This window comes from Hespellia stercorisuis DSM 15480 (genome assembly GCF_900142165.1).
GTDB classification, from domain to species: domain Bacteria; phylum Bacillota; class Clostridia; order Lachnospirales; family Lachnospiraceae; genus Hespellia; species Hespellia stercorisuis.
Window position 1 is genome coordinate 1 of the sequence record NZ_FQZY01000013.1, and the last position, 96539, is coordinate 96539.

Genomic DNA, 96539 nt, shown 5'->3' on the forward strand with positions numbered 1-96539 from the left:
CGCTCTAACAAGCGTGAGAAATTAGACTTCAAATTAGAAGACGGCAGACACCGTTCATCTAAGATGTGGTACTGCCGCCTCTATCACATCCTGATGTTACAGCATCTGGATGCATGGGATATGCCTTTTGAATCCACCCTCAAAAAGTTGATTCTACAAGCAGCATAATCCTAAGATTATTATATCTCATTTTTTCAAACATAGCGACAGTTATGTCTATTTCCTGTACCCATTTTTACGTTCATGGATAATATTTACTTTTCAAAGTACTATACCAGAGTTTCGCTGGCATGATCACTCAAGATTCCGAGAGATCATTATCCAAAGAGAATGTTTTTGAGAGATTACTGTCACGGACTTTATCACCATTTTCATTCTGGAAGGTGATATGCTTCTTGCTTTCAGACCATGTGACAGACCATCCTCTTTCCTGCATATCTCTTATAAAATCATTTTTGCTACAACAGTTTTCTTTAACTTCAATGACAGCTATTACACAATCTACAACATAACTCTTTTTGTCATCATGCTGGAATAGATTGTATTTATCCTTACTCCATGCAGTAACCTGACCTTCTTCAATTGCTGTACCATCAAAATGCTTACCTTTCTCTGTAATAGAAAGTCCTCTTTCTAAACAAAGACTATTGGTATACTCTTTCTGGTGTTCCAAATCTCTTTTTGTCTGATGAAGTTTTAACCCATCAATATAGGATACAGAATTGGTAACGATATGAATATGAAGGTGGTCTTTGTCCTGATGAACCCCAATTAAACTTTGGTGGTCTGGAAAGAATTTATCTACAAATTCTTGACCAATTTCAAGACACTGTTCAGGAGTAATGCTTTCATCCTTGTGAAAACTAATGATGTTATGAGCATACATTCTTCCTGTGTCCTTATTCCATAAACGCTTTTCATCGAGAAACGCATTATAGACATTATCCCAGTTAAGGGTATCAGAATTATAAGGACCCGTAATGGCTACATACCCTTCATGAACCTTTTGGTCTTGAAGAACATATTCAATTACATTTCTCATCGCTCCGTGCGATTTTGTTGATTTATTGACGACCTTATTAACAGCCATAATTCTTCACACTCCTTTCGATAGTGGCTAATTTCATCAGAGGCTTTTATAAGTTCAGTTGTGGTAGGTAGAATACCCTGACCATTTGCGACATGAGCCATCTGATTAACATTTGTTGCAAGCCCACGAAGCTGTTTAACCAAATCAGCAAAAGTTTTACTAATATCCTTTTGAACAGCAATTTCATCAGATGATGTTATGGTAGAGCCTTGTATGGAACTTATGATATAGGCTTGCTGAGACAAACCAGATTCATCAACTTTATCTTGTAAAGATTCGTATTCGATATCACTCATTCTGATAGTGACAGCTTTGTTTCGTTTTCTTTTTACTTTTTTATCAAGCATGTGTATTACCTCCATTGATAAGAAATTAAACATAATGTGTTACATTGGATTGCAAATCATTTGTTACATAGAGTGATGCACTGTATGTAATAAAATGATTATGAGTTGCTAGGGTGAAACCATAGCCGATGGATGCAAGGGGCGAGAAGACCTTTAGCAAAATGGTGGAAGATATGAAGGAAGGTTCAGTGAACCTTTCGTAATATCGGGAACTATTTTTGCGTGCCTAGTGTCGAGAGAGTAGAACTCTTTCGTGGGGGTTCCAAGGGGGCAAAGCCCATCTGGCAAGTTTAACGAAAGTGAAAAGCCGAAAGGCTTTTTACTGAGTGGTGCGTTATGGCTTGCCATAATGCGAAACTTGCCTAACTACTCCACACAATTACACTGGATTCGGAAGACTCAGGGGAGTGGTTAGTGGTCTTGCTTATGGAAGGAAAGGAACGGAATTATTTAATGGGTTCTCCCTTGCGGAGAAGTCATTAAATGATGCAGTGGATTGACTTACATAAGCTGGTTTGAAGGAAGAATACGGAGATGGAAAGGAAAGACGGAAGGTTGTTTTTATAACCTTTTGTCTTCCTTGTAATCAAAGTATCCTGACTGAAAACCAAAAACGAGGATATGCATTATATTTCAAATTCAAATTTGATGCGACCGGAATTGTAGTCATCCATAAATCTACGCAAAGCATATCCAAGTGTGACAGTCTTAAATGGAACATTCTTATTGAACTGCTTCCATTCTTTGGCTACAGATTTATCAATCATATAGGACTGTCTTGATACAGTATCATCAGATTTACGCATCTGAATGGTGACTGGTTTAATGGTAGCTGTAGGGGCATCAGAAGTTTTGTGCCACCCATTCTCATAACCTCTGTCCTTTAGAACAGTGGTAAGATACGAATAAGAAAAATCACAATTCATATACTCACCGAAGTCATTGCCAGTGTGTCCTTTTGAACTTTCGACTAAAGAAAGAAGCTCTCTGTCCGATTTCTGCTGTAATTCTTCTTTTGTCATTCTTGGTGTAACACTGTCTGGTGCAGTGCCTGTAATATTGTTGTTATTGTTTTGTGTATCCATAGTTAATACCTCCGTTGTATATAGTGATACTGTGTGTGTTGCACCCTATGTAAAACACCGTATTTGCAAGTGTTTCACATAGGAGGTTACTAATTATTCATAAGCTCTTGAAGCTTATCTTCAAGCATTTCTCTTGGAAGCATATTAGCTTGGCGAGAGTTACGACCAGCATTTTTCCAGTCGTTAGACTTCCATGTTTTTGTGGAAGTGTTATGAGAGTTTATCCAATCATCTCTGTCGCTACCTTGAAGCTCGTTAAGCATTGGAATATTCCAGAAACCAGCTCTATGACCCATGATGCACGAATTGAGGATAGCCCAGTCCATATCACGGACTTTGATATTGGTGCTTTTTGCATCAGTTTTGAACCAGAAGATATTCCAGTCATCCATAGTACGAAGACAGGAGACAGTAGCTTTACGCTGACGATACTCCTTAAATTCTGCAATGGTTCTGAATGGAACAGTGGTAAAATTGGCGATTTCATATGTCACACCCTCGATTGTGATAGTGCTTATATAAAAGCTGTCTCTATCGGGTTTACGCTTCATATCGAAGTCCATACGAATGTGTTTTGTGGTTTCTTTTACAACAAAATCTTTACCCTGAACAAGTTCTTTAAAGGTAGTCCATTCACTGTTCTGATAATCAACTGTTCCAGTACGCTTTAATACCTGAGTCATTAACCAAAGTCTGTCCTCGTAAGAATCGGATGGATAACCCGATTTAGTGCTGTTGTGGGCACAAACACCTTCATATTCCTTATCATTGAAAATCATCGGATTAGTCTTGCAATAAAGGGAAACATTACCACGGGTAGTAAAGTTCACAAGGTCATTCTGACAGTGCTTAATTTCCCATATTTCAGCATCTTTCCCATTGGTCAAGAATAATCTTGACTGTTCCATAAAAGGTCTAAATCCATATAAATCAAGAGATTTAAGGGTGTTCTCAGGAACATCAGAGATAAATCCATCGGTAGTGACAGAACAAGTCATATATCCAAGGTTATGACATTGATTCTGTGCAGCTAAGAGTTCGGCACGAACTATGGAAGTAATCATGCAAGCTGATACTGGATTAGTTATTGAGGAACACCCCAAATCTTCCATAGCATCTTTGTAAGCCGTCCATGATAATTTCTGAACCACATTTTGAGCATTTTTTCCGTAACCACTATTAACCATTGTCTTTAAAATCAATTCTTCCAGCGATTTCTTACCATGTTCTGCTTTTGCTCTATTTCTATCTTCCACAAGCTGTTTAACAGCAGTTTGAAGTGAGTAAGACATTTTTCCGTTGTCAGGATTGATAATGCTATTAAGAACATATCCTCTTTCCACAAATATTTTTGCCCCAAGCTGTAACGCAAGGAACAATTCGGGTCCACAAGCATATACACCATCCATACCATCAGATGTGCTAGGGTAAGTTGGAATCCCTTCGACATTAACTGGAATACATGGGTATTTCACATCTAAAGGAAATTCAAACCTTACATAAGCGAGCATCATAGTAAGAGGAGCATAACCACCGATAATAGGAACAACGAAGTCTTGCAATGTTAGTTCACGGTTGATGATTTCGGTTCTTATAGGGTTTTCCCAATCTACATCAGAAACAAGACACATAGCTGTTGGATAAGCGTTTTGAAGGTCATAATCGAATGTTGTTTGAGAAAAATATCCGATATCAGAGCTGGCATTATATCCACCGTGATAAGCCTGAGATGCATAATACTGAATGGTATTTGCTTTATCTGATATTGGCTCGAGACTTGTGCTTTCGATATAGCCAGGTCTATCGGTTCTTGGTACAAGACCGTGTCCTACTGTTTCAAGACCACGATATTTACGGTTAAATTGTTTAGTGTTATCACACCCAAGATATTCCATCATTACACCTCTCATTACGTTCGCAGTAGCAGATGTAACTGTTACTGGTGGCTTGTTATTGTAGCCATAGAGAGCTGATTCATATAAAAGAGTTACATTGCTATCATTGGCTGCATATTCAAAATAGGCACAAGGGTCATTCATAAGAAGCCTGTCCATATGTTCAATGTCACCCTCATTAAGTTGTATCTTTTCCCATCCGATAGTTTTACCAAGAGCTTTTAGTGATTTCATGCCAGCTGGTGCATGACACATGGTATCTGCTAATTGAAGGCTGATTGGATAAGTGTGAGTATGGCGATTTCTCGTAAATTTAGGATTCACACTTTGAGCATAAGTCTTTGTGGGTTGTAAGTTGATTAGTCCACCTTGAACCTCGGAACAAAATTTCAAGATATCCTTACTGTATTTTCTGCTTTGGTCAAAACCAGAGACATCAACTTTCCCAGAGTGGCAAAGGAGAACTACTGGAATGTGCTGAGTCTTAGACCAGTCATACTTTGTACGAGACTTTTTACCATCAGGGAACAGATGAACACTTTTCTTCATAGCTTCATCATTTGTATCAAAAAGAGTAGTTTCAAACTCCCCAGTCAATTCGTTTTTACCAGTGATATCTTCGTATTTTCTAATCTGACGAATATCTGTAGGTTCTAATGCAAGGCTGTCGAGGATTCTTCCAACTGCAAGTTCAAGACTGAGACCGTAATTTTCACTCTTTCTGATAAAAATAAATTCCACAAGGTCTTCACCATCAATGAGAGAAAACTGCCATGAGAGGATGTTTCTGTATGATTGACCGTTGTCAACCATGTAGTACCACTCACTATCAAATGCAATTACAAGAGCTGGACTTTCAGTTCTTGCAGATGCAAGTGATGGATAATTTGAAAAGCTAGAGAGTGTAGGAAGGTTTTCTGAACCTCTGGTAATTGGAAGAATTGGGGATGGTGTCAAATCTTTCTGTGGGTTTCCCATAGGGGCTTTTGACACCATCCTTAAAAGTGGCTCTGAACCATTGATTTTACTGGTGTTTTCACAACTTGTGATTTCAAGCACATTTGGCGATTTTTTTGAAATATCGCCATTTTGTGACACCAAATCAGAGAGTTTTCTTCTTCTTTGGTAAAGGTCAAATCTGTAGTTATAATCAATTTCCGATGATTTCCCCACACTGTATCTTTTCCATCCAGTAGAAGTTACTGCGGAAGATACAATTGCAGTGACTTCTGAAAGATTTAATTGTTTTGCTGATGTTCCATCAATCATATCTATCTCTCCTAATCTGTCAGGAGATAACAGCGAACTGTAATCTCTTGCATTTGATTGGGATTTCTCTTAGTGGGAGAGGATTTTGTATAGGAAAAAGATGTAAGAAACACCTTGTTATTGGTGTTGTTAAGATGCGAATACAAGACATGATGGCTCGCTCTCGACCGGACATGCCAATAGTCCAAGAGACATGCTGAGCCGTCTGGAGACCATGGTGCTGATGGGGATGGAGCTTCCACTGCCGGCCATCCAGAGACAGATTGCCTCGGGAATCGACATCATCGTGCATCTGGGGAGAATGCGGGATAAGAGCCGGAAGGTTCTGGAGATAGCGGAGATACTGGGATACGAGAACGGAGTGATCCGAACACAGACATTATATGAGTTTCGGGAAGAGAAAGGAGTACAAAGAAATGATACAGAAAATATACGGAATACAGGAAATGCCGAGAATGCAGAAGATACAGGGGGCACAGCACGGCCGGAGGTTCCAGAATATGCAGAAAAAGCGGAGAGAGCCGAGAACGCAGCGGACGCCGCGGAGGGGAGAATGCATGGACAACTTATGAAAATATGTGAACTCACACAGAAAGAAAAGCTACTGGCAGCAGGATATCAGGAAATATGAATATCTTGAGGCCGTCGGAAAAGGGATGCTCCTTCTGGTCAGCATTGCCTGTCTGTTTTATGATTCTGCAGCCGCAGTAATCATCCTGTTGCCGTTTCTGGCATATTACCTCTGGGTTTGGAGAGAACAGTGTATCAAAAAGAAAAAAGAAGAATTTCGGATGCAGTTTAAGGAGAGTATGACTGCGATGTCTTCCGCGCTGAACATCGGTTATTCAGTGGAAAATTCAATCAAGGAAGTACTGAAGGACCTGAAGCCGCTCTACAGACCGGAATCTAGGATTATCTGCGAATATACGTACATGGTTCACCAGCTGAATATGAATGTACCATCGGAGGTGGTGCTGCGTGAGTTTGCCGATCGGGTGGATCAGGAGGATGTGGAGAATTTTGTTACCGTTTTTGTGACGGCAAAAAAGGCGGGCGGAGACAGCGTAGCGATCATTCGAAACACGGTGAAGATCATCTGCGACAAAATAGACGTGAAGCGGGAAATACAGACAATGATGGCAGCAAAACAGTTTGAGTTTAAGGTGATGACAGCCGTTCCGCTGGGAATTATCGGCTACATGAGATTGAGCTTTGCAGAGTTCATGAGTGCATTGTACGGAAATGTGATCGGTGTTTCCGTGATGACGGTATGCCTTCTCCTGTACGCTGGGGCATACTGGATGGGGAAGAGAATCGTGGATATTGAGATATAACAGAAAGAGGGAGCGACGTGAAGACAGAAAAAGCCTGGTGGAGGAAAAAGGTTTACAGGCAGGCGGCTGCGGTGCTGGTTGGAACCATGACGCTTGCACTGACGCTGACTGCAGCGGACAGCAGAAACCGCCTGCCGGAGGATGCACAGGGGAGAAGCCAGATCGAGAGAAACACACAGGGAGGCGGAGAAAAAGAGGTGAGTCTGGATGCGGAGGTTGAGACCGGGGACGGGAAAAAGAAACTGGAGGAGATTGCCATTGCGGTCGGTGAGCGTCAGTATGAGGAAGCTGAGATAGAAGAAGTGCTCGGAGAGGCAGGCGTGGAACTGGAAACACAGATTCTTGGACAAAACAAAACATTGGATGAGGTCCGTTCGGATCTGGAACTGCCTGCCAGGGTTCCGAACACTTCCATCGAGGTATCCTGGGAGCTGAGTAATTATGAAGTGATGGATATGCAGGGGAAGCTTCAGAGCGAAAAACTGACGGAGGGAGGAACAACGGTAGAATTAAGTGCACTGCTCACATATGAGGGGCAGCATGCGATGCACAAATTTTCAGCGTGTGTGTATCCGCCGGTTCAGACAGCGGAGGAGAGGTTGAGAGAAAAGGTGCTGGAGGCGGTGTCCGCCGATGAAGAGAAGACAAAGACAGAAGCAGCGGCGCCCCTTCCAAATGAGGTGGATGGAATGGCGGTTACGTGGAGCAGACCAAAGGAGCAGAGGGGACTGGCCGTATTGCTGATCGGAATTGTGCTGGCAGGGCTGGTACTGGCTCTGGATAAGCAGAATCGGGTGAAGGCTGTGCAGGAGAGAAAAAAACAGATGATGGTAGATTATCCGGAGATTATCAACAAGTTTACCGTGCTTCTGGGAGCCGGCATGACTGTGAAGAATGCGTGGACCAAGGTGGCTGCTGATTATGAGAACCGGTCTGATAAAAAGAAAACACGGTACGCATACGAGGAAATGATCTATACATTTCACGAGATGCAGGGCGGTGTGACGGAGGCGGAAAGCTATGAACGGTTTGGCAGGAGATGTGGAATAACGGCGTATGTGAAGTTTGGCGCCCTGCTCTCACAGAATCTGCGCAAAGGTTCAAAAGGTCTGGCGCAGCTGCTTACGATGGAGGCGGTCAACGCCTTTGAGGAGCGGAAAGGACTGGCCAGAAGGCTGGGGGAGGAGGCCAGTACAAAGCTGCTTCTCCCAATGTTTCTTATGCTGGCGATTGTACTGGTTATCGTGATTGTGCCGGCGTTCTTTTCCATGCAGATGTAGTGCGCAGGATTTCTGACGGCAATGAATGAGAAAGAAAGTAAAAAATATGTGAGAAAGAAAGGCGGAGTGGAAGGTATGAAAATAATGCAAGAAATGACAAAGATAAAAGATAAATCGAAACAGATGGCATGGAGAACCGTAATCAAGACAAAAAATGTCTGTGCAAGAGCGGGAGAACAGGTGAAAAATAAGCTCCAGGATGAAAGCGGAATCGGAGTGGTTGAAGTGATTCTGATACTGGTGGGAATATTAACCACTTATTATAGGGTGAGTATAAGGTGTATGAAGTAAAAATATGTGGATAAATAGAACTGGATATACAGTGTGAGGTGAAAAGTGTATATGAAGTCAAAAGAAAAAATGACAAAAAAGATTGTATTGATTAGATACTACAATGTAATATTTTATTTGTTTTTTGAAGCAGGAATAGATGATTTAAAGAGGCAAGTGCTAAAGTTTTTGAAATATTAGCAAAAGAATATTTCGAATATGAAGAATAATATAAACCTTTAGTTATCATATTGTAGGCTATAGTAAAAAATGTCTGAAAGGAGAAGAGTGTTTGAACGATTATAGCCGAAAGTCCATTATGATTACACAAACTGATCTTAACTGTTTGTTTTAAGTAGACCTCGATTAAGAAGTTAGCTTTTCATCAAGGGATCTGTGCTTTAACGCTTACGATGAAAAGAAAGAGAACTGGTTTATATCCAGATAGAATATAGACCGGTTCTTATTTTTTAAGATGCTATTATATATAGTGAATATTTTGATCTTGAAGTTCATACGTTCCATGATTAAGGAAACCAATTGACAATTATGCAGAATATAAGAAATTTTACCAATGTAAAGTTAACTTGCATTTCGCAAGTAGGATCTGGGGTTGACATTCGTTCGATTTCTCATGATTATAATCAAGCTAATCAATCGTTGTTTTCGTTCTGGGATACCGATTTCCATATTATTAGAATTATGATTTCTTAAGGCGAGATATTCACATAGGAAGTCGGGGAATATTGAACTATAACAAGCAAGAAAAGAATGCATTGATATCGGTATGAAAGATTTTTGCAAGTGCAACTAATTCCGATACCTTAATATTCATGCGATTTGTTTCCAGTTTGGCATAGGTACTTTTGGTGATAGAAATACCCATAAGATTTAACTTCGCGATTACCTCGTCTTGAGTCATATTGTTTTTATATCGAATTGCTTGGATATTTTTACCAATATCCATATCTGGTCTAATCTTTTGCATAATGATGAACTCCCCTTATAAAATGAAAAGTTTCGTAATACAGAAACATATATATTGATTCTAAAGAGTTTAAATTTTATAATGTTTCGTAATAAGGAATTATTTTTAACAAGAAGAGGTAAAAGTATGATGGATGTGGAGCAGGAAAAAAGAATATTTTTTAATTTATGTGGTAAGAGGGATCGAGCGTTATTGTCAGGTAAAAAAAGAATGACATTGGGAGATATGGAACGATTGACATATCTTACAGAGTTCTTTGAATTGGAGAACTACGGAATCGCCTTATGGAAAGAATTTGGTGATGATGTAAAAGAACCGTTGGAAGCGATGATGAAAATGTTAGATGAACCGGAGTGCATAGAAGATCGATGGCTTGATGATGAAGCAAAAGGGGAAAAGTGGCTGTTAGAATTTCAGGAACTGGCATTAACGGAAGAATACAGGGAATGGATTCGAAATTATATCGATAAAAAATATGAAGAAAGAGGATTACCATATCCGACAGGAGCAGACTTCGATTAAGAGGTCTGTTTTTTTCTGGTCTTTTGGGAGGTGATAAGAGGTGGAAGTAAGTATTTATGAACTCTTGGCGGCAGCAAGAGAATCGGCTAAATCCGATTATATAAAAGGAGACAGCATTTTGTGTGAGAAGAGATTTTATCCAGATACCCATTACATGGTGGAAATGGAACTGCTAGAAAATGATAACAGGCTGGGAGAAAAGGGAGATCATATACGGAAATTTCTGACAGAACTGGAGTATCTTCCCATTTTACAAAAGCAGGAAAAACATCTCATAAAAATAAAAAGACAGGCAATTGTTCAAAAAGGAAACTTGCGATATATCCCTCCCTCGGACAGGCTGGACCGCCGCCGGGAGAGGGCTCTTTTATAACCGGCTGGGAAGGAACAGTAGTGTTCCTCTGGCGATAGTGGTATAAAAAAGCCAGATTTTCCGCAGGTTTTGGGACGCTGGAATATGGAAAAGTGTTCACGAATGGCACTTTTGCAACAATCCGTTGCAGCAGTGAAAGCATTTTTGACCTTACGTTATACAGAAAAATGAAAGGGTGTGATTGTGATAATCATAGGAATTGATCACGGCTATTATGCAATAAAAACAAGACAAGTGTCTTTCCCAAGTGGAATTATCAAGTATGATTATGAGCCGTATACCATGCAGAATGTTCTGCAGTATCAGGGAAAGTATTATGTCTGCGGTACAGGGAGGCAGACGCTGGTAAAAAACAAAACGTCCAATGATAATTATTATCTGCTGACGTTGGCAGCCATTGCAGAAGAAATCAAGCATCGGAAAGCGGAACGAAAGACAGAGGTAATTCTGGCTGTCGGACTTCCGCTTTCAAGTTTTGGAAGAGAGAAACAGGGATTCAGGGAGTATCTGTTGCGGAAAGAGCAGCCAGTGCGATTTTTATATGAAAGTGAGTTATATGAGATAACAATAAAAGATGTGAAACTGTTCCCACAGGGATACTCTGCGCTTGCTCTGCATCCAGAATATCTGAAGAATGAACCGTCTGTTCTGCTTGTTGATATTGGTGGCTGGACCGTTGACCTTATGAGGCTGGACAATGCTGTTCCCAATGCAGCAACGTGCAGGAGTCTGGAGCTTGGAGTGATCCGATGTATTGATGAGACAGCAGAACAGGTGCGTAGAAATACCGGACTGTCTGTGACAGAAACTCAAATTGAGCGTGTGCTTCGAGGGGAATCTTGCAGTATGGCAGAAGAGGCCAGACGGATCATACAGGAAAACGGACGGAAATATATAGAAAGAATACTGTCTGCGGTGACAGAATCCGGGTTTGATCTCCGGGCAGTACCAACCGTATTTATGGGTGGAGGCTCTGCAATTTTAAAACGCCACGTGACCGCACAGGACGCGATTTGCCGCCCCGTTTTTATAGAGGACGTCCATGCCAACGCAACAGGGTACGAACGGATTGTAGAGCAGATGTGGGCGAGATGACACGCCCTGTGTATTCGTTCCGCCCGAACCTGAAAAATCCAGAACACCAGAGGGCATGGGAGAAATTTCAAAGTGTTCCAGAAGGGCAGAAAAGCCAGTATCTGGTTCAGGCAATTCTGGAAAAAGAGGATCGAAAATGGCTGGAAGAAGTCATTCAAAAGACGATAAAAGAAAGTGTTCGGGAATTAGGAATATGTGGCACTACGGAACAATCGACAACGAAACTATCATTGGAAGAAATACCAGATCAGATGATGGATTTTCTATCTCAAATGGAAAATTTGTAAAGGGGGTGAGGCCTATGATTGCACGATACATACATTGTTGGATCTGCTAGGGGTAAGACAAGAAATGCATCGTTATCTTTGGTGGGTATTGTGAATAGCTTTCCATGCGGCTTTGGAGTATGTTGTGTGTAGCGAAAGAGAAAGGAGAAAAGTTATGGCAGAGATGAAAAATATCTGCGGAAAGATTCCGATGGACTTACATGAAAAAGTAAGAGAAGAGATTGAACTCACAGAAAGCAGCACACAAAAATTTTTACAACAGGTCATTGAAGAACATTTCAACAGACTGGAAGGAAAAGGAGAAATAAGTATGGGAGCAGTAAGAACAGTAGCAGTACAGATATCAGAGGAATTATTCCAGAGATTAAAAACAGTCATCGCAAAAAAAGGCATGAAACAGAAAGACTTCTTAATTCAGATCATCGAAGAGGCACTGGAAAAGGCAGAAGCCGAATGGCAGAACAAAGACAGCATGGAAGAAACGGAACCTGCAACCGGAGAATCTGGAACAGAAGAGACTCAACCGGACGAGGAAAACGAACCGAGCGAGGAAAGCGAACCGGACGAGGAAAACGAACCGAAAGAAGAAAGTGAACCGGACGAGGAAACTCAACCGGAAGAAGAAACCAAAGCAGAAGAACCAACAGAATGGTAACAAACAGATACAGAGAAACCAACAGGCGGTATGAGAAAGATCATGCCGCCTGTTTTTATCAGCAAAGGAGGTTGATAACCGCAACCATTCAATTTTTTGATCTCTTTAGCGGAATCGGCGGATTCCGAGAAGGCTTAAGACGTGCAGGGGGATTTACCTGTGTCGGACACTGCGAGGTGGATACTTATGCGGATAAGAACTACCGATTGCTGTTTGACACAGAAGGGGAGTGGTATTGTAGTGATGCACGAACAATTGAACCAGAACGAATGCCGGATTTTGATCTGCTCTGTGCAGGATTTCCTTGCCAGGCATTCTCTATCGCCGGAAAGCGAGAAGGATTTGCTGACGCAAGAGGAACTCTCTTTTTTGAAATTGCCCGGATTCTTGAAGCTAAAAGACCCTCGTATTTTATCCTTGAAAATGTTCCCGGTTTGTTATCGCATGACAAAGGCCGGACGTTTTGCACCATCCTCAGTACGCTTTCTGAACTGGGGTACCATGTCGAATGGAAAGTGCTTAACAGCAAGGATTTCGGAGTCCCCCAAGCAAGAAAACGGGTGTATATTGTCGGATATCTTGATTTCCGATGTGCCGGAAAAGTATTACCTGAACCAGAAACAAATGGAGCAGCTCTTGTTCAAATCCGGGCAGGAAGTCAGGGAAAAAGAGTCTACAGTCCAAAAGGATTAAGCTGTACCCTGACGTCACAAGCCGGAGGAATGGGTGGAAAAACAGGATTATATGATGTAGGTGTTCCAATCAAAGAGAATACAAAGCTCGGCTACAAACTTGCAAGAGAAGGGGACAGCATCGATCTGGGTTATGCGAATCTCAACAGCAGGAGAGGAAGAGTCGGACACCAGATCGCACATACCCTGACAACAGGTGTTCAACAGGGAACGCTGCACTTTGTCGATCTTTCACCTCCGCCGGTGGTAACGGAAGAATGCAGAAGCCTGAATACCAGACAATGCGGTGTCCACAAATATAAAGGAGAATGTTCTGGTGTATTAGCAGAGGATGGAGCAAGAGCAGTCTTAACACCAGCAAAAGAGAATGTCCGGCAGAACGGCAGACGCATGAAGGAACCGGAAGAACCAATGTTCACGATTACTGCAACAGATCGTCATGGCATCTTGTATCACGGAAGAATACGCAGGCTGGTTCCAAGAGAGTGTCTGCGTCTGCAGGGATATTATGACTGGCAGATCGATAAGATCATAGACTGCACATCGGATGCACAGCTATATAAACAGGCTGGGAACGGGGTAACTGTTACGGTGATCGAAGCAATCGGAGCACTACTGCGAAAGGCAGATGCGGAGCGAAAAGAACTGGAACTGTCTGAGAAAGGATAGTGTCGGTGATGATTGGAATTCAGGATCAGTACTTTGGTACGGAAATCGAGATGACAGGGATCACCAGACAACGGGCTGCCGAAGTTGTAGCAGAACTGTTCGGGACAGAAGCCGTTTATGAAGGTGCGTATTACGGAATATGGTCAGCGAGAGATCGGGAAGGAAAAAAGTGGAAGTTCATGTCTGACGGAAGCATTGATACACAAAGAAAATCAGGTGGTCGAATCGTATCAGCAGATGGAGAATATTCAACAGAGATGGTATCACCGAAATTATCCTATGATGAAATGGGAAAATTACAGGAAGTTGTACGCTGTCTGCGGAGACATGGAGGTTTTGTCAATGAGTCCTGTGGTCAGCATGTTCATGCAGATGCGGCGAACCATACACCGCAGAGTCTGAAAAATGCGCTGACCATTATGTACGCAAAGGAAGATATCCTGTTCAAAGCATTAAAAGTGCAGGAAAGAAGAGCAAATAGTTATTGCCAGAGGGTGCGACCGGATGTATTAGAGAAAATCCGAAAAATACCAAATAGATCAATCACTATGGACCGAGTAAGAAATGTCTGGTATGGAGGTAGGGATGGAAGTCATACCCATTATGATCATACCCGTTATTATGCGTTAAACCTCCATGCTGTATTTTCCAAAGGAACATTGGAGTGGCGCTGTTTTGAAAGTACCCTTCATGCAGGAAAAGTGAGGGCGAACATTACACTGGCACTTGCGATTTCCGCACAGGCGATCAATCAGAGATCCACCCAGATGAAAAAGACACCGATCTCAGAAAACCCGGCGTTTACATTCCGAACGTTTTTGTTGCGGCTCGGATTAATCGGAGAAGAATATAAGAATGTACGGAAACACCTGCTGGTAAATCTGGAAGGTGATCTGGCATGGAGATACGACAAAAGCACGTATGAGTGTCTGAAGAAAAAGCAAAGGACGGAAGACGTCAGATCGAGGTGAGAAAAATAGAAGAGAGATATTATTTTGCTTATGGCAGTAACATGAACCTGGGGCAGATGAGATTCCGCTGTCCGGATGCAGAAGTGGTTGGAAATGTCCGGCTGGAAGATTACCGGCTGGCATTCCGTGGCAGAGCTCCGGGAAATGGCGTTGCAACTGTGCTTCCGGAAAAAGGAAGCTGTGTGGATGGAGTCTTATGGAAAATCACAGAAGCTTGTGAAAAGAATCTGGATTTTTATGAAGGATTTCCGAATTTTTATGGGAAAGAAACCATTCAGGTAAAGGATCAGGCTGGAACTGCAAGGGAAGTATTCGTATACACGATGAACTCCCCTCATAAGGATGTTCCGGCAAGACCATCGAAATTTTATCTGGATGGAATTCTGGAAGGATGTCTGGAAAACGGTTTACCGACAAAGGCAGTGATGGAGGCAGTAAAACGCACCAGACAGGAAATGAAAAAAGCAGAAAAGCAATATACAAGATAAATGTTACCGCAGAGGGAGAGCCTTCTGCGGTATTTTACTGAACAATATATTTATTATAGGAAGGGAACACACATGAAGGTGAAGAATTTAAAAACCAGAATCGCAGCCTTTGGACTGGCTGTCCTGATGGGCGTCAGTACCTTAAGTAGTGCCAATGCGTTTGCTGCCGAACAGACGGATGTGGGTCAGGAGGTACAGGCATCCGAACAGGCAGTTACGAGTCAGAAAGAAAAGGCAGTTACGGCAGACGATATCACGAAAGAGATTTCGGATGAAACATTTGCAGTGGAAACCAGTATGGAAGGAATCCATTATGATGCAGAAAAAGAGGATGTTACGCTTATCAGCATCCAAGATGAAAATGGTGGGGAATACCATCCGGACAAAGCCGGAACTTACATTGCCTCTTACATGGTTGTACCAAAGGATCAGAGTGACAGCTATACCATCAACCGAAAGGTGATCCTGACGGATACGGAAGGTCAGGCACATGCACAGGACAATGGTGGGGAAAAGCAAAAATCAGATACAAAATCTGAAGATGATTCGGACTCGCCTGTGCAGAACTATACCGATGTAGAGATCGAGGCATCCGGGGAAGATGCATCTGCACAGGCAATCGAAGAACTCAAAGAGGATATTGAAGAAGGAAATGTCATGGTACTGTCTGCGGCTGAAAGAGCCACAAGCAGCGGTTCAACAGTCACACTGACAAAAGGAAGAACGATCTATTATCCAAGTTATCTTGGAAATTATCTTACTTGTCTGTTTACCGTAAACGGAAAGATCGCATACTGTCTCCAGTCCCAGAAAGCATCCCCACCGAGTGGAAGTTATGTGGCACAGGTATTGGACAGTAACAAGAATCTGCAGAAAGTCCTTTACTATGGCTATGGCGGGGCAGGAGATCTGACAGGAAGTTATCTGTCCGGGAAATCAGAGGATGAAAAGTATGTGTATACGCATATTGCAGCCAGCTACGCTTACGCAGGAGAAGCCGGATTTACAGGCTGTAATTACAATGACCTTGTAAATGCAGGGGTGATTGCATATATCAATTACCTGTTCGGGCAGGAAGAACCGCCAAAAGGGGAACTGAGCCTTTCCAGTACGAAACTGAATGCAGTAAGGGATGGAAATCTCCAGAAAACACCAAATATCACACTGTCCGGGGATCACAGAAATTATGTGACACTCAGTGTGCCGGAAAATGTCACCGCACATAACCTGACCAAAGGAACAAGTGTGACAAATGGAAAGATCCAGATTTATGGCGGCGATACTATTTATCTGTCGGCAGATCTGTTGCTGACAGGCAGTTATGCTTCCGGCAACTTATACGGTTCTGTCGGAAAGACATGGAGAACGCTGGTGCTGACGACCGGAGATTCCAAACAGGATATCGGTGTATTTGAAAGCGAAACAGCAGCTCCGGTAAGCTTCAGCGTACAGTGGCTGAATATGACACGTATTGAGTTGACGAAGAAAGATATCAATACACAGAACCCACTATCTGGAGCAGTTTACGGTATTTACACCGATAAGAAGTGCGAAAATCTGCTAATGACGATGACTGCAACCGGAACAGACGGAAAAGCAGTCAGCGATTATTTTGATGCCGCACTCAAAACTGTGTATGTAAAAGAAGTGACTGCACCGACCGGATATAAACGGAATCAGGAAGTCTATCAAGTGGACGTTGCAGCCGGAAAGACATTGACGGTAACAGCAACGGATGAGAGGGTCACTGGAAAAGTAAAGATCGCAAAGATTGATAAGGAAACATTTGCATTCCAGCCACAGGGAGACGGCACTCTTCGAGGTGCGGTGTATGGTCTGTATGCCAAAGAAGATATCGTGCATCCGGATGGAACAACAGGGGTGCTGTATAAACAGGACAGCCTGATCGCACAGGGAGTCATCGGTGATGATGGAACACTGGAGTTCTCAGAATTATATCTTGGAGAAATGTATGTAAAAGAGATCACTCCGCCGGAAGGATATACGCTGGATACTACAAGATATGAGGTATCCGTAACCTATGAGGGACAAGATGTTGCAGAAGTGACAAGAGACCTTACGGTAAAAGAGCAGGTGAAGAAACAGGCATTCCAGTTGATCAAGATCAGTGAAGATGGAGAGCAGACAGAAACAGACCTGTGTTTCCTGCACTACTTTGATACAATGCACCATTTTCTTCTGTCGGCGAGCTTTCGTTAACGAGCAGGGTATCGTTAACGAGCACGTAGGATGAAAGAGCTGTCGTATCAGAGCACTCCATGTCTGTCCGAAAATTTTAGTTTTTTTCCCATGTTGAGTAAATCACATTACGACGTTTAAAGGCTTCATAGCCACCTTCCATAATGTCAACAATTTGTTGATGAGTTTCTTTAGAGTCAATCGCCTTCAATCCATTCCTCTGGATTAAAGACAATAAGTGTGTGTAAACCATTACTACCTTCTTTGATGGAAAGCTCAACACCTGGCAAAATGAGGATGTCACGTTTTTTAGCTTCTTTCCGTAAAGCTTTATATTCCCCAATATCGAATTTGTTGTGGTTTGTTATTATTCCGATCCTGATATTGTGTGATTCCATCGCGTTTAGGTATTCAACGATGAAGGAATTGTCTTCGCCATCAAAAGAGAATTCTTTGTCACGATGAGTGTGCATATGGAAATCTACCAATACGGTTTCTGCTCCATTACCAAACATTATTACCCTCCTTGTTAAGCCATTCGTACATCTATAAGTATTTTCCCTACATAATCACTGTCATCCATAAACAGCACACGATTTTCGTTCCAATCCGCAATTGTCGAGACTTGCTCTCTGATTTCAATCATTCTCATGTGCGGCGAACGACTGCTCGATTATCTTCATTACATCGTCCAGCCCGTCTAAACCGTCCAAGTACAGCTCTACATCGCCGTTACCCCATTTGCCGATCCCTGTTACATCCTTGCACAGCCCCTTTGGGTCAGCGATTTCAGAGAATTTCATATTGACGGAAATGCGAAGTCTTGACTTCTGAATGATTATATCCGTGAAATTCGTGTCCATTTTATAAGCAACATATAGTTTTTTAAATTCTCGGCGAACAGCGGTACCGAGATTCATAATCCGTGTGTTCAACTTTTCAAACAGCATAAGCCAGAATGTAAAGTTAGGCCTGCAATACCGTTACCAGCAGGGTGAAATCCAAATAAACTGTTCACGGTTCCTTGGTTATATCAAGAATGAAAAAAAGAAACTTATCATTGTTCCAGAAGAAGCCGAAGTCGTAAAACGCATATACCGGGAATACCTCGAAGGTGCCAGTATGCTAAAAATAGCCCGTGGCCTTGAGGCTGATGGTATTCTGAACGGCGCTGGAAGAGAAAAATGGCACACCAGCAACATTAACCAGATATTGCGGAATGAAAAATATATCGGCGATGCCCTCTTGCAGAAGACCTATACTACTGACTTTCTCACCAAGAAACGAGTAAAGAACCACGGCATTGTTCCTCAGTATTATGTAGAGAACAGCCATGAAGCCATCATCCCGCGTGAATTCTTCATGCAGGTGCAGGAGGAGCTCATCCGCCGCCGCATCGTCCATACTAGCCCAAACGGAAAGACCAGAACCTTCAGCAGCAACCACGTGTTTGCTCAGATAATCATCTGCGGCAAATGCGGTGAGGTTTTTCGCAGGGTGCATTGGAACAACAGAGGTAAGAAGTCCATCGTCTGGCGCTGTGTCAGCCGCTTAGAAAACACAGGCCTATTCTGCGACGCTCGAACGGTACTGGAGAGCACCATTGAGCAAGTGCTTGTTACCGCTATCAATCAGACGCTCTGCGACAAGGACTCTTTCCTTATTACTCTGCGGGACAACGTCGCAACCGTCATAAATCGTGAAAGCGACAAGGCCTTGTCGGATATTGATAAGCGGCTGGAGGAACTGCAAAATGAGCTTTTGAAGCTTGCCACCTCCAACTCGGATTATGATAATGTTGGCGATGAGATTCACCGACTGCGTGAACAGAAGCAAAATATGCAGGTTGAGAACGCCAACCGTGATGAACTCCGCAAAAGGATAGCCGATATGAGCACATTCCTGCAGGAACAGCCCGCTGCCATCACTGAATATGACGAGTCCCTTGTCCGGCGGCTAATTGAAAAGGTCACTGTCCATGAGGACAAATTCACCGTGGAATTCAAGTCCGGCGTGGCTGTGGATATTGATGAATAAGTCTGGAAACAATTGAGGCACTCTACGAAATTAGGCGTAGGGTGCCTTGGCTATTTTAATGTGTTCGTAGACGAGTTGAAATTTACCATCCTCCAGTCTTTTCACGCTGGACACGCCTGTTTCTCAGGCAATTTGGTCCACAAGTAATACGCATATACAACCATGATTACCGATTGAATCATTATCAATGTTACCTCTGTTGTTCCCTTCGCCACTGAAATCCAATTAATAAAGTCGTATAAAACGTGCCATATAATTACTGGAATAATGCTCCTTGTCAGTATCACAATTTCTGAAGCAATAACACCAAATATCAATGCATTAATTATGGTAAGCGTAACGATGATAATTCCTGTCCCTGAAAAGCTCACAAGAGAAAGCCCATTGAAAGATGTGTTTCTTAATATATATCAAGTTCGTTGTAATCTTTTTCACGGATCAAAGGCTATGGATACCCCGCGTGATATTGCTCTTGTCTCTACCAGCGCAAATGTTCTTCAACGCTTTTTGGGTAGGTGGCTGGAGAAAAACGGAGGGCTAAGATAATGGCAAATAAAGAGTTCTTCCCACTTCGCCCCGAAACACAGCCAATGATCTACGCCTATGAGGACAGCAACCCCGAATACCGGGGCTTGCTGAAAGTCGGCTATACGGCAATCGGCGTCGAACAGCGCGTGGCACAGCAATACCCCACAAAGCGTCCGGATGGAAAGATTCCCTATCGCATTGTGTTCGCAGAATCAGCCATGTATGCAGATGGCGGCAATTTTAGTGATCACGATATTCACCGCGCCCTTGCAAGGCGTGGTTTTCCGAGTGAAGGCGGCGAGTGGTTCCGATGTACGGTCAAGGACTTACGGGCAGCCTACATTGCCGTTCGTGACCGTGTGGAAAACATCGAAAACCGCACGCGGGATTTCTCCATGCGGCCCGAGCAGAAGGAAGCGGTCAGCAAAACGATCGGGTATTTTAAATCAGCGGCGAAAGAAAAAGGGGTGCGCACAGCCAAGTTCTTATGGAACGCAAAGATGCGTTTTGGCAAAACCTTTGCCTCCTATCAGCTTGCAAAGCGCATGGGACTTTCAAAGATACTCATTCTGACATTCAAGCCCGCCGTTCAAAGCGCGTGGGAGGAGGATTTAAACACCCATGTGGATTTTGAGGGGTGGCAGTTCATCAGCCGCACATCGGATTTGACATGGGAGGCTGCCGACAAGTCCAGACCGATTGTCTGCTTTGGCTCATTTCAGGACTTTCTGGGCACCAACAATTCCGGAGGAATAAAAGCAAAAAACGAGTGGGTACATACGACGAACTGGGACTTGGTGATCTTTGACGAGTACCATTTCGGCGCATGGCGTGAAAATGCAAAAAAGCTCTTTGAAATGGGCGACGAGGACGATTACGAAGCCCTTGATCTTGAAAAATACGCGAAGGATGAAGAAGGCAACGCTATCAACGAATCATGGTTGCCCATCACCACGCCACGTTATTTGTACTTGTCGGGTACACCGTTTCGAGCGATCAACTCCGGCGAATTTATTGAAGACCAGATTTATAACTGGACATACTCCGATGAGCAGAGGGCAAAGGAAAACTGGACGGAGCCGCCAGATAATCCCTATGCTGCTTTGCCGCGCATGGTGATGATGACCTACAAGATCCCCGACAGCATACGGCAGATTGTCATGCAGGGCGAGTTTGACGAGTTTGACCTCAACGTGTTCTTTTCCGCAGAGGGCAAAAACGATCAGGCGAAGTTCAAGTATGAGGAATACGTTCAAAAATGGCTGGACTTGATTCGCGGCGCTTATCTCGGCACAACGACGGATGATTTGAAGCTCGGCGCGAAAAAGCCGGAAATGCCGTACTCAAACAGCCGCCTACTTTCTATTCTAACACACACGATATGGTTCTTGCCAAATGTGGCGTCGTGCTTTGCCATGCGGAATTTGATCCGGCAAAAGAACAATACGTTTTTCCACGATTATACGGTCAATGTCTGTGCCGGAAGCGGCGCGGGTATCGGGGTGGAAGCGCTTGCGCCGGTGCAGAAGTCTATGCGTCCCGACCCTCTTCAATCAAAAACCATCACGCTGACCTGCGGCAAGCTGACAACCGGTGTGACAGTAAAGCCGTGGACGGGCATTTTCATGCTCCGCAATCTTTCCAGCCCCGAAACGTATTTCCAAGCCGCATTTCGTGTTCAAAGCCCATGGGAAGTGGATGTTGATGCAGGCAAACGCGAGATCATGAAGCGCGAGTGCTATATCTTTGACTTTGCTCTTGACCGAGCGCTCAGGCAGATTGCCGATTACAGCTGCAGGCTCGATGTAAACGAGGGCAACCCGGAAAAGAAAGTCGCAGAGTTTATCAACTTCCTGCCGGTCATCGCTTATGACGGCAGTACCATGAAGCAGATCAACGCAAGCGATGTGCTGGATATTGCAATGGCGGGAACGTCGGCGACGCTCCTTGCCCGGCGCTGGGAAAGCGCTTTGCTCGTGAATGTCGATAATGACACTCTGGCTCGTCTCATGGCCAACGAGGACGCGATGCGAGCATTGATGAATATTGAGGGTTTCCGTAGTTTGAACACGGAGATCAATGATATTATTATTGCTTCAGAAAAAGTCAAAAAGGCAAAAGCCAAAGGCGAAAAACTGACGCCTAAGGAAAAAAAGGAGCTTTCCGCCGAAGAAAAGGAATACAAGTCCAAGCGCAAGATCATTCAGGAAAAGCTCATTAAATTTGCTACACGCATTCCCATATTTATGTATTTGACGGATTTCCGCGAATATAGCCTCAAAGATGTCATTACGCAGCTTGAACCGGGATTGTTCAAACGGGTAACAGGGCTGGACGTGAAGGACTTTGAGCTGCTTGTTTCTCTCGGCGTATTCAATGGCGGTTTGATGAATGACGCGGTGTATAAATTCAAGCGGTATGAGGATTCAAGCCTGTCCTACACCGGTATTGATAAACACGCAGGAGAGGCCGTCGGCGGCTATGATACCGTTCTGACAAGAGAAGAATATGATCGTCTCTTTGGTTCTCAGCAAATTTCCGTATCCGAAGTAACACAGGCGTTTGACGATCTGCCGGACACGGATAACGATCGTTTTGAAAGCGACAACGACGAGGATGCGGTCGATCTGCCACCGGTGCAAAAGGCGGCGGCACAAAGACCCTCCTCGTCAATCAAGCCGGAACCTGTGCTGTCGCAAACAAAACCGGCTATCGCAATGGCTCCTTCCTCGCAGATTGGTGATTACTCTTTTGTGAAGCCTGGCTTGACTGTGCATCATAAAACCTTCGGTGAAGGTAAGGTCGTGAAGATCGTTGAGGACAAACGCGACGGCAAGATTATCGTTGCATTTGGCAAAGCGGAGAAGATGTTCCTGTTCCCGGGAGCCCTTCAGGACGGCTTTCTAAGAGTTGATTAATACACGGGAGGTAGCAAAATGGCAGTGCGTGGAAAAAGCATAAATCTCTTTCTTATGGATGGAGAAGCCAGCGGCCGCATAAAGTGCACACTGGCAAATTGGACAGGAGTCGCCTATAGAATCCCACGCACTGCTTTGGATTTGTGTAAAGAGCGCAACGACCTCAAACAAAGCGGTGTCTATTTCCTTTTTGGTACATCAGACCAAACCGGAAATAACGTTGTATATATCGGTCAAGCGGGTGCTCGTAAAAATGGAGAAGGCTTGCTTTATCGCCTGCAGGAGCATAAACGCAATCCCGATAAGGATTATTGGACGGAAGCTGTTGTATTCACTACCTCCAACAACTCCTTTGGCCAAACGGAAATAAGCTATCTGGAAAATCGTTTCTGCGGACTTGCGCTTGCCGCCAACCGCTATGATATAAAAAACGGAATCAATCCAACCCAAGGTAACATCACTGAAGAAAAAGAGAGCGAACTTGAAGAGTTTGTAGATTACGCACGCATCGTCATGGGGACGCTGGGACATAAAGTTTTCGAGCCGCTTATTTCTGTATCAGCTATTTCAGGCTCCGCTCCAGCACATAGCGCTCCGTACCACAATCGCAGCGGCAGTGCCACTTTTTCTCACCCTTCGGCGTTGTGATAAAATCATCCAAAACCGTCCAGCGTCCGAAGCGGCTGCCTGCCATATCGGCGGCAGCCTCATTTTCCGGGCGGCCTTCCGCTTTAACTTCCTTCATTGTCGCCGCCGCCTTTCATTTCATCCAGGCTGGGCCAGGTATCATGGTCAGCACCGGACAGGCGGATCACAATGGAAGAGATAAAGACAAACGGGATCGCCAGTATCATCAAAAACGTATCCTTCATCTTTTCTGCAAATTTCATCGTCTTTTCCTCGTTTTAGCGCATGGAGCAGGGCATATTCTCAAAAGGACAATCCATTCTGCCATTTTCGCTCTGGTACTTTTCATTCTCTGCCATGATTTGCGCGATCATCTCCGGGGAGCCGGTCAGCTCTCCGGTTTCAAAATTCTCCATGACGATCATGGGCTTCACATAAGGTTTCTTCTGTTTCGTTTCCATCGTTCAATCCTCGCTATTTGAAAAAATAAGGCAAAAATGCCAATGACCGGAACCCAGTTCACCCTGAACCGGATTCCGGTCAAAGAACAACCTATTGTCATTGTGCATTTTCGCCTTTTTTGCGGCGGTACCAGAGCAATAGCACGATTAGTGCCGCTCCGCTGACAGCCGCCAGCGCCCCGTACAGGGCAATATGAGATTCATCACCGGTTTTCGGCGGTTGTGGGTCTGTGGACTCGATGGGAAATTCCTCCACCTTAAACTGCCAGTCCAGATACCCGATTTTCTCCTGATAATCGTTGCCCATGGTAATGGGCACATTCAGGGTCACATCCAGATCCACCTCACCGCCGGAGTAGAGGGTGCCCAGCAACACCCAATCACTCATTCCGTCCGTCTGATCTGCCGCAGCGTCAAACATATAGGCCATCTCATTATCGGCGGATTTTGCTACGGTCAGGTGCATCTGGGACAGGAAATCCTCGCTGCCTGCTTCGGCGCCCAGGGAGCGGATGTAAATCTTCACTTTCACCTTATTGGATGCGTCATTGCGGACGGTGATGGTCTGAGTCAGGCTGTCGCCGGGCATGACACCCTTGAAATTCGAGAAAAGGTCTGTGGGGGAATACTCGCTGCCGGGTGCGAAGATAAACTTTCTTGCGTCGCCTTCATAACTGACCGTTCCTGCCGCAAAGGCCGTCACAGTCCCGCTGAGCAGCAGCACAAGAGCCAGCGCCACAGAGGAAATTCGCCTAAAAAGTACTTTCATGCTCAATTTCCTCCTTTCAGTCCAGCCGGGTCAACACCCCACGCCTCCACCGCCGCATTGGACGGTTCGGACTGGATGCACTGGGCAAGGACGGTGATCGTCTGACCCTCGGCCAAAGTAACGGAGCTGCCCAGCAGACTGTTGGTTGAACCATATGCCGCAACTGGCGAGGTGTAATAATAGTAGCCGTCCGTGTGCTGTACCCAACCGGAGCTGAGAGTCAGGTTGTTCAGGTTTTCATAGAAATCCACCACCAGATTGCCCTCGGCGTTTTCTGTGCCGGAGACAAGTGCAACACGGATATAAACCGCCGTGTTTCCGGTGTTTGTTACCACAATGCTGGATTCGACATTATCGGCACAGGTTTCGTCAACCCGAATCGCTGTTGTAGCTGGCGAAAAGATATTGGTGATCGGGCCATCCGTTGCCACCAGATAGGCCAGGGACCCTCCCACGGAAACGCACAGAAGCAGCACCAGTGCCACAATGATCCCCAACGCACGCTTACGCGGCTGTTTTTGATTTCTATTTTGCTCCATTGCACCGGCCTCCTTCCTATTCATCTTCATCGCTCAAACCCGCTGGCGGTACATAACAAATGCTCTTGCTGAAATCCCCGTCGAACCACTTTGCTTTGGTCCGGGTATAGGTAAAGCTGACGGAACCATCCGCATTTTCCGTCTTCTCTGCCGTATATCTCCAGGACCAGCTATCCGCAGTCACGGTATAGACTCCGGCAGGCAGGAGAACGGTGACGGTAGCACTTCCGTTCTCAAAGTCCTTCGCCAGAATCGCAACCTTTACGGAAAATCCGTCATTACGGGAAATGGTAAAAATCATATCCTGCTCGGGATTGCTGCCGTCCGCAATCGCTGCGGAGATGGTAAGGCTGGTGGTTTCCTCCTCCAAAGTAGCCGCATCATCGATTATAGCCAGCAACTGGGCACATTTTGTTTCGTCATTCGCTGCCAGATAGTCCAGAATTTGCTGCTGTTCCTCTACGGAGTATTCCTCCCAGCGGGCGAAGATCTCTGCCGCTGTCATACCGGAGACATCCGGGGCAGGGGACGTATACTGGGAACAGGATTCCAGATGGCCTTCTGTCTGACCGCACTCAGTACAGGCTTCCTCAGTGGGAGCCACATATTGAGAACAGCTTTCCTCGTGGCCGTCCACCTTGCCGCACTCGGCACAGCCCACAGGATCGGGGGCCACATACTGGGAGCAGCTTTCCGCATGACCTTCAAGCTGGCCGCATTCCATACAGCCGGTGGGTTCCGGTGCTATGTACTGGGAGCAGCTTTCTGCATGGCCTTCCGTCTGGCCGCATTCGCTGCATCCGATAACCGCAGGGGGCGTGGTTTCCGGGCTGGTTGTGGCTTCTGTAGTGGCTTCCGGGGTAACTGTCGGTTCCGTGGCTGCCGGAGTAGTTTCGGCAGATTCGGTCTGAGACTCCGATTCCGCCGCATAAGCGGGGATAAACACGCTCATGGAAATCAACATGGATACACTGAGAAAGGCCGCTAACATTCGTTTTTTCATTTTCATCCACTCCTTTCTCAGTTCTCAGGCCAGCCGGGGACCTTGGTCACATCGCCGCCCGGCGCCGGGTTATTGGCTGTCTGCACAGCCTGAGCCGTGATGGTCAGATTTGCCGTGCAATTCTGATACTCGTTGCCCATTTGCAGAGCAAAACCCACTTCACGGAAAAAGACCGCCGTTTTGTCTCCGGAGGATACGGGCTTGGAATAGTAGTAATAACCGTCTGCACCCGGAATCCAGCCGTTCTCCACCGTAAAGGTCATGACCGGAACCGTCACCCCCTGCACATTCAGATTCAGGGGCAGTGCATTGCCGTCCGAGCCAACCAGAGCGGCATCCACCTTGACTCGGATCCACGCTTCGTCCTCGCCGGTGTTTTTTACGGACACGATCTTGCTGACCTTGGAGCCGGGCATGATATTTTCAAAGCCATCCTTGGGGAAATCCAGCTCCGTGCCGCTGGCGTCCTTTGTTTTCTCAATAATTTCAATGCCAATGCCGCCGGAGGTGATCACATTCCGGGCGGTGCCGCTGGCGGTGAAATACGCCCAGGTGCCGTAGGACAGCAGGGCCATGCAGCAGGCCACCACCGCCGCCGCAAAAATTTTCTTCTTCATACATTACCTTCTTTCTTACAATTTATCGTAAAGAGGTATCTTGCAACCTGTCAGTCATAAGACCATAGGAGAATATCCGAACAGGCAGTCCTTTCGGGTATTCTCCTATGGTCTGTCCCCCGCAGGGGACAGACCGGGAAATGTCGGGATATGGAATCAGTTCCAGTTTCTCCACCAGCCCAGAGGATGCTGTTCTTCCAGAGCGTTGATTGCATTGACCCATGCAGGTGTAGTTACGCTGTCCTCGGTGGTCTCGGTAAAGCCCTCAGCTTGAATGGCATCGGCGTAAACACCGATCTTCAGACCATTGAAGCCCTTGAGCTGATCTGCGTCAAACTCGGTGGGAACGGTCAGACCGTCAAAGAACTTTTCGTAGCTCTCGCCAGCTTCCAGCTTCAGGTAGAACACATAGCAGTGGCTATCCCATTCATCGCCGTTCATGCCGCCCATGGTTTTATAGTAATAAACATCCTGGCCCCATGCACCAAGGTAGGCATATTCGCCACCAGCGGAGCTGATCTTGCCGTTGCTGTTCTTCTCGGTTTCGGTCTGGAACACATTGTTCTTGGAAATGCTCCAGTAGGCATCGTAAACCACAGCAGCATGGTCGATAGCCAACAGCTTGCTGCCGTCAGCGTGGTCAGCATCAGCCATCCACAGACGGGTAGGCTCGCCCTCGGCCTTGTCATACTTTCTGCCCCAGCCAACGAAAATCTCGTTGTACTTTTCCTGAATCTGTGCGTCGGTGTAGCCCAGACCCTTGTAGTAGTTGTCGATAGCGGCGTACAGTTCGTCTTTGTTGTTAACGGTCACGACCACACGAACATAGGCAGCGTTGTTGCCAGTGTTGGTGATCTTGGGGGTCTTAACGATGGTGTTGCCGGGCATCAGGCCGGAGAAAGTGGTAGCGCCGTTGGTTGTGGACACCTTATCCGTGTATACGACCTTATCATCACCGGTCTTGCCGTTGTTCACTTCAACGGTTTCAGACAAAGAAATATCCACGTTGCCGACGGAGAATACGTTCACGGCCTGATCCTTGTCAGTCAGGTAAGCCAGAGCACCGCCGATGGCGGTTAACACCAGTGCGCATACGCACACGAGAGAGATAATTTTCTTCTTCATAGCATTTGGTCTCCTTTAGTTTGATTTTGATTTTGGTTTTTATGTAACATTCTGCGAATGTTTACATCAGGGGGTTGCGGTGCTGCCGGTAAATTCAGCGGGAAGCAACTCCCAGGCATCCAGATGGTCGATGGTTCCATCACCATTCTTGTCCGGAATGTTTTCCTTTTGAACAGCAGCGGCAGTCACGGAGACCGTGGGGGATTGGAAGCCGGGGCTGTCAATGATGGCCTTGGTCAAATCCGGGTTGACGGTGAACTGGTTGTTGGCGAAAACGGAGATGCTCTGGTCATTCGCAGGCGTTTCCACCACTATGTAGTAATACCCATCGTGATCGGGAACGGCGGTCAATCCGCTGTTCACGGTATATTGGACAACCTTTCCGCTCAGCCCCTCAGCAGTGTTGTTCTCCTCCTGAATGCGGATGAACAGATAGCTGGGTTCGCTTCCCTGGGCCACCGTGAAGGTCACATCCCGCTCGATCGTCTGCCCCGGCACATAGGTGATGTTTTCAGCGGAGACCGTCGAGGGGATATCGTTGGCGCCAAGCTGGATATTGCCAATGGTGAAGGTATTGCTGATCGGGCCTGCCCGATCCGTCAGCCACGCAAGGGAGCCGCCGGCGACACATCCCACAACCAGCACCAGCGTCAACACCAGCACCAGCGGTTTCCACCGCACGGAGGTACGCTTCCGGCGCAGATGTCTCCCGGAAGGCTTGCCCCGGGGAGCTTCGAATTGTTCTCTCATGTTGCATTCCTCCTTTCTTGCGTATTTTTGCTTTGGGTATCTTTTCTCAAGCGGAGGAACCGCAGGTTCACGCTTGCAGAAAACAAATCATTTGGATTCCGTCGTGACGGATTCCTTCTTTTTCTCGTTGCTCTCATCTTTGGCAAACAGATCCGGCAGGAACATCAAAAGCAGCAAAACCGCTCCGGCAGAAATTGCAATGTATGTACCGGGAGGATTCTGGATGAAGTTGGCCACATAGCCCAGCAGCGGGATGGTAAACACCGGCTTGCCGATGACATTTTTATAATGCACCAGGGTTCCATCGGTATCTGCGTTTGCGTCGCCCTTCGTCCGGAAACGCAGCACCGTGGAATCTTCTTCATCAGGAACCACCTCCACAATACGGTGGGTGGCGATGGCATCCTCACTGAGCATAAAGGTGATAGCATCCCCGGCTTCCAGCTCGGTATAGTCCACGGATTTCACACAAATCAGGGAACCGACATGATAGGCCGGTTCCATAGAACCAGACAGCACCGCATAGGGCTGCAAGCCCACAAGCCGGACACCGGCCAGAGCCACCGCCAGCAGGACGGCCAAGGCTACCAGAACCGTTGTGGCAGTGTTCCATATCTTTTTTATCGTGTTGTTCATATTCTTTTATCCGATTCCTTCTTTCTGTTTTGCCGAACAACAGGGCAGACCATAAAGGGCGGCGGTTGCCTGTACCGCCGCCCTCCCACTCCATATTAAGCACGGCTGTATTCGGCTTGCTGTGCTGTGTGGTATGCCCGATCATCCGCTGCCATGCCCCACAGAACATAATTCGCATTATGCCGCCTGACAGATAAGGGAAACCGAATTTCCCGGACATTATTCGCATTATGTCAGGAGTACATAGCATCAAAGAGAATATACCTTTTGATACGAATAAAATTATACATCAAGATAGCCCGAAAATCAAGTCAAACTGAGCGAAAAGTACACACTATTTTTTGACAGGTTCCCTTGCCAAATCGAGAACAGCAGCACAATAACACCCTTACGAATGATTTTTTGAAAATCAGCCTGAAAGGGTGTGCTTTCCTGCGCCCAAAGACGGAAAAGGCCCATTGGTGCCTATGCGGTTTTCTGCTTGCACGGAACATAATGCGAATTATGTCGGGTTTTCTTTTTGCTACACCACAAGCCCCAATCGCTCAATTTTTCTGCGGTGCTCGGTGCCTGTGGTCATGATGTAGATGCGGGTCGTATCGATGCTGCTGTGGCCCAGAATGTCTGCCAGCTTCGCAATATCCTTTTCGATACCGTAGAAGGTTCTGGCAAATAGCTTTCTCAGATTATGGGGAAAGACCTTGCTGGGGTTGACTCCGGCAGCCTTGCACAAGCCTTTCATTTGCGCCCATATCGTTTTCCTGTCCAGCGGCTTTCCGTTCCGAGTGAGAAAGATCACCCCGGAGCGGATTTTTTGTTTTCTGGCATAGTCCAGCAGCAGCTTTCTCAGCTTTCCGGGGATCAGGATCGTTCGGGTCTTGGCCTTGCAGTTCACAATGACCTCGCCACGGCTCACAGCCTCTACGGTAAAGTATTTCAGCTCTGATACCCGGATGCCGGTGCGGCAGATGGTCTGCATCACCAGCCGGAGCTGTTCGTTCTTCTCCGCTGCCTTCAGCAGCCGCTCATACTCTGCCTTGGTCAGCTCCTTCTCCTCCGCACAGTAGACCTGCCGCTGTAGCTTGAAGGACTTCACTTTGCAATCCGTCCAGCCCATATATATAAGGAAGCTATTCAAGCTGGCCAGCATGGAATTGATGGATCGCACCGCATATTCCTTTTTCTGTAATTCCTGTTTGTATTCCAGTACCACTTCCTTTGTGATCTCGCTCTCACCTGCATAGAAAGCAAAAGCACGGACATCCCGGATGTGTTCGTCAAGTAAAAATGTTAGCAAAAGGTCCCCAAAAAGGTTAGCACCTTGGAGCACCTAATTTGTTGTTCGTGCATGTAGCATCGAGGCCTTTTTCGGGGCCAAACAGGGTGAGACCCAACGCTCACATTTTGGAGACCCACGGGGCCAAACAGGTCGGGGCCCAATGCTCACTTTTTGGAGCACTTTTTCAGTGGGTACGCTGGCGTTGCATGGACTGGGTCAGTCGGTAGCTCTCGCCGGAGAAGATTACAATGTGGGAATGGTGGATCAGCCGGTCAACCAGCGCTGCCGTCAGGCGGTTGTCGCCAAAGACAGTGTTCCACTGCGAGAACTCCAGATTGGATGTAATAATGAGGCTCTTTCGCTCGTAGCAGTCGGAGATTACCTGAAACAGTAGCTCGGCGGCATCCTTGTGCAGCGGCACGAAACCAATTTCGTCAATCACAATGAGCTCCACTTTTTTCAGTGTGCTGAGATAGTTGTTCAGCGTACCTTTGTTGTTTTTCTCCAGCAGGATATTGGCAAGGGACGCCGCCGTATAAAAGCGGACACGCCGCCCTTCCTGGCAAGCTTTCAAGGCAATGGCTGTGGCAAGATGTGTTTTGCCGGTACCAACAGTGCCCATAAAAATGAGATTCTCCTTGGGCGTAAGAAATTGCAGTTCCTCCATGTACTCGGCAGTCAAGCCGCTGGGCAGCTCAATGGCGGGAGTCCACACAAAGTCATCCAGCGTTTTCAGAACACGGAAACCGGCGGTTTTCACCATGCGGTTAATCCTGTTGGCTTCACGCTCTTTCAGCTCCAGCTTCAGCAGGTCGGTCACATATTGCTCTGTACTTTCAAACTGGACGGAGCGCCATTCCTTGGCCATGCCGCCCAACTTCACCTGTCGCATCATCAGCTCAATTTCCTCAGACATTCGCGCCACCTCCCGTCAGGCCGTCATAGGCGGAAAGGTTGGGATTGTAGTTTAGCACCGGAGAACCGGGCAGCTTCAGCGGATCAGGTCGGTATTCCTTCTTTGCAATCATGTAATAGCACTGCCGGAGGCTGTCCGCATCCGTGCGGCCATTCTCGCCGGCGAGCTCCAGTGCATCGGCGCACAAGGCGGCATTGCCGTCAGATACAATTTCGCTGAGTAGCTGAAGCGCATTTTTGCGCTCTCTGCCGCTGGTCTGTTCCAAAAATGTCTGCCACTGCTGCGGCATCTGGTGGAAGAAGCGGGTGTGTTCAATTGCACCAGGCTTTTTGCAGAGCACGGACACATACTGCGTCCAGTCGTAGACCTCATCATTGGTTTTGTAGCTCCTGCGATAGTGCCCAACCGGGTGGTGGTCATGAAAAAACTCCACATGGTCAAAGAAAATCTTGGCCTGCACCGTTTCACCGGAAAGCGCGGGAGAAAGGCCATATTTGTTGGTTTCAATCGTTACAAATCCGCTTTTGTTCACTGTCAGCGAAGCATAGCGGAATACTGAGAATGGATACTCTGGCAGCCGCAGCAGGTTCGCCTCGTCGTCTTTCCAAAGCTCCTCAATCAGCAGCTTTTTCTTGTAGTGAGGACGCTTGGCGTCTTTTTCACACCATTCCCACAGGGATTCATTGAATGCGTCAAAGGATGTAATGGTCGGAACAGGGACAAAGGCATTTCTCCGGCTGTAACCCACCTTGTTTTCTACGTTTCCTTTTTCGTTACCAGATGCCGGATTGCAGAACTCCGCACGAAAACGGTAATGCAGCATGAATCGAGTGAAGCCATCCGTAAGAATCCGCTCCGTGCCCTTGAGAACCTGCACAACAGCGGTGGACATATTGTCAAAACGCAGGATGGGCGGCACACCGCCAATATGTTCAAAGATGCGCTTCATCCCTTCTAACAGGCATTCCTGGTTTTGCGAGGGGAAGGTCTGCGTGTATCCTTTATTGGAGTTGGGAAAGGAAATGGTTAGTGCGTAGCCGTCCTGCTCCTGCCCGGTGCCGTCGTAGTAAATATGCTTGCCAAAATCCATCTGCCCGCTGCCCAGAGCATGCGCCAGCGGAAGATAACCGCTGCTCTTGGAGTTCATAACAAACCGCTTTTTACGGACATATTTTTTCACGCTGGAATAGCTGCCGCCAAAACTGTGTTCATCCCGCAGTCGGCAGAAAATCCTCCAGGAGGTGTGCCGCTGCTTGCGCGGGATCTTGCGGTCATCCTCCAGCCATTCATCAATCACGGGAATGAAATCCCCCAGCACCGGATAACTTTTTGGCTCGGTATCCGGCAGATTGTCCTCACTCCAGTTCAACTGGTATGCGTACTTTTGGACAGTCTTATGCTACTTCCATACGGATAGCTTTCATATCTTCATACAGCGATTGCAGCACAGGATCGCTGCTACGGGCAAAATACATATCAGTATAATGCTTGGCATAACTATATATATCTTGGCACAAATCGTTGATGGGAATTTTGTTGGCGCTGTGGTAGCTTCTGAATTCCTTGTAAACCTCGTTTTTCTTCGGAATACGTGCCAATTTCATTGTTAAATAGTCACGGAAGAAATTATCGAGCAGTTCGCTCTGGTGTTCGTAATCAAAGAGGATTTCCGTGGGACGCCAGATGTTATTGTAGACTTGAATCTGCTTTACTGAATCCAGCCCCATAAGCAGGTAGTTGCGAATGAGGTCGGAATCCATCAAATCCATACCAGTAGAGTTTTGTTTTCGCTTCATTCTGCTCGTCGATATCGTCAAGGAAAATAACATCGTTCTTGATGTAGAAATCAAGCTCACGGCGCAGGAATTTACCCAAGTCCTTATGGATGAAGTAATCAAAGGTGTTGCGGGCGGTGTAGCGAATAAGCTGGCGTTCCAGCAGCGTCTTGTTGTCCGTAATTGTCATAATGGCAGAGAACGGCATATACTCCGGCTTTGTTTGAACGGCGGCATAGGCTTCGACGATGTCGGCGATGTGTTTTGCCTGTGCGGTTTTATCACTGTACTCCGACGCCTTGTACTCGACATAAAAATACAATACTCCGTCGATTACCTCAAAGGGCTTCTCGGTGTACATCTGGAAGAAACGCTTCTGGTTTGCCTTGTTGTTATCGCGTTCGGTTTGGGCATCGACGAGCTTGAATCGGATGGTTTCACCATACGCCGTTTTGAAGGTGTAATCGGTAAAATACTCGCTGGTTTTTATGTAGTACTGGTCGGCATTCGCCCAGTGCAGCTTGACTTCCTCGCCCTCATAGGGAATGGAATACGCACCATCCTTGTAGCGGCGCTGGGATATAAAATCACCATCGTCATAGTAGCGGGAGAAGAAGTTCGTCAGGTGGTTATACACATCGGCTTCAACAGCGGTGATGTCGACGCTTCCGGCGAGGGCTTTCTTCTGTTCCTCCAGCTCTGCGACGGCGGCAGCTTTTATTGCATCGGAAAGATGCGCAGCCTTTGTATCCGCGATTTGCTTATCAATGGCCGCAATATCGGCAGCAGAATCTAATCCGGCGAGCTCTTTCAAGCCGTCGGTAATTTGTGTGGGCAGGTCTTCTTCTATGAACCTGTTGACCTCATCGCGCTTCATTCGCATGATACGGTAGATGCCGAAATCAAGGTCAGACTGGTCAAACTGAAACATCTCGCGGAGGATGCTCATTAATTTTTTCTGGTTATCAGTCATTTTGTGGTACCTTCTTTCCCGCTGCCCGTGGCAGCGGCATCATCGGGAATTGTTTCCATGATGTCTGTTATATCGCACTGAAGAACATCGCATATCTTTAACAGAACAGCGGTTGTAACATTCTCGTCTTTTCCGAGCTTCGCAAGTGAGGACGAGCTGATACCCGCTGCTTGTCGTAGCTCAGTTTTCTTCATGTTTCTGTCAATTAACAACTTCCACAGCTTCTTATAACTCATCTTCATTGTCTGTCACCTCTTTATTCCATGATTCGCCGTACAGTTCGCAATTACCATCCGACAATTTCAAAACAGTATTACCCGTCAGAATGCGCTGCGTGTCTGGTTTATACGCAGCCTGTTTATCAAAGGCGATAAACACCTGTTTTGTACTTTGAACGTATATTTTCATAATGCCGTCGACAGCACCATCGCCGATGTTTTTCAAAATTAACGAATCGTGCGCTATGGCCGGTAGTGCAGTCAGGTTGAGTATTGCCAAGTCATAGATGACCATGCCTTTGTAATTCGAGCCTGTGCCGGTATCATCCGGCGTTTCAAACCTGTAACTGTTGTACTCGTTGAATGTGAGGCGCGGCGCTTTCCGCACGTCCGTAAAGAGCGAATCGTTATATTCCTTCATTCTATCATTGATAGCACGTTCAATCTCATCAAGGATGCTTTCTATCGCGTGTTTCAACATTTCGTCAGCTTTTTTCTTTGCATCCTGCAGCTCGGTCAATGTAAGGTACGCTTCATTCTGTGCTTTCAGCGCATCAATATGACCTTTAATTTCCGAATGCATATCCAAAAATTCTTTGGACAGGTTGCCGACAAAACCGAGCTGGTTGATTTCTGTCTGCACTGACTGGATTTGTTCCAGCAAAGCAGCAATCTCCAACTCGACCGATTGGCGCTCGCTTTTGAACTGTTCATCGAGTATGGTCGCCAGCTTCTGATGGTATTTTTCTACTTCATACAGCTTCCGAATGTTCACATCAGGGAAAAACTCCTGTAAAGCAGATAAATCTGCTTCTGTCGGATATAGACCATACGCGAGGCTAATATCCAGGAGGCTTACTCGGCGGCGTTTTGCCTGCAAATCGGTTTCGAGACGCAGCTTACTGCCCTGAAGCTGTGATTTTAAACGACTCTTTTCAATGTCTGCTTCGTTATGGCCTTCCACCTGTTCATCAGTCAGATTATCAAGCTGAACCTGCAGGCTGTGTATTTGCGCCAGATTTTCGTCATATTTTGTTTTGCCTCCAACGAGGTCAGGGACAAAGCGATACTTTCGGGCTTCTCGGAAAATCGACAGCCGCTTTTTCTGCTCCTCAAGATTGCCGTTGAAGGCTTCAATGTCCTTATATCTGTCAAACAGGCGGACAAGAATTTCGATGGATTTTTGCATTCCTTCTCCGGGCAAGCCCTTGAGAGGTTTGCGCTCATCGGTATTTTCTTTTCCGTATATCCTGAAGAAGCTGCTCATTGTCTCGCGGAAGGATAGCCCTGCGAAATCAATATGGTATTTTTCTTTCAACCAGTCGGCAAACTGCTGCTTCGTCCATACAACTCCTGTCAGCACATATCCCTCTGAGCATACATGAATATCGGTGGGCGATTCGGTACTGCGGGCAAAGTAGTACGGCGTTCCATCAAATTCAAATGTAAAGAAGATAGTGTGATTGCCAATGTGCTTCACACCATCACTGACAAGGTACGAGTTGCCACCAAAAGCAAAATCAATGGCAAGCATGGCAGAGGATTTTCCGATTGAGTTTTCGCCATCCTCTTTTCCGAGAACGACGTTCAATCCCTCTTTGAAGCGGATTGGAGGTCGTTCTTTTCCTTTTTCCTTAAAGACCGGCGAGGTGATTTCTATAAGCATGAATATACCTCTCCTTTCTCATTGATGTCTATTGCGTTAAGCGCATATAGGCAGTCCATAACCGACAAAAAATCCGTTGCGTCGGAAAGCGAAGGCTTTATCCGAAGATAAAGGTCTTTCACTGCGATTGGATTATCTTGTACCTCTTTGAGCACCGTTGGAATCATCGCCAAGGTGCTGTTTTTATATGAATACAGCTTATTCGGTAATTGCATCGAACACCTCACAGCTCTGCACGAAGTACGAAACCACAATCTGGCAGAAAATTGCGTCCTGTAGCGTAACACGATGTATTTTATCTGCGATTTCATTGAAGATTTCGAGATGCGGTTTGTTTGCCTTTTTTAGTTTCTTATACAATGCGTGAATCTGGTCTTGGATTTCATCGTAGTCAATTTCGCCGCTTTTATCCAGATTTATCATTATTTCTTTTATGCGTATGAAGTATGTGGTGACGTAGTTGGTTACCGCATTGTAAAGCACCATGTCCTGAGACGGGCTAAGTTTCTGCTTGACTTCCTTTGGTTCAAAGGAAGCATCAGACAATTCCTTTTCCCCGAGTTTCCGTATTCTTTTGATTACGCCGACAATGCCCTTTTCCAAAGGCAGGTCATCAAGAAGACGGATGCTTTGTTTATGCGTAGACAACACCGTTTTTATTTCCTTTAGTTCAGCCATCAACTTCTTGCTGTCATCAAGGAGATATGTGGCATAGCACTGCGGGCACATTGCCATGAGGTTTTCGGGCGTAGTCGCTTTAGATTTATCTATCAAGCTAACTTCAAATGTATGAATGGCTTTTCCGTTTTTTGAAATAGTTAGCTGCCTCCCGCACCCCGGGAATGGACAGCACCCATCTGTTTCTGCAAGTAAATAATCGCCGTACTTTTTCTTCAAATCGGATGCAAGAATCTGTTGCTGCTGTTTCTGGAGTTCATCCTGCGGAATCAGCCCAGCAGACTCCTGAATAATTTGTTCCAGCCATTCGGTGACTTTTTCTGCAACATTATCTGCATTTATGGTCGGTTCATAACCGACTAAATCCTCTGCAAATAAAGCCCTTGAAGCGGGGCTTCGCTTGCTTATGCTCCGTGTAAGTATTTTAGGTGTTAGATGATACACGATATTTCCCGCTAAATTCTTGGATAAACCTCGTTTTACATAGCTGCGAATGGTGTTATCGCTGAGTTTTGCGGAAGGGTCTTTACCCTTTGCCCAGTCAGCCTCAGATACAGTCGTAATCTTTGCCATTAATTCGCGGAAAAAATACGGCACATCATCACCGTCGGCTAAATGCTTTTTCATAATTGGGAAAAGTGTTTTGAATTCCACGTCGGCTCGACACTCCTTTACTGAGATTTGCACCACGGTGCACTATGGTGCACCAAACCATCCCCAGATTTCGAAGCCCCATTTTATATAATGAGAGCAGGTTAGGAACGGAAGGCGCTCCTGAGGAAACCCCAAATATAGTATATCACACTATTGTCCAAAAGTCAAATATTATGTTTGAAAAAAGGATTAAATATTTCCTTGCGCATTCATTCCATAGCCCACCATCAAATGGTGCGTTCCCTGATCTGGAACGGCTCAACGCTATGCGACGGTAGAACTTAATACACTCAGCTGACTATTGAGCAGGAAGCTGCATTCCGAAACGGAGCAATCTGTGAAGGACTGCGGTATGGTATCTTGTTGCCATTTTCGGTCAGCTGCCACAGACCTCCGTTTCGAGACAACGAGACGGAGGTCATTTTATGAAGATTCAATGGAACTTTGCAGACGTAACAACCTCGGAGGTCGAGGTCGACGAAGAGCTTGGTACATTTATCACGGCATCGCGGCGCGAGGAGGACAACCTTAGTCGCAAAGAACGGTATCACTGTTATTCGTTGGATGCCATTCTCTTTGAGGGGAAGGAATACGGGGACAACCACACTCCCGAAACAGAAGTGGAGACAGCGGAAAGAAACAAGCGCCTTTATGCTGCAATGAAAACGCTGACGGCGGTACAGCAAAGGCGTTTGCTTATGCTGGCGGACGGGCTTTCCTTGCGGGAAATCGCACGAGTCGAGGGCGTAGATCATCGTGCTGTCCGCGAGTCTATCGACAGCGCGAAGAAAAAAATCAAAAAAGTGTTCTGAGTACCTCCCCAAAACACCCTGCATTTCTCCGTATGCCGAGGGACACACAAAACCGTCCCTCGGAAAGGACGGATGAAAGATGAAGCACGATTTAAAGATCAGCGTTTCAAAGAAGCCCACCGAAGACGGCGTCGTCAGATGCAAGCGTGTAGCGCTTCGGGAACGATTGCTCCGTTACCTGTTCGGCGAAAAGCGTCGGGTAATGGTCATCGTTCCCGGCGACACCGTGGAGAGCGTTTCCATCACGGAACTGCCCGGAGGTGACGAGCTCCGATGAAAAAAGACACTGCTTCGCTGCTTCCAATGCCAATCAAGGTAAAGCCCTATGCGCATCAGGTCGCCGCTTTCAATTTCGTATGCGAGCTGTTTGGTCTGGTTTCGACGGGAGGTGATTCCGATGACGAAGGTCACGGTGAAATGCGCCCTGTGCGGGAAAGCATTCCAACGGTCGGAAAACCAAATCCGTGAAAACAACTTCTGCTGCCGGGAGCATTTTTACAAATGGAACTCGCAGCGCATGACCGAGTACAACCGCACGGATAACCCCATGAACAAGCCCGGCGGCGTAATGGAGTCGCGTGTTAAGCGGAGTCGCAAGTTCCGTGGTACCGGCGAGGGCAAGGCATATCCCAAGCTACTCGGCAAACACGCGCACCGCAGAATTGCCGAAGCCATACTCGGCAGACCGCTCAAAAAGGGCGAGGTCGTCCACCACATCGACGGCAACAAACTCAACAACGACCCCGCGAACCTTGAGGTGCTCCCGTCTCAGTCGGAGCATTGCAAAGTACACGGTTTCGGGAAGAAGAAAGGCAGGTGATGTAAATGAATATTTCCAGAAGTCAGGGCGTCGCTCTCCTAATGGAAATGGGTTAGCACCGGGAAAACGCTGGTGTCCATCGCCGCAGCAGGTGCGCTGTATAACGCCGGACGCATCAAACGAGCACTGGTCGTAGCACCGTTGTCGGTCGTCGGCGTATGGGACGAGGAGTTCGGTAAGTTTGCCGCCTTTGGTTATACCCTCGCCGTGCTCAAGGGCAGCGGCGAGAAGAAGGCAGATACGCTCCGGCACATGACCGGCGACGCGCTGCAGGTGGCTGTCGTCAACTACGAATCGGCGTGGCGCTTGGAGAGGGAGCTCGCGGCATGGCATCCCGACCTGATCATCGCCGACGAGGGGCACAAAATCAAGACGCACAACATCTCGGCATCCAAGGCGATGCACCGGCTGGGCGCAGCGGTAAAATACCGGCTGCTGCTGACGGGAACGCCGGTCACGAACAAGGCAATCGACGTGTTCAGCCAGTATAAGTTTCTTGACCCACGCATTTTCGGACAGAGCTTTTACAGCTTCCGCAACACCTATTTTTACATGACCGGCTACGGTAATCACACGCCGGTGCTCAAAAAGTCGATGGAGCCGGAACTGACGCGGCGGATGCACTCCATCGCGTTCAGAGCTACGAAGGCAGAGTGTTTGGACTTGCCATCTACAACGGATATCATCCGCAAGGTCGAGCTGGAGCCGAGGGCGGCGAAGCTCTACCAAAGTCTCGTGCAGGAGAGCTACGCCGAGCTATCCGAGGGCGAGGTCACCATTACCAATGTGCTCACCAAGCTGCTGCGGCTATCGCAGCTCACGGGCGGCTTCATCGGCAGCGACGAGAGCAGCGCCGCCGAACAGGTATCAACGGCAAAACTCGATGTGCTGGAGGACATCCTCGACGCGGCAATCGAGGAGAATCGCAAGCTCGTCGTTATCGCCCGCTTCGTGCCGGAGCTTGGCGCGATCTGCGCCATGCTCGAAAAGAAGCGTGTCAACTACTCCATCGTCAAAGGCGGCGTAAAAGACCGCGACGAGCAGGTCGCCCGCTTCCAGAACGACCCCGATGTCCCCGTTTTTGTCGGGCAGATCGCAACCGCCGGTCTGGGGCTGACGCTCACGGCGGCAAGCACGATGGTCTTTTACTCGCTGGATTACAGCATGAGCAACTTCGAGCAGTGCAAAGCCCGTATTCACCGCGCCGGTCAGCGGATGCCATGTACCTATATTTATCTTACCGCGCAGGGCACGGTCGATGAGAAGGTGCTCAAAGCCCTGAAGAACAAGGCGAACCTTGCCAAGACGCTGGTCGACGATTATCGCTACGGCAACAACCCATTTATGTAAAAGGAGCATATCACAATGGACAATTCCGAAAAAATGTTTGAACTCGCAGACCGGCTTAAGGCTCTGCGGGACGAGAAAAAGGATACCGAGCAGCGCGTTAAGGAACTCAACGCCGCACTCGACGAAACCGACGCTGCTCTGGCGCAGCTCATGACCGATACCGAAACGCAGAACTTCACCCGCTCCGGCACGATGTTCTGCCTCACCAATACAACCCGCGCATCGGCGACCGCCGACCGCAAGGACGAGCTCTTTAAGGCGCTTCGCGCAGAGGGCTACGGAGGACTGGTTTACGAGACCGTCAATGCCAACTCCCTCTCAGCTTTCGTGCGGGAGCAGATATCCGAGAACGGCGATGTGTTACCCGACTGGCTTGAAGGGCTGGTCAGCGTATTCGAAAAAGCGACTGTGGGCGTCCGTAAGGCGACCCGTAAATAACGAAAGGATGGAATGATACCATGAAAAACGAAAACAAGGCTCTTGCCACTACGAACAGCGCGTTTCTGGCGCTGAAGGACTTCAATCTGAACGACGCGCTCTCCGAGGAGCTTTCCGGCTTGTCCGGCAGCTTTGAGCGAATCAAAATCCCTGCCGGAGGCATGACGGTGTTCGAGATACCCGGCGAAAACCCCGACAGCCCCGAAACGGTCAAGGAGTTCTCCGCCATCATCCTGCATCATCACCCGCTGTATGCTTACTACACGGACAAGTATACCGGCGGCTCCAATCCTCCCGACTGCGGCAGCTTCGACGGTGTTATCGGCGAGGGCACCCCCGGCGGCGACTGCACCAAGTGTCCGTATAACAAATTCGGCTCCGGCGAGAACGGTGCCAAGGCGTGTAAGAACCGCCGCCGTATCTATCTGCTGCGAGAAGGCGAGATTTTCCCGATGATACTTTCACTGCCGACCGGCTCTCTCAAGGACTTTACCCGCTACATCATGCGCTTGCTTTCCAAGGGCAAGAAGTCCAACGCCGTGGTCACCAAGTTCGCGCTGAAGAAGGCGACCAACAACAGCGGCATCGCCTATTCTAAGGCGCATTTCTCGGTCGACCGCGATTTGACTGCCGAGGAGTACGCGCTCATCTCAGGGCTGACCGAGCAGGTCAAGACCTTCTCCACTCGCGTCGGCTACGATACCGAACCGGCTGCGGATACACCCGCCGTCAATGTTGACCCCGAAACCGGCGAGGTCATTGAGCCTCTCGCCTAAACACACCGCCGCGAAGGTCGGGTGGCAGCCGCTGCCCGACCTATAGCGGCAGATAGGAGCATGAACATGAGTTACAACCTTATATATACACCCGACGAGCTGCGCGAGTATATCAAGGGCGCGGGCGTTATCGCGTTTGACTTTGAAACTGCGCCTGACGATGCTTGGCGGGACGAGCCAAAGGCGGCGCTGGACGCGCACAAGGCGCACATCGTCGGCATCAGCCTTTCGGTATTGGAAGGTAGCGCGATATATTTGCCTATTGCCCATAAGGTCGGAAAAAATGTGCAGAGCCGCGATGAGCTTATGCAGTATCTCACGACCGCTGTGTTTGAAAACCCCGATGTCGTTAAGGTGGCACACAACCTGTCCTTTGAGGCGATGTTCCTGTATGCGCTGGGCATTGTTGTATGCGAGCCCTGCTATGACACCATCGCGGCGGCGCAGCTCACGCTCAAGAGCAAGTTTGAGTTTCGCGGGCTGTCGGACAGCGGTTTGAAGCTGCTCTCTACCTCACTTTTCGGCGCGAATATGCCGGATTTCAATACGGTGACGGCGGGACGGCATTTCGACGAGATGAACCCCGCCGAGCAGGAAACACTGCGCTATGCCAGTGCTGACAGTGATTACACTCTGCGGTTATACCACAAATTCAACGGCTGGTTTGCAAAAAACCTCCCACAGCATCGGGATATCGTGGAGCGGGTGGAATCACCGACGGCGATCTATGTCGGCATGATGAAATACAACGGCGTACCGATGAATACGGCAGCAATGCTGGAGCGACAAAAGGAAGCTGACGCAAAGCTCGTAGCGCTTCGTGCGGAAATCGATGAGATGACCGGCGGCGTGGACATCGGCGCAAACGCCTCGACCTCGGCGTTCAAGCAGTATCTGTATACCGACCTCGGATTGCCGGTGTTGAAAACCACGGAAAAGCATCAGGAGGCGGCGGACGACGCGACGATGATATTGCTCACGGAGTATTGCCACGAGAATCGCCCGGAGCTGGTGCGCCTGTTCGAGCTGGTGCAGGAATACCGTAAATGGAGCAAGCTCAAAAGCACCTACATCGACGGATATCTTCGCTGCGTCAACAGCGCCACGGGACGCATTCACCCCGACCTTATGCCGCTTGGCACCGAAACAGGGCGCTTTGCTTCCCGTAACCCCAACCTGCAAAACTGCCCCCGCAAGGATAACGACCCGATTGGAGTGAGAAAGTTCATCGCCGCGCCGGAGGGCAAGCTGCTCATTTCTCTGGATTTCTCCCAGATCGAGCTTCGTGTGGGCGCGTTTTACTGCCGCGACGAAAAGATGCTCGATACCTATCGTGCCGGAGGAGACATCCACGCGGCGACGACCTCGGTCATCTTTCATGTGCCGTTCAGCGAGGCAGTGGACAAGAATGCGCCACACTATAAGGAGCACCGCACCATCGCCAAGAATTGCAATTTTGGTGTGTTTTACGGACTTTTCCCCAGCGGACTGCAGAAAACGCTGAAGTTCAAGGCGGGTCTGGATATGTCGAAGGAAGCCTGTGCTGGCATCATCGACAATCTGAAAAGCGGCTATCCGCGCCTCACATACTGGCAGGACGAAACCAAGCAACGCGCTGCCAACACCTGCTATGCGGAAACGTGGCTCGGTCGTCGCCGCTACATCATCGGCATTCTTTCACAGGATTGGGGCAAGCACTCCTTCGCGGAGCGCTGCGCTATGAATACACCGATTCAGGGCACGGCGGCAGACATTCTGAAGCTGGCGATGGGGCGCATCGTCGCCGGTATAAAGGATCACCCGTGGCTCAAGCCGTTTCTGCAAATACACGACGAGCTGGTGTTCGAGATACCTGTGGACAAGCTCGACAAGGCGGTCGCCTTTGTAAAACAATGCATGGAGGTGCAGCCGTTCCCGGAGTTCGACGTGCCGATCATCGCGGAAGCCGCCTACGGCGAGAGCTTCGGCGAGTTGAAGGAAATGGAGGACGTGTGATGTGGATAGATAAACGAAATGCCGAGGGCTACAGTGACCCGACAACCTACGAGGCTATGCGAGGGCTGATGCGTGAGGACTTGCTACGTCGTTATGGGACGGAATACCGCCCGCTCGTTTTCATCTGCTCGCCCTTCGCCGGTGATATGGAGAAAAACACAGAGCGCACACGGGGCTATTGCCGCTTTGCCGTCGAGCAAAACGCGATACCGCTTGCGCCGCACCTGCTCTACCCGCAGTTTATGGATGAGCACGATCCTGACAGTCGCAAGCTGGGCTTGTTCTTCGGGCGGGTGCTGCTTGGAAAATGTCAGGAGCTGTGGGTGTTCGGAGATAAGGTATCCGAGGGCATGAGCTACGAAATCCGCAAGGCGCAGAAGCACAATATACCCATCAAGTATTTTACCGAGGAATGTGAGGTGAAAACGCTATGAGTAATCGCTGCGGCGGGAACTATCCACAGGAGCTACTTGACCGAAAGCAATGGGTCAACTGGAGACTCATTCCCGATAAGGACGGCGGCAAGGATAAAAAGATGCCGTACAATCCCATCACGGGCAAGGGCGCACAATCCAATAATCCCGCGACGTGGACGGACTACGCCACTGCCGCCGACGCACTGGAGCGCTATGGCTTTACGGGGCTGGGCTTTATGTTCTCGAAGGAGGATAACCTCGTGGGCGTGGACGTTGACCATTGCTACGACCCTGAAACGAAAACCTTTAATGAGACGGCGAAGGCAATCATTGCAAGGCAGCCCACCTTCATGGAGTTTTCGCCCTCCGGCACCGGCATTCATCTCTTCTTCAAGGGCGCGATGCCCGGTACCGGCAACAAGAATACCAAGACCGGCGTGGAGATGTACGAGCATACCCGGTATTTCACGATGACTGGAAAAGGGCTCGACGGAGCGACGGATACCATCGCCGAGGACAACGGTACGCTTAAGTGGATTCATGAAACCTACATCCGCGCCCCGAAAAAGCAGCAGCAAAGGAAGTCGAAAAAGAGCGCATCCGTGCAGCTGTCCGACGACGACCTTTTGGAGCTTGCTGGTGGAGCCGATAACGGCGAAGCGTTCTCAAAGCTCTGGGACGGCGATTGGCAGGATGCCTATTCGAGTCAATCGGAGGCGGATATGGCGCTGTGCTGTCGATTGGCATTCTGGTCGGGTAAGGACAAAGCGCAGATGGACAGGCTCTTTCGCCAGAGCGGGCTGTTTCGGGAAAAGTGGGACGCGAAGCATCATGCCAGCGGCGCGACCTATGGCGAGGAAACGCTGGACAAGGCTTGCGAGCTGACCGAGGATACCTATGCTCCCGGCAACGATGCGCCGGTGTTTGAGTACAAGGGTATGTATTTCCGCAGCAAAGGCGACAACATCTATCCCATCACCAACTTCGTATTCGTGCCGGTGGAAATGATTATCGCCGAGGAGGAAACGCAGCTCACCGCAGACCTTGTGACCGTGCGTGGCGAAACCTACCGCCTGACCTTTATGACGACGGACTTCGCCAATCAGCAGAAATTCAAGAATGCCCTCAACAAACGCACCATCGCTCTGAGCTATAACGGCTCGGACGGCGATTTGGAGCTGCTCAAGACATACATCTCGGAGCTGGAATGGAAAACGAAGCTCGGTGTCAAGGCGATGGGCATTTATGAGCACGGCAGCGAGATGGCTTTCGTCTCGGTCGAGGGCGCGGTGGACGAAAACGGCGCGGCGGTCGAGGACATCATTCAGCTGGACAAATACCGCAGCATTTGCAGCGACATTCTTGACGCGAAGCTCCTCACCGCGTCCCAACTTCAAAGGCTCGGTGAACAACTCATGTCCTACAATGAGCCAGCAAAGGTAGTGTCTATTCTGGCGTGGATATGCGGCTGCTTCATCAAGGAGCACCTGCGGAAGAAGAATGTCAAATACCCGCATCTCATGCTCATCGGCGAAGCCGGAAGCGGCAAGAGCAATACGCTGGAGCGGGTCATCATGCCGGTGTTCTCCAAGTCGAAAATCGTAGCGGCGGGACAAACGACCGCCTTTACGCTGATGAAGGACGCGGCGTCCTCCAACACCATACCGATGGCGCTGGACGAGTTCAAGCCCTCGAAAATCGACAGCTACCGGCTTGCGCCACTGCTGAACCATTTCCGTAACAGCTATGACGGTCAGGAGGGCATCCGTGGTCGTGCCGATCAGACGACCGTGAGCTATGAGCTGTTGGCTCCGCTCGTGGTCGCCGGTGAGGAATCGCCGGACGAGGCGGCTATTCGGGAGCGCAGCATCGAGCTGCTGTTCTCCAAGAAAGACCTGAAAACGGTCGAATATCGTGCGGCGTTCCAGAGGCTGTGCGCCAGTGCCGATTTACTCGGCGGTCTTGGGCATAGCTTACTGGGCATTGCGCTCAAGACTAAACCCGCAGAGTGCTATTCGTGGTACGAGGAGGCGCTGGGCGGCTTCAACAAGGAGCTGCCGTCGCGTGTCGTCAACAACCTCGCCTGTATGGTCGCAGGACTGCGGCTCATGGAAAAGCTGTGTTCCTCGCTCGGATTGACGTGGAACGAGATGTTTCCGTATGCCATCGCTCCCTGCACGAAGTACATCGAATATGCAGCGAAGGAATATCTGCTGGACGGTGGCACCAGCAACAAAAGCGTGGTCGAGCAAACGCTTGAGGTCATGTCGCGCATGGGTCTTGACCCAGAGAGCGAGTATGCCATATGCGACGGCGATGCCGTGCTGGCGCTTCGGCTCAACCCTGTATACGACAAATATACCAAGTACCGCAAGGACTATGCCGTTGCCGGTGAAACGCTGACCTACGCTCAGTTCAAACTGCAGCTTTCGCACTCGGACTATTTTCTCGAAAGCAACGTGCAAAAGCGCATTGGCTCCGAAAATCGGCGCGTTTGGACACTCAATTACGGGCTGCTGAAAGCGAGGTGCGACGTCTCCGGCTTCGAGCTCACGGAGGTAGAACCGCTATGACCGGCGGATTTGTAACTTCGCAAGCAAAAATGCAACTTCACGGAGGGCAAAAGTTACAGGAAAAGTTACGTCCGGAAGCCGCTATAAATAAGCACAATTTGAGTTTTTCTAATGTTTTGTAACTTTGTAACTTCTAAAATCAAGGGTATACACGCGAGAGCAACATCGATTCAATGCGCGAGCGCGCGTGTGCGCGTGAATATATGCACACCTCTATATTTCGAGGTTACGAAGTTACATTGGGCAAATAAGTTACAAGGAGGCAGGCAGTGGCTGAAAAAGAACTGGTGGCAAAAATCCTGCGTTATCTTAAGACCGTGCCGAGATGCTTTGCGTGGAAAGAACACGGCGGTATGTATGGCACGGCGGGCATCCCCGACATCATCGCCTGTATCGATGGACGATTTTACGCCTTTGAGGTCAAGACCCCCGAAGGCAAAACAACGAAACTGCAAGATGCAACTATCCGTAAAATCCTCGCCTGTGGCGGTACCGCTTCGGTCGTCCGCTCAGTCAGCGAGGTGCGAGCTGTGATAAGCGGCTCTCTGCAATGATTACGAAAACAACGCACCTGTGCTTTACATATACAACGCTACAACGCGGCATCGCTTCTTTGAAAAATATAAAAATAAGGAGCGTGTCCATATGAACGACAATTACAACAATCTCGCAAACGCCATTATCCTGCAGGCGGTCAAGGATTACCGCAAGGCGCTGCGCACCCTTTCCCTTTATCCCTACAACCGCGCAGCACAGTACGAGAGTCGGAGCATTGAGCAGTTCTTCCGCTCCGGCTGGTTTGGGGTGCTGACGCATATTGACCCGGAAATGCTCATCAAGAAGCTGAAATCGGAGGTGGCGGCATGACTACGAAAGAATATCTCGGACAGGCGTACCGCCTCGACCAGCGCATCAATTCCAAGCTGGAGCAGATCGCTTCATTGAATGAGCTGGCGACGAAATGCACTGGGGTGCTCACGGGTATGCCGCGCAATCCCAATCGCGGCACTTCTACGATGGCAGACGCTGTGGCGAAAATTGTTGACCTGCAAGCGGAGATCAACCGCGACATCGACCGCCTTGTTGACCTCAAGCGCGAGATGGTCAGCCTTATCAAGGCTGTGGACAACACCGAGTACCAGACGCTGCTGGAGCTGCGTTATCTGTGCTTCAAAACGTGGGAGCAGATTTCGGTTGATATGGGCTACAGCATCCAACATATCTATCGGTTGCGGGAGAAGGCTTACGATGAAATTCGTGTGCCGCCCGAAAGATGATAGGTTATGTTAGTAGATGTTCATGCTAAATTCTGATATGATATACTTAGCGAAATAGGAATAAGAGAGCCTTGTGGGAGCAATCCCTCAGGGCTTTTCTTATGCCCACGAGGAGGTGACATCATGCCAAGAAAACCACAGCGACCATGCCAGCATCCCGGCTGTCCGAAGCTGACAAGCGGTCTTTACTGCCCAGAGCATCAGCGACAGGCGGATTATCATTACAATCATTTCCAGCGTGAGCCGGAGACGAATAAAAGGTATGGTCGTGCGTGGAAGCGCATCCGCGACCGCTACATCAAGGCGCACCCGCTTTGTGAGGAATGTCAAAAGCAAGGCAGGCTGACACCCGCCGAGGAAGTGCATCACATCCTCCCGCTCAGTCACGGCGGCACCAACAACACAAATAATCTGATGGCGCTGTGCAAGCCTTGCCACTCGCGTATCACCGTGGAGATGGGCGACCGCTGGCACGAACGGTGAGGTCTGTATCACATTTTGATACAGACCAAAACATAATCACTTTGATCGAAAATATATTCACTCGGTCTTTGCCCCGGTGGGGGCATCTAAATCCTCAAAACTTTTAAAGGCGGACAGCGGCGTAGGGCTTCGTGTTGAAAAACGCAGTTTCAAAGGGTTGAATAGCCCAAGTTAAAAAGGAGTGTGATGAATATGGCAAAAGACGGCACCTGTAGAGGCGGTGCCAGAGTAGGTGCTGGCGCCAAAAAGAAGCCTCTCGCCGATAAAATATCCGCCGGTAATCCGGGTGGCAGGAAGCTGACGGTGATGGAGTTCACTGATGCGCCCGCGCTCGAAGGCTATGAAATGCCGGAGCCGAACAAGATGCTTTCGGCGGAGCAAAAGGATGGTACGACGCTTGCCGCTGGTGAAATATATAAAAACACATGGACATGGCTAAATGCGCGTGGCTGCGCGGCGCTGGTTTCCCCACAGCTTCTGGAACGTTACGCCATGAGTGTGGCGCGTTGGATTCAATGCGAGGAAGCGGTGTCGAGTTTCGGTTTCTTGGCGCGGCATCCTACCACCGGAAACGCAATACAAAGCCCATATGTAGCGATGGGACAAAACTACATGAGCCAGACCAACCGCCTGTGGTATGAGATCTTCCAGATTGTAAAGGAAAACTGCACCGGCGAATACAGCGGCGCGAATCCGCAGGATGATGTTATGGAGCGCCTGCTTACTGCGAGGAGGGGTAAATAGTGGACATACGGACATTAAAGCTGTTGGACTTGAATCCTGCAAAATATAACCCTCGCAAAGAGCTAAAGCCGGGCGACACAGAGTTTGAAAAGCTCAAGCGGTCTATCGAGAGCTTCGGATACGTCGAGCTCATCGTCGTAAACGAGGCGACGGGCTTCACGGTCATTTCTGGGCATCAGCGGCTTTCGGTTTTGAAAGCACTCGGTTATGACAGCGTGGAGTGCATCGTGTTGAGCCTTGATGCCACCCGCGAAAAGGCGCTCAACATCGCCATGAACAAAATCTCTGGCGAGTGGGACACGAAGAAGCTCGGAAATCTGCTGTCAGATTTGAAAGCTGAGGATTTCGACGTGACGCTGACCGGCTTCGATACCAGCGAGATCGGACTCATGCTCGGCGTCGATGATGAAATCGTTCAGGACGAAGTGCCGGAGATCGAGGCTGACGCTCCGACAATATGCCAGCCCGGAGACATTTTGCAACTCGGTCGGCACCGCTTGCTCTGCGGCAGAAGTACGGATAGAAACGATGTGGCGTTGCTCATGAATGGTCAACACAGTAAGCTGCTGTTCACCTCACCGCCATACAGCGATATGCGTGAGTACAACGGCGGTAAAGACCTGTCTGTTGAAAGCATCGCGCAGTTTCTTCCGTGCTACGAACCGTACACGGCGCTGCAAGCGGTCAATCTCGGCATCCAGCGTAAGGACGGTGAGGTTTATCCCTACTGGAACGCCTACATCGACGCGGCAAAGCAGGTCGGGCTGAAGCTGCTGGCGTGGAATGTGTGGGACAAGCTCACCTGCGGCAGCGTCGGACAGCAGAAAGCCATGATACCAATTCGACACGAGTGGATTTTCTGCTTTGGCAAAGAGCCGGTGCCGGTGAATCCCACATGGCGCAAAAAGGAAGCCAGCATCTACTCCGGTGGTCGCTACAACAAAATCCGTCAGGCGGACGGCTCCTTTCGCATTGCGCGGCGCGGCAATGAAACCGGCGCGTTCAAAAAGATGGAGAGTCTGCTGGAGTTGCCAGAACAAACCAGCCTCGAATCAGTCACAAAACAGCTCAGTGAAAAAGGCAAAATTCGCGCCGAGCACCCCGCCACCTTTCCCGTGGCGCTGCCTTCGGAATACATCGTCGCATTCACCGACGAGGGCGACATCGTGGTTGAGCCGTTTGGCGGCGCGGGTACAACGCTTATCGCTTGTGAGCAGCTTGACCGTAGCTGCTACATTATGGAGCTCGACGCGCACTACTGCGACGTTATCATAAAACGCTGGGAGAATTTCACCGGTAATACGGCTGTGAAAATAGAAAGGAAAAACTGATATGACTACTTACAAAACCGCCGAAAGTGTATGCATGGGGCACCCGGATAAGCTGTGCGACCTCATCGCCGACAGCATTCTGGACGCCTGTCTTAGAAAAGATAAATCCGCTCGTGTCGCCTGTGAAGTAATGGCGACCAAGGGCAAAATCATCGTTGCGGGCGAAATCACCTGCGACGGCAAAGTGGATATCCGTTGGGAGGTGCGCGAAGTCCTCCGAAAGGTCGGCTACAATCCGTGGAAGTTTACTGTCTTTGTGTTCGTACACAAGCAGAGCGCTGACATCAGCGCAGGAGTGACCACTGCGCTCGAAGCCAGAAACGGCAGCGAGGAACGTTACGCTTCCATCGGCTCTGGCGATCAAGGCACCGTTTACGGTTACGCCACCAACGAAACCCGCGAGATGCTGCCGCTTCCTCTGGTGTTGGCGCATCGTATTTGTAAACGCGTAGATACCGTACGCAAGGATAAAATCGTGAAAGGCATTCTGCCGGACGGCAAGGCGCAGGTCACGGTCGAATACGAGGATGGAAAGCCGAAGCGTGTGAAAACAATCGTAGTTTCCGTTCAGCATGAAGCAAGCAAGACACAGGAACAGCTTTATTCGGATATCAAGCAGAACGTGCTCTGGCAGTGCTTCGATGACTTTCCGTTTGATGATGACACAGAGATTTTCATCAATCCTTCCGGGCGATTCGTCGAGGGTGGTCCCGCTGCTGACACTGGCTTGACTGGTCGAAAGATGATGGTGGATACCTACGGTGGGCTTGCTCTCCACGGCGGAGGAGCGTTCAGTGGCAAAGACCCAACGAAGGTCGACCGCAGCGGCGCTTATATGGCGCGGTACATCGCAAAGAATATCGTCTGGAGCGGCCTCGCGGATAAATGCGGAGTCGCTCTTTCTTATGCCATTGGAAAGGCTGATCCCGTGGCTGTGGACATCGATACCTTTGGCACGAGCGCTCTTTCCAACGAGACTCTGCGTGAGATTATGATGTCCGTGTTCAATCTACGTCCGGCGGCGATCATCGAGAAACTGCGCCTGCGTAACGCCATCTACGAGGACACCGCGACCTACGGGCACTTCAATTCCTGCTTATTCCCGTGGGAGGATACCAGCATGAGGCTATACGACGAACTAAGAAAGGCGGCTGAAGCGTATGCAGATAGAAAAATTGAAAATTGAGCAGCTTATCCCGTCTGACTACAATCCACGTAAAGACCTGAAGCCCGGTGATGCCGAATACGATAAGCTCAAGCGCTCCATTGATCAGTTCGGCTACGTCGAGCCGCTCATATGGAATAAGACCACCGGGCGTGTCGTTGGCGGACATCAGCGTTTAAAGGTGCTCATCGATATGGGCATCACCGAGGTGGAATGTGTCGTCGTCGAGCTGACGGAGACAAAGGAAAAGGCGCTCAATGTGGCGCTCAATAAAATATCCGGCGATTGGGATAAAGATAAGCTGGCGCTGCTCATCGCTGACCTGCAAGGCTCTGATTTCGATGTTTCACTCACGGGCTTCGACCCGTCCGAACTGGATGACCTATTCAAAAGCAACATCAAGGATGGTTTGCACGATGACAATTTTGATGTTGATGAAGAGCTCAAGCAGCCGCCGGTCACTAAGCTCGGCGACCTCTGGACACTCGGTCGGCATCGGCTGGTTTGCGGAGACAGCACCAAAGCAGAAACTTTCGCCGTTCTTATGGATGACCGCAAGGCTAATCTGGTCATTACAGACCCGCCTTATAATGTAAACTACGAAGGCAGCGCCGGAAAAATCAAGAACGACAACATGGCAAACGATGCTTTTTACAATTTCCTGCTGGCAGCTTTTCAGAACACTGAGGCGGTCATGGCGGATGACGCCAGCATATACGTTTTTCATTCCGACACCGAAGGACTAAATTTTAGAAGAGCCTTTTCGGATGCCGGTTTTTATTTGTCCGGTTGCTGCATCTGGAAGAAGCAGTCGCTGGTGCTGGGGCGCTCCCCATATCAGTGGCAACACGAGCCTGTGCTATATGGCTGGAAGAAAACCGGCAAGCATCAGTGGTACAGTGGACGCAAGGAAACAACCATCTGGGAGTTCGACAAACCAAAGAAGAATGGCGACCACCCGACGATGAAGCCAATTCCGCTGCTGGCCTATCCTATTATGAACAGCAGCATGACAAACACGCTGGTGCTCGACCCCTTCGGTGGCTCTGGCTCCACGCTCATCGCCTGTGAACAGGCCGACCGCTCCTGCGCCACCATTGAGCTTGACGAGAAGTTTTGCGATGTTATCGTCAAGCGGTATATCGAGCAGGTCGGTGCGGCGGAGAAGGTATCCGTCCAGCGTGACGGACTGACCTACTCCTACGCTGAAGTGGCTGTAAAATCGGACTGAATCACACAAGCGCCGCCGCTTCTATTTGGTACATTTACATCGCGGAATTGTCTTGCTATTTACAGGCTTTAGAGTGATATATGTACGTACAAAAGCCGAAGCATCGGCTCAAAGAAAGGCGGCAGACACTATGAAAAACAAGGATTTTGAACTCAGGTACAACCTGACCGGCAGCGACCGCAAGCGGCTCGTAACAGCGATTGCGGAGATTTTGAACAGCCCTGCAAAGTACAAAGGCGCTCCTTCCTTCGGCTATGAGGTGGACTACTTCACCATCGACAAGAATGGCACGATCAGCTTCGACGACCGCGCCGACAGCGAGGAAATCGAAAAGCTTATCGAGCGGCTGCACGAGCAGGGCTTTGAAGCGGAACCGCGCTTCGAGGATTTGCATATGACCGAGGAAGAAGAACTGGGGCTTGGCAGACAGCACCGCGACCCGATTGGCGAAGATGGTATGCAGGCAAGCGATGTGCCGGATGAGGATATTGGGTTGGTCATCGAAATGCCCCGCTCCTCCTTTACCGACACTGCGCTCGAAAATCTCAAGCGGTTGGTGGAAAGCAAGAAAAGCCTCATAAGCAAGGCTCTCGGATGTAAAGACATCGACATTGACATTGTTGATGAGAAGGTACGGTTCCCGTGGTTTGAGGACGGTACCGACCCGGACGCGGTCAAGGCATACACACTTTTTATCACAGCGCTTTGCGAGATGGCAAAGACTCAAAAGCGCGTTACCGCAAAGGAAAAAGATACGGACAATGACAAGTACGCATTCCGCTGCTTTCTGCTCCGTCTGGGCTTCATTGGTGATGGGTACAAGGCGGCGCGAAAGATACTGCTCCGCAACCTTTCTGGAAGCGGCGCATTCAAGAGCGGAAACCCGAAGGTGCAGGAACTGGTCGAGTGCATCAATGCAGACGCCGGTCTCTATGATGACGTGATGAGCCTGCAGGACAAGGAGGTGTCTGACGATGAGGTTTCCAAGTAAGGAGCTGGTAGAGAGCCTCCGCAAGCGTTACCCGGTTGGGTGCCGTGTGGAGCTTGTCCGAATGGACGACCCGCAAGCACCACCAGTTGGCACCAAAGGCACCGTGCGCGGCGTGGACGACATCGGCTCGGTCATGGTGGCATGGGACAACGGCTGCGGCCTGTCCGTGGCTTACGGTGAGGACGCCTGCAAGGTGGTGAGCGGCGATGAGTGAAGCGGTCAAGGAGCAGATTCTCGCCATCCGCGACACTGGGCTGACGAATATGTTCGATGTCCGCACGGTGCAGCACATCGCCAACGACAGGAGCTTCTACGAGCTTGTGGTGTATCTGGAGGAGCATCGATACGAATACGCGCATTTCATTCTCACCGGCGAAGCGTAAACTACACAATTCCGGCGGCGAAATTCGCTGTAAAGATCGTATAGTTTATGCTGGTATATATCGCAGAATTGCCTTGCTATAGTGTGCTTTTAGAGCGATCATGTGTATGACAAAACAAAGGAGGCACACCCCACCATGACAGACAAACAGTTGAAACAATCAAAAAGCCAGCTCCCGCAGGGCGAGCGCTTCGACCGAGCCTACAGCGCCTTTGAAGGCGGCATCAGACTGATTTCCAAGAAAGCCGACGGTTCGGAAACCCGCTACAAAGTACACTTCGAAGCTGACGACAATGTTCGCATCGAACGGTTTTAAGGAGGGAGCGACCATGTGGAGAGAAGGAAGCCTGAAGGTTCACGACAGCATTTTTCACTATTGGATGAAGCAGTATGACGAGGGTTCGCAGTTTGGCATCGAAGGCGGCAGAATCAGCAAGCTGATGCTCAAGCGGAACGGCGAGGTTGTTTGTAACTACGACAGAGGCTGGGACATCGAGCCCGCCGACCCGGACACGCAGCTTGCATTGGAGATACTGCTTCAAGGTGAAAACCGCTAACCCGCACTAAATAAAATAGCCGAGGTCAGCCCTGCGTGGGGCTGTATCTCGTACAGATAGATTATGAAGGCACCGGAGGGTGTCTATTTTTATGCCCGAAAGGAGGCGGCGACCATTGCGAAAACTGAAAAAGTACAAACAGACGCGCTTCAAAACGCAGGATTCGACCTATGACAAAGAAGCCGCCGACTACGCTGTGGCGTTCATAGAATCGCTCTGTCACACCAAAGGCACATGGGCCGGAAAGCCATTCGAGCTTATTGACTGGCAGGAACAAATTATCCGTGACATCTTTGGAACACTGAAACCCAACGGTTACCGGCAGTTCAATACGGCCTATGTGGAGATACCAAAGAAGATGGGCAAAAGTGAGCTCGCGGCTGCTGTCGCCCTGCTGCTGACCTGTGGCGACAACGAAGAACGCGCCGAGGTTTATGGCTGTGCAGCTGACCGAAACCAAGCCTCCATCGTTTTCAATGTGGCGGCGGATATGGTGCGGATGTGTCCAGCTTTGTCGAAACGTGTCAAAATTCTCGACGCTACCAAGCGGCTCATCTTCCAGCCGACCGGCAGTATCTATCAGGTGCTTTCGGCCGATGTTGGCAACAAGCACGGCTTCAATACTCACGGCGTGGTGTTCGACGAGCTGCATACGCAACCGAATCGCAAGCTCTACGACGTAATGACCAAAGGCAGCGGCGATGCGAGAATGCAGCCGCTGTATTTTTTGATCACTACCGCCGGAGATAACCAGAACAGCATCTGCTGGGAGGTTCATCAAAAGGCGCTGGATATTATTGATGGAAGAAAGCATGACCCCACCTTCTACCCAGTAATTTACGGCGCAGCGCAAGAAGATGATTGGACTGACCCCAAGGTGTGGAAGAAGGCAAATCCCTCTCTCGGCATCACAGTCGGCATGGATAAGGTTAAGGCGGCGTTTGAATCAGCTCGGCAGAATCCCGCCGAGGAGAACAGTTTCCGGCAGCTTCGCCTCAACCAGTGGGTAAAACAAGCGGTTCGCTGGATGCCGATGGACAAATGGGATAAATGCGCTTTTGCCGTCGACGCGGAAGCTCTCGAAGGTCGTGTCTGTTACGGCGGACTTGACCTTTCCAGCAGCACCGACATCACGGCTTTTGTGCTTGTATTTCCACCCGGTGACGAGGATGACAAGTACTGCGTTCTGCCGTACTTCTGGATACCAGAGGATAATATCGACCTGCGTGTTCGGCGCGACCATGTAAATTATGATGTTTGGAAAAAACAGGGCTTTCTGCAAACTACTGAGGGCAATGTGGTACATTACGGCTATATCGAGCAGTTCATTGAATCCCTCGGTGAGAAATACAACATCCGTGAGATAGCTTTTGACCGCTGGGGCGCTGTGCAAATGACGCAAAACCTCGAAACGCTCGGCTTCTCCGTCGTTCCTTTCGGACAAGGCTTTAAAGATATGTCTCCACCGACCAAGGAACTCATGAAGCTAACACTGGAGGAAAAAATCGCTCACGGCGGCCACCCCATCTTACGCTGGATGATGGACAACATATATATCCGCACCGACCCTGCAGGAAATATCAAGGCGGACAAGGAGAAATCAACCGAAAAGATAGACGGCGCGGTCGCTACCATTATGGCGCTCGACCGTGCAATTCGGTGCGGTAACGATTCGGGCGAGAGTGTTTATGACAAACGCGGTTTGCTCATTTGGTAAGGAGGTAAAAGCCTATGGGCATTTTTCAAGGCATATTCAAACCCCGCGACAAGCCTAAAAACCTCGGCGGCGGCAACAGCTTTTTATGGGGAGGCTCGACCTCCGGCAAGGTGGTAAATGAAAAGACCGCCATGCAGATGACAGCGGTATATTCCTGTGTCCGTATCCTTTCGGAGGCAATCGCAGGGCTCCCGCTGTTTGTTTATAAGTACGGCGATGACGGCAGTAAGGAAAAGTGCCTCGAACATCCACTATGGCGGGTCCTGCATGATGAGCCAAATCCTGAAATGACGAGTTTCGTATTCAGAGAAACTATGATGAACCACCTGCTTCTCACCGGCAACGCCTATGCTCAGATTATCCGCAATGCCCGTGGCGAGGTTATAGCGCTCTATCCGCTCATGCCAGACCGCATGACTGTGGACAGGGATTCGCAGGGACGACTGTATTACCGCTATCGGAAAAATAGCGATGATGCTCCAGAAATCTGCAAAAACAAGCAAAACGACATTATCTTCGCTCCCTCGGACATTCTTCATGTGTTGGGGCTCGGCTACGACGGTCTGGTCGGCTATTCACCGATAGCGATGGCAAAAAACGCTGTGGGCTTGGCAATCGCCGCCGAGGAATATGGCGCTAAGTTTTTTGCCAATGGTGCGGCACCAAGCGGCGTTCTCGAACATCCCGGCACGATTAAGGACCCGGAGCGCATACGGGAAAGCTGGCAGTCCACCTTCGGCGGCAGTGCTAATAGCAACAAAATTGCCGTGCTGGAGGAAGGACTCAAGTACACGCCGATCGCCATCTCGCCGGAACAGGCGCAGTTCCTCGAAACGCGCAAGTTCCAAATCAACGAAATCGCTCGAATTTTCAGGGTACCGCCGCATATGCTGGCTGACCTCGAAAAGTCGAGCTTTTCTAATATTGAGCAGCAGTCGCTGGAGTTCGTGAAATATACGCTCGACCCGTGGGTGATCCGCTGGGAACAAGCGATGAACAAGGCGCTTCTGCTCGACAGCGAAAAACGCTCGATGTTCACAAAATTCAATGTGGACGGACTGCTTCGCGGCGACTATGCATCGCGCATGACAGGCTACGCGACCGCTCGACAAAACGGATGGATGTCGGCAAATGACATACGAGAGCTTGAAAACCTCGACCGCATCCCTGACGACCTCGGCGGCGACCTTTACCTTATAAACGGTGCGATGACCAAACTGCAGGACGCAGGTGCGTTCGCAAATACAACAACAGAAACGGAGGGAACCTCAGATGGACAAAACAAAACGAAGTCCCGCAAAGGCACGTGAAAAAACGCACTTCTGGAATTGGGACAGTGATGAGGATACAGGCATCCGCACCCTGTACCTCGACGGCACCATTGCGGACGAAAGCTGGTGGGATGATGAAATCACGCCTCGAATGTTCAAGGACGAGCTGATGTCCGGCGACAGCGATATTGTCGTGTGGATCAATTCACCGGGCGGCGACTGCGTGGCAGCGTCTCAGATTTACGCCATGTTAATGGATTACCCGCATGACGTGACCATCAAGATTGACGGCATCGCTGCTTCGGCGGCATCGGTCATCGCAATGGCGGGTACGCAGGTGCTCATGGCACCTACGGCGCTTATGATGATTCACAATCCACTCACAGTAGCAATCGGCGACACCGAGGAAATGCAAAAAGCCATTGCCATGCTGGACGAAGTCAAGGAGTCCATTATCAACGCCTACGAAATCAAGACTGGGCAGTCCCGCGCAAAAATTTCTCATCTCATGGACGGCGAAACCTATATGAACGCAAACAAAGCGGTGGAGCTTGGCTTCGCGGATGGCATCTTGGAGGACGCCAAACGCGACCACGGCGACGATGTGGTCTTTGCTTTCAGCCGCAGAGCAGTTACAAACGCACTATTCAACAAGCTCATCACGAAACCAGCTCCGAAGGCGGAGCAAAAGAAGCCCGATGCGCCGACTGGCGTTTCCATCACCGAGGCTATGCAGAAACTGCAAGCCCGTAAATACATTTAACGGAGGTATTTGATTATGAAAAAGGTACTCGAAATGCGTGAAAAACGCGCAAAGGCGTGGGACGCGGCAAAGGCGTTCCTCGACACTCGCGCCAAGGACGGCGTCCTGTCTGCAGAAGACAATGCCACCTACGACAAAATGCTCGCGGACGTAGACGCAATGGCTCGTCAGATTGCCATTGAGGAAGATCGTGTGGCAAGGGATGCTGCAATGGCGCAGCCCACCAGTTCTCCAATCACTGAAAAGCCTGTAGCACAGAACGGCAAGCCTCTCATTCCCAGAGCGACCGCCGAATACCGTGAGGATTTCTATAATCTCATTCGCGGCAAGCGTCCCGTTCACAATGTCATGGAGGAAGGCACTTCTTCCACCGGTGGCTATCTCGTTCCGCTGGAGTTCGACGACACTCTCGTTAAGGCACTTGCCCGCGAGAACGTAATCCGTTCTCTGGCAAAGGTCATCACAACTGCTGCACCTCACAGAATTAATGTGGCGCTTACTGATGTTTCTGCCGATTGGGTAGCTGAGTCCGGCGTGTTTACGCCCTCCACTCCTACCTTCAACCAGCTCTCTCTCGATGCGTTCACGCTTCGTGCGGCAGCACTGGTCTCCGAGGAACTGCTTGAGGACTCCATGTTCGACCTTCAGGCCTACCTCATCGATAACTTTGCTCGCGCTTTTGCGGCGAAAGAGGAACAGGCTTTCTGCATCGGCACCGGCAGCGGTCAGCCTACCGGCATCTTCACCGCAAACGGCGGCGATCTCGGCGTGACTACCGCTACTGCCGGAGACATTAAGGCGGACGAGCTTATCGACCTGACCTACGCGCTCAAGGACGGCTACAAGAAAAATGCTGTGTTTGTGCTTGGCAGTGGCACTCTCGCAAGCGTCCGCAAACTCAAGGACGGTAACGGTTCATATATGTGGCAACCCTCTCTGCAGGCTGGTCAGCCTGACCGTCTGCTCGGTTTCCCTGTATATGTTTCTCAGTATGCTCCTACCATCGCGGCAGGTGCCTACACAGTCGCTTTCGGCGATTTCCAGAACTACTGGATTGCAGACCGTACTGGCAGAACCGTTCGCCGTGCAGATGAGCTCCACATCGCCAACCTTCAGACCGGCTTCTACGCTTTCCAGCGTGTTGACGCTAAGACAGTACTGCCTGAAGGCATCAAGCTACTCAAGCAGCACGCCTAAGGAGGTAGCGATATGAGCGAATATAACGCGAAGAACTACACCGAACAGGGCGGCGAGAAAACCGTCATCGGCGGAACGTTGGAAATCCAGGAGGGAGCCTCGGTAACGGGTCTTCCTTCTTCTCAAGTACCCGTCGCTACGGAAACCACACTTGGAGGAGTTAAGGCAACCACCAAAACTGAAACGTATACCGTCGCAGCGAAAATTGGTACGGACGGAAACCTCTATGTTCCAACTTACCCAACCGTGCCGGAAGTACCCGTTGCGGTAAACCAGGCGGTAAGTACGGCTGAGGATATCACTACACTCCTTGCTGATTTCAATGCACTGCTCGTAAAACTGAAAACCGCCGGGCTTATGGCTCCGGACGCGCAGGAATAAAGAAAGGATGGTGGCGGTATGACACTGCTTGAAAAAGTCAAAGCGAATCTAATTCTCGAACACTCGGCGGACGATGAACTGTTGCAGTTGTACATATCCGCCTCTGTGTCCTATGCTGAGAGCTATCAGCATCTCACAGAAAATTACTACACCGACCATCAGATGCCACCTACCACAGAGCAAGCCGTCATTATGCTGTCGTCCCATTTCTATGAATCCAGGGACGGCAGCACCGGCGGCTTTTTCTCTGACAACGTGCAGGCCGGACAGCAAGTATGGAACACGGTCAATCTGCTTTTGCGACTTGACCGGGATTGGAAGGTGTGAGTATGAGCTTTGGTAAGATGAACACCTTCATCGGCATCGCCCAGAAAGTGACTATAAAAGATGCAGAAGGATTCAGAACCGAGGTTGACAGTATCGTAGCTTCGGTCAGAGCATACCGGGAGGGTCGGCACGGCAACGAGAAATGGGCAAATCGAGCTCAGTTCTCAGAAGCCACCGACCTTTTCCGTTTTCGTTGCATTCCCGGCGTCGCTGTTACGCCTGCTATGACCATAGTCAACGATGGCGGGCGCTTTGAGATCACCTCGGTCGAGAATGTTAAAGGACGCGGTATGTATATTGAGGTACTTGCAAAGGCGGTGAAGCCCAGTGGCTAAAGCATTCTGTAAACTGCCAGAGGACTTCCTGCTCAAGCTCTCCCGGCTGGGTGACCGAACGGATGAGATCATTCCGAAAGTACTGGAAGCCGGAGGTGAAGTCGTGGAGGCAAAAGTGCGCGCTAATCTTCAGTCGGCCATCGGCAGCAATCCCAAAGAGAAAAGTCGTTCCACCGGTACTCTTGCAGGTGCTCTCGGTGTTTCTTCTGCGCGGCAGGATAAGGATGGTAACTTCAATGTCAAAGTCGGATTCGCAGAAAACCGTCCTGACGGCAAGAGCAATGCGATGATTGCCGGTGTGCTCGAATACGGGAAGCACGGTCAGGCTCCACGCCCATTTCTGAAGCCTGCAAAATCCTCCAGCAAGAATGATTGCATCGAAGCCATGAAAGCCGCCTTTGACCGGGAGGTGGAGAGTATATGAGCTTGCTTGAAGAACTGAACACCGTGCTGTTGCCGCTCGTCCCCGTGGAGACGGGCGTTTTTTCTGCCGCACCACCTGACCGCTATGTCGTGGTCACACCCATTGTAGAAACCTTTAGGCTGTATGCAGATAATCTGCCCCACCACGAGGTGCAGGAGGCGCGGCTCTCCCTTTTCGACAAGGGCAACTACATCGCAATTAAAAACACGATTGTCCGGGCGCTCCTCGCTGCGGACATTACCATAATCGACCGCCGGTACATCGGCCATGAGGACGATACCGGCTATCACCACTTTGCCATTGACGTGGCAAAGGATTATTCATTTGAAATGGAGGAATGACCTATGGCAACTATCGGTCTTGACAGGCTGTTTTATGCACCCATTACCGAAGCCGCTGACGGCTCGGAGACCTACGGTACTCCCATCTCACTGGCAAAGGCCATCAGCGCAGAACTGTCCGTGGAGGTCAACGAAGCGACGCTCTACGCTGACGATGGCGTGGCAGAAGCGGTCAAGGAATTCAAGTCCGGCACTCTCACGCTGGGCATTGACGACATCGGCACCGGCTCTGCCAATGCGCTGACCGGAGCACAAATCGACTCGAATCATGTGCTGATCTCCGCATCGGAGAACGGCGGCGTGCCTGTCGCTATCGGCTTCCGGGCACGGAAGTCAAACGGTAGCTACAAGTATTTCTGGCTCTACCGCGTTATCTTTGGTATCCCCGCAACCAACCTCGCCACCAAGGGCGACAGCATCACTTTCTCGACGCCGACTATTGAGGGCACGATCTACCGCCGCAACAAGCTGGACGGTCAGAGCAAGCATCCGTGGAAGGCCGAAGCCAATGAGGGTGATACGGGCCTCGGCGCAACTGTTATCTCCGGCTGGTTCACCGAGGTGTATGAGCCGGACTTTACTCCCGGAGGTACTGACTAATGGTTAATGACAGAAGCGCCGCCATTACCATTGGTGGCAAAGAATATGAAATGATCCTCACTACCCGCGCTACCAAGGAAATCGCCAAGCGGTACGGCGGCCTGTCCAATCTCGGCGACAAGCTCATGAAGTCTGAAAACTTCGAGATGGCACTCGATGAGGTTGTTTGGCTGATTGCGCTACTTGCCAATCAGAGCGTTCTTATCCACAACCTGCAAAATCCGCAGGACAAGCGTGAACCTCTGACCGAGGAGGCTGTGGAGCTGCTGACCTCGCCGTTGGAGCTTGCCACCTACAAGGAATCCATTATGGAAGCCATGTTCAAGGGAGCCAAGCGCAATGTGGAAAGTGAGGATGACTCAAAAAACGTGGTGGTCGGGTAAGCGACGAGGAGTTGTTTGCCCGACTGATCTTTTATGGCGTTTCACTCCTACATCGGTCGGAGCCGGAGATCTGGCTTATGCCGCTGGGCCACCTGCTTGACCAGTGGGAGTGCTATAAGCAATACCACGGGCTGGCAAAAGCCAAGCGGGAATACTTCATAGATGAATTGATACCTATAGGGATATGAACACTTTGTAAGAATGGAAAGTAAACTGACATCATATGCGTGAAGTGCTATACTGTGCTTATGGAAAGTTTGCTTTCCAATTTTGGGGGTGTTGATTTGAAAAATCGATTAGAGGAACTCCGAAAGGAGCGAGGCATCAAACAGGAAGAACTGGCGATAGCGCTTGCAGTTTCAAGGCAAACAATAGGTTCCCTTGAGAATGGTAGGTATAATCCGTCCGTCATCTTGGCGTTCAAGATTGCCCGATATTTCTCAATGAGCATCGAAGAGATATTTATCTATGAAGGAGACGAAGCAAAATGAAAAAAGTTGGATTATCCTATTTTATTACCGCATTGGGCGTTGCCTTGTTAGCCGGAGGTCTTATTATCCTGAAAACTGTAGGAGAACCGCAGGGAATCATGCAAGCTCTGCCCTATGTGATGATTGGGCTGGGATGCGGTATTTTTGGGCATGGTATGGGCGACATCATCAACCGGGCTTCAATGAAAAATCACCCAGAGCTTGCGCAGCAGGACGAAATAAACAAGTCGGACGAGCGCAATGTTGCCATAGCAAACCGTGCAAAGGCAAAAGCGTATGACGCGATGCTGTTTATCTTCGGAGCACTGATGGTAGCTTTGGCTTTAATGAATGTCGACTTGATAGTAGTGTTACTGCTCGTGTTTGCATATCTCTTTGTCGCGGGTATCGGTATCTATTATCGATGCAAGTATGACAAGGAAATGTAAAGCAAATAAGGCAATCAATAATTGATTTGGGAGCAACCTTTCAGGGCTGCTCCTTTTTCATGTTATGTTTGCGGAAGGAGGTGAAAATATATGGCAGATAATTTCGGCCTAAAGATCGGCGTTGAGGGCGAAAAAGAGTTTAAAAAGGCCCTCTCCGACATCAATCAGCAATTCAAGGTGCTCGGCTCGGAGATGAAGCTCGCTACCTCCCAGTTTGACAAAAATGAGAGTAGCGTCCAGTCCCTCACCGCCAAGAACGAGGTGCTGACCAAGCAAATCGACACCCAAAAGGATAAAATCGAAACTCTGCGCTCCGCATTGGAAAATGCGTCAGATTCCTTCGGTGAGAATGACCGCCGCACACAGCAGTGGGCAGTGCAGCTGAATAACGCGCAGGCGGAACTCAACGGCATGGAGCGCGAGCTTTCACAAAATGAAAAGGCCATCGATGGAATGGGCGATGAAGCGTCCGATGCCGCCAAGCAGACAGACAAGCTGGGCGATGAAATTGAGGGCACAGCAAAGGAAGCGGATTCTGCTGGGGGTAAGTTTGAGAAGCTTGGCTCTGTGGTCAAGGGCATTGGTGTCGCTATGGGCGCGGCTCTTGCCGCAATCGGCACCGCCGCAATCGCCGCTGGGAAAGCTCTCGTGGACATGACCGTGGAAGCCGCCGCCTACGCCGATGAGATGCTTACACAGTCCACCGTCACCGGCATGAGCGTGGAGAGCCTGCAGGCGTACAGCTATGCCGCCGATCTGGTAGATGTATCTCTCGACACGCTCACAGGCTCCATGGCAAAAAACGTCAAGTCCATGGCGAGCGCGGCAGACGGCTCCGCGAAATATGCCGATGCCTACGCGCAGCTCGGCGTGTCTGTCACAGACGCAAATGGCAATCTGCGTGACAGCGAAGAGGTCTATTGGGATGTCATTGATGCCCTCGGCAATGTTCAAAACGAAACCGAACGGGATGCACTTGCCATGCAGCTCTTTGGCAAAAGCGCGCAGGACTTGAATCCCCTCATTGCGAAAGGCTCGGAGGGAATTGCCGCGCTTACTGATGAGGCTCACCGAATGGGCGCTGTGCTTTCCGAGGAGAGCATTGCCAAGCTGGGTGCATTCGACGATTCCGTCCAGCGACTCAAGCAAGGCTCCGAGGCGGCAAAGCGCGTCATGGGTACGGTACTGCTCCCGCAGCTTCAAGACCTTGCGGATGATGGCGTTTCTCTGCTGGGTGAGTTCACCTCCGGGCTTGTGGAAGCCGGTGATGACTTCGATAAAACCAGTGAGGTTATCGGCAACACCGTCGGCGGGCTGGCAGACATGATTATGGAACATCTGCCGAAAATCATTCAAGTCGGTATGGACATTGTCATGGCCATCGGAAATGCCATCATCGAGAACCTACCTACCATTGTGGACTGTGCGTCCTCCATCATGCTGACCCTGCTTGAAGGGCTAATCGAAGCGCTGCCTTCTCTCACGGAAGGGGCGCTTCAGCTTGTTTTAACGCTGGTGCAGGGCATCATCGACAACCTACCGGCAATCGTGGAGGCAGCCGTTCAGATGATCGTCACTCTCGCCACCGGCATTGCAGAGGCACTGCCGGAGCTTATTCCGTCCATCGTGGAAGCAATCATCCTCATCTGCCAGACGCTCCTCGACAACATGGATCAGATTCTCGAAGCGGCGTTTGCTATCATTCAGGGCTTGGCAGAGGGCCTATTAAATGCTCTGCCGAAGCTCATCGAGGCGCTGCCGCAAATCATCACAACCATAGTCGACTTCATCACCAGTAACCTGCCAAAAATCATCGAGATGGGCATTCAGCTCATCGTTCAGCTTGCGGTGGGTCTGGTGAAGGCAATTCCGCAGCTCATTGCCGCACTGCCTCAGATTATTGCGGCGCTGGTACAGGGACTTGGGCAGGCCGTCGGCTCTGTTGTGAACATTGGCAAAAGCATCGTGCAGGGGCTGTGGCAAGGCATCCAGTCGTTGGCTTCATGGATTTCACAGAAGGTGTCCAGCTTCTTCTCCGGCATCGTCAACGGCGCAAAGCGTCTGCTTGGTATCCACTCGCCCTCTAAGGTGTTCGCCGGTATCGGCGAAAACATGGGCACAGGTATCGGCGTTGGCTTCACAGATGCTATGAGTGGGGTTGAAAAGGACATGGAGAACGCGATCCCGACAGCTTTTGACCTCGACATGAACACGGCTCTGAGCGGTGTCAGCGGCACGACCGCCACGGCGCAGCTATTCAATGTGACTATTCCGCTCACATTGGATGGCGCTACGCTTACCCGGATTATCTCACAAATTCAATGGAGCCAGAATGCGGTCACCGTCCGCAATCTGGGCACGGTTTAAGGAGGTGAAGGTATGGCTACTGGCTGGTTAGACATCAGCGCAAGTGCTTTCTGTGGAGACTACAACGGATATATCCGATACGCGAATCAGCTTCTGAATATTGCGGGCACGGCGACTGCAGACAGCACAAACGGTATGCGGACCTTCGGTATTAAGGAAAGCACCCAGTATCGGGTGTCGCTGCAGATGCGGAATCGCTTTCGTTTGGGCTGTGCCCCAAATCTAACCACTGGGCAAACGCTGACCAACTATGTATTCGACCCGTTGGATACCAATGACGCCACCGATCAAGGCGGCTTGTCCAGAACATTGGAAATCCTGTCGAGTACAAGTCAGGTGTTTTTGTGCGTGGGCGCATGGTCCAGTGGCGCAAGTGATACCATCTTCAACACGCTGAATACCATCGTGTTGGAGGCGTATCTGACCTACTTCACGGTGACCTTCCAAGACTGGGACGGGACGGTGCTAAAGGCCGAAACTGTTATCGAGCATGAAGCGGCAATAGCTCCCGCCAATCCATCTCGCGCCGGATACATCTTTACCGGCTGGGACATGGCCTTCAATGATGTTACAGCAGACCTCACAGTCACCGCACAGTATCGCGCCATCGGCACCTATCAGGTGCTGTTCAAAAACTACGATGCTACGGTGCTCAAAACCGAGTATGTCCTTGAGGGCGGCACGGCGACAGCTCCGGCGGTTCCCAACCGCGAAGGCTTCAATTTCTCCGGCTGGGATGTACCCTTTGACAATGTCCTTGCGGATATGGTCACCACGGCGCAGTTCACGCGGAAGGTCTATCACACGGTGCGCTTTCTCGACTGGGACGACGAAGTGCTCAAAGAAGAGCTTGTTGAGCACGGGTACTCTGCCACCACACCGGATGCGCCGGTTCTAGCTGGTTACCGTTTTCTCGGATGGGATTTGCCGTGCTCTGAGATACTCTCTGACCTCGACATCCACGCGCTGTATGAGCAGATCATCTACTACACCGTCCGTTTCATGGACTGGAATGCAGCGGTCCTGAAAACGGATCAGGTGGAAAGTGGGGGCACAGCAACGCCGCCGACCAATCCCACCCGCTCCGGCTACACCTTTACAGGCTGGCTGCCTGCGGTGTTTGCCAACATCCGTGCGGATATGGATTTCACAGCGCAGTATGAGTTCATCATCGTATACCACACGGTGAACTTTTACTCGGACGGCGTTTTGCTCTCATCCCAGCAAGTCGAAGATGGCACGGCGGCTATCCCACCTTTGCCGCCACAGAAGATTGACTCTATCTTCGACCATTGGGATTCGGATTTTTCAAATGTGACCGCCGACATGAATGTCAACGCTGTATTTCGTGCCGCACTTGAGCACACAGTCATCTTTGTCTACAGCGCGTCTGGCGCTCTGCTTCAATCCATTGATAAGGTGCTGTCGGCAAATCTGCGCGACAGTCTGGAGGGTGAGCTGACCTTTGAGTTCTCCACTCTTGCCGGTCGAGGCGAATTCCTCCGACCCGGCTGCGTTGCGGAGTATGAGGGTGACTATTTCAACGTCGTGCGCGTGGCAAAAACCATCTCGTCCGGCCTTATGACCGTAGCGGCAACCTGTGAGCATATTTCTTATGTGCTCAACGACGACCGCTACAAGATAGATGCTTTCGATTACACCGGACTTCCTGCTGCAGGGCTGGCACAGCTTCTGAATGGAACGCAGTTCTCGGCAGGCACGGTGGAGTTTTCAAACAGCGTCACAATGAAGATAAACCAGAGTGTAACCCGGCGCGAGGCGCTGATGCAGTTCGTCGCCATCTGCGGCGGCGAGATTGAATACAGTGGGCATTACATTAACCTTCGCCAGCATCGTGGCAGCACCGCTGTGAAACAGCTTATGGATGGGAAAAAGGTCACCGATGTGAGTGTTACCTATGACAGCCGCTCCGCTACGGAGAGCTATGAGGTAGCCTTCCACAAGGTGGCAGATTTCTCTGTTGGGGACGAGGTGCAGATTGTATTCACGCCCATGCACATCAACACCCGAACGCGCATCATCGCTATGGAGTATAACCCCTTTTACAAGTACAGCATCCGTGTGGAGGTTGGCAGCTACAAGCCAACTATCAACGATAATCTGTACCGCATTGAAAAGACCGCAACGGACAATAACGACGATATGTCTGCCATCTGGGACGAGTTCGGAAGTATGTCCGACAGCTTTGACAGCTTCGAAGCTGACTACGGCAATTTCCTCGACACCTATAAAGAAGTGCAGAATATAGCGGTTGGCGAGACTTCGTTTACCGTCACTTATTCGGACGGTTCAATGGTGACTTTCAACTATTCTGTAGACCGAAACGGACGAATGACCAGCATTACAAGGGCGGTGTAATAATGGCATACAGCAAAGCGTTCAACACACCGCTCGTCGTATTCGCGGCCTTCAACGGCGATATGGTTTCTGACATTCCTCTACTGACGTGGAAGAACCGGTCTGCCGCTTCGATGGGGCTGCCGTCAGAAAGCAGCTACTCGTATGTGTACAGCAACGGAACCTCATTTATTGCTCGTGGGTATGCAAACTCCACGGGCAATTTTTCTTGCTACGATCCTGCAACAGGCACATGGATACCAACCTTTACTTCAAAAGCCGATATGCAATACTGCGGCAACGGGGTATACCTTCTTGTAAACAGTGCCTCTGTCTATTCGTCCTTTGACGGAATGACACTGAACTATGCCGGGTATCTACCCGGTCTCGGAAACCCCGTCATGTGCGGAGCCAGTAATGGTAGCTATGGCGTTCTCTCCGCATGGTGGGTTCACAGTCCCATGTATGCAAAAAGTAATGTGGGCTCCGGCGGAGCTTGGACGCTGACGGGAGACTATTACGAGGACGGAATGTGCTGCTTCACGGATATGACCTGCCATCACGGAATGTATATAGGCATTGCCTCGGATACCATCGTGGACTCTGGAAAGGGTGGAATACAAATAAGCTCCAATGGCTACCAATGGCGGAGAACGATGCAGTATCCCTATGGGTATAGCGAATCGTTCAAGATTGGTTTTAGCAGTATTCGCTCGGTTGGCGGACGTCTCTTTCTGATAAACTCCTATTATGCCAGTGCCAGTAATAGCATTTACCAGCTCTGCGTTATGAACGGGAACGGCTGCGGTTACACGGTCGTGCGTCAGGGGCAGTCAAAGGATATTCCTTCCCTCTCCACGATGGTCTATGTAGAAAAGCTGGGACAGTATTTGCAGTTTGGGGATAACGTCATCTACGCCTCACCGGACGGGTATCAGTGGAAAGCCGTGCCACAAACGAACTTCAGTGGGACAAAGGTCAATGCGATCTATATTCCCGGTGACGGCTTCTATGTGACGACAAGCGGATCGTGGGGTTCAAACTCGGTTTTATATTGCGCTTACCCGTAATGGGTGAGCGCTTATTTTATGAAATGAAAGAGAGGGTTTTATCATGAAAGAAATCTGGAACTGGATTCAGCTTGCGTTTGCTGCCATCGGCGGCTGGCTTGGCTGGTTCCTCGGAGGAGCTGACGGCTTCCTCTATGCGCTCATCGCCTTTGTGGTCATCGACTACATCACCGGCGTCATGTGCGCGATTGTTGACCACAAGCTCTCCAGCGAGGTCGGCTTCAAGGGCATTTTTAAGAAGGTGCTCATTTTTACAATGGTCGGCATCGGCAACATCATCGACGTACAGGTGCTCGGACAGGCTGGGGTCCTGCGCACGGCAGTCATCTTTTTCTACCTATCCAACGAGGGCGTATCGCTCATGGAGAATGCCGGGCATTTGGGTCTGCCAATCCCGGCAAAACTGAAGGAGGTTTTGGAACAGCTCCATGACCGCAGCAACAAGGAGGATACGAAATGAACCTGCACCAACTCATTCTCACGAACAACGACTGCTACAAAGCAGGAAAGGCCATTGTGCCAAAGGGCATCATGGTACACAGTACCGGCGCGAACAATCCGAATTTGAAACGCTACGTCGGACCCGACGATGGGCTGCTCGGCATCAATCAGTACGGCAATCACTGGAATACCGCCACTCCCGGCGGGCGTCAGGTCTGTGTCCACGCTTTCATTGGCAAGCTGAAGGACGGCACCATTGCCACCTACCAGACGCTGCCGTGGAATATGCGCGGCTGGCATGGCGGCGGCAGCTCCAACAATACGCATATTGGCTTTGAGATTTGCGAGGACGGTCTGACCGATGCCTCGTATTTTTCTGCCGTTTACAAGGAAGCGGTCGAGCTGTGTGTGTATCTCTGCAAGCAGTATGGGCTGACGGAGAAAAATATCATCTGTCACTGCGAGGGCTACAAGCAGGGCATTGCGTCCAATCACGGCGATGTCATGCACTGGTTCCCGAAGCATGGAAAGTCGATGGATACCTTCCGCACCGATGTGAAGGCTGGGCTGGCTGCTGCCGAAGTGCCTGTGGAGCCGGAAGCCCCCACTACATCGAAGAAGTATTACCGCGTCCAGCTCGGCGCATTCTCAGTCAAGGCAAACGCTGACGCCATGCTCACGAAGGTCAAAGCCGCAGGCTTCACTGATGCGTTTGTGAAATACAGCGAGTAAAGGATACACCGCTTTAGCTTACAAGTCCATATACCACAGGTCAAGTTGTTGACCTACAGTTATTGCCCAGCGGAGATTTTTCTCTGCTGGGCAGTATTTTTATGTCGAAACACCTCCCCAAAATTGCTCCATTTTCTCCGTATGGCGAGGAGGTGGTTTTGATGACCAACGAACAGAAATCAACCATACTTCACCTGCGATCTGCGGGTTGTAAGTATGTATCAATCGCCGAAACGGTCGGACTCTCGATAAACACAGTGAAGAGCTATTGCCGCAGACAGGGTTTAGCCTTGGCGGCTGAAAAATCATCTGTCATTGATGACGCTTCTCGCTGCAAGCAATGCGGACAGGCGCTTGTGACTAAGCCCGGGAGCAAGCCGAAAAAATTCTGCTCTGATAAATGCCGTAACGCATGGTGGAAAATGCATCCGAACGCCGAGAACCGAAAGGCGTATTACAGCAGGATATGCACTCACTGTGGGAAAGCATACACGGTCTACGGCAGACCGAACAGCAAGTTTTGCTGTCATGCGTGTTCGGCACAGCACCGCACGAAAAGAGCGGAGGCTGCCATATGACGCAGGACAGAAAAACAGAGCTGATGAAATACAAAGCCGTCGTCGCTGTGTTGAGGAGATGGCTGTCCGAAGGGCATATTACCATCCGTGATTATGCCAAGCTTGAGGAAAATCTCGCGGTCAAATATCGCGTATCTTTGTGCAGTATATGGCGCGAATTGCCTTGACTTTGTCGTCCTTTAGAGCGAATATGTACCCCCTGAAAGGAGGTGGAGTATCAATGGCAAACAGCCGAATTACACAGATAGAGTTTGCGCCGCGAGTTCCCTTTGAGGGAAAGCGCGTGGCGGCATACGCCCGCGTTTCGTCAGGCAAGGACGCAATGCTTCAGTCGCTGGCATCACAGGTCAGCTATTACAGCGACCGGATTCAAAAGCACTGCGGCTGGGAGTACGTCGGCGTATATGCGGATGAAGCGAAAACCGGCACAAAGGACAGCCGTGAGAGCTTTCAACGCCTGCTGGCGGATTGTCGCGCTTGGAAAATCGATATGGTCATCACAAAGTCTATATCGCGTTTCGCCCGGAACACGGTCACACTGCTATCTACGGTTCGAGAATTAAAAACGCTTGGCATTGATGTGTTTTTCGAAGAGCAGAACATTCACAGCATAAGCGCCGATGGCGAACTGATGCTGACAATTCTTGCATCCTATGCGCAGGAGGAAAGCCTATCGGTTTCCGAAAACCAGAAGTGGCGGGTACGCAAGAATTTTGAAGAAGGCAAGCCGTGGGACTGCACGATGCTCGGTTATCGGGTAAAAGACGGAGTATTCCAGATCGTGCCGGAGGAAGCGAAGACGGTATGCCTCGTATTCTCGCTTTTTCTTGAGGGCTACGGAAAACAGGCCATAGCCAACAGGCTTAACGAAATGGGAATACCCACGCGAATGAACAAATCGTGGTGTCAAGCCACCATCAGCAAAATGCTCCGCAATGAGAAGTACGCCGGAGATTTACTGCTGCAAAAGACCTTCCGCACCGACCATTTATCAAAGCAAACAAAAATAAACCGTGGCGAATTGCCACAGTATTTCGTACAGGAGGCGCACGAGCCGATTATTGACAGGGCTACATTTGAGGCTGTACAAGAAGAGCTTTCACGCAGGGCAACAGCTGTGATCGTGAAGCCCGGCTCGGAAACCGCGTTCACAGGAAAAATACGCTGCGGTATTTGCGGCAAGAATTATCGGAGGAAGACAACGCCGACCGGCTTTGTTTGGATTTGCGCCACATTCAATACCAAGGGCAAAAAACACTGCGCTTCAAAGCAGATCCCCGAAGAGACGCTTAAAGCAGAGTGCGCCGCGATGCTCGGAACGGACGGTTTTGATGCCGCCGTTTTTTCAGAGCGAATAGCACTTATCACGGCGCAGCAGAACAATCAGCTTGAGTTTCATTTCAAGGACGGCACGGCAGCGACGACTCGGTGGCAAGACCGTTCACGGCGTGAAAGCTGGACGGAGGATAAGCGACAAAAGGCAAGAGAAAAAGCGACAAGGAGGAATGGCTGATGGCAAGAACAATCACAATGATACCGGCGACGGTCACATCGCGCTTTTCCAATCTTGCCGTATCCGTGCCCAAGCGGCGCAGGGTTGCGGGTTATGCCCGCGTTTCCACGGAAAAGGAAGAACAGCAATCAAGCTACGAGGCGCAGGTGGACTACTACACCAAATACATCAAGGAGCGCCCAGATTGGGACTTCGTATTTGTATATACGGACGAGGGAATTTCAGCGACCAATACGAAGAAGCGCGACGGCTTCAACCAGATGATTAAGGATGCGCTGGACGGTAAAATCGACCTGATAATCACAAAATCGGTCAGCCGTTTCGCACGAAACACTGTCGACAGCCTTACCGCCGTGCGAAAGCTCAAGGCGGCGAACATTGAAATTTACTTCGAAAAGGAAAATATTTGGACTTTCGACGCCAAGGGCGAGCTGCTCATCACGATAATGTCCTCTCTGGCGCAGGAGGAAAGCCGGAGCATTTCAGAGAACGTCACATGGGGATGGCGCAAGCGTATCGCCGACGGTAAGGTGTCCATGTCATACGGTCAGTTTCTCGGATACGAGAAGGGCGCGGACGGTACGCCGCAGATTGTGCCGGAGGAAGCGAAAATTGTGCAGTTGATTTACGCGATGTTCCTGCAGGGAAAAACACCCACCGGGATTGCCAAGCATCTCACGGCACAGGGCATTCCGACGCCCGGCGGCAAGGAACGCTGGCAATGCAATGTGGTCGAAAGCATTCTCACCAACGAGAAGTACAAGGGCGACGCGCTTCTTCAAAAGACCTTCACGACGGATTTTCTGACAAAGAAGATGAAGCCGAATGAGGGCGAGGTGCCACAGTTCTATGTTACAGACAGTCACGATGGAATCATTGACGCCGAGGACTTCGATATGGTACAGGCGGAGTTCGCACGGCGTAAGGCATTAGGGCGCAGCTATAATTGTAAGAGCTGCTTTTCGGCAAAGCTGGTCTGTAGCGACTGCGGCGGCTTCTATGGCTCGAAGGTCTGGCACTCAACCGATAAATACCGCCGTGTGATATGGCAATGCAACAACAAGTTCAAAAAGGGCGAGAAATGTGCCACACCGCATCTGACCGAGGATGAAATAAAGGAGCGCTTCATCCGGGCGTGGAACGATATGCAGGACATTACCGATGAGGTTATCAGTGAGTGCCGATTGGCGCTTGCCGACCTTTTTGACAGCGCCGCCATTGACGATGAGCTTGCGGCAAGGAACGCGGAAGCCGAGGTGCTTATCGAAATGAACCGCAAGCACATCGCTGAAAACGCGTCGGCAGCGCAGGATCAGAAAGCGTATAAAAAGCGGCAGGAGGATCTTGTGTCTAAATACAATGCGGTGGTAAATAGAATCGATGAACTGAAAGCCGAAATGGAAAAACGAAAAATCCAGCGCACGGTGCTCACAGCTTTTATTGACACGATGGAGCAGCAGCACGGGATACTTGCAGAATTTGACGAGCACCTGTGGTTGGCAGTCGTGGAAAAGGCAACCGTACACGCCGACGGACGTCTGGTGTTCACACTGATGGACGGCAGCGAAATTGAGTAAGCGATGGGCATAGACTCCCTGCGTCGAAAGCGATGCAGGGAGCTTTTTTATGCGTTGCTTCCGCAGATAAACTGTGAAAATCCGGTTTGCTACCAAAGATGCACCAAAGCTCAAAAAATGCACCAAAAATGCTGCTCGTTAACGATTTGTCGGAGGCACAGCGGCGATTGAAAGCAAAATCGGCGTTTCAAAGAATGAAATCAACGCTCGCCGGAACTTCCGGCACTCGCAGCAAACAATAAAACAGCCCGAAAAGCCTGTAAAATCGGCGTTTTCGGGCATAAAAATGCCGCAGAGAACGAATACAAACATTGTATCAATTCTCTGCGACATAGTTGGTCGCAGGAGCAGGATTTCAGGTATATCTGATCAGCAGCCTGTCACAGGTGAAAAATGGAAAGCTGAAACCGGCCAATGGAGAAAGCTACACGTCAAGTGATTTTAAAAATTATGATTTCAGTAACGAGCAGGTGGCAGTCACCTATGAGAATGGAACAGCTGTACCAGTGCCGGAACTGATCACGGATACAAAAGGATATGCAGTCAGCCCGGAACTGCCTTATGGAAGTTATGTCGTAGTAGAAAGCACGACACCGGAGAATCTGAAGACCATCGATCCATTTGTGGTAAATGTGGAAGATGACAACAGAGAACCTATGCAGTGGCGAGTGTTTGATGACCGTCCGTTTGAGTTCCTGTTAAAAATCGTGAAGAAAGATGCACAGACTGGTAATACTGTTTTAAAGGCAGGGGCATCTTATAAGATTTACGATGTGACAAATAAGAAATACATTGAACAGGTCGTTCAGTATCCGAAAAAAGAAAAGATCAGCGTATTCCAGACCAATGAGGAAGGATATCTGATCACACCGCAGGAACTGAAATGCTCAACTTATCGGATCGAGGAAGTGAAAGCACCGGAAGGATTTGTAAGACAGGGACACGAAGAGTCTCTGTATGACGGAGCAACGATCCTTTCACCATTAGAGCAGACTGCAAAGGGAACTTATAAAGAAAATCCACAGAGTGCCATTGAGATCACCGTATCCTCAAACACGGCACACCAGATCGATCCGGATACAGGAGCTGCGATCGTAGAGGTAGAACAGAAAAACGATGAACAGGTGGGAAGCCTGCTCCTGACGAAAAAAGGAGAACAGCTTACCGAAGTAACAGGAGATTCTGTTCTGGAAAAAGTAAAGACGCTTGTGTCAAAGGTAAAAAATGCGGTATCCGGGAAAGAAGAAACAGGTATCTATAAAGATTTTAAATATGAAGAAACCGGAGTAGAAGGTGCCCAGTTTGAAGTATATGCTAAGGATACCATTTATTCACCGGATGGGGCAAAGGACGAGGAAGGAAATCTGCTTGTCCGTTACGAGAAAAATGACCTGGTAGCCAAACTGACTACAGACGAAAAGGGAATGGCAGTACTCAATAATCTGCCACTGGGAACTTATTATCTGAAAGAGGTTGTGGCAGGAGAGAATTTTGTTCTGAATACCGAGCAGAAAGAATTTACCCTGACAGCCGAGGATGATACACAGGCAGTTGTTTATGAAGGTGTTACCTATAAAAATGAAAGACAGAAAGTTTCCGTATCAGTAGAAAAGAAAGATGCTGTCACAGGCGAAAAGCTGGAAAGTGTTATTTTTGGACTGTATGCTGCGGAAGATATCGTTTCTAATCAGGGAGAAGTTCTTGTAGAGAAGGATACCCTGCTGGAAAAGAAAGCAACCAATAAGAACGGAAATCTGACTTTTGACAGTGACCTTCCACATGGAAAATATTATGTCAAAGAGGAAGTCAGAAAAGCCGGATATCTTCCGAACGAGGAAGTATGGAAGGTAGATGCATCCTACGAAAACCAGAATCTTGAAAAGATTGTACTGAGTAAAGAAGTTGAGAACCAGCCGACCGAGACACGTATCACCAAGACAGATGCGACTACCGGAAAAGAGCTGGAGGGAGCAAAACTTCAGGTGATCGACAAAGACGGAAATGTCGTGGAAGAATGGACCAGTACCAAAGAAGATCATGTGATTTATGGTCTGCCGGAAGGAACTTATACTTTGCATGAAAAACTGGCTCCTTATGAAGACGGCTATGTGTCTGCCAGCGATGTGACCTTTGAAGTCAAAGAAGATGGAAGTGTGACAAAGGTTGAAATGAAAGACGAATATTCCAAAGTGGAAATTTCCAAAACAGACATTAGCACAGGGAAAGAACTGGAAGGGGCAAAGCTTCAGATCATCCGAAAAGACGGAACTGTTCTGGAAGAGTGGATCACGGACGGAAAGCCACATTCTGTTGCAAAGCTTCCGGTCAATGAGGAACTTACCTTGCGTGAGATCACAGCACCGGATGGGTATGAGATTGCCGAAGATGTTACATTTACATTGAAAGATACGATGGAAGTGCAGAAAGTAGAAATGAAAGATGCCAGAACACCGGAGAAAACAACCGAAAAGACCAATGCACCAAAAACAGGGGATAACCAGAAAGTATGGGCATTTGTCTTGCTTGCACTGGCATCTGCCGGAACAGTTACAGGAGTGACTGTGTACCGCAGAAAGAAGTCAAGAATGACAGAAAATAAAGAAGAAACAGAAGAAAAATAAAAGAAGAATAACTGGATAAATCAATCCGGCAGGGCAGGAGATGTGCATCAGGCAGCTCCTGCCCTGTCTATCTTGCCATGCATTCGTAAGTAAAGATTTGCCAGTGGCAGGACTTGTAGATATAAGGAGAAGAAAAATGAAACGTTATTATACAGCAGAATCAGTAACAGAAGGACACCCGGATAAAGTATGTGACCAGATCGCAGACGCAATCTTAGATGAATGCCTGAAACATGATCCGTCTTCAAGGGTTGCATGTGAAGTGCTTGCGACAAGAGGAAATGTGTTTGTGGCAGGAGAGATCAGCAGCGGATATGAGCCGCCAGTGTTTGATGTGATCCGAAAAGTTTTAGAAGAGTGTGGATATTGTACAGATGGGATAGAGATGGATACGTTTGTACACCAGCAGAGTCCAGATATTGCGAAAGCAGTAAGTGTGTCAAAAGAATTTCGGGATAATATCGGCGCAAAGATAAGAGACAGAAGCAGGGGAGCTGGAGATCAGGGTGTTATGGTCGGATATGCGTGTGATGATACTCCGCAGCTTATGCCAATGCCGACTGTTCTGGCACACCGGATCACACGTGAACTTTCGGCTTGCAGAAGAAGCGGATATATCAAAGATATCTTTTCTGATGGAAAAGCACAGGTAACCGTAGAATATGAAGATGGAAAACCAGTGAGACTGGAAAGTGTTGTTGTTTCCTGCCAGCATGGTACAGAAAAGAGCCTGAAGAAGTTAGATGCCGAGATCAGAGAGAAGGTACTTCGCCCGGCACTCCGATTACTGCCGCCGGATGAGGATACGAAGATTCTGATCAATCCGTCAGGAAGATTTGTGTGTGGAGGGTTTGATGCAGATACCGGACTGACCGGAAGAAAACTGATGGTGGATACCTATGGCAGTATGATTCCACATGGCGGCGGTGCATTTTCGGGAAAAGACTGTTCGAAAGTAGACCGTTCGGCAGCTTATATGGCAAGGTATATCGCCAAAAATATGGTGGCTGCAGGATTTGCAAGCAAGTGTCAGGTGGCTTTGGCTTATGCAATCGGAGTAGCAGAGCCGGTTATGATTGAGGTGGATACCTTGGGTACAGGAAAAGTGTGTGCGGATGATTGTCTGGCGGCAGCAATCCCACTGGTGTTTGGAGTGACACCCGTTCAGATCATGGAATCCCTTCGACTGAATCGTCCGATTTTCCGTCAGACGGCAGTTTTTGGTCATTTTGGAAGAAAGGAGTTTCCTTGGGAGCGGACGGATAAGGTACTGGCTCTTCAGGATGCAATTCTGTAATGCCCTGGGTAACGGAAGAAGAGATTCAGGCAGCAAAAAATATGACTGCGTATGAGTATTTGCGAACGCATCAGGCACAGCGACTGCAAAAGACAAGGACCAGAAATGAATGGCAGTTGACGGATCATGACAGTTTTAAAATCAATGAACTGTCCAGCAAATGGCATTGGAAATCCAGAGATATCGGTGGCGTGTCCGCACTGCGGTTCCTGATTGAAGTAGATGGAATGAAATTTACAGATGCCGTAAAACTGTTGTGCGAAGAGAGTCCGTCTTTTATTCCGACACAGTCTGTGGAAAGGGAAAAACTGCCATTTAAGCTGCCGGAGAGGTATTGTAATTGCAGACGAATCAGGGCTTATTTAAACCACAGAGGAATCAGCGATGAAGTGATCACATATTGTATTTCACATGAAATCCTTTATGAAAGTGTCCCGTACCATAACGCTGTTTTTGTTGGGAAAGATGAATCAAGAAAAGCAAGATATGCATTCCTGCGAGGAATCTATGAAAAAAACGGGAATGGATTCAAGATGGAGCAGACCGGGAGTGAAAAAAAGTACAGCTTTTGCATTCCACCGGAAAGAGAAACAAAGCGAGTTGCCGTATATGAAGCGTGTATTGATGCATTGGCACACATGACACTGGAAGAGGGAAATAGGGATAAATATCGTCTTTCCCTTGGGGGAATCGCTGCTCCGAAAGAAAACGCACAGATACAGAGTGAACGTTTTAAAAAGCCGCCGGACGCACTGGAAGAGTTTCTGAAGAATCATCCGGAAATCAAAGAAATTGAAATCTGTACCGATAATGACTTTGCAGGGAGATGGGCGAAAGAACAGATGAAAAAACATTATGAGGGAACGTATCAGATTATCTGCAATCTGCCGGAAAAAGAAGGGGCAGATTATGCAGACCTTGCGAAAGAAAAAAAGCAGGCAAATAAATGCAGGGACAGACCATTAGAAAGAAGGTGATAGAGAATGGAAGAAAAAGGAACGATGCACGTACATCTGTTGACGGAGCTGACTGGAAATCTTTATTCAGAAGAATCCGGATGGGAAGAAGATTGGTCGGAGAGTGATGAATATGGAATGCCGTTAGATGGAACAGAACTTGCCGATTATGAAGAAGTCATCCGAGAAGAACTGGAACGCTATGGGGAAGATGATCTCATGCAGTATTTTGATGGAAGTGAGTCCATTCAGGGAAAGATACAAAGTGCAGTTGTTACAATAGAAAACAAAGACGGAATCCTGTACGGCTGTACCAAACTGGAATTAAATGAATTTTTAAGTCAGGAAGAGCTACAGGAATTCACCGAATACATTACAGGACAGTACAGTGACGGTTGGGGTGAAGGATTGGAGCAGAGGGATATGAAGGTAGATGGTGGAACTCTGAATGTGCATTTTTGGCATCCGGATATGGAACGGCCGAAAATCCATGAAGAGAAAACAGAGCAGATCCAGGCAAGGCCTAAGAAACAACGTCCCAAGTTACAACTTCTAGGACATGATGGGAACATTTTTTCCATTATGGGCGATGCCTCAACTCTTTTGAAAAAGAATAAACAGACAGCAGAAGCAAAAGAAATGCGTAAAAGAGTATTGGAGAGTGGGGACTATTATAAAGCTCTTTTGATTATCAGCGAATATGTGGAAACTGAGTTGAGTCCGCCGCCAAAAGCAAATAAAAAGTCAAAGAAGAAAAATCAGCCGGAACGCTGAGAAAAGAAAGGATGATGCCTATGACAAATGGCCTGAGTTTGGAAGAACTTATGAAAGAGGAAACATACCCGGAGGAATATGCTGAAGGGGAAAACTGGAAAATATTACATGGAGATACATTAAAACTGGTCAAAGCATTTCAGCCGGGAATCTTTGATGCAGTCATTACCGATCCACCGTATGCGTCCGGTGGAACAAAACAGAATGAAAGAAATCGTACTACAAATCAGAAATACAGCAGTATGAGTGCTACAAATGCACTTCCGGATTTTGATGGGGATAATAAAGACCAGAGATCTTGGACGCACTGGATGGCTGAATGGCTCTATGATGTGCGGAAAGCCTGCAAGAAAGGTGCTCCAATCTGTCTGTTCATTGACTGGCGTCAGTATCCATCGATTACCGATGCATTGCAGTGGGCAGGATGGATCTGGCGAGGAACAGCGGTGTGGGATAAGGGAAACTCCCGTCCACAGAAAGGCCGTTTCCGCCAGCAGGCTGAATATATTGTGTGGGGCAGTAACGGACCGATGCCGATCAGCCGTCCGGTATCTTGTCTGCCGGGTGTTTTCCGATATGGCAATCCGCAGAACCGGATTCATGTGACAGAGAAACCGTTGCAGCTTATGAAAGATGTGATCCAGATTTGTGAGCCGGGAGGTCTTATCCTGGACCCGTTTGCCGGAGCAGGAACGACTGTCCTTGCAGCGGTTATGACAGGTTATCGTGCAGTGGGAATCGAAGTGACAGATGCCTACTACAAACTGGGAAGTGACAGAGTGAAAATTGCATTAGAAGCAGAGCAGAAAGAGGATGAAAAGTAGCCGGGATGTCCAATTGGACATCTTGTTTTTTATAGAGAAGATGAGTGGCATCCAACTGGATGCAGGAAGGAGATGGAGCGTATGGAACAGGCGCTGGCTTATGTGTGCTGTTCAGCAGAAGAAAGCCGGGTAAAAGTGCAGAAATATTGCAGAAAAATCTATGAACTTGGGTATGTACCAATTTGTCCGAGATTTGTATTCTCACCATTCTTGGAAGAATCTGATGCAGAAGATATGCAGGGATATGGAAGAATGTCCCATATCCTTTTGCGGAGATGCCGGATGGTAGTCGTATGTGGAAAAGAAGTGACAGGAACAATGAATACCGAAATCAGTATGGCAGACAAACTCCATATCATTTGTACGACACTTGATGGACTGGTACAGATAAAAGAATCAAAATAAATCAGAATCGAGTCAATCCGGTGCTACAGAAACTGGCGGTACTCGTTTTGCAAGCATAGCGTTTGGATATCCAAACGCACTTTGGGGAGAACCCCAATCCCCCCAGACACAGACGGAAATGGAAAGGAAGGATCAAGTCATGTTAAGAAACGGAGTAATGATTGTAATCGCATTGATGAGCGGAGGATTTATAGGAGTGGTAGTAACCTGTTGCATGGTTGCGGCGAAAAAATCCGATGAGGATCTTGGCGGTATGATGAAAGAAGAAGAGAAAAAAGAAGGGACGGTGATGCAATGCGAAAACGAAACCATGTGATCCCTGTACGGCTTAACGCAAGGGAAGTCAGGGAACTGAATGAACAGGTCGAAAGAAGCGGTCTGAGCCGGGAAGAGTTTATGCGTTCGTTGATTTTAGGAACGCAGGTTCATGCAAAACCTTGTGAGCATCACTCTGAATTGCTCCGAAAGATTGCAGGCTTATGTAACAATGCCAATCAGCTCGCCCATGTTGCCAATGCTTCTGGAATGGCAAGTGAGCAGAGCATTCAGGAAATGTTGCGTCTTACCAAAGAAACATGGCATCTGGTAAAGGAAGAGTGGTAATGCCGGATGGCTTATACAAGTGTTATCCCCGTCCACCGCCTGGACCGTTCTATCGAATATGTGAAAGACAAAGAAAAGACCACACAGAAAGCAGACTCTCTGGAGGCTGCCATCGATTATGCCATGAACCGGACCAAGACGGAACAGGCGGTTTTTGAAGATACCATCGGATGTACCAATGAAAATGCGTATGAAGATATGGTAGCAACGAAAAGGAGATTCCATAAGATGGGCGGTGTAGAAGGATATCATCTGGTACAGAGTTTTGCAGAAGGTGAGGTGACACCGGAACTGGCACATCTCATCGGGCAGGAACTGGCAGACCGGCTCTTAAAAGGACAATTTGAAGTCGTCATAACAACACATCTTAATACCAGACACTATCATAATCATATTGTCTGGAATTCTGTAAGCATGGTAGACGGACATAAGTACCATAGTAATGCCAAGAGTTATTATACGGAGATCCGCAAGATTTCCGATGACTTGTGCAGAAAATATGGTCTGTCTATCATTGAATCCAATCAGAAAAAATCAATCCCTTATGTACAGTGGAAAGCAGAACAGGAAGGAAAGCCGACATGGAGAACGGCGATCCGTTTGGATATCAGGGAATCGGTACAGGAAAGCTACTCCTGGTCACAATTCTTAAAAGAGATGGAAAAGCGGGGATATACATGGAAACTGAACCGGAAATACATCTCTTTAAAAGCTCCGGGGATGGAACGGTATATCCGTCTGCGTTCTCTTGGAAAAAATTATTCTGAAGAGGAAATACGTGGGCAGATATTACAGTCAAAGGTGAAACGAGGCTATCAAAAGGCACTTCAGATTCATCCAAGAAAGAAACTGACCGGGATTCAGGCACTGTATTATTCCTATTTATATCAGATGGGTGTACTGCCAAAAAGACCGAAAAGGAGTCCATACGCTGTCAGGGAGGATATCCGGAAACTGGACCGCAGGATTGAACAGATTGAATTTCTAATGAAACATGACATCACAACCAGAGAGCAGCTTGCCGGATACCGAGAACCATTGCAAAAGCAGATTGCGGAACTTATGAAAGAACGCAGAAGATTGTATCGGAATGGGGAAAGCAAGACAGGTGAAGAACGCTTGCCCGAAATCAATGAGGAATTGAAGCGACTACGCAAGGAAGTCCGTATGACCGTTCAGATTGAAAAGAATTCCTTGGAAATCGAAGCGAGACTTCAGAAAGCAGAAGAACAGAGCCAGAATGAAAAACGTGTGGAAGATAAAGAAAGAATACAGAAGAGTCAGGAGGTGAGATAAGTATGAATTATGGAGCAGAACCGGCTGATCAGGTGGTACGGTACAGTCTGGAAGGAATGGAATACTCTTTGAAGATTACCGGAAATGTGGCAAAGCACGTGGCAATCTTTATTGCGGCCGCCCTGAAAGATCAGAAAAAGACAAGAGGGAAAACAAGACTTACCAGAATGTTAAAGGAACAGCGCCCGATGAAATTTTTTACCGTTCCGGGCGACCGACTGAAAGAATTTGCAAAAGAGGCCAAGGCAAGGGGCATCTTATATGTAGTTATCAAGGATAAGGTGAATCCGGATCAGACAGAGGTCATGGTATTTGCAGATGATGCAGCAAAGATGAACCGGGTATTAGACCGGATGAATCTGGATTTTGTAAAAGCAGAATCAGGCTCTATGGTTACAGAAGCAGTGGAAAAAGAGAATGCACCGGAGAAGGCAGAGAACCAGATGGAAAAAGAAACCGGGGAGAATGTACGGACAGAGACCGTTGTCCTGCCGGAAGGCAAGATAGAATTTGAACTGGACGATGCGGAAGAAATGTTTCAGATTGGAGATGAAGTTTTCCCAGAAGGAAATTTTACACAGGCGCAGGAGGGGGAAGTAAAGAATCCATCCGAACCTTTCTCGCGCAACAGAAATACTTCTTCCGGTCGGGAAACTAGCTGGGAAGAAAAAAATGAAAAACCATCTGTGCGGAAAGAACTCGGAGATATCCGCAAGGAGCAGGAAGAGAAACGTAAACGGCCGGACAGACGGAAAAATGCCAGAGAGAGCCGGAAGAAACGTAAGAATATGAAAACGAAAGGCAGGTAATGTATATGGATTTAACAGATATGATTTCAGGTGGAACGGAAGAGCAGGTTCCAGAGCAGAAGTTGACCAAGGAAGAATATGCAGCCAAAAAACAGCAGGAAAGAGAAGAGGTATGGGCTGAAGTAGATTCACAGGCACAGGGAGTTTTTCAGGATGGAGAAAAACTGAAAGGTTTTCTGGATTTTATGGCAGAGTGTAATACACAGAGAACACCGAATCTGCTTTTGATCTATGGACAGCATCCGGATTTTAAGGTGGTAAGGTCTTATGAACGCTGGAGAGAAGAACACCGTTCGGTCAAAGCCGGGGAACATGGCATTACTTATATGATTTCCACTGAATATGAAAAAGATGGAGAAATGCGGAGAGGGTATACGATCGGAAAAGGATTTGATATCAGCCAGATGACAGGGAAGCCATTGGAAGAACGCCCTCAGCGAAGCTTGACAGAACTGGTAGGAGCTGTCTTAAAAGACCAGTCGGTACGTGTGCAGATTGAGGATAATCTGCCAGACAAAGTGCAGGCCCAGTACAATCCAAGATATCGTACCATCTATATCCGCAACGGAATGAGTGAAGTAACGACATTCCATGCACTGAACAGGGAACTGGCTTGTGCAGCGATGGATCAGCATACAGGAACTTACAGCCGACAGAAAGTCAGCGCACAGGCTTATTGTGCGGCTTATGTGATTGCGAAACGTTATGGTGTGGATGTCACCGGATTCAATCTGGAGTATATTGCACAGAGAAATGAATGTGGAAAGAAAGACCCACAGGAGCTGAGAGACTTTTTAAATGATGTCCGTCAGGCTTCCTACAGTATCCGAAACCATATCGAACGGAATTTTGGTGCAAAGGAACAGGAGTATGTAACCGATGAGTTCGCAATCGGAGACCCTGTAAAAACACCGGAAACCAAGGATGAAAAACCATCTGAAAAAGCATCCGGAAAAGAGAAAAAAGCAAAGAGCCAGCCGGAACGATAAAAGTGAAAAAGTTGGACGGTTGGAGTAGCTATTACGGAGGTCTTGTGATATGGTTGGTGTAACAAAAAAAGGAGGTCAGCCAGATGACAAAATACTATTTGAAGATGGATAACATTATGAAAAATATGTTCGTGGTGGCACTGAATGATGAGCTGCAGGCACAGAGTGAGCAGGACGAATGTTTGGAAGAAACGAAAGCTCTTCTGAAAAAAGTAAGTGAATACGACCTCGCCCAGAAACGACTGCAGATTACAGCCGGGGAACAAAGGCAGATCCGTAAGGCACTGAACAGACTCAGAAGTAAATATCTTGCAGCCGGAAGATACAGTGATGGAATAGATAAAGTTATTATTCAGGTTGCAAAACCGAATACTAGCAGACACATGTTCTGGTAGAGAAAGGAGTGGTTGATTGGTCATTTATTCAAGAGAAAAAGTGGCAAGACTTAGAGAACAGTATCCGGCAGGAACAAGAATCTGTCTGAATTCGATGGATGGAGAAGCGGGTATGCCGCAGGGACTGGAAGGAACTGTGCAGTATGTGGATGATGCGGGTCAGCTCGGTGTTAAGTGGGACAACGGCAGAAGTCTCTCACTGATACCGGGAGTGGATTCCTTTCATAAGAAAGAAGGACAGGGACATCCAGAAGAAAAGCCACGCAAGAAAAGAGAATCTGACTTGCAGAGATAAGTACAAAAAAGCAGGACTGGGTTCTGTATCTTGTCTTTCTGCCATTTGTCTGGTGGGCGGCAGCGATTACCGCTTGTGCCATTACACCGGATAGGAATTTTATTCAAATCTTAGAAACGCTGAGCGAAAAACTCGAACAGCCGTTTTTTATCACGTATACACCGTATACGTTCAAATGTATTCTGATATTCACAGCAGCCTATTTCTTAGGCATTGGTATTTATGAATCCCAAAAAAGAAATTATAGAAGAGGCGTGGAACATGGTTCCGCAAAATGGGGCAACGTGTCCGAAATCTGCAGACGTTACTGCGAAAAACAGTACACCCAGAATCTGCTTTTAACACAGCATTTCCGCATGGGACTGGACGGTTATAAGCACAAACGAAATCTAAATGTGTTGGTAGTCGGAGGTTCAGGAGCAGGAAAGAGCCGGACGTATGCAATCCCAAACATCATGCAGTGCAACTGTTCGATGGTGATTACTGATCCCAAGGCAGAACTTTTGCGTAAAACCGGAGGCGTTCTGGAACGGAATGGATATGAAGTCCGGGTTTTTGATTTAATCAATCCGGAGACTTCCTGGTGTTATAACCCGTTTGCGTATGTCCGGGATGATAAGGATGTACTGAAGCTGATCAATAACCTGATCCGCAACACAACACCGAAGGGAGCGCAGAGCTCAGACCCATTCTGGGAGAAGTCCGAGACTGCACTTTTACAGGCACTTATGCTGTATTTGCTGCATGAAGCTCCACCGGAAGAACAGAACTTCCCGATGATCATGGAAATGCTTGGAAGCGCACAGGTCAAAGAAGATGATGAGGATTACCAGTCACCATTGGACATTTTGTTTGAAAGACTGGAAATGCGGGACCCGGAGAGTATTGCGGTCAAGCAGTATGCCATTTATAAGCAGGCGGCCGGAAAGACTGCAAAGTCGATTTTAATCTCGGTTGGTGTCCGTCTGGCAGCTTTTAACCTGAAACAGATCGCCAACCTGACCTGTACGGACGAACTGGACTTATACAGTATCGGGGAGAAAAAAGTAGCACTGTTTTGCTGTATTCCAGATGCGGACACCAGTATGAATTATCTGGTCGGCATGATTTACAGCAATCTGTTTCAGACACTGTATTATGTGGCAGACCGGAAGTACGGAGGAAGGCTTCCGATTCCGGTACACTGCATTATGGATGAATGGCCAAACGTAGCCTTGCCGGATGATTTTGACAAGATTCTGGCAACCATGCGTTCCAGAGGGATTTCCTGTAGTATCATCATCCAGAACATTGCACAGATGAAAGCCTTATTTAAAGACTCGTATGAGAGTCTGATCGGCAACTGCGATGAATTTTTATATCTGGGTGGAAATGAAAAAGAAGGACATAAGTATGTCTCGGAATTATTGGGAAAAGAGACATTGGATACCAATACCTACGGACAGACAAAAGGGCGTAGCGGCAGCTATTCGGTGAATTATCAGCAGACAGGAAGGGAACTTTTAACACCGGATGAAATACGGCTTTTAGATAACCGCAAAGCGATTTTGTTTATTCGTGGGGAGCGTCCGATCATGGACGATAAATATGATTTAAAAAAGCATGTGAATTTCAGATACACAGAGGACGGTGGTGCATCGCCTTATGATTATGCGAAAACACCACTGGCTCACGACGACCTAAAGATTGACATTAACAGATTAGACGATTACGAACTGCTGTCTACCGAGGACATCCTTGGTGAATAGCAGTTTTTTGATGGATTGGAGTGATGTGTATTGAAGAAACTTCTCACAGGAGAAAAAAATAGAACAAAAAAGAATACAACTGAAAAAATGATAACCCCGATGCCGATGGGGAGAAAACAGAAAAAGTGGATGAGCCTTTATATGGCACTGGTACTGACCGTAACGGTTGGAGCAACGACCGCATTCGCAGCCGGAGATCCGTTGTCCGTTATCAATAACCTGTCTACCTTTATTTTTTCTCTGATTCGTGCGATCGGTTTGATTTTGCTTGGATTTGGTGTTGTGCAGGTTGGTCTGTCTTTAAAAAGCCATGATCCAAGCCAGAGGGCAAATGGATTTCTGACACTGGCCGGAGGGGTAATTATTACGTTCGCCAAAGAAATCCTCGATTTGATTATGGCGTAAACCTCTTTGAAAAAATATATCAGGAAACAGCAGGAGTGCCGGAAGGTACTCCTGTATTCAAAAATATGTTTAAGGAGGTGAGAGTTTTTGAGTGATAACTGGATTGTACAGAATCTAAACTCAGCACTATCCACATGGAGTGAAAAGATGGCAGAACTGTGGACTCTGCTGACTGAAAATCCGGCAACTTTTAAGGGCGGCGGCATCTGGCGGATTATGGTAAATATTAATGATGCACTGACAGCCATTGCTTATGGATTACTGGTATTATTTTTCGCAGCCGGAATCATAAAAACGTGTGGCAGTTTTACAGATCTGAAAAAGCCGGAACATGTGCTAAAAGCATTTATCCGTTTTGCACTTGCTCAGGGAGCAATCACATACGGGATGGAACTTATGCAGGCACTGTTTTCCATTGTGCAGGGAATCGTGACAACCGTAATGAGCGGCTCCAGTATGGCAGGAAGCGTGACAGAACTGCCAACGGAGATTGTAGATAAGATTGAGAGCGTGGGAATGCTGGAATCCATTCCATTGTGGATTGTCACACTGCTTGGCAGTCTGCTGATCACTGTATTGTCATTTGTGATGATCCTGACAGTGTATGGCAGAATGTTCAAAATCTATATGTATACGGCAATCGCCCCGATTCCGATTTCCTCATTTGCAGGAGAACCCACGCAGTCCATCGGAAAGAACTTTATCCGTTCTTATATAGGCGTGTGTCTGGAAGGGGCAATTATTGCACTGGCATGTATTATCTTTTCTGCTTATGCGGCAAGCCCTCCGGCTGTCGGAGATACGGAGCTGAGTGCAGTTACAATCGTGTGGAACTATGTAGGAGAACTGGTATTTAATTTACTGGTGCTGGTTGGAGCAATTAAGGCATCTGACCGTATTGTCAGAGAAATGATGGGACTTGGAGGTTAAAAATATGGATACAAAGAAAACATTAAGATATAACTGGGAATTCGGACGTGAGACAGTAGCGATACGAGTGAGCTCTTATCGGAGCAATGGAAATTTATATGTAGGACTCTGCCATAAGGAAGGGAGAGAATGGGAAGATTTTGGAGATGTAACCGTCAATCTGCCTTATGAGTTTATAATGCCAAATGAGGCTTTTATAACAGGAGATTTTACCAAGGATATGCTTCATTTTATCAAGGAACATAAACTTGGAAAAGTGTTGAATGAAACAGGAAGATCAGGATATGCAATCTATCAGAAGGTAGCGTTTGACCTTGCAAGACTTGCGGAGTTTGATTCGGAAGGCGTTGCGGAACACTGTAAATTTGCAGGGATAGAAGTACCGAAAGAAAAACCACAGAAAACGAAGAAACAAAACAGGGGAAAGGAACGATAATTTATGGAAGTAAAGATGAACAAAGAAATCCGGGACTATCAGGAATCCATGTTTATGGGACTAGACCTGCGGCAATGTGTGTGTTCAGTTCTTGCCATCCTTACAGCAATCGGAATTTACTTTGGAATGCGTGATATTACCGGACAGGAAATAACCGGATGGCTGTGTGTGCTTGGTGCTGCTCCATTTGCTGCCTGTGGCTTCTTCAAATATCATGGTATGACAGCCGAACAGTTTTTATGGGCAGTGATTAAATCCGAATTGCTGTATCCGAAGAAACTGGTGTTTCAGTCGGAAGATATCTACTACTCCTGCATGCAGGAGACCATCTCGCTGGGAGAAAAGAATCAAAAGGATGGAGCGGAAATCATAAAAGAGCGGGAGCAAAAAGCAGAAGCAAAACAGAGAAAGAAACGCAAGGGAAGGAGTGATGCCTTTGATTAAAACCTTAAGTCAGGCACTTCGGATGGATAAGGAACGCTTCAAAGTTCCGAAATCCGTCCAACAGGCAATTCCCATCCAGCGAATCTGGCCGGATGGAATTTTTCAACAGGGAACGAAATTCTCAAAAACATATCGTTTTACAGATATCAACTATTATATTGCGAGTAAGGACAATAAGACAGAAATGTTTCTGGATTATTCTGAACTCTTAAATTCACTGGATTCCGGCATTTCTGCCAAAATTACCATCAATAACCGGAGAATCAATAAAGAAGAATTCGAAAAGTCTATTCTGCTTCCAATGAAGGAAGATGGACTGGACCACTATCGGGAAGAATACAACGAAATGCTCCTGTCTAAGATTACAGGAACAAACAACAGCATCTATCAGGAACGGTATCTGACCGTCAGTGTACATAAAAGATCGATTGATGATGCAAGAACCTATTTTGCACGTATCGGAACAGACATCGTAACACATCTGGCAAAGTTATCGTCCACAGCAGAAGGACTGGACGCAGAGAGCCGGCTCCAGATTTTCAGGGATTTCTTCAAGGGAGATGTCCCACAGGCATTCCCATTTGATCTGAAACAATTTGCCAAGAAGGGAACAAGTTTCAAGGACTGGATGTGTCCGGATTCTATGGAATTTGAACGGGACCATTTTAAAATCGGTGACAGATACGGAAGAGTCCTGTATATGCAGGATTATGCAAGTTATGTCAAAGATGACATGATTTCAGAACTGTGTGACTTCAGCCGGAATCTGATATTGTCGATTGACATCCTGCCAGTCCCTACGGATGAAGCAGTAAGGGAAATCCAGAACCGACTGCTTGGTGTGGAAACCAACGTGACCAACTGGCAGAGAAGGCAGAACGCTAATAATAACTTCTCGGCAATCGTACCATACGATATGGAACTTCAGAGAAAAGAAACCAAGGAAATGCTCGATGATCTGACAACCAGAGACCAGCGTATGATGTTCGGGATTTTGACAATGGTACATCTGGCAGACAGCAAAAAGCAATTGGATTCCGATACGGAACTGCTTCTGTCAATCGCAAGAAAGCATCTGTGTCAGATGGCAACATTAAAGTGGCAGCAAGTGGACGGACTCAATACAGTGCTTCCTTATGGACTGCGAAAGATCAATGCCCTGCGTACACTGACAACGGAATCAACGGCTGTTTTAATCCCGTTCCATACACAGGAAATCCTGCAGCCGGGAGGTATCTATTATGGGCAGAATGCAGTCAGCAAGAACCTTCTGGTAGCCGACCGGAAGAAACTGATGAATGGAAACAGTTTCCGGTTGGGCGTCAGTGGATCAGGAAAGAGCTTTTCAGCAAAAGAAGAGATTGTGCATCTGGCATTGAGTACCGATGACGATATCCTGATTCTTGATCCGGAGTCCGAATTCACAAAATTAGTAGAGGCCTTGGGTGGACAGGTTGTAAAAGTATCTGCGACATCAGACAATCACCTGAATGCAATGGATATGGATGCGGCCTACGGTAATGAAAAGAATCCACTGATTGAAAAATCGGAGTTTATTCTGTCTGTGTTCGAACAGTTGGTTGGAGCAGGAAATCTGTCGGCAAAAGAAAAGTCGATTCTGGACCGCTGTGCTGCAGATGTGTACCGGGATTATATCCGAAGTGGTTATACAGGGGAAGTTCCGACGCTGAAAGATATGTACCGACAGTTGATGTTGCAGCCGGAAGAAGAGGCAAGGGGACTTGCACTGTCATCCGAACTTTTTATCAACGGAAGTCTGAACACCTTTGCACAGCCAACTAATGTGAATAAGAAGAACAGGATCATGGATTACGATATCCGGGAACTGGGGGAACAGCTTATGCCTCTTGGAATGCTGGTTACCTTAGACAGTATTTTTAACAGGGTAATTCAGAACTGGAAAGAAGGAAAAACTACATGGATATTTGCCGATGAGTTCTATCTGTTATTCCGCTATGAATACAGTGCAAATTTCTTCTACCGACTGTACAAGAGAATCAGAAAATACAATGGATTCGTGACAGGTTTAACCCAAAATGTTGAGGAACTTCTGAAATCGGACACTGCAAGACTGATGTTGGCAAACAGTGAGTTTTTGATTCTTTTGAATCAGGCAAGTACAGACAGGGAAGAACTGGCAGCTCTTTTGAATATTTCTGAGAATCAATTGTCGTATATTACCAACGTAGCAGTCGGCAGTGGTCTGATCCGATGTTCCGGGAATATCGTTCCGTTTGAGAATACGTTTCCAAAGAATACAGACCTTTATAAACTCATGACAACAAAACCGGGAGAATCATAATGAAGAAAAAAGAAGAAGTAACGATCACTTTTTATGCTGCAGAGTGTGGGGAGTTCCATGACTTTGGAGAATATACAAAATGCAAAACGCTGGAAGAGGCATATAAAAAGTACCAGAAGTATTGTAGAACATCTGCCAATATGTGTCCGGCTATTGAGTTTTCTATCCATGATCCGGACTCTATTTATTCAGATATGGAATATCCATTGCCGTTGTCATCAAAAGACAGGGGTGATTTGGAGCTTGTGCCATATTACAACGAGCATCCACTGGTAAATGAAGCAATCAGACAGGTGGAGCAGTTACAGAAACAGCAGGAAAAAAAGAAACATCGGGATGTTTCCCGATGAGATAAGAGATACGGAAAGAGGGTGACCGGATGAGAGATATCAAGGAACGGGTAAGGGATAAGAATCCGAAGATTCGAAATCCGGCTGCCCGACTTCCGAAAGAACTGGTTCGCTCGGCTGTACTGGAAGCAAAAGAAAAGCCAAGGGACCTACATGAAAAAAGCAGTGGGCAGTCAGACTCCCCGACACAGTATGGTACTGAAAAAATAGAATCCGTACAGTACAGGGCGGCGAGTGTGGCAGGAAAAACCATAGGGAAAACCACATATCGAGGTGGGAAAAAACTTGCCGGAGTGACCTACAGGAAGATAAAGGAAAGAAAAAGCAGACAGGAAGAAGCAAAAGCCGCTGAAGAAGCAATGGAGCAGGGGGCAGAAAGCGGAAAGAAATTGATCAAGCTGAAACCGGAGCATGCAGCACTTGCCAAGGAAAACGGTAAACGGCAGGTAAAAGCAGCACCGAGAGTGGTAATAGTATCCGGTCTGTCTCAAGAAAAAATAAAGACACAGGCATCCATACAGACACAGCAGGTGGAAAAGAGCCTTCAGGCGATGCAGAAAGCAAGAGCAGTACAGATGGCAAGAAAATCAGTACAGGCATCGGCAGAAAGTGGAAAAGCAGTCCTTCAGGTAAAAGGAAAAGGCTCAAAGTTATCCGTACAGGGAATTACAGCAACGATTCAAAAAGGGGGAGTAGCTCTTGAAAAAATGGGAAAATGGATTGCTGCCGGAGGCGGTGCATTTCTTCTGGTATTTATTCTGATTGCAGGAATCATTGCAGGAGCAGCCTTCAGCAGTAGTTCGGAAAGCTCCGAATCTCTAAGTGATGAGGTGCTGGCTTATACTTCGGTGATACAGCAGTACGCATCCCAATATGGCATTCCAGAATATGTGTCTGCGATACAGGCGATTATGATGCAGGAATCCGGGGGAAGAGGAACAGACCCGATGCAGTGTTCGGAAAGTCCGTATAATATAAGGTTTTCACACAGCCCCGGTTCTATTACCGATCCGAATTATTCGATAGAGGTGGGAGTACAGACCTTTGCAGACTGTATCAGTCAGGCAGGAAGTAGCAGCCCACAGGATATGGACAAGTTAAAACTTGCATGGCAGGGATATAACTATGGAAACGGGTACATAGGATGGGCGTTGCAAAGAGGCGGATACACAGAAGCCAATGCTTTACAATTTTCACAGGAGCAGGCAGCTTCGCATGGATGGAGCAGCTATGGAGATCCCGAATACGTTCCCCATGTGATGCGGTATTATTCCGGTGGCAGCCTGTTTGCTGGTTTGTTTGGAAATCAGCAGATTGTCTCGGTGGCAATGGGGCAGATCGGAAACAGCGGTGGCCAGAAGTTCTGGAGCTGGTATGGATTCGACAGCAGGGTAGAATGGTGTGCCTGTTTTGTAAGCTGGTGTGCAGACCAGAGTGGTCTGATAGAGAGTGGGAATGTTCCAAAATTCTCCTTGTGCAGTGATGGTGTTACCTGGTTTCAGGGAAAGAACAAATGGCAGAGCGGTGGAACAACCCCATCAGCCGGAATGATTATTTTCTTCGATTGGGATCACGATGGAACATCGGACCACGTAGGAATTGTAGAAAAATACGAAGGTGGAAGAGTTTACACGATTGAGGGAAATTCCAGTGATCAGGTACGGCAGAGAAACTATGCAGTAGATTACAGCTCTATAATGGGATATGGACTGATAAATTGACGGAAATATAAAAAAGAAAAGTTACTCTTGTAATCGTGGGTAAATTGCGACAAAATAAAAAAAAGAACTAGTGAAAAAGAAGGGATCCTCTCATGAATCAACAAGAAATATTCGAATACATCAAAAAGCAATATCCAGCCAACCCGGAGAGAATCACACAAAATGGAAAGCAGATCATAATCTTTAAAAACCAAAGAAACAACATTCCTTATGCTATTTTTTATCAATCAGACAAATCTGTAATGTCAATCATGGAAGTTCAGGCAGAGTCAGATATGATAAGCAATTATATCGAAATGTATCACTTTGCTCCGGCAAAGTACATGAATCAGAAACATTGGCTGGCAGTTTCAATGGATGGGACTGTCAGTGATTCGAAAGTTTTAGATATGCTTGATATGAGCTACGATATCGTTGATGAACAGGAAGAATGTCAGAGAAACAAGAAATGGACAGTCGGATAGAAGAAATAAAGTGGGATGATAAATCGGGATTGTGCGCCCAGGTAAGGGCGAGTAGTCTAGCAGGTGAAATGTCTGCCTGGTAAGGTCTAACCAACCGCCAGTAGCGAGTCTTGGGTGACTGCCAGTAATGGCAGTTGCTAAGCGTAGACAGCGAGAAAATAGAGAGTGTGATTGAGCCTCGAAATTTTGACATCTAGAAGGCTGACGCTTTAATTCCAGCGGAAAGCAACACAAATCAAATCGTCATGGTAAGAAATGGTTTGCTTCTGCGGGGGGCAAAGAGCACTTTATATTTTACATTGTGACTATTCAGTCAACTGGGGAGAGCCTGTTGTTTCTTGCCAAGGCAAGTATGGCAAGCATTATACGTTTACTTGTTAGAATATCAGTCTGGAAAACGAGTTTCTCATAAACGAGTTTTGGAACTTTCTTATGAGGATGTGAAATCTGCTAAAAATGGATTGATTGTCATTACACCGGATTTTGATAATTTTACTACAAAACTTATTGCGGCAGATGAATATTCAAAATATTTGACAGAAACGCCAATTTTGGAAGGGGTTGCAAAAAGAGAGAAGAGGATGCCATGGAATCGTTGATTTGATGATTCCGTGGCATCCTCTTTTGGAGGGGAAACTGGATTTATGACATTATAGATTTCATAACCTATTTCTTATTTTTCGGTACTCTCTTGGGGAATATCCTTTCAGCTTGTGGAAAAGCCGGCTGAAATAAAGCTGATTATCATACCCGACAATTTTAGAAATTTCATTGATGGAATAGGTTGTTGTTTCAAGTAACATCTGGGCATTGTTAATTCGGATTCCCACAATAAACTGCATTGGTGTAGAACCTGTGTATTTTTTGAAGTTTCGGATAAACCAGCTGACACTCATTCCACGTGAGGCAGCATAATCATCTATGCTAATATTCTGGTTATAATTTTCACTGAAAAAGGTAACTGCGTTATCCATCTCGTGATCCAGGTATTCATTTTTTAAGATATGTTCCCTGGTCAGTTCTCGATGAAAGATAATAAGAAGATGACGGAGCAGAAGGACAAGCATTTCTTCATAATTATCCTGGCAGCGTTGAAGCTCGATGATGATACGCTTGAAAATCTGTTCGTATTCCATAGAGGTTCCGACCTGAAATACACGCTCTTTATCCGGGAATCCATATTGCCGTAGGATATTTTTTACATTATTTCCTGTAAAATGAATCCAGTATACTTCTGTCTTATCTTCCCCATAATATTCATATTTCTGAAGTTCCTTCGGTCTGTACAGTACAATGTTACCGGCTGGAACAATCGTTTCGTTATCCACATTGTCAAAATGAAAATGCCCACAACCAGCAGTGATGTAAATAATCTGATAATCCAGGCGTCCCCTTGGACGGTAGGTTGGTAGCTTTGGATGACTGGAAAGGCGGTAAGTGCCGCAGCTTCCTACAATCAGTGGGCGACTTTTGTCTTTGAAATCCATATGGGAGTGGTTTAAATAACCGGTATTCATATACATAGGGCAGCACCTCTTTTCCTACTTTTTATCATTGTATCATTTAGTGCATATTTTGTCTAATCCAATTCATAGACATATTTTGCAAATTAGGATAATGTATATATAGCAAAACAAAGAAACGTAAAGATAAAAGTAAAGGACAAGATTTGCTGCGGGAAAACAAAGTGCAAAAAAATGTATATGTATTGAAGGAGAGTTATTTATGATTGTACCACGTTATTATGAGGATTTAAGCGTACTGCATGAAAACACAATGCCAGCCAGAGCCTATTATATTCCGGCATCCAAAAGAATGGATCACCTGGTGGAGCACAGGGAAGAGTCAGACCGTATGCAGTTATTGAATGGAACTTGGAAGTTCCAGTATTTTAACAGCATCTATGATGTTCAGGAACCTTTCTTTGAGAAAGATTATGATACAGAAAATTTTGATGAGATTCAGGTTCCGAGTGTATGGCAGATGGCAGGATATGACACACACCAGTATACCAATATCCGTTATCCATTTCCATTTGATCCGCCATATGTACCACAGGATATTCCATGTGGAGCATATGCACATACCTTTGTTTATCACAAAGATGAAAATGCACCAAAAGCCTTCTTGAATTTTGAAGG

At 48.3% G+C, this 96539-nt stretch carries 108 protein-coding genes and 3 pseudogenes; 84 read left to right on the forward strand and 27 right to left on the reverse strand.

Going from position 1 to position 96539, the window contains the following annotated elements; all coding sequences use genetic code 11:
• Window positions 1-298 precede the first annotated feature (298 nt).
• The 4 genes from BUB85_RS04900 to BUB85_RS04915 all read right to left on the reverse strand — a co-directional run bounded on the left by BUB85_RS04900 (window position 299) and on the right by BUB85_RS04915 (window position 5686).
• Window positions 299-1090 carry a relaxase/mobilization nuclease domain-containing protein gene (locus BUB85_RS04900; protein WP_073106238.1) on the reverse strand — a complete coding sequence of 264 codons (792 nt, stop codon included), beginning with the start codon at window positions 1088-1090 and terminating at the stop codon, window positions 299-301.
• Window positions 1039-1437, reverse strand: coding sequence for a plasmid mobilization protein (locus BUB85_RS04905; protein ID WP_073106241.1), 399 nt, complete (start codon window positions 1435-1437; stop codon window positions 1039-1041). The genes BUB85_RS04900 and BUB85_RS04905 overlap by 52 nt, the downstream gene beginning before the upstream one ends.
• Window positions 1438-2063: 626 nt before the next feature.
• On the reverse strand, window positions 2064-2522 hold the full coding sequence (locus tag BUB85_RS04910; protein ID WP_073106244.1) for a hypothetical protein: 459 nt from the start codon (window positions 2520-2522) through the stop codon (window positions 2064-2066).
• Window positions 2523-2611: 89 nt separating this feature from the next.
• Window positions 2612-5686, reverse strand: coding sequence for a DNA polymerase (locus BUB85_RS04915; protein ID WP_073106247.1), 3075 nt, complete (start codon window positions 5684-5686; stop codon window positions 2612-2614).
• Between the two features lie 139 nt (window positions 5687-5825).
• On the opposite strand from BUB85_RS04915, the pseudogene BUB85_RS22580 reads away from it, so the two are divergent.
• The 4 genes and pseudogenes from BUB85_RS22580 to BUB85_RS04935 all read left to right on the forward strand — a co-directional run.
• Window positions 5826-6317: pseudogene (locus tag BUB85_RS22580) on the forward strand (hypothetical protein); the annotation flags it as partial.
• Window positions 6265-7020, forward strand: coding sequence for a type II secretion system F family protein (locus tag BUB85_RS04925; RefSeq protein WP_073106250.1), 756 nt, complete (start codon window positions 6265-6267; stop codon window positions 7018-7020). The pseudogene BUB85_RS22580 and the gene BUB85_RS04925, both read left to right, overlap by 53 nt.
• Window positions 7021-7037: 17 nt before the next feature.
• The gene (locus BUB85_RS04930) at window positions 7038-8300 is read left to right on the forward strand and encodes an immunoglobulin-like domain-containing protein (RefSeq protein WP_073106254.1); all 1263 of its coding nucleotides are present in this window, start codon (window positions 7038-7040) and stop codon (window positions 8298-8300) included.
• A 21-nt stretch (window positions 8301-8321) separates the two neighbouring features.
• The gene (locus BUB85_RS04935; protein WP_073106257.1) at window positions 8322-8591 is read left to right on the forward strand and encodes a hypothetical protein; all 270 of its coding nucleotides are present in this window, start codon (window positions 8322-8324) and stop codon (window positions 8589-8591) included.
• Between the two features lie 730 nt (window positions 8592-9321).
• Here the strand turns inward: BUB85_RS04935 and BUB85_RS04940 are convergent.
• A complete protein-coding gene (locus BUB85_RS04940) occupies window positions 9322-9558 on the reverse strand; it encodes a helix-turn-helix domain-containing protein (RefSeq protein ID WP_073106261.1) in 237 nt (78 codons plus the stop codon).
• A gap of 126 nt (window positions 9559-9684) precedes the next feature.
• Between BUB85_RS04940 and BUB85_RS04945 the strand changes: the two genes are divergently transcribed.
• The 9 genes from BUB85_RS04945 to BUB85_RS04985 all read left to right on the forward strand — a co-directional run bounded on the left by BUB85_RS04945 (window position 9685) and on the right by BUB85_RS04985 (window position 17530).
• Entirely contained in the window at window positions 9685-10080 is a 396-nt protein-coding gene (locus tag BUB85_RS04945) for a hypothetical protein (protein WP_227036168.1), read from the forward strand.
• 40 nt (window positions 10081-10120) lie between these two features.
• Entirely contained in the window at window positions 10121-10453 is a 333-nt protein-coding gene (locus tag BUB85_RS04950) for a DUF5720 family protein (RefSeq protein WP_073106267.1), read from the forward strand.
• 186 nt (window positions 10454-10639) lie between these two features.
• Window positions 10640-11548 (forward strand): ParM/StbA family protein, encoded by a 909-nt coding sequence (locus BUB85_RS04955; protein ID WP_073106555.1) that lies wholly within the window; start codon window positions 10640-10642, stop codon window positions 11546-11548.
• The gene (locus BUB85_RS04960) at window positions 11545-11835 is read left to right on the forward strand and encodes a plasmid segregation centromere-binding protein ParR (protein WP_073106270.1); all 291 of its coding nucleotides are present in this window, start codon (window positions 11545-11547) and stop codon (window positions 11833-11835) included. Before BUB85_RS04955 ends, BUB85_RS04960 begins: the two co-directional genes overlap by 4 nt.
• A gap of 154 nt (window positions 11836-11989) precedes the next feature.
• Complete coding sequence (locus BUB85_RS04965) at window positions 11990-12490, forward strand: hypothetical protein (protein ID WP_073106273.1); 501 nt, start codon at window positions 11990-11992, stop codon at window positions 12488-12490.
• Window positions 12491-12561: 71 nt separating this feature from the next.
• Window positions 12562-13851 (forward strand): DNA (cytosine-5-)-methyltransferase, encoded by a 1290-nt coding sequence (gene dcm, locus BUB85_RS04970; protein ID WP_143160661.1) that lies wholly within the window; start codon window positions 12562-12564, stop codon window positions 13849-13851.
• A gap of 8 nt (window positions 13852-13859) precedes the next feature.
• Window positions 13860-14822, forward strand: coding sequence for an amidoligase family protein (locus BUB85_RS04975; RefSeq protein WP_073106279.1), 963 nt, complete (start codon window positions 13860-13862; stop codon window positions 14820-14822).
• Entirely contained in the window at window positions 14777-15310 is a 534-nt protein-coding gene (locus BUB85_RS04980) for a gamma-glutamylcyclotransferase (RefSeq protein ID WP_330392228.1), read from the forward strand. Before BUB85_RS04975 ends, BUB85_RS04980 begins: the two co-directional genes overlap by 46 nt.
• A 72-nt stretch (window positions 15311-15382) precedes the next feature.
• Window positions 15383-17530 carry a thioester domain-containing protein gene (locus tag BUB85_RS04985; RefSeq protein ID WP_330392229.1) on the forward strand — a complete coding sequence of 716 codons (2148 nt, stop codon included), beginning with the start codon at window positions 15383-15385 and terminating at the stop codon, window positions 17528-17530.
• A 176-nt stretch (window positions 17531-17706) separates the two neighbouring features.
• Here BUB85_RS04985 and BUB85_RS04990 read toward each other — a convergent pair whose 3' ends face one another.
• Window positions 17707-18024, reverse strand: coding sequence for a PHP domain-containing protein (locus tag BUB85_RS04990; RefSeq protein ID WP_073106282.1), 318 nt, complete (start codon window positions 18022-18024; stop codon window positions 17707-17709).
• Between the two features lie 123 nt (window positions 18025-18147).
• A complete protein-coding gene (locus tag BUB85_RS04995) occupies window positions 18148-18459 on the reverse strand; it encodes a DUF5655 domain-containing protein (RefSeq protein WP_330392230.1) in 312 nt (103 codons plus the stop codon).
• Between BUB85_RS04995 and BUB85_RS05000 the strand changes: the two genes are divergently transcribed.
• The 3 genes from BUB85_RS05000 (at window position 18437) to BUB85_RS05010 (ending at window position 23640) form a co-directional block, all read left to right on the forward strand.
• A complete protein-coding gene (locus BUB85_RS05000) occupies window positions 18437-19546 on the forward strand; it encodes a recombinase family protein (RefSeq protein ID WP_330392231.1) in 1110 nt (369 codons plus the stop codon). The genes BUB85_RS04995 and BUB85_RS05000 overlap by 23 nt on opposite strands.
• A gap of 545 nt (window positions 19547-20091) precedes the next feature.
• A complete protein-coding gene (locus tag BUB85_RS05005; RefSeq protein WP_073106288.1) occupies window positions 20092-22992 on the forward strand; it encodes a GIY-YIG nuclease family protein in 2901 nt (966 codons plus the stop codon).
• A gap of 18 nt (window positions 22993-23010) precedes the next feature.
• A complete protein-coding gene (locus tag BUB85_RS05010; RefSeq protein WP_242945356.1) occupies window positions 23011-23640 on the forward strand; it encodes a GIY-YIG nuclease family protein in 630 nt (209 codons plus the stop codon).
• A gap of 83 nt (window positions 23641-23723) precedes the next feature.
• Here BUB85_RS05010 and BUB85_RS21405 read toward each other — a convergent pair whose 3' ends face one another.
• The 19 genes and pseudogenes from BUB85_RS21405 to BUB85_RS05095 form a co-directional block, all read right to left on the reverse strand.
• Window positions 23724-23882 (reverse strand): hypothetical protein, encoded by a 159-nt coding sequence (locus BUB85_RS21405; RefSeq protein WP_159434617.1) that lies wholly within the window; start codon window positions 23880-23882, stop codon window positions 23724-23726.
• Window positions 23883-23897: 15 nt separating this feature from the next.
• Window positions 23898-24080 (reverse strand): hypothetical protein, encoded by a 183-nt coding sequence (locus tag BUB85_RS05015; RefSeq protein ID WP_073106292.1) that lies wholly within the window; start codon window positions 24078-24080, stop codon window positions 23898-23900.
• A gap of 97 nt (window positions 24081-24177) precedes the next feature.
• Window positions 24178-24849 carry a sortase B protein-sorting domain-containing protein gene (locus BUB85_RS05020; protein ID WP_073106295.1) on the reverse strand — a complete coding sequence of 224 codons (672 nt, stop codon included), beginning with the start codon at window positions 24847-24849 and terminating at the stop codon, window positions 24178-24180.
• Window positions 24850-24851: 2 nt separating this feature from the next.
• Window positions 24852-25418 (reverse strand): hypothetical protein, encoded by a 567-nt coding sequence (locus BUB85_RS05025; protein ID WP_207648932.1) that lies wholly within the window; start codon window positions 25416-25418, stop codon window positions 24852-24854.
• Window positions 25405-26391, reverse strand: a complete 987-nt coding sequence (locus BUB85_RS05030) for a hypothetical protein (protein ID WP_073106302.1) — start codon at window positions 26389-26391, stop codon at window positions 25405-25407. The genes BUB85_RS05025 and BUB85_RS05030 overlap by 14 nt, the downstream gene beginning before the upstream one ends.
• A 17-nt stretch (window positions 26392-26408) precedes the next feature.
• On the reverse strand, window positions 26409-27008 hold the full coding sequence (locus BUB85_RS05035) for a SipW-dependent-type signal peptide-containing protein (protein WP_073106306.1): 600 nt from the start codon (window positions 27006-27008) through the stop codon (window positions 26409-26411).
• A 156-nt stretch (window positions 27009-27164) separates the two neighbouring features.
• Window positions 27165-28133: a TasA family protein gene (locus BUB85_RS05040; RefSeq protein WP_073106311.1), complete on the reverse strand. Its 969-nt coding sequence runs from the start codon at window positions 28131-28133 to the stop codon at window positions 27165-27167.
• 66 nt (window positions 28134-28199) lie between these two features.
• Entirely contained in the window at window positions 28200-28883 is a 684-nt protein-coding gene (locus BUB85_RS05045) for a TasA family protein (RefSeq protein ID WP_073106314.1), read from the reverse strand.
• Window positions 28884-28970: 87 nt separating this feature from the next.
• Entirely contained in the window at window positions 28971-29519 is a 549-nt protein-coding gene (locus BUB85_RS05050; protein WP_073106317.1) for a signal peptidase I, read from the reverse strand.
• 523 nt (window positions 29520-30042) lie between these two features.
• Window positions 30043-30816: a tyrosine-type recombinase/integrase gene (locus BUB85_RS05055; protein WP_073106321.1), complete on the reverse strand. Its 774-nt coding sequence runs from the start codon at window positions 30814-30816 to the stop codon at window positions 30043-30045.
• 166 nt (window positions 30817-30982) lie between these two features.
• Window positions 30983-31714 (reverse strand): IS21-like element helper ATPase IstB, encoded by a 732-nt coding sequence (istB, locus tag BUB85_RS05060; RefSeq protein WP_073106324.1) that lies wholly within the window; start codon window positions 31712-31714, stop codon window positions 30983-30985.
• Window positions 31707-32300 (reverse strand): Mu transposase domain-containing protein, encoded by a 594-nt coding sequence (locus BUB85_RS22585; RefSeq protein WP_408607068.1) that lies wholly within the window; start codon window positions 32298-32300, stop codon window positions 31707-31709. Before BUB85_RS22585 ends, istB begins: the two co-directional genes overlap by 8 nt.
• Window positions 32295-33098, reverse strand: a pseudogene (istA, locus tag BUB85_RS22590) (IS21 family transposase); the annotation flags it as partial. The pseudogene istA and the gene BUB85_RS22585, both read right to left, overlap by 6 nt.
• A 10-nt stretch (window positions 33099-33108) precedes the next feature.
• The gene (locus tag BUB85_RS05070; protein WP_200803543.1) at window positions 33109-33441 is read right to left on the reverse strand and encodes a hypothetical protein; all 333 of its coding nucleotides are present in this window, start codon (window positions 33439-33441) and stop codon (window positions 33109-33111) included.
• A complete protein-coding gene (locus BUB85_RS05075) occupies window positions 33401-34462 on the reverse strand; it encodes a hypothetical protein (RefSeq protein WP_073106333.1) in 1062 nt (353 codons plus the stop codon). The genes BUB85_RS05070 and BUB85_RS05075 overlap by 41 nt, the downstream gene beginning before the upstream one ends.
• On the reverse strand, window positions 34459-34704 hold the full coding sequence (locus BUB85_RS05080) for a helix-turn-helix domain-containing protein (RefSeq protein ID WP_073106337.1): 246 nt from the start codon (window positions 34702-34704) through the stop codon (window positions 34459-34461). The genes BUB85_RS05075 and BUB85_RS05080 overlap by 4 nt, the downstream gene beginning before the upstream one ends.
• The gene (locus BUB85_RS05085) at window positions 34688-36346 is read right to left on the reverse strand and encodes a DUF2326 domain-containing protein (RefSeq protein ID WP_073106340.1); all 1659 of its coding nucleotides are present in this window, start codon (window positions 36344-36346) and stop codon (window positions 34688-34690) included. The genes BUB85_RS05080 and BUB85_RS05085 overlap by 17 nt, the downstream gene beginning before the upstream one ends.
• Window positions 36337-36657, reverse strand: coding sequence for an ABC-three component system middle component 7 (locus tag BUB85_RS22285; protein ID WP_330392232.1), 321 nt, complete (start codon window positions 36655-36657; stop codon window positions 36337-36339). Before BUB85_RS22285 ends, BUB85_RS05085 begins: the two co-directional genes overlap by 10 nt.
• Complete coding sequence (locus tag BUB85_RS05095; protein WP_073106346.1) at window positions 36545-37678, reverse strand: ABC-three component system protein; 1134 nt, start codon at window positions 37676-37678, stop codon at window positions 36545-36547. Before BUB85_RS05095 ends, BUB85_RS22285 begins: the two co-directional genes overlap by 113 nt.
• A 425-nt stretch (window positions 37679-38103) precedes the next feature.
• Here BUB85_RS05095 and BUB85_RS05100 point away from each other — a divergent pair, with 425 nt between their 5' ends.
• The 67 genes and pseudogenes from BUB85_RS05100 (at window position 38104) to BUB85_RS05420 (ending at window position 94997) form a co-directional block, all read left to right on the forward strand.
• Window positions 38104-38490, forward strand: a complete 387-nt coding sequence (locus tag BUB85_RS05100) for an RNA polymerase sigma factor (protein ID WP_073106349.1) — start codon at window positions 38104-38106, stop codon at window positions 38488-38490.
• Window positions 38491-38569: 79 nt separating this feature from the next.
• The gene (locus tag BUB85_RS05105; protein ID WP_073106353.1) at window positions 38570-38767 is read left to right on the forward strand and encodes a hypothetical protein; all 198 of its coding nucleotides are present in this window, start codon (window positions 38570-38572) and stop codon (window positions 38765-38767) included.
• A gap of 120 nt (window positions 38768-38887) precedes the next feature.
• Complete coding sequence (locus tag BUB85_RS21695; protein WP_073106355.1) at window positions 38888-39310, forward strand: HNH endonuclease signature motif containing protein; 423 nt, start codon at window positions 38888-38890, stop codon at window positions 39308-39310.
• Window positions 39311-39379: 69 nt separating this feature from the next.
• Entirely contained in the window at window positions 39380-40660 is a 1281-nt protein-coding gene (locus tag BUB85_RS05115) for a DEAD/DEAH box helicase (RefSeq protein WP_330392238.1), read from the forward strand.
• Between the two features lie 15 nt (window positions 40661-40675).
• Window positions 40676-41098, forward strand: coding sequence for a gp33 family protein (locus BUB85_RS21120; RefSeq protein ID WP_073106360.1), 423 nt, complete (start codon window positions 40676-40678; stop codon window positions 41096-41098).
• 20 nt (window positions 41099-41118) lie between these two features.
• Entirely contained in the window at window positions 41119-41874 is a 756-nt protein-coding gene (locus BUB85_RS05125; protein WP_073106367.1) for a hypothetical protein, read from the forward strand.
• Window positions 41875-41940: 66 nt separating this feature from the next.
• A complete protein-coding gene (locus BUB85_RS05130) occupies window positions 41941-43869 on the forward strand; it encodes a bifunctional 3'-5' exonuclease/DNA polymerase (RefSeq protein ID WP_073106373.1) in 1929 nt (642 codons plus the stop codon).
• Window positions 43869-44303: a DUF7768 domain-containing protein gene (locus BUB85_RS05135; RefSeq protein ID WP_073106379.1), complete on the forward strand. Its 435-nt coding sequence runs from the start codon at window positions 43869-43871 to the stop codon at window positions 44301-44303. The genes BUB85_RS05130 and BUB85_RS05135 overlap by 1 nt, the downstream gene beginning before the upstream one ends.
• Window positions 44300-46858: a phage NrS-1 polymerase family protein gene (locus tag BUB85_RS05140; RefSeq protein WP_073106384.1), complete on the forward strand. Its 2559-nt coding sequence runs from the start codon at window positions 44300-44302 to the stop codon at window positions 46856-46858. Before BUB85_RS05135 ends, BUB85_RS05140 begins: the two co-directional genes overlap by 4 nt.
• A gap of 269 nt (window positions 46859-47127) precedes the next feature.
• Complete coding sequence (locus BUB85_RS05145; RefSeq protein WP_073106388.1) at window positions 47128-47412, forward strand: VRR-NUC domain-containing protein; 285 nt, start codon at window positions 47128-47130, stop codon at window positions 47410-47412.
• A gap of 91 nt (window positions 47413-47503) precedes the next feature.
• On the forward strand, window positions 47504-47725 hold the full coding sequence (locus tag BUB85_RS05150; RefSeq protein WP_073106392.1) for a hypothetical protein: 222 nt from the start codon (window positions 47504-47506) through the stop codon (window positions 47723-47725).
• Window positions 47722-48135 carry a DUF1492 domain-containing protein gene (locus BUB85_RS05155; RefSeq protein WP_073106397.1) on the forward strand — a complete coding sequence of 138 codons (414 nt, stop codon included), beginning with the start codon at window positions 47722-47724 and terminating at the stop codon, window positions 48133-48135. The genes BUB85_RS05150 and BUB85_RS05155 overlap by 4 nt, the downstream gene beginning before the upstream one ends.
• Before the next feature lie 123 nt (window positions 48136-48258).
• Window positions 48259-48618 carry an HNH endonuclease gene (locus BUB85_RS05160; RefSeq protein WP_073106402.1) on the forward strand — a complete coding sequence of 120 codons (360 nt, stop codon included), beginning with the start codon at window positions 48259-48261 and terminating at the stop codon, window positions 48616-48618.
• A gap of 192 nt (window positions 48619-48810) precedes the next feature.
• Complete coding sequence (locus BUB85_RS05165) at window positions 48811-49362, forward strand: P27 family phage terminase small subunit (RefSeq protein WP_073106406.1); 552 nt, start codon at window positions 48811-48813, stop codon at window positions 49360-49362.
• The gene (locus tag BUB85_RS05170; RefSeq protein WP_073106410.1) at window positions 49362-50693 is read left to right on the forward strand and encodes a site-specific DNA-methyltransferase; all 1332 of its coding nucleotides are present in this window, start codon (window positions 49362-49364) and stop codon (window positions 50691-50693) included. The genes BUB85_RS05165 and BUB85_RS05170 overlap by 1 nt, the downstream gene beginning before the upstream one ends.
• A 1-nt stretch (window position 50694) precedes the next feature.
• The gene (gene metK / locus BUB85_RS05175) at window positions 50695-51879 is read left to right on the forward strand and encodes a methionine adenosyltransferase (protein WP_073106414.1); all 1185 of its coding nucleotides are present in this window, start codon (window positions 50695-50697) and stop codon (window positions 51877-51879) included.
• On the forward strand, window positions 51854-53089 hold the full coding sequence (locus BUB85_RS05180; protein WP_073106420.1) for a site-specific DNA-methyltransferase: 1236 nt from the start codon (window positions 51854-51856) through the stop codon (window positions 53087-53089). Before metK (BUB85_RS05175) ends, BUB85_RS05180 begins: the two co-directional genes overlap by 26 nt.
• A gap of 73 nt (window positions 53090-53162) precedes the next feature.
• A complete protein-coding gene (locus BUB85_RS05185; RefSeq protein ID WP_330392233.1) occupies window positions 53163-54080 on the forward strand; it encodes a virulence protein in 918 nt (305 codons plus the stop codon).
• Window positions 54064-54294, forward strand: a complete 231-nt coding sequence (locus BUB85_RS05190) for a DUF4314 domain-containing protein (protein ID WP_073106425.1) — start codon at window positions 54064-54066, stop codon at window positions 54292-54294. Before BUB85_RS05185 ends, BUB85_RS05190 begins: the two co-directional genes overlap by 17 nt.
• Window positions 54287-54463 carry a DUF5049 domain-containing protein gene (locus tag BUB85_RS05195; protein WP_073106428.1) on the forward strand — a complete coding sequence of 59 codons (177 nt, stop codon included), beginning with the start codon at window positions 54287-54289 and terminating at the stop codon, window positions 54461-54463. The genes BUB85_RS05190 and BUB85_RS05195 overlap by 8 nt, the downstream gene beginning before the upstream one ends.
• Window positions 54464-54598: 135 nt before the next feature.
• Window positions 54599-54778: a hypothetical protein gene (locus tag BUB85_RS05200; protein WP_073106431.1), complete on the forward strand. Its 180-nt coding sequence runs from the start codon at window positions 54599-54601 to the stop codon at window positions 54776-54778.
• Between the two features lie 13 nt (window positions 54779-54791).
• Entirely contained in the window at window positions 54792-55019 is a 228-nt protein-coding gene (locus BUB85_RS05205) for a DUF7678 domain-containing protein (RefSeq protein ID WP_073106444.1), read from the forward strand.
• Window positions 55020-55110: 91 nt separating this feature from the next.
• Complete coding sequence (locus BUB85_RS05210; RefSeq protein WP_073106448.1) at window positions 55111-56736, forward strand: terminase large subunit; 1626 nt, start codon at window positions 55111-55113, stop codon at window positions 56734-56736.
• Window positions 56737-56750: 14 nt separating this feature from the next.
• A complete protein-coding gene (locus BUB85_RS05215) occupies window positions 56751-58046 on the forward strand; it encodes a phage portal protein (protein WP_073106451.1) in 1296 nt (431 codons plus the stop codon).
• The gene (locus tag BUB85_RS05220; protein ID WP_073106454.1) at window positions 58009-58770 is read left to right on the forward strand and encodes a head maturation protease, ClpP-related; all 762 of its coding nucleotides are present in this window, start codon (window positions 58009-58011) and stop codon (window positions 58768-58770) included. The genes BUB85_RS05215 and BUB85_RS05220 overlap by 38 nt, the downstream gene beginning before the upstream one ends.
• Window positions 58771-58785: 15 nt before the next feature.
• Window positions 58786-59967 (forward strand): phage major capsid protein, encoded by a 1182-nt coding sequence (locus BUB85_RS05225; RefSeq protein ID WP_073106457.1) that lies wholly within the window; start codon window positions 58786-58788, stop codon window positions 59965-59967.
• Window positions 59968-59979: 12 nt separating this feature from the next.
• Window positions 59980-60348: a hypothetical protein gene (locus BUB85_RS05230; RefSeq protein ID WP_073106461.1), complete on the forward strand. Its 369-nt coding sequence runs from the start codon at window positions 59980-59982 to the stop codon at window positions 60346-60348.
• Between the two features lie 18 nt (window positions 60349-60366).
• A complete protein-coding gene (locus BUB85_RS05235) occupies window positions 60367-60675 on the forward strand; it encodes a head-tail connector protein (RefSeq protein ID WP_073106464.1) in 309 nt (102 codons plus the stop codon).
• A 2-nt stretch (window positions 60676-60677) separates the two neighbouring features.
• A complete protein-coding gene (locus BUB85_RS05240) occupies window positions 60678-61010 on the forward strand; it encodes a head-tail adaptor protein (protein ID WP_073106467.1) in 333 nt (110 codons plus the stop codon).
• Window positions 61003-61434, forward strand: a complete 432-nt coding sequence (locus BUB85_RS05245) for an HK97-gp10 family putative phage morphogenesis protein (RefSeq protein WP_073106470.1) — start codon at window positions 61003-61005, stop codon at window positions 61432-61434. Before BUB85_RS05240 ends, BUB85_RS05245 begins: the two co-directional genes overlap by 8 nt.
• Entirely contained in the window at window positions 61431-61775 is a 345-nt protein-coding gene (locus BUB85_RS05250; protein ID WP_073106473.1) for a hypothetical protein, read from the forward strand. Before BUB85_RS05245 ends, BUB85_RS05250 begins: the two co-directional genes overlap by 4 nt.
• A gap of 3 nt (window positions 61776-61778) precedes the next feature.
• Window positions 61779-62375 carry a major tail protein gene (locus BUB85_RS05255; RefSeq protein ID WP_073106479.1) on the forward strand — a complete coding sequence of 199 codons (597 nt, stop codon included), beginning with the start codon at window positions 61779-61781 and terminating at the stop codon, window positions 62373-62375.
• Entirely contained in the window at window positions 62375-62758 is a 384-nt protein-coding gene (locus tag BUB85_RS05260; RefSeq protein ID WP_073106482.1) for a hypothetical protein, read from the forward strand. Before BUB85_RS05255 ends, BUB85_RS05260 begins: the two co-directional genes overlap by 1 nt.
• A 284-nt stretch (window positions 62759-63042) precedes the next feature.
• On the forward strand, window positions 63043-63249 hold the full coding sequence (locus BUB85_RS05265; RefSeq protein WP_073106561.1) for a helix-turn-helix transcriptional regulator: 207 nt from the start codon (window positions 63043-63045) through the stop codon (window positions 63247-63249).
• Window positions 63246-63677 carry a DUF6442 family protein gene (locus BUB85_RS05270; protein WP_073106485.1) on the forward strand — a complete coding sequence of 144 codons (432 nt, stop codon included), beginning with the start codon at window positions 63246-63248 and terminating at the stop codon, window positions 63675-63677. Before BUB85_RS05265 ends, BUB85_RS05270 begins: the two co-directional genes overlap by 4 nt.
• A gap of 90 nt (window positions 63678-63767) precedes the next feature.
• Window positions 63768-66044, forward strand: coding sequence for a phage tail protein (locus BUB85_RS05275; RefSeq protein ID WP_073106488.1), 2277 nt, complete (start codon window positions 63768-63770; stop codon window positions 66042-66044).
• A gap of 12 nt (window positions 66045-66056) precedes the next feature.
• On the forward strand, window positions 66057-68423 hold the full coding sequence (locus tag BUB85_RS05280; protein ID WP_073106491.1) for an InlB B-repeat-containing protein: 2367 nt from the start codon (window positions 66057-66059) through the stop codon (window positions 68421-68423).
• A gap of 2 nt (window positions 68424-68425) precedes the next feature.
• Window positions 68426-69472 carry a hypothetical protein gene (locus tag BUB85_RS05285; RefSeq protein ID WP_073106494.1) on the forward strand — a complete coding sequence of 349 codons (1047 nt, stop codon included), beginning with the start codon at window positions 68426-68428 and terminating at the stop codon, window positions 69470-69472.
• A 43-nt stretch (window positions 69473-69515) separates the two neighbouring features.
• Entirely contained in the window at window positions 69516-69932 is a 417-nt protein-coding gene (locus BUB85_RS05290) for a phage holin family protein (protein WP_073106497.1), read from the forward strand.
• Entirely contained in the window at window positions 69929-70645 is a 717-nt protein-coding gene (locus BUB85_RS05295) for an N-acetylmuramoyl-L-alanine amidase (protein WP_073106500.1), read from the forward strand. Before BUB85_RS05290 ends, BUB85_RS05295 begins: the two co-directional genes overlap by 4 nt.
• Window positions 70646-70806: 161 nt before the next feature.
• Entirely contained in the window at window positions 70807-71223 is a 417-nt protein-coding gene (locus BUB85_RS05300) for a hypothetical protein (RefSeq protein ID WP_073106503.1), read from the forward strand.
• Entirely contained in the window at window positions 71220-71390 is a 171-nt protein-coding gene (locus BUB85_RS21410; RefSeq protein WP_154258453.1) for an SHOCT domain-containing protein, read from the forward strand. Before BUB85_RS05300 ends, BUB85_RS21410 begins: the two co-directional genes overlap by 4 nt.
• A 53-nt stretch (window positions 71391-71443) precedes the next feature.
• Window positions 71444-72736 carry a recombinase family protein gene (locus BUB85_RS05305; RefSeq protein ID WP_073106506.1) on the forward strand — a complete coding sequence of 431 codons (1293 nt, stop codon included), beginning with the start codon at window positions 71444-71446 and terminating at the stop codon, window positions 72734-72736.
• A gap of 17 nt (window positions 72737-72753) precedes the next feature.
• Window positions 72754-74313: a recombinase family protein gene (locus BUB85_RS05310; protein WP_330392239.1), complete on the forward strand. Its 1560-nt coding sequence runs from the start codon at window positions 72754-72756 to the stop codon at window positions 74311-74313.
• A 335-nt stretch (window positions 74314-74648) separates the two neighbouring features.
• Window positions 74649-76934, forward strand: a pseudogene (locus tag BUB85_RS05315) (SpaA isopeptide-forming pilin-related protein); the annotation flags it as partial.
• Between the two features lie 136 nt (window positions 76935-77070).
• Window positions 77071-78231 carry a methionine adenosyltransferase gene (metK, locus tag BUB85_RS05320; protein ID WP_073106512.1) on the forward strand — a complete coding sequence of 387 codons (1161 nt, stop codon included), beginning with the start codon at window positions 77071-77073 and terminating at the stop codon, window positions 78229-78231.
• On the forward strand, window positions 78231-79208 hold the full coding sequence (locus BUB85_RS05325) for a DUF3991 and TOPRIM domain-containing protein (protein ID WP_073106515.1): 978 nt from the start codon (window positions 78231-78233) through the stop codon (window positions 79206-79208). The genes metK (BUB85_RS05320) and BUB85_RS05325 overlap by 1 nt, the downstream gene beginning before the upstream one ends.
• Before the next feature lie 6 nt (window positions 79209-79214).
• Complete coding sequence (locus BUB85_RS05330) at window positions 79215-79961, forward strand: hypothetical protein (RefSeq protein ID WP_073106517.1); 747 nt, start codon at window positions 79215-79217, stop codon at window positions 79959-79961.
• A gap of 20 nt (window positions 79962-79981) precedes the next feature.
• Entirely contained in the window at window positions 79982-80785 is an 804-nt protein-coding gene (locus BUB85_RS05335; RefSeq protein ID WP_330392235.1) for a DNA-methyltransferase, read from the forward strand.
• Window positions 80786-80866: 81 nt separating this feature from the next.
• Window positions 80867-81190: a DUF7768 domain-containing protein gene (locus BUB85_RS05340; RefSeq protein WP_200803545.1), complete on the forward strand. Its 324-nt coding sequence runs from the start codon at window positions 80867-80869 to the stop codon at window positions 81188-81190.
• A 139-nt stretch (window positions 81191-81329) separates the two neighbouring features.
• Window positions 81330-81506, forward strand: a complete 177-nt coding sequence (locus BUB85_RS21125) for a DUF3789 domain-containing protein (protein ID WP_118463598.1) — start codon at window positions 81330-81332, stop codon at window positions 81504-81506.
• Window positions 81485-81793: a plasmid mobilization protein gene (locus BUB85_RS05345; RefSeq protein WP_073106526.1), complete on the forward strand. Its 309-nt coding sequence runs from the start codon at window positions 81485-81487 to the stop codon at window positions 81791-81793. Before BUB85_RS21125 ends, BUB85_RS05345 begins: the two co-directional genes overlap by 22 nt.
• Window positions 81794-81799: 6 nt before the next feature.
• A complete protein-coding gene (locus tag BUB85_RS05350; protein WP_073106528.1) occupies window positions 81800-83089 on the forward strand; it encodes a relaxase/mobilization nuclease domain-containing protein in 1290 nt (429 codons plus the stop codon).
• 2 nt (window positions 83090-83091) lie between these two features.
• Window positions 83092-83898, forward strand: a complete 807-nt coding sequence (locus BUB85_RS05355) for a PcfB family protein (RefSeq protein WP_073106531.1) — start codon at window positions 83092-83094, stop codon at window positions 83896-83898.
• Window positions 83899-83903: 5 nt separating this feature from the next.
• Window positions 83904-84887 carry an ArdC family protein gene (locus tag BUB85_RS05360; protein ID WP_073106567.1) on the forward strand — a complete coding sequence of 328 codons (984 nt, stop codon included), beginning with the start codon at window positions 83904-83906 and terminating at the stop codon, window positions 84885-84887.
• Window positions 84888-84970: 83 nt separating this feature from the next.
• Window positions 84971-85282 (forward strand): hypothetical protein, encoded by a 312-nt coding sequence (locus tag BUB85_RS05365; RefSeq protein WP_044927369.1) that lies wholly within the window; start codon window positions 84971-84973, stop codon window positions 85280-85282.
• A 16-nt stretch (window positions 85283-85298) separates the two neighbouring features.
• The gene (locus BUB85_RS05370) at window positions 85299-85577 is read left to right on the forward strand and encodes a DUF4314 domain-containing protein (protein WP_024852684.1); all 279 of its coding nucleotides are present in this window, start codon (window positions 85299-85301) and stop codon (window positions 85575-85577) included.
• A gap of 23 nt (window positions 85578-85600) precedes the next feature.
• Window positions 85601-87325, forward strand: coding sequence for a VirD4-like conjugal transfer protein, CD1115 family (locus BUB85_RS05375; protein WP_256147852.1), 1725 nt, complete (start codon window positions 85601-85603; stop codon window positions 87323-87325).
• Window positions 87326-87412: 87 nt separating this feature from the next.
• Window positions 87413-87730, forward strand: coding sequence for a glutamyl-tRNA amidotransferase (locus BUB85_RS05380; protein ID WP_044927371.1), 318 nt, complete (start codon window positions 87413-87415; stop codon window positions 87728-87730).
• Window positions 87731-87817: 87 nt separating this feature from the next.
• Window positions 87818-88660, forward strand: coding sequence for a hotdog family protein (locus tag BUB85_RS05385; protein ID WP_173689658.1), 843 nt, complete (start codon window positions 87818-87820; stop codon window positions 88658-88660).
• 4 nt (window positions 88661-88664) lie between these two features.
• Window positions 88665-89096 (forward strand): DUF4313 domain-containing protein, encoded by a 432-nt coding sequence (locus BUB85_RS05390; protein WP_073106537.1) that lies wholly within the window; start codon window positions 88665-88667, stop codon window positions 89094-89096.
• Window positions 89097-89099: 3 nt separating this feature from the next.
• Window positions 89100-89540, forward strand: a complete 441-nt coding sequence (locus BUB85_RS05395; protein WP_023923453.1) for a PrgI family protein — start codon at window positions 89100-89102, stop codon at window positions 89538-89540.
• Entirely contained in the window at window positions 89533-91863 is a 2331-nt protein-coding gene (locus tag BUB85_RS05400; RefSeq protein ID WP_330392236.1) for a VirB4-like conjugal transfer ATPase, CD1110 family, read from the forward strand. The genes BUB85_RS05395 and BUB85_RS05400 overlap by 8 nt, the downstream gene beginning before the upstream one ends.
• A complete protein-coding gene (locus tag BUB85_RS05405; protein ID WP_073106543.1) occupies window positions 91863-92213 on the forward strand; it encodes a hypothetical protein in 351 nt (116 codons plus the stop codon). The genes BUB85_RS05400 and BUB85_RS05405 overlap by 1 nt, the downstream gene beginning before the upstream one ends.
• 29 nt (window positions 92214-92242) lie before the next feature.
• The gene (locus tag BUB85_RS05410; protein ID WP_073106546.1) at window positions 92243-93934 is read left to right on the forward strand and encodes a lysozyme family protein; all 1692 of its coding nucleotides are present in this window, start codon (window positions 92243-92245) and stop codon (window positions 93932-93934) included.
• A 92-nt stretch (window positions 93935-94026) separates the two neighbouring features.
• The gene (locus tag BUB85_RS05415; protein WP_073106549.1) at window positions 94027-94398 is read left to right on the forward strand and encodes an MmcQ/YjbR family DNA-binding protein; all 372 of its coding nucleotides are present in this window, start codon (window positions 94027-94029) and stop codon (window positions 94396-94398) included.
• A 338-nt stretch (window positions 94399-94736) separates the two neighbouring features.
• Complete coding sequence (locus tag BUB85_RS05420) at window positions 94737-94997, forward strand: hypothetical protein (protein WP_227036170.1); 261 nt, start codon at window positions 94737-94739, stop codon at window positions 94995-94997.
• A gap of 60 nt (window positions 94998-95057) precedes the next feature.
• Here the strand turns inward: BUB85_RS05420 and BUB85_RS05425 are convergent, their stop codons facing one another.
• The gene (locus BUB85_RS05425; RefSeq protein WP_073106552.1) at window positions 95058-95921 is read right to left on the reverse strand and encodes an AraC family transcriptional regulator; all 864 of its coding nucleotides are present in this window, start codon (window positions 95919-95921) and stop codon (window positions 95058-95060) included.
• 202 nt (window positions 95922-96123) lie between these two features.
• Here BUB85_RS05425 and BUB85_RS05430 point away from each other — a divergent pair.
• Window positions 96124-96539 (forward strand): sugar-binding domain-containing protein (locus tag BUB85_RS05430; protein WP_330392237.1); only part of this gene is annotated, 416 nt, incomplete at its 3' end.

What these genes read in the sequence shown, in the direction of transcription:
- BUB85_RS05200 (WP_073106431.1), top strand. Translation starts at nt 54,599, where the DNA reads ATGACAGACAAACAGTTGAAACAATCAAAAAGCCAGCTCCCGCAGGGC.
- BUB85_RS05305 (WP_073106506.1), top strand. Translation starts at nt 71,444, where the DNA reads ATGGCAAACAGCCGAATTACACAGATAGAGTTTGCGCCGCGAGTTCCC.
- BUB85_RS05280 (WP_073106491.1), top strand. Translation starts at nt 66,057, where the DNA reads ATGGCTACTGGCTGGTTAGACATCAGCGCAAGTGCTTTCTGTGGAGAC.
- BUB85_RS05240 (WP_073106467.1), top strand. Translation starts at nt 60,678, where the DNA reads ATGAGCTTTGGTAAGATGAACACCTTCATCGGCATCGCCCAGAAAGTG.
- BUB85_RS21695 (WP_073106355.1), top strand. Translation starts at nt 38,888, where the DNA reads ATGACGAAGGTCACGGTGAAATGCGCCCTGTGCGGGAAAGCATTCCAA.
- BUB85_RS05100 (WP_073106349.1), top strand. Translation starts at nt 38,104, where the DNA reads ATGAAGATTCAATGGAACTTTGCAGACGTAACAACCTCGGAGGTCGAG.
- BUB85_RS05130 (WP_073106373.1), top strand. Translation starts at nt 41,941, where the DNA reads ATGAGTTACAACCTTATATATACACCCGACGAGCTGCGCGAGTATATC.
- BUB85_RS04990 (WP_073106282.1), bottom strand. Translation starts at nt 18,024, where the DNA reads ATGTTTGGTAATGGAGCAGAAACCGTATTGGTAGATTTCCATATGCAC.
- BUB85_RS05025 (WP_207648932.1), bottom strand. Translation starts at nt 25,418, where the DNA reads ATGAAGATGAATAGGAAGGAGGCCGGTGCAATGGAGCAAAATAGAAAT.
- BUB85_RS04915 (WP_073106247.1), bottom strand. Translation starts at nt 5,686, where the DNA reads ATGATTGATGGAACATCAGCAAAACAATTAAATCTTTCAGAAGTCACT.
- BUB85_RS05250 (WP_073106473.1), top strand. Translation starts at nt 61,431, where the DNA reads ATGAGCTTGCTTGAAGAACTGAACACCGTGCTGTTGCCGCTCGTCCCC.
- BUB85_RS22285 (WP_330392232.1), bottom strand. Translation starts at nt 36,657, where the DNA reads ATGAAATCGCAGATAAAATACATCGTGTTACGCTACAGGACGCAATTT.
- BUB85_RS05275 (WP_073106488.1), top strand. Translation starts at nt 63,768, where the DNA reads ATGGCAGATAATTTCGGCCTAAAGATCGGCGTTGAGGGCGAAAAAGAG.
- BUB85_RS05105 (WP_073106353.1), top strand. Translation starts at nt 38,570, where the DNA reads ATGAAGCACGATTTAAAGATCAGCGTTTCAAAGAAGCCCACCGAAGAC.
- BUB85_RS05165 (WP_073106406.1), top strand. Translation starts at nt 48,811, where the DNA reads ATGGCAAAAGACGGCACCTGTAGAGGCGGTGCCAGAGTAGGTGCTGGC.
- BUB85_RS05045 (WP_073106314.1), bottom strand. Translation starts at nt 28,883, where the DNA reads ATGAGAGAACAATTCGAAGCTCCCCGGGGCAAGCCTTCCGGGAGACAT.
- BUB85_RS05300 (WP_073106503.1), top strand. Translation starts at nt 70,807, where the DNA reads ATGACCAACGAACAGAAATCAACCATACTTCACCTGCGATCTGCGGGT.
- BUB85_RS05395 (WP_023923453.1), top strand. Translation starts at nt 89,100, where the DNA reads ATGGAAGTAAAGATGAACAAAGAAATCCGGGACTATCAGGAATCCATG.
- BUB85_RS05125 (WP_073106367.1), top strand. Translation starts at nt 41,119, where the DNA reads ATGAAAAACGAAAACAAGGCTCTTGCCACTACGAACAGCGCGTTTCTG.
- BUB85_RS05195 (WP_073106428.1), top strand. Translation starts at nt 54,287, where the DNA reads ATGAGTGAAGCGGTCAAGGAGCAGATTCTCGCCATCCGCGACACTGGG.
- metK (WP_073106414.1), top strand. Translation starts at nt 50,695, where the DNA reads ATGACTACTTACAAAACCGCCGAAAGTGTATGCATGGGGCACCCGGAT.
- BUB85_RS05035 (WP_073106306.1), bottom strand. Translation starts at nt 27,008, where the DNA reads ATGAAGAAGAAAATTTTTGCGGCGGCGGTGGTGGCCTGCTGCATGGCC.
- BUB85_RS05050 (WP_073106317.1), bottom strand. Translation starts at nt 29,519, where the DNA reads ATGAACAACACGATAAAAAAGATATGGAACACTGCCACAACGGTTCTG.
- BUB85_RS05180 (WP_073106420.1), top strand. Translation starts at nt 51,854, where the DNA reads ATGCAGATAGAAAAATTGAAAATTGAGCAGCTTATCCCGTCTGACTAC.
- BUB85_RS05350 (WP_073106528.1), top strand. Translation starts at nt 81,800, where the DNA reads ATGGCTTATACAAGTGTTATCCCCGTCCACCGCCTGGACCGTTCTATC.
- BUB85_RS05380 (WP_044927371.1), top strand. Translation starts at nt 87,413, where the DNA reads ATGATAACCCCGATGCCGATGGGGAGAAAACAGAAAAAGTGGATGAGC.
- BUB85_RS04995 (WP_330392230.1), bottom strand. Translation starts at nt 18,459, where the DNA reads ATGCTGTTTGAAAAGTTGAACACACGGATTATGAATCTCGGTACCGCT.
- BUB85_RS05235 (WP_073106464.1), top strand. Translation starts at nt 60,367, where the DNA reads ATGACACTGCTTGAAAAAGTCAAAGCGAATCTAATTCTCGAACACTCG.
- BUB85_RS04985 (WP_330392229.1), top strand. Translation starts at nt 15,383, where the DNA reads ATGAAGGTGAAGAATTTAAAAACCAGAATCGCAGCCTTTGGACTGGCT.
- BUB85_RS04975 (WP_073106279.1), top strand. Translation starts at nt 13,860, where the DNA reads ATGATTGGAATTCAGGATCAGTACTTTGGTACGGAAATCGAGATGACA.
- BUB85_RS05270 (WP_073106485.1), top strand. Translation starts at nt 63,246, where the DNA reads ATGAAAAAAGTTGGATTATCCTATTTTATTACCGCATTGGGCGTTGCC.
- BUB85_RS05425 (WP_073106552.1), bottom strand. Translation starts at nt 95,921, where the DNA reads ATGTATATGAATACCGGTTATTTAAACCACTCCCATATGGATTTCAAA.
- istB (WP_073106324.1), bottom strand. Translation starts at nt 31,714, where the DNA reads ATGTCTGAGGAAATTGAGCTGATGATGCGACAGGTGAAGTTGGGCGGC.
- BUB85_RS05290 (WP_073106497.1), top strand. Translation starts at nt 69,516, where the DNA reads ATGAAAGAAATCTGGAACTGGATTCAGCTTGCGTTTGCTGCCATCGGC.
- BUB85_RS05010 (WP_242945356.1), top strand. Translation starts at nt 23,011, where the DNA reads ATGGCAGTGCGTGGAAAAAGCATAAATCTCTTTCTTATGGATGGAGAA.
- BUB85_RS05085 (WP_073106340.1), bottom strand. Translation starts at nt 36,346, where the DNA reads ATGCTTATAGAAATCACCTCGCCGGTCTTTAAGGAAAAAGGAAAAGAA.
- BUB85_RS04910 (WP_073106244.1), bottom strand. Translation starts at nt 2,522, where the DNA reads ATGGATACACAAAACAATAACAACAATATTACAGGCACTGCACCAGAC.
- BUB85_RS04905 (WP_073106241.1), bottom strand. Translation starts at nt 1,437, where the DNA reads ATGCTTGATAAAAAAGTAAAAAGAAAACGAAACAAAGCTGTCACTATC.
- BUB85_RS05150 (WP_073106392.1), top strand. Translation starts at nt 47,504, where the DNA reads ATGAACGACAATTACAACAATCTCGCAAACGCCATTATCCTGCAGGCG.
- BUB85_RS21410 (WP_154258453.1), top strand. Translation starts at nt 71,220, where the DNA reads ATGACGCAGGACAGAAAAACAGAGCTGATGAAATACAAAGCCGTCGTC.
- BUB85_RS05135 (WP_073106379.1), top strand. Translation starts at nt 43,869, where the DNA reads ATGTGGATAGATAAACGAAATGCCGAGGGCTACAGTGACCCGACAACC.
- BUB85_RS04945 (WP_227036168.1), top strand. Translation starts at nt 9,685, where the DNA reads ATGATGGATGTGGAGCAGGAAAAAAGAATATTTTTTAATTTATGTGGT.
- BUB85_RS05325 (WP_073106515.1), top strand. Translation starts at nt 78,231, where the DNA reads ATGCCCTGGGTAACGGAAGAAGAGATTCAGGCAGCAAAAAATATGACT.
- BUB85_RS05155 (WP_073106397.1), top strand. Translation starts at nt 47,722, where the DNA reads ATGACTACGAAAGAATATCTCGGACAGGCGTACCGCCTCGACCAGCGC.
- BUB85_RS21125 (WP_118463598.1), top strand. Translation starts at nt 81,330, where the DNA reads ATGTTAAGAAACGGAGTAATGATTGTAATCGCATTGATGAGCGGAGGA.
- BUB85_RS04940 (WP_073106261.1), bottom strand. Translation starts at nt 9,558, where the DNA reads ATGCAAAAGATTAGACCAGATATGGATATTGGTAAAAATATCCAAGCA.
- BUB85_RS05190 (WP_073106425.1), top strand. Translation starts at nt 54,064, where the DNA reads ATGAGGTTTCCAAGTAAGGAGCTGGTAGAGAGCCTCCGCAAGCGTTAC.
- BUB85_RS05205 (WP_073106444.1), top strand. Translation starts at nt 54,792, where the DNA reads ATGTGGAGAGAAGGAAGCCTGAAGGTTCACGACAGCATTTTTCACTAT.
- BUB85_RS05390 (WP_073106537.1), top strand. Translation starts at nt 88,665, where the DNA reads ATGGATACAAAGAAAACATTAAGATATAACTGGGAATTCGGACGTGAG.
- BUB85_RS04965 (WP_073106273.1), top strand. Translation starts at nt 11,990, where the DNA reads ATGGCAGAGATGAAAAATATCTGCGGAAAGATTCCGATGGACTTACAT.
- BUB85_RS05215 (WP_073106451.1), top strand. Translation starts at nt 56,751, where the DNA reads ATGGGCATTTTTCAAGGCATATTCAAACCCCGCGACAAGCCTAAAAAC.
- BUB85_RS05015 (WP_073106292.1), bottom strand. Translation starts at nt 24,080, where the DNA reads ATGGAAACGAAACAGAAGAAACCTTATGTGAAGCCCATGATCGTCATG.
- BUB85_RS04935 (WP_073106257.1), top strand. Translation starts at nt 8,322, where the DNA reads ATGAATGAGAAAGAAAGTAAAAAATATGTGAGAAAGAAAGGCGGAGTG.
- BUB85_RS05415 (WP_073106549.1), top strand. Translation starts at nt 94,027, where the DNA reads ATGAATCAACAAGAAATATTCGAATACATCAAAAAGCAATATCCAGCC.
- BUB85_RS21405 (WP_159434617.1), bottom strand. Translation starts at nt 23,882, where the DNA reads ATGAAATTTGCAGAAAAGATGAAGGATACGTTTTTGATGATACTGGCG.
- BUB85_RS05285 (WP_073106494.1), top strand. Translation starts at nt 68,426, where the DNA reads ATGGCATACAGCAAAGCGTTCAACACACCGCTCGTCGTATTCGCGGCC.
- BUB85_RS05220 (WP_073106454.1), top strand. Translation starts at nt 58,009, where the DNA reads ATGGACAAAACAAAACGAAGTCCCGCAAAGGCACGTGAAAAAACGCAC.
- BUB85_RS05340 (WP_200803545.1), top strand. Translation starts at nt 80,867, where the DNA reads ATGGAACAGGCGCTGGCTTATGTGTGCTGTTCAGCAGAAGAAAGCCGG.
- BUB85_RS05225 (WP_073106457.1), top strand. Translation starts at nt 58,786, where the DNA reads ATGAAAAAGGTACTCGAAATGCGTGAAAAACGCGCAAAGGCGTGGGAC.
- BUB85_RS05030 (WP_073106302.1), bottom strand. Translation starts at nt 26,391, where the DNA reads ATGAAAAAACGAATGTTAGCGGCCTTTCTCAGTGTATCCATGTTGATT.
- BUB85_RS05330 (WP_073106517.1), top strand. Translation starts at nt 79,215, where the DNA reads ATGGAAGAAAAAGGAACGATGCACGTACATCTGTTGACGGAGCTGACT.
- BUB85_RS21120 (WP_073106360.1), top strand. Translation starts at nt 40,676, where the DNA reads ATGGACAATTCCGAAAAAATGTTTGAACTCGCAGACCGGCTTAAGGCT.
- BUB85_RS05255 (WP_073106479.1), top strand. Translation starts at nt 61,779, where the DNA reads ATGGCAACTATCGGTCTTGACAGGCTGTTTTATGCACCCATTACCGAA.
- BUB85_RS05075 (WP_073106333.1), bottom strand. Translation starts at nt 34,462, where the DNA reads ATGACTGATAACCAGAAAAAATTAATGAGCATCCTCCGCGAGATGTTT.
- BUB85_RS05360 (WP_073106567.1), top strand. Translation starts at nt 83,904, where the DNA reads ATGGATTTAACAGATATGATTTCAGGTGGAACGGAAGAGCAGGTTCCA.
- BUB85_RS05020 (WP_073106295.1), bottom strand. Translation starts at nt 24,849, where the DNA reads ATGAAAGTACTTTTTAGGCGAATTTCCTCTGTGGCGCTGGCTCTTGTG.
- BUB85_RS05365 (WP_044927369.1), top strand. Translation starts at nt 84,971, where the DNA reads ATGACAAAATACTATTTGAAGATGGATAACATTATGAAAAATATGTTC.
- BUB85_RS05295 (WP_073106500.1), top strand. Translation starts at nt 69,929, where the DNA reads ATGAACCTGCACCAACTCATTCTCACGAACAACGACTGCTACAAAGCA.
- BUB85_RS05405 (WP_073106543.1), top strand. Translation starts at nt 91,863, where the DNA reads ATGAAGAAAAAAGAAGAAGTAACGATCACTTTTTATGCTGCAGAGTGT.
- BUB85_RS04960 (WP_073106270.1), top strand. Translation starts at nt 11,545, where the DNA reads ATGACACGCCCTGTGTATTCGTTCCGCCCGAACCTGAAAAATCCAGAA.
- BUB85_RS05005 (WP_073106288.1), top strand. Translation starts at nt 20,092, where the DNA reads ATGGCAAATAAAGAGTTCTTCCCACTTCGCCCCGAAACACAGCCAATG.
- BUB85_RS05230 (WP_073106461.1), top strand. Translation starts at nt 59,980, where the DNA reads ATGAGCGAATATAACGCGAAGAACTACACCGAACAGGGCGGCGAGAAA.
- BUB85_RS05345 (WP_073106526.1), top strand. Translation starts at nt 81,485, where the DNA reads ATGCGAAAACGAAACCATGTGATCCCTGTACGGCTTAACGCAAGGGAA.
- BUB85_RS05410 (WP_073106546.1), top strand. Translation starts at nt 92,243, where the DNA reads ATGAGAGATATCAAGGAACGGGTAAGGGATAAGAATCCGAAGATTCGA.
- BUB85_RS05040 (WP_073106311.1), bottom strand. Translation starts at nt 28,133, where the DNA reads ATGAAGAAGAAAATTATCTCTCTCGTGTGCGTATGCGCACTGGTGTTA.
- BUB85_RS05160 (WP_073106402.1), top strand. Translation starts at nt 48,259, where the DNA reads ATGCCAAGAAAACCACAGCGACCATGCCAGCATCCCGGCTGTCCGAAG.
- BUB85_RS05310 (WP_330392239.1), top strand. Translation starts at nt 72,754, where the DNA reads ATGATACCGGCGACGGTCACATCGCGCTTTTCCAATCTTGCCGTATCC.
- BUB85_RS05070 (WP_200803543.1), bottom strand. Translation starts at nt 33,441, where the DNA reads ATGGGGCTGGATTCAGTAAAGCAGATTCAAGTCTACAATAACATCTGG.
- BUB85_RS05080 (WP_073106337.1), bottom strand. Translation starts at nt 34,704, where the DNA reads ATGAAGATGAGTTATAAGAAGCTGTGGAAGTTGTTAATTGACAGAAAC.
- BUB85_RS05335 (WP_330392235.1), top strand. Translation starts at nt 79,982, where the DNA reads ATGACAAATGGCCTGAGTTTGGAAGAACTTATGAAAGAGGAAACATAC.
- BUB85_RS04900 (WP_073106238.1), bottom strand. Translation starts at nt 1,090, where the DNA reads ATGGCTGTTAATAAGGTCGTCAATAAATCAACAAAATCGCACGGAGCG.
- BUB85_RS05210 (WP_073106448.1), top strand. Translation starts at nt 55,111, where the DNA reads ATGCCCGAAAGGAGGCGGCGACCATTGCGAAAACTGAAAAAGTACAAA.
- BUB85_RS05355 (WP_073106531.1), top strand. Translation starts at nt 83,092, where the DNA reads ATGAATTATGGAGCAGAACCGGCTGATCAGGTGGTACGGTACAGTCTG.
- BUB85_RS05140 (WP_073106384.1), top strand. Translation starts at nt 44,300, where the DNA reads ATGAGTAATCGCTGCGGCGGGAACTATCCACAGGAGCTACTTGACCGA.
- metK (WP_073106512.1), top strand. Translation starts at nt 77,071, where the DNA reads ATGAAACGTTATTATACAGCAGAATCAGTAACAGAAGGACACCCGGAT.
- BUB85_RS05260 (WP_073106482.1), top strand. Translation starts at nt 62,375, where the DNA reads ATGGTTAATGACAGAAGCGCCGCCATTACCATTGGTGGCAAAGAATAT.